Origin of the sequence: Brachybacterium tyrofermentans (assembly GCF_014897585.1) — a bacterium.
In the GTDB taxonomy this organism is placed as follows: Bacteria; Actinomycetota; Actinomycetes; order Actinomycetales; family Dermabacteraceae; genus Brachybacterium; species Brachybacterium tyrofermentans.
On the sequence record NZ_JABUXW010000011.1, the window covers coordinates 1 to 115,343 of the forward strand.

A 115,343-nucleotide genomic window follows, 5' to 3' on the forward strand; every position below is an offset into this window, starting at 1 on the left:
CGGGGACGCTCTCGACATGCTGCTCCAGGCTCCTATTAGGTCACGCCCGATCCGGCGGCAGTGCTTACTGCGTGCCCGGCCGGGCGGTCGACAGATCAACGCTAAGGCACCCTGCGGGCCAGTCATAAGCAAGGGTCAGACCGCGTCGGCCGGGACTACCCCATCCTCGCGGGATCGGGTAGATAGAGACTGACAGTCATGGTGAGTCCTTCGTGGTCCGGGTGCGAGTGATGTCGGGTGCAGCGATTCAGGCGTGGTCGCCCGTGCCGTCGGTGGTGGGAGTTGCGGTGATGCCGGCGACCAGCGCACGGATGGCCCAGGTGGTGCGCTGGCTCGGCGTGCCCGAGATGACCGTCTCGGCGCGCACGGCGAGGTGAGGGGTCACCTGCGGATCGGCCGACGCGACGGCTGCGGCCAACGCGTTCTCATCGTCCGCTTCGCGCTCGTCACCTCCGATGTCCTTCGGCGCAGGCGGGCTGTGCTCGGCGGCCGAGGACGTGACGTACTGCAGCAGCAGGTCCACACCCCAGGCCGCTCGGCTCGGAGCGATCGAGCCTTCCAGCAGCAGGCCCAGGAGCTGGTCGTACAGCCGCAGGGCATAGGGGCCGGTCGGGCGCAGCATCAGTGCGGACCGGGCCAGGCCCGGGTAGGCGTACAGCACCTCGGAGTACCCGGCGAGCAGCGACTCGAGCCGGGTTCGCCAGTCCCCGTGTGCACCGGGTGCCAGCGTCCCGATCAGCTCGTCCAGGACGGCTGAGTGCAGGTCTGCGGTGTTCGCGACGTACACGTACAGCGACGCAGGGCCCGTGTCGAGGGCTTTCGCGACGCGTCGCATCGTCGCTTTCTCCAAACCCTCGCGACGCATGATCTCGATCGTCTCCGCGACGGCCCACTCGCGGGACAGGGCGGGCTTGGCCGGGCGCTCTCGTCGGCTGTTGTTCAGTGTCATGCACCCACTGTCACGAACATGTTCGCGACGAACATGATCGGGTGATGTGGTGCCGGACTCCTGAGCGGCCGATCACCCGATCGCCTGATCGACGGAGGGGCTGACCGGGGCGGCCAGGGTGTGATGCACTGCAGGAGGAGACCGTACCGCCGCTCCCTCCCCATCGAACGGATCAGTCGTGACCGCACCGAACATCCTCCTGCTGTGCACCGACCAGCAGCGATATGACGCCCTGGGCGCGGCGGGCAATCCCCACATCAGCACCCCGAACCTCGACCGGCTGGCCGGTGACGGGGCGCGCTTCACCCGCTGCTACACGCAGTCGACGGTATGCGCCCCATCGCGCGCGAGCCTCATGACAGGGGTCTACCCGCGCCACCACGGCCTGTGGGCCAACGGAGTGGATCTCGACCCTGCCCAGCAGCTGTTCACGAAGGTCCTCGCCGACGGCGGGTACGACTGCGCCCTGGCGGGGAAGTTCCATCTCGGATCCGCCTTCGGAGGCCGGATCGAACCGCGCCTGGACGACGGGTTCCGGATCTTCCGCTGGGCCCACGACCCCTACGTGCGATCCCCGGGGAACGAGTACCACCACTGGTTGCGCCGCACCCATCCTGAGCTGCACGAGCAGGCCGTGGTGCGGAGGGAGCGCTCGATCGACGCCCTCCCGCAGGAGGCCCACTACAGCCGCTGGATCGCCGAGGAGACCATCGAGTTCCTCACCGAGACCCGCGATGCGGATCGACCGTTCTGCATGATCGCGAACTTCTTCGACCCCCATCACGGGTTCGAGGCACCGTCGGAATTCCGTGCCCTGTACGACGCCGGCTCCCTTCCCGCCCCGGTCACCACGCCGGACGAGCTCGCCACGAAGCCCCCGGTGCACACCCTGGAATCGCAGCGGTCCTACGCCGGGCAGATGGCCGGCTTCGCGGAGCACACTGCGGCGCAGATCCAGGAGATCAAGGCCCAGTACTACGCGATGGTCAGCCTCGTGGACCACGAGGTGGGACGGGTGCTCGACGCGCTCGAGCGCGAGGGTCTAGCGGAGGAGACCCTGGTGGTGTTCTCCAGCGACCACGGCGAGATGCTCGGTGATCACCAGATGCTCCTCAAGGGCCCCATGATGTTCGACTGCTCCGTGCGGGTGCCCCTGCTGATCCGCTGGCCCGGCCATATCGCCCCGGGCACCGTCCGGGAGGAGCTCGTGGACTGGCTGGACCTCACCCGCACACTCATGGCCGCTGCCGGGAGCGACGGCCTCGTCCGAGCCCAGGGCCGTGACCTGATGCCGCTGGTGAGCGGACAGGACTGGGAGGACCGGGACTGGATCCTCACCGAGTACCGGGACAGCTGCTGGGAGTACGACCCGCCGGTGCACTGCACGATGGTGCGGCGCGCCGACGTGAAGATCGTCGTGCACCACGGGTCACCGGCCACCGCGCGAGAGCGCACCGGTGAGCTCTACGACCTCGAGGCCGATCCCGACGAGCTCGTGAACCTGTGGGATCTGCCGGAGCATCGCGAGCTGCGCGCGGACATGGAGGGCTTCCTGCTCGATGCCCTGGTCGCGACGGAGATGCGGGAGCGGCCGCGCCTCGCCCCGTTCTGAGGAGACGGTCCGCGGCTCTCGCGGTGGGGCACGATGATCCGCGGGTCTAAGGTCGGGGTCACACACCCCACGCTGCCGGCGAAGGAGACACCATGGCCCCCTGGGTGCTTGCCCTGCTCGCCGGACTCGTCGCCGGCGGCGCGCTGCTGCTGGGCAGCGCGATCGCCTGGTTCGTGAAGGTCCCGCCGGCCGTGGTCGCCGGGATCATGGCCTTCGGTGCCGGGGTGCTGATCTCCGCGCTCACCCTCGAGCTCGTCTCCGACGCCATGGATCAGGGCGGGCTGCTGGCCACGAGCGGCGGGTTCCTTGCCGGGGCCGTCATCTACGTGGGCTTGAACATTCTGCTGGCCCGCCGCGGCGCCCGGCACCGCAAGCGCTCCGGGGACCAGCAGACCTCCGAAGGTGAACAGAGCGGCAGCGGGGGAGCGATCGCGATCGGCGCCCTGCTCGACGGCGTCCCCGAATCCATGGTGCTCGGGCTGAGCGTGCTCGCCGGGCCAGGATTGAGCGTGCCGATGTTCGCCGCCGTGTTCATCTCCAACGTCCCCGAGGGCCTGTCCAGCAGCGCCGGCTGGAAGACGGCCGGCCGCAGCCGCCGCTATGTGTTCGGGATCTGGAGCACGATCGCGCTGGTCTCCGGGCTCGCCTCGCTGGCCGGCTACGTGCTGCTGGACGGGGCGGCGCCGGCCACTCTCGCCGTCGTCAACGCCCTGGCGGCCGGGGCGATCCTCGCCATGATCACCGACACCATGATCCCCGAGGCCTTCGCGAAGGACTCCCTGTACACCGGGCTCCTCGCGACGCTCGGTTTCCTCGCGGCGCTGACGCTGCACGCGATGGGGTGAACCGCCCGGCTCGAGGTCATGACCCTGGCCTGAGAATGACCGGTCGGCGATGACCGGCTCCCGGCGGATCCGTGAACATCCGCCGCTGAACGGGCAGAACGTCGGTTGCGACGTCGTGGGGTCCCTAGGGTGATCGCGGCCCTTTCCCTGATCCCAGGAGCATCTCCATGTCCTCGTCGTTGAACCGTCGCACTCTGTTCGCCACGACGGTGGCGGTCGGCACAGCTGCCGCAGCCGCCGCTGCCCTCGCCGCACCGGCGTCGGCCGCGCCCGCTCGTCCCTCCGGCGCAGGAGGCGGCCGGGCTCTGATCGGCAGGGCGAAGCGCGATCAGCTGCACGTGATGACCTTCAACATCCGCATGGAGAACGAGGCGAACACGGAGCCCGGCGAGCCGGACCACTGGTCGGACCGCGAGCCGCTCCTCATCGCACTGCTCGAGCGGGAGCAGCCCACCCTGCTGGGCATCCAGGAGGGCAAGCACGGGCAGCTCGGCGCGATCGACGAGGCGCTGCCGAGGCACCGGATGGTCGGCTACGGGCGCCAGGGCGGCAGCAAGGACGAGTACTCGGCGATCTACTACGACACCACCCGCCTCGAGGTGCTGTCCTGGGACCAGTTCTGGCTGTCCGATACTCCCGACGAGATCGGCTCCGCCACCTGGGGCAACAGCGTCACGCGGATCGTGGTGTGGGCGCGGCTGCGCGATAAGGCCAGCGGCACCGAGTTCGCGTTCATCAACACCCACTTCGATCATCAGTCCGAGCCCGCGCGCATCAAGAGCGGCGAGGCGATGATCGACCTGTTCGAGGGCGGCGAGCTCGACGAGCTGCCCACGATCGTCACCGGCGACTTCAACTCGGTGGCCCACGATTCCGGCGCGTACACGACGCTGGTCACCGACGGTCCCACGCGCGACACCTGGGACGTCGCGGAGGAGCAGGTGACCCCGGCGTGGGGCACCTTCCCCGGCTACGACGACCCGGTCGACGGCGGTACCCGCATCGACTGGGTGCTGGTCACCGAGGAGTTCACCACCGACAAGGCCGCGATCAACGTCTGGCGCGACGAGGTGGGCGCCTACCCGTCGGACCACGCCCCGGTGCAGGCGCTGATCTCCCTGCCCTGAGGCGACCCGGCGCGGATCAGCGCTTGTGGTAGAGCGACTTCCGCTGGAAGCGGGGCTCCGAGGTCACGAAGATCCCGAGATTGCGGAAGATGTCCTCGTCCACGGTGCCCAGGATGGTCGTGGTGTGCACATCGCAGCCGGAGAGGTTCCGCAGCTCGTCCAGCGCACGCCGGGCGTGCTCGTCGGAGGAGGCGGAGACGGACAGGGCGATGAGCACCTCGTCGGTGTGCAGACGCGGATTGCGCGAGCCCAGGTGCTCCGTCTTGAGGGTCTGGATCGGTTCGATCGAGCTGGGGGAGAGCAGGTGCACGGTGTCGTCGATCCCGGCCAGGTGCTTCAGCGCGTTGAGGACCATCGCGGCCGAGCAGCCCAGCAGGGGTGAGGTCTTCCCGGTGATGATGGTGCCGTCGTGCAGCTGGAGCGCGGAGCCCGGCTCTTCGGTGGCCTCCTCGATCGCGAGCGCGGGGCCCACGACGGACCGGTCCTCGACCCGGCAGCCGGCCTTGCTCATCACCATGGCCACGCGCTGGGAGACCACGTCGTCGTGGTCGTTGATGCGCTCGTCCACAGCGGCCTTGTAGTAGCGCCGGATGATCTCCTGCCGCGAGGCCTCGCGGCACACCTCGTCGTTCACGATGCAGTTCCCGGCCATGTTCACACCCATGTCCGTGGGGGAGGCGTAGGGCGAGGCGCCGGTGAGCTTCTCCAGCAGCGTGCGCAGCAGCGGGAACACCTCGACGTCGCGGTTGTAGCTGGTGACCTGCTTGCCGTAGGCGGCCAGGTGGAACGGGTCGATGAGGTTGATGTCGTCCAGATCCGCGGTGGCGGACTCATAGGCGAGGTTCACCGGATGCTCGAGCGGGAGGTTCCAGATCGGGAAGGTCTCGAACTTCGCGTAGCCGGCCGGGATCCCCCGGGCGTGGTCGTGATAGATCTGCGAGAGGCACGTGGCGAGCTTGCCCGAGCCCGGCCCCGGCGCCGTCACCACGATGAGGTCGCGCTGGGTGGTCGAGTACTCGTTCGCGCCGAGCCCCTGCTCGGAGACGATCCGGGCGGTGTCCTGCGGGTAGCCGGGGATCACGCCGTGGCGGGCCACCTTCAGCCCCAGCCGCTGCAGGCGCTCGATGAAGGCGTGGGCGACGTGGTTGGACTGCTCGAGCTGGGTGAGCACGACGTTCTCGACCAGGAAGCCGTGCTCGCGGAAGACGTCGATGAGGCGCAGCACGTCGTCCTCGTAGGTGATGCCCAGATCGGCGCGCACCTTCTGGCGCTCGAGGTCCTTGGCGTTCAGGCACACCAGGATCTCCAGCTCGTCCTTGAGCCTCTCGAGCATCGCGATCTTGTTGTCCGGGGTGAAGCCGGGCAGCACCCGTGCGGCATGGTGGTCGTCGAAGAGCTTGCCGCCCATCTCGAGGTACAGCTTGCCGCCGATCTGCTCGCGGCGCTCCTGGATGTGGCGCGACTGCAGTGCGATGTACTGCTCCGGGTCGAAGCCGACGCTCCCGCCTCCGCGGCCCTCCGGGGTGGAGGAGGTGGACAGGGCGGGAGGGTGAGATTCCGAGACGGTCACCCTGGCACGCTAGCACCGAAGGGTGCCGGCGCAGCGGCGGCGCGGCCCGTCTGTGAGGGGAGCCGCCCGCGCCGGCCGGGACGCCTTCGCCGGGGCCGACGCGAGAATCCGGTCCGAGGCGGCGCCGGCCCGTCCGGCCCGTGCGAGGTCAGACGTCAGCGCCCTGTCGGACAACAGGTGGACAGCGGGCTGGTCCTGCGGGCGCGGCATGGTCCGCAGGAGTGTGCAATACGAATCGATGATTCGTTATCCCCGGGGGCCTGCGGGTGGACCCGCGCCGGCCTGCAGGAACCGTCGGAGGTCGGCAGGCGCTCCTCGACGGCGGCGGGCGTGGTCGTGATCAGGCCCTTGCGCAGGCGTGGATGCTCGGACATGATGGCGGACACCGCAGTGCGCGGGGCCGCCAGTGTCGGCGCTCCGCCTCGCATTCGACCCCCACTGAGCACGACCGCCCCACTGCTCCCCAGAATCGATTCGAATCGATCTGCACTTGAGAAGAGAGACGATGATGTCCCATCAGCCGCGTGCCCGCACTTCCGCCGCCTCCGTCCGCGTTCCCAGCTCGGAGTCGGGCTTCCGCCCCTCCCGGCGTACTCTCGGCGCACTCGCCGCAGTGCCGGGGCTTTTGAGCCTCGCCGCCTGCGGCGGATCAGGCGGCGGCTCCTCCTCCGGGGATCCCGACAGCATCCGGGTGGTCGACTACTACAACACCCCGGCCGATGACAAGGTCATCCAGGAGACCCTCGACGCCGTGGGCTCTGAGGTCGGGGTGAGCATCGCCCGGGAGAAGGTTCCCGGTGAACAGCTCATCGCGAAGGTCCTCCAGATGAGCTCGTCCAAGACGCTCCCGGACCTGCTCATGCTGGACAACCCGGATCTGCAGGAGATCGCCAGCTCCGGGGCGCTCGTCCCGCTCGAGGACTTCGGGATCGACACCTCCGGCTTCGCGAAGGAGATCCTGGAGGCCGGGACGTTCGAGGGAAAGGTCTATGGACTGGCCCCGACGGTCAACACGATCGCGCTGTTCTACAACACCACGATGCTCAAGGAGGCCGGCGTCGAGCCGCCCACCACCTGGGACGAGCTCAAGGCGTCGGCCAAGGCCCTCACCCATGACGACGTCTACGGCCTCGCGTTCTCGGCTATCGCCACCTATGAAGGCACGTGGCAGTTCCTGCCGTTCATGTGGTCCAACGGTGGCGATGAGACTGATATCGGCACCCCGGAGGTGGCCGAGGCCGCGCAGCTGTGGTCGGATCTCGTGGCCGATGGCTCCGCGTCCCAGGGCGTCGTGAACTGGGGTCAGGGCGATGCGATCGACCAGTTCAAGGCTGGCAAGGCCGCGATGGTGGTGAACGGGCCCTGGAACATCGTCGGTCTCCAGACCGATGCCCCGGACCTCGAGTGGGATGTGGTGATCATCCCGGTGCCCGCAGCGGGTGACGCCTCCGTGGCACCGCTGGGCGGCGAGGTCTGGACAATCCCACAGACCGGTGACGACGCGAAGCAGAAGAAGGCTGCCGAGGTGCTGCAGAAGTTCGTCTCTCCCGAGAACCAGATGGCGATGGGCACTGCGCGCAACACGATCCCTGCCGATATGGAGGCTGCGAAGACGTTCGCCCAGGACCACCCGGAGCTGGCGACCTTCGTCGAGCAGGTCTCCACCGCCCGTTCCCGCACCGGGAAGCTGGGCACGGAGTGGCCCGCCACAGCGAAGGCGATCTACACCGCCTACCAGCAGGTGCTCGTGGACGGCACCGATCCGCAGACCGCCTTCGCCGACGCCGCCGACTCGCTCGGCTGAGCGCCCGCTCCGAGATCGCCATGACCACTACCACTGACGCCGCCGTCCCTGCGGCCCATGCCCCTCCCCGGCGGCGCCGTCGGATGGACGGCTCCGCCGCGGTGCGCTACGGCTTCATCGCCCCCGCCGCGATCTATCTGGCGCTGTTCTTCGGATTCCCCATCGTCAAGAACTTCACGATGAGCTTCCAGGAGTACACCTCCGCGACGTTCTTCAGCGGGGAGGCGCCATTCGTCGGCCTCGCGAACTATGCGGCGGTGTTCGCCGATCCGATCTTCGCCAAGGCACTCGCGAACACGGCGATCTTCACCGTCGTCTCGATCGCCGGTCAGTTCGTGATCGGGATGGGGCTTGCTCTGTTCTTCCGCAAGAGCTTCCCGCTGTCCGGTCTGCTGCGTTCGATGCTGCTCCTGCCGTGGCTGCTGCCGATGATCGTCTCGGCGGCCGTATGGCGCTGGATCCTCGAGCAGGACAGCGGGATCCTCAACCAGTCCCTCAAGGCGATCGGCCTCATCTCCGCACCGATCCCGTGGCTCACCAGCTCTGATACGGCTCTGATCGCGGTGGTGATGGTGAACATCTGGCTCGGCATCCCGTTCAACGTGGTGCTCCTGTACAGCGGGCTGCAGGCGATCCCCACGGAGCTCTACGAAGCGGCGGAGATCGACGGTGCCACCGGGTGGTCCTCATTCCGGTTCGTCACCTTGCCGCTGCTGCGACCCGTCGTCTCCGTGGTGCTCCTGCTCGGGGTGATCTACACGATCAAGGTCCTGGACCTGATCCTGGGACTGACCGGCGGCGGACCCGCGAACGCCACCCAGACCATCGCGACCCGCAGCTATGAGATGAGCTTCATCGAGTTCGATTTCGGGCAGGGCGCTGCACTGGGCAACGTGCTCATCGTCATCGCGCTGCTGTTCTCGGTGGTCTATCTGCGCGCCAACTCCCGCGCGATGAAGGAGGGATGAGGCCATGACGACGACCCTCGAGCACAGGCCCGGGACGGCGCCATCGCGACACCGTCCCGTCCTCTCCCGCAATTCCCCGACCCGGCGCGGACTGCGCACCGCCCTCGGGATCGTGTTCATCGCAATCATGCTGTTCCCCATCTACTGGATGGTCAACGCTTCGCTCGCCCCCGGCGGGAACACGTTGAACGCCCAGCTGCTGCCGTTGAACCCGGACTTCAGCGGTTATGCCAGCGCCATCAGCGACCAGGGGCAGAACCTCGTCACCTCGCTGATCGTCGCCGTCGGCGCGGCGATCCTGTCGCTGGTGATCGCGACCCCGTGCGCCTACGCGCTGGCGCAGTTCCCCATCCGGGGCAGCGGCGTGGTGCTGTTCGTGGTCCTCATCGCACAGATGATCCCCGGCATCGTGATCGCGAACGCGCTGTACACGGCCTACAACACGGTGGGTCTGCTCAACACGATCCCCGGGTTGATCCTGGCCGACGCCACCGCCGGTATCCCGTTCTCGATCCTCATCATCCGTGCGTTCATGGAATCCTTCCCGAAGGAGATCGTCGAGGCCGCGCACATCGATGGCTGCGGCCACGTGCGGGCGTTCTGGTCGATCGTGCTCCCGGTGAGCATCAACTCGCTGATCACCGCCGGGATCTTCTCGTTCCTCTTCGCCTGGAGCGACTTCCTCATGGCGCTGACCCTCACCACCGGCGAAACGATCCGTCCTGTCACGCTGGGCCTCTACAACTACATCGGCACCAACGACACCGATTGGAGCTCTGTGATGGCCACGGCCGTCATCGCTTCGGTGCCCGCGGTGGCGCTGATGATCGCCGCTCAGAAGTACATCGCTGCCGGAGCTACCGGCGGCGCCGTCAAATGAGAAATCGATCCCTCTGACCACGGCGCCACCACGCCCCGCATCACCCCACCCTCCGCACTCCCTGTCATCGACTGACCCCACCCCTCGGAAGGACCTGTTCCATGGCTCTCGAGCCCACCACCCCGCTGCGCGTCACCGTCTGGGGCGAGAACCGCCACGAGCAGCGCGACCAGCGCGTGCGCGACCACTATCCCGAGGGCATGCACTCCGCCATCCGTGCCGGCATCGTCGAGAACCTCGGGGACGACGTCACCACTCACATCGCACTGCTGGATGATCCTGAGCACGGGCTCACGGAGGAGGTCCTCGCCCGGACCGACGTGCTCACCTGGTGGGGTCACATGGCCCACGACGAGGTCTCCGACGAAGTCGCCGAACGCGTCCAGAAGCACGTGCTCGCCGGCATGGGCCTGGTGGTGCTGCACTCCGGGCACTGGTCCAAGCCGTTCACCCGATTGATGGGCACCACCTGCACGCTGCGCTGGCGCAACGAGGCCGATCGCGAGCTGGTGTGGACCGTGAACCCCAGTCATCCGATCGCCGAGGGCGTGCCCCACCCGATCGTCATCCCCGAGCAGGAGATGTACGGCGAGCACTTCGACATCCCCGTGCCCGACGAGCTGGTGTTCGTCTCGTCCTTCAGCGGGGGAGAGGTGTTCCGCTCGGGCTGCGCCTTCCGCCGCGGCAAGGGCAAGATCTTCTACTTCAGCCCCGGGGACCAGGACTACCCCGTCTACCAGCACACCGACGTGCGCCGGGTGGTCGCCAACGGCGTGAGCTGGGCACGCCCGGCCGCCGGCGACCGCGAGGTGCCCTTCCTGGACCGCTACGAGACCGACTGGTTCCTCACCGGCTCCGGCGGTCAGGGCCTGGGCGACGCCGAGGCGGCGGGCAAGAGCGCATGAGCGCCACAGCATCGAACCTCGCAGCACAGACTCCCGTGAAGGTCGTCGTGGTCGGCGCCGGCGGCATGGGCAGGGCGTGGATCGGCACCGTGCTGCGCAGCGCCGACGCCCAGCTCGTCGGGGTGGTCGACGTGATCGACGGCGCTGCACGCAGTGCGGTCCAGGAGGTCGTGCCCGCCGATCTCCGCACCGGGATCGCCACGGGCACCGATACGGTCACCGTCGCCCGGGAGGCCGGGGCCGAGGCCGTGATCGACGTGACGATCCCCGCCGCCCATCACGCCGTCACGGCCGATTCGCTCCACGCCGGGTTCCCGGTGCTGGGGGAGAAGCCCTGCGCGGCGACCCTTGCCGAGGCCGTCTCCCTGGCGGGGCACGCCGAGGCGACGGGGAAGCTGTTCATGGTCTCCCAGTCCCGTCGCAACAATCCTCATCTGCACGAGACGAGGCGGCTCGCCGACGAGCTCGGCGGCGCCGGAATCGTGGACACCCGGTTCTACAAGGCACCCCGCTTCGGCGGGTTCCGGGACGAGATGGACCATCCCCTGATCGTCGACATGGCGATCCATGCCTTCGACGCCGGGCGGGTGCTGCTGGACGGCAACCCCGTCTCCGTCACCGCCAGCTCCTACAACCCCCCGTGGAGCTGGTACGCCGGGGACGCCGCGGCGACCGTCGCGATCACCTATGACACCGGGGCGGTCCACACCTTCTCCGGATCCTGGGCCGCTCCCGGCGGCGAGACCAGCTGGAACGGCGACTGGCTGCTGAGCTGCGCGAACGGCTCGGTGAGCTGGGACGGGGAGACGCCTCCCGCCGCCAACCCCGAGGACGGCGAGGAGATCGCTGGACGCAACCCCGCCGCCGACGAGCTCTGGGAACTCGACGCCTCCCTGGCCGGCTTCTGCGCCGCCCTGCGCGGCGGGGACGTCCCCGCCTCCGAGGTGCACGGGAACGTGTGGACCCAGGCGATCGTCGAGGCCGCGGTGCGCGCCGCGGACACGGGACGCCGAGTGGACCTCGCCGAGATCCTCGACGAGGCTCTCGAGAGCGCCCGCGTCCTGGATGTCGCCGATGGGCGCAGCCAGGCCCTGACCGCATGGAAGACTGGGACTTCTGGTCTGACCGCCGCGTGAGCGGTGGCCCGAAGGAAGGGTAGGGGGTGGCGGTGAGGAAGAAAGCACCGACGAGCCAGGACGTCGCCCGACTGGCCGGGGTCTCCCAGTCCACGGTGAGCTACGTGCTCACCGGATCCCGCCCCATCTCCGAGGCCACCAGGGCCCGGGTCGAGGACGCCATCGAGAAGCTCGGCTACCACCCCAACTCCGGGGCCCGCACCCTGCGCTCCCAGCGCAGCGGCGTGATCGGTCTGATGGTCCCGGAGGCGGAGTCCGATGATGGCGTGCTCATGGTGTTCATCGGCGCGATCGCCCGCGAGGCCCGCCGTTACGGCTACGACATCCTGCTGGTCACCGCCCAGGAAGGGGCGCAGGGCATACGCCGTGTGGTGCGCACAGGGGTGTGCGAGGCGCTGATCCTCATGGAGCTGGGACGGCACGACGAACGGGTGGCCCCGGTGATCGAGTCGGGGCTGCCCTTCGTGACCATCGGCAAGCCCGACGAGTTCCCGCAGGGCTCTGTCGTGGACCTCGACTTCGAGATGCTGGGCGGGATGATCGTCGAGCGCGCCGTCGAGGAGCAGTGCGACCGTCTGCTCCTGTTCGGCGAGCCCGGGCGCAAGCGCTCCCGCAACGACGTCGCCCGCTTCCTTGCCGGGGTGGAGGACGCCGCCTCGGAGGAGGGCCTCGAGGTCGTGCTGGACGCTGTCCCGCTGGCCGACGTGCCGGACCAGGCGCTGCGCCTGACCCTCCCGAACCAGCGCACCGCACTGTTCGGCATCACCGGCGTGCGCCAGGTGCTGTTCGCGATGGCGGCGACCGGCGCCCTCGTGGACGACACCCGGCTGTTCATCGCCCTCAGCGGCGAGGACCTCGTGGACGTCAGCCCGCTGCTGGCCTCCGTGCCGCAGCTCGACCCCCGACGGATCGAGATCAGCGAGCTCGCCGTCCAGGAGCTCGTCCGGCTGCTGCAGGTCGAGGGTGCCGGTCCCCGCGTCACACTCGTCGAGCCCCGCTGGCTCGAGGGCTGAAGGTCGGCAGTCGGACCACGACGCCCGCTACGCGCGAAGCCGGCTCCGGTCGAGCCTCAGCACGATCCTGCGGACCACGCCGTCGGGATCGATCGTGAGCGCGACGGATGCGGCGCCGTCGCGCCAGGACCCCGTCCGGGGCAATGGTTCGTAGCCCTCCTCCACGAGCGGGGGAGCGGTGACCGAGTCGCGATCGATCGACACGGTCCACTCTTCGATCGCGTCGAGCCTCCCGTTCGGCGCCCCCGGCGAGCCCGTCGAGGCGAGCGACGCGGAGAGCCTGCCGCACCCGATATGCGCAGAGGTACCGAGCAGAGTCAGCGAACTGAGACGGAAGTCTGTGGTGACCTCAGGGGAGATCCAGAAGAGGAGATCCCCGAAGTCGACGGACAGGCTGTGGTCCTGAGGTTCGGTGGCCCTCTCGGTCACCTCGACGGTGAGCTGGCCGTGGCCTCCCCGGTCGACCTCGTCCTGGGGCATCGACTCATCTGCGGAGGAATCTCCCGAGTCGACCGAGAACCTGGCGGCGAGAGGCGCTGGCGATGTCATGGCGCGACTGTAGATGGCGGGCCCCGGACTCTGCGCCGATCTACCGCCAGCCGACTGACCGCCAGCCGGGCGGTCGAGGTTCGAACGCTTGCGGTGACGGACGGTGAACCGGCGACGACGGGGCATTCCGCTGTGAGCGAGCAGGGATCCCGGTCCGTCTCTGGCGACCAGCGCGAACCGGCCCATACTTCCTGCAGATCAGCGCTCTGCAGCAGCAAAAGCCCAGGCCGCAGATGACTGATCGGTCACCAAGCGGGTGACCACTGACACCTCAGCCATCCGCAAAGTTCAACTTGGGTCATGCATAAAATGTCGTCATGTCAGATGCGACCAGCTCTCTCGACGCCCACCAGATCCTTGCCGCTGTCCTCACGGATGCCCCGGAAGCCCGCGAGACGCTCACGGTGCTGCGCCCCGAGGTCCTCGCCCACACCCGTGAGGCCTACGACGCGCTGTACCGCAGCGAGCAACCGTTGCCTGCTGCTGTGCTGCACGCCCTGGCCGCCGTCACCGCGGACTGGCAGGGCAGCGGCCCGCTCGCCCAGTGGCACCGTGCCCAGGGGGCCGACGCACAGCTCACCGCCGCCGATCCGGTCGCCACCGACCTCCGCGGCCCCGACGGCGCGACCCTCGACGCCGCGACGCTCAACGCCCTGCGGGATCACGTCGACCTGCTGTCGATCTCCCCGGCGCTGACCACCCGCGCCGACCAGCAGCGACTGCTCGACGCCGGCGTCAGCTCACCGATCGCCGTGCTCATCAGCCAGCTCGTCTCCTTCGAGAGCTACCTCCAGCGCCTCGTCGCCGGCCTCGCCGCGCTCCATGACCTCGAGGTCCCGTCGGCCGACGCCCCCGTGCGACTGACGCACACCCACGGCCGCGCCGCCGAGCACGGCGGGACCACCGTCACCGGCCGCACCCGCCCGTCTGTCTTCACCCGCGAGCAGCTCCAGTGGGAGCCATGGGTCGAGGTGCCTGCAGAGGACGAGCTCACCGAGCTCCAGCGCGACTCCTTCGCGTCCAAGGCCAGCACCAACAGCGTCTACTTCCGGATGCTCTCGCAGACTCCGGGCATCACGAAGGCCCGCAGCGCCCTGGACAACGCGATCTTCCTGCCGCGGGACGGCGCCCCCAAGGCCGAGCGCGAGCTCGCCGCCGCCGTGACCAGCAAGGTTAACGACTGCATCTACTGCGCCTCCGTGCACGCGAGGAAGTCCGCCGGCTTCTCCAAGCGGCCCGAGGACGTCGACGCCCTGCTCGCCGCCGCTCTCGAGCGTGACGCCGACTGGATCTCTGCGGAGCTCGCCCCTCTGAGCGCCGTGCAGGACGAGCGCTGGAGCGCCGTGGTCACCGCGGCCGCTGAGCTCTCTCGCCCGCGCCCCCTCCTCACGGCCGAGGCGATCCACGCGCTGCGCCGCCTGGAGCTCACCGAACCCCAGATCGCCGACGTGCTCACCGCCGCCGCCTTCTTCGCCTGGGCGAACCGCCTCATGCTCAGCCTCGGGGAGCCCTCGCTGCCCGACGCCGAGCAGGCCGCGGCCTGACCCTCCTGCACCTTCCCCGTCCTCCCCGCTGAACCCCTCGAGGAACCATGACCCCCACGCAACCCGCACTCCGTCGCCGTACCCTGTTCGGCGCCGTTCTCGCCACTGTGCCCGTCCTGGGCCTCGCCGCCTGCGGCGAGGTCACGGTGGAGGGCGATTCCGCCGTGAGCGACGAGGACACCTCGATCACCATCACCGACGACCAGGGCCGCGAGGTCGTGCTGCCCGGCCCCGCGCAGAAAGCCGTGGTGCTGAACAGCTACACCAATGAGTTCGTGCGCGCGATCGGCGCCGGCGACACGGTGGTGGGCGTGGACCGCGCCTCCCTGGATCGCCTGCCGTACCTGCCGCTGGAGGAGAGCCAGGTCATCGCCGAGGGACTGGACCAGCTCAACTACGAGGCGATCGCGAAGCTCTCGCCCGACGTCGTGATCCTGCCCCGCAACGCCGTCTGGCAGGAGGCCGCCGAGCAGCTCGAGCCCTTCGGCATCCCGCTGGTCGTCGCGACCGCCTGGGACACCGAGGTCGTCGACGCCACCATCACGCTGCTCGGCCGGGTGTTCGGGGCCGACGACGGGGCCCGGACGGTGCTCGAGTTCAAGGACGAGATCTCGGGCCTGCTCACCGAGCGCCTCGCGGACGTCGAGCCCGTCCCGGTCTACTTCGAGACCGTCGAGCCGTACCTCACCACCCTGCCCGGCTCCGGCTTCCACGCCATGATCCTCGCCGGCGGCGGCAGCAACATCTTCGACGACGCCTCCGGCGGCGACGCCCAGGAGGAGCTGACCGTCGACCCCAGCGAGGTCGTGCTGCGCGACCCCGAGTTCGTGATCCATGAGTTCGAGCCCTCCGCCGAGCCCGTGGACCGCTTCGAGGACCTCCGCGCCGATCTCGCCGCGCGCCCCGGCTGGAGCGGGATGACCGCCCTCGCCGAGGGGAACGTCGCGGTCGCCAACGGCTGGGCCACCAGCGCGCTGGGCAAGTCGATCGGCGCCCTCTACCTCGGCGCCTGGCTCCATCCCCGGGAGATGGCCGACGTGAAGCCCGATGAGTACCTCACCCGCTGGGTCACCGAGTTCCAGGACACCGAGCTCTCCGACCCGGCCGACTACGTGCAGGGGCCGCAGCCGTGACCGCCACCCTCGAGAAGTCGCCCGCTCCGGCCCCGGCATCGGCTCCCGCCCGCAGCCACGAGCTGCGCAAGCGCCTGGTCCTCGCCGTGGGCCTCGTCGTCTCCGTGCTCGCCCTGATCACCTCGGTGACCATCGGCACCGCCGGCGTGGGCTTCGGCGACGTGCTCCGCTCGATCCAGGTGAGCATCCTCGGCGGGACGATCAGCGCCGACTTCGCCTCCTCCTACGCCGTGATCACCCAGCTGCGCCTGCCCCGCGTGCTGCTCGCCTTCACCGCCGGCGCCGCGCTGTCCGTCTCCGGCGTGCTCATGCAGGGGCTGCTCCGCAACCCGCTGGTCAGCCCCTTCACCCTGGGCGTCTCCCCGGCGGCGGCCTTCGGCGCGGCCCTCGTGATCACCCTCGCCGGCACCAACCAGCTCCCGGCCTGGGCCACGATCGCCGGCGCCATGGTCATGTCGCTCATGGTCTCCGCGCTCGTGCTCGGCATCGCCACCGCCCGCCGCATGGCCATCGCCACGCTGCTGCTGCTCGGCATCGCCATGACCCAGATCTTCGAGGCCCTCACCTCGGCGCTGCAGTTCACCGCGAACGAGAACACCCTGCAGGCGATCATCCGCTGGACCTTCGGCTCGGTGAACGACGCCAGCTGGCAGGACGTGCTCATCGTCGGCGCCGTCACCGTGCTCGCCCTTCCGCTGACGATGTGGTTCTCCAAGGATCTCAACGCCATCGCCTTCGCCGGCGACGACGCCGCCCGCAGCTTCGGCGTCAACGTGGGCCCGCTGCGCGTGGGCCTGATCGCCCTGTCGGTCACCCTCGCCGCGATCGTGGTCAGCTTCTGCGGGATCATCGGTTTCGTGGGTCTCGTCGGCCCGCACATCGCGCGCCTGGCCATCGGCGCCGACCACCGGCATCTGCTGCCCTTCGCGGCGCTCTCCGGCGGGCTGCTCCTGCTGGTCGCCGACGCCGTGGGCCGCACGGTGATCGCCCCCGCGGTGGTGCCCGTCGGGATCGTGGTCGCCTTCATCGGCGGCCCCGTGTTCATCTATCTCATCCTCACGCGAAGGAACACCCTGAAGTGAGCCTCTCCGTCGACCGCCTCTCCTTCTCCTACGGCAAGCGCAGGATCCTCGAGGACATCTCCTTCGAGGTCGCTCCGGGAGCGTTCTGCGCCCTGCTGGGCCCGAACGGGTCCGGGAAGTCAACGCTGGTCAAGGCCATCGCCGGGGTGCACCGGGCCAAGGCCGGCCGGGTCGCCGTCGAGGGCCGGGACACCTCCTCGCTCGGTCGCCGCGAGCTCGCCACAGTCGTCGGCTACGTGCCGCAGGCCGGCGACGCCCCCTTCGACCTCACCGTGCGCGAGGCCGTCATGCTGGGCCGCACCCCGCACTTCGGCATCGCCCCGCGGCAGGAGGACCGGGCGACGGTCGAGGACGCGATCGTGCGCATGGGCCTCACCGACCTCGCCGAGCGCAGCATGTCCGAGCTCTCCGGCGGTCAGGCCCAGCGCGCGCTGATCGCTCGGGCGCTGGCCCAGGAGACCCGCGTGCTACTGCTGGACGAGCCCACCAGCGCGCTCGACCTGCGCTACCAGATCGAGACCCTGCAGCTGGTCCGCCAGATCACCCGCGAGGAGGGCATCAGCGCCCTGATCGCCATCCACGACCTCAACCACGCCGCCCGCTACTGCGACCAGGTGATCGTGCTGCACGACGGTCGCATCACCGCCGACGGCAGCCCCGCCGACGCGCTGCAGGCGCCGACCCTGCGCACGGTCTACGAGGTGGACGTCGAGGTCGGCCTCAGCGACGGCACGGTCGAGGTGCGCCCCCGTGTCGACGAGCACGGCGTCACCCGCACCGGCTCCCGTCTCGACGAGATCGACGCCGACGGATCCGTCCGGGACAGCACCCGAGAACCGGTAGACGCCCGATGACGGCCCCGGAGCGCGGCACCCTCGACGCGATCATCGTCGGCGGGGGACCGCGCGGCGTCGCGACCGTGCTGCGCGCCGCCGCCCGCGCGGAGGCCGACGGTGCTCCGCCGGCACGTCTGGCCGTGATCGACGCGAAGGCCGTGGGCCCCGGCGCCACCTGGCTGATCGACCAGCCGGGGGAGTACCTCAACAACACACAAGCCGACGCCACCACGATCCATCCCGACGAGTCGACGCCGATGAGCGGCCCCGCCGCTCCCGGCCCGGACCTCGTGCAGTGGGCCCGCGCCGTCACCGCCTCCGGCGGACATCCGCGGGGGTCCTGGGTGATCGAGGAGGCCCGCACCCTGGTCGGCGAGAGCTTCCCGAGCCGCCGCCTGCAGGGCGCCTACTTCCGCGACCAGCTCGATGGGGCGATCGCCGCCGGGCACGTCGAGGTCCAGGAGATCCGCGGGCTCGTCGTGGACCTCGAGCGCGACGGACCCGAGACCGTGGTGGTGCTGGCCGACGGGCGACGTCTCGCCGCGCCCACCGTGGTGCTCGCACAGGGGATGGTCCAGGCGCGTCGCACCCCCGAGGTCACGGCCCTGGCCGAGGCGGCGGACCGCCACGGCCTGCGCTACGCCGATCCCGGCATGCCCGCCGAGCGGTGCTACACGGGCCTGCCCGCCGGGAAGAGAGTGCTGGTGCGAGGCCTCGGCGCGAACTTCTTCGACGTGATCGGCCAGCTGGTCGCCGACTGGGGCGGCATCGCCCAGCGCATCCCCGGCGATCCCACCGGCCGTCTGCGCTACCTGCCCAGCGGCCGGGAACCCCGCCTCGTCGTCGGTTCCCGCCGGGGCGTGCCCTACCGGTCCAAGCCCGACGGGGGCCGCGCCGTGCGCCCCTTCACCGCGCGCTGGGCCACCCGTGGATGGTTCGACGAGCTTGCCGAGCGCTCCGACGTGGACTTCGCCGCGGAGGTGTGGCCCGTGCTCTGCCGCGAGTTCGCCCGCGTGTACCTCGAGGCCCTGGCGGAGCACGTGCCCGGCGCGGTCGGTGGACGCTGGCTGAGCGCCCTCGACGCCGCGACCACGCAGCAGGCGGTCGACGCGGTGCTCGAGGCCGCGATCGGCGACCCACGATGGACCTGGACCGTGGAGGAGCTGCACCGCCCCACCTACGGCGAGCAGGTCACCGGCGCGGACTGGGACGCTCAGGTCGCCCGCCTGATCGAGGACGAGCTCGGCTCGCTCTCCGATCCCGCCCACCATCCCCGCGCGGCGGTCAACGGGGCGATGGGCGCGCTGCGCCGGCATGTCGGCCGTCTGACCGGGCTCGGCGCGTTCCACGGCACGTCCCTGGCCCGGGACGTGCTGGGATGGTTCGACGGCGACTCCCTCGCGCTCGCCTCGGGTCCGCCGGCCGATCGGGTGCGCCTGGTCCTCGCCCTGCTCGAGGCCGGGGTGATCGAGCTGCTGGGCCCGGATCTGCAGATCGAGATCGACGAGCGCCGTGGCCGATACCTCGGCAGGTCGCCGATCACCGGCCGCTCCGTGAGCTCGCGCGTGCTCCTGGAGACCCGGATGTCCAAGGGGCGGATCCCGCAGACCGACGACCCACTGCTGAGCGAGCTGCTCCGCAGCGGCCGCGCCCGCATTCACACCGTCGACGGCGTCCCCACCCAGAGCCTCGAGGCCACACGCGCGGAGATCGCGGAGTCCGCGCACGGCGGGCACAACCTGATCGCCGTCGACGGCACGGAGGACCCCTCCGTGATCGTGCTCGGCATCCCCGCGGCGAGCACCCAGCCCGGAAGCGCCATCGGGGCCAGCCCAGGGGTTCCGTCTCCGCTCCTCGGCGGCGCCGACGTCGCCGCGCGGCAGATCATGGCCCGCCGCCTGGCGACCGTGGAGCAGTGACGGGGGAGCAGCTCAGGACCTGCCGCGATCGTCCTCGTCATCGGCGTCCTCCCCACTGGAGCGCAGGGTGACCCGGTCCACGCCGTCCAGCTCCATGAACTGGGGGATCAGGTCGCGCACCGGGGGCCTGCCGTGGAATCGGACGTCCATCACCACGAACCGACGGCCGTCCCGCTCCGTGCGGCGGCTGTGCTCGATCGAGCTGGTGAACCCCATGGCCGTCGCGAGGGCGAGCAGGTCCCGCAGCACCCCGGCGCCGTCGGCGTAGGTGATCCGCAGCAGGCGCTTCGCATCGGGGGAGGGGAGCCTACGCAGCAGCGGCGCGACCACGAACAGCGTCAGCAGATGCAGCGCCGTGAGCAGCACGGCCAGCGAGAGCATCCCGGCGCCGCAGGCCATGCCCACGGCGGCGGCGACCCAGATCGTGGCGGCCGTGGTCAGTCCCCGCACCACGTTGCGGCCCTTGAAGATGACGCCCGCGCCGAGGAAGCCGATGCCGGAGACGATCTGCGCGGCGATGCGTGAAGGGTCCAGGCGCACGTCGTCCCCGAGCACGGCGGCGAAGCCGTAGACCGAGACCAGGGTGAAGGCGCACGAGCCGAGCCCCACGAGCACGTGCGTGCGGAAGCCGGCGGCCTTCTGGCGGAACTGGCGCTCGAGCCCGATCAGCGAGCACAGCACGAAGGCGACCAGGAGCAGCTGGCTCTCCACGAGAGACGTGCTCGTGATCGCGTCGACCAAGGGATCCATGGGTGGCGACTCCGTCCTTCCTGTCGAGGCTCTGACCTGCCCGGGAGGCAGAGATGCCCGGTCGACGACAGACCAGGCGAGAGGGGCTCTGCACCCTTGACGTTTCACACGGTGAAGCAGGTCACAATCGTTATCGGACCGTAACGCCTACCAGTGGATGTTTTCTCGCGGTGGAGGGTTCAATCAGTGTCATGGGTCACTGACGACCCTACGCTCCAAAGGGGGAGCGAGAACAGAGAGGTAGGTCTGCCATGACCGAACTTGGATCCCGTCGACTGCCCGGCGGAACGACCCGCCGCCGCTTCATGGCGGGCACCGGTGCCCTCGGCGGCGCCGCAGCCCTGGCCGCCTGCGGCGGTGCGACCGGCGGTGGAGGACAGAACGGCGGCGGCGGCGAGGAGCTCGTCGGCGTCGGCAACAACGGCATGGCCGGGAAGGGTCGCAGCGGCGACGCCGCAGATCAGCTCTTCATCGCCGGCTTCCAGTGGAGCCCGCCCACCAACTTCAACACCTTCGCCGCCGCGCCCGCGTGGCCTGCGTCCAACAACGTCGCGCAGTACGTCTATGAGACCCTGCTGCGCTTCCACATCGTCTCCGGCGAGCTCCTCCCGGGACTCGCCGCGACGCACGAGGTCACCGGCAACGAGTCCATCACCCTGACGCTCCAGGAGGGCATCACCTGGCACGACGGCTCCGAGTTCACGGCGGACGACGTGCTGTACACCTTCGAGCTGGGCAAGATCGATGAGGGTCTCGGCGTCGCCTCGTTCTGGACCGAGGTCGACGAGATGACCGCGGACGGCAACACCATCAGCATCGCGATCAACAAGGAGCGCAAGAACGTCGGCTCCGTGCTGACCTCGCTCGCCCAGCAGTTCATCGTGCCCAAGGCGGTGTTCGAGAAGGTCGCGAAGGAGACCGACAACAAGATCGCCTCCTGGGAGACCGACACCGCGATCGGCACCGGTCCCTTCAGCCTCGAGCTCGCGGACCAGACCCAGATCATCCTCGCCCGCAACGAGGACTACTGGGGCAAGGACTTCTACAAGGGTCTGCCGCCGATGACGAAGATCATCCACCCGATCTTCAAGTCCAACGAGGACGGCAACCTCAAGTTCCAGAACGGCGAGCTCGACGTCATGCAGCAGTTCGTGCCGCAGATCTGGAAGATGTGGGAGGCGGACAAGCCGGTGGGCACCTACCTGCAGGACAAGCCCTACTTCTCGCCCGGCTCCATGCCGATGTTCATGATCAACACCACCAAGCCCGGTCTCGACGACGTCGAGGTCCGCAAGGCCCTCGCCCATGCCGTGGACTACGGCTCCATCGCCGAGACCGCCATGTCCGGCTACTCCTCCCAGGTGCTCGCCTCGCTCGTCGTCCCGGACGGCGCCGAGGATGCATGGCTGGACCGGGACAAGGCCGAGGCCGATGGCTGGGCCTTCGACGCCGCCAAAGCGGAGGAGATCCTCCAGGCGGCGGGCTATGCCAAGGGCGACGACGGCTTCTACGCCAAGGACGGCGTGAAGCTCGGCCCCTGGAAGCTCATCACCCCGCAGGGCTGGACGGACTGGAACGCGGCGCTCGAGATCGTGGCCAAGAACTTCCAGGCCATCGGGGTGGACGCCTCGACCAACTTCCCGCAGCAGGCCCAGACCTCGACCGCCTTCCAGAACGGCGACTTCGACATGGGCTGCTGGTCGGTGGCCGGCACGAACCCTGCGGCCCCATGGCAGCGATTCAGCGACGTCATGAGCAACGTCGACATGGCACCGCTGGGTCAGACCGCCTACCGCAACTTCGGTCGCTGGGAGAACGACACGGTCAACGATCTCCTGGAGACGGCGGCCGCTGCGCCCGACGACGCCTCCAAGAAGGAGGCGATCACCGCGCTCGACGATCTGTACCGCGCGGAGGTCCCCGCCTTCCCGCTCATGTACCGGCCCGATGAGTTCTTCGAGTTCAACGCCTCGAACTGGTCGAACTGGCCCACCGAGGACAACGACTACGCCCCGCCGATGTTCCGCGGCGCCGGCAACGACTGGCTCTTCAAGCTCAAGAAGATCGGCGGCTGAGGGAACCTGTGAATCTCGGCCGCTACATCGCCCAGAAGACGGTGTGGTACCTGGTCGCGCTGGTGGCAGCAGTAGGTCTGAACTTCCTGCTGCCCCGGCTCGTCCCGGGCAACCCCGTCGATGTCATCGTCTCGAACCTGTCCCGCGGCGGCTCCGTCACCAGCGAGCAGCAGAAGCAGGTCTATGAGAGCTACGTCCAGGAGTTCGGCCTCGACCAGTCCCTCTGGGCGCAGTTCCTCACCTATCTCGGGAAGGTGTTCACCGGTGATCTGGGGACGTCCTTCGCGTACTACCCGGCCTCGGTCAACGACCTCGTGGGCCAGGCGCTGCCCTGGTCGATCGCCGTGCAGCTGCCGGCGATCCTCATCGGCTGGATCCTCGGCAACGTCGTGGGCGCGATCGCGGCGTTCCGCGGCGGCAACTGGGACCGCAGCGTGTTCACCAGCTCGCTGTTCCTCTCCGCCATGCCGTACTACTGCCTCTCGATCCTGCTGCTGTACGGGTTCGCCGTGGTCGCCGGGATCTTCCCGGTCGGCGGGGCGTACTCGCTCGGACTGACACCGGAGTTCAGCCTCTCGTTCATCTGGGATGCCGTCAGCTACTACTGGCTGCCCTTCCTGTCGCTCGTGGTCGTCTTCATCGGCGGCCAGGCCGTGGGCATGCGCTCCATGGCCATCTACGAGCTGGGCGGCGACTACGTGAACTACGCCCGCGCCATGGGCATCCGGGACAACAAGATCACGCAGTACATCTTCCGCAACGCGATGCTCCCGCAGATCACCGGCCTCGCGCTGGCGATCGGCACCCTCGTGGGCGGCGCGCTCATCACCGAGCTCGTCTTCAGCTATCCGGGGGTGGGCACGCTGCTGTTCAACGCGATCTCGGCGAATGACTATCCCGTCATCCAGGCGGTCACGCTGATCATCACCGTGGCCGTGCTGGTGGCGAACTTCGCCGTGGAGATCGTCTACGGCATCGTCGATCCGCGCATCCGCGCGGCCAAGTCCGGGGAGAAGTGATATGTCGACGGTGAACACCTCCATGGCCGAGGAGACGGCCGCGCCCCGCGCGAACACCCTGCGCTCCTTCAACTTCTCCGGGCGCTTCTGGATCGCCCTCGTGCTGGTGGCCTTCGTGATCCTCCTGGGGCTGGCCGGGCTCGTGTACCCGACCACCGCCGGGGAGAAGGTGGGCTCGCTCTACGACGCGCCGGGCAACGGACTGCTGCTGGGCACGGACAACTTCGGGCACGACGTCGTGGCCGTGCTCATGGCCGGCACCCGCACCTCGCTGATCATCGGCCTGGTCGCCGGAACCGTCGCGACCACCATCGGCGTGGGCGTCGGCCTGCTCGCCGGCTATGTCGGCGGCTGGTTCGAGGAGCTGCTCATGGGCGTCACCAACGTGGTGCTCGCGATCCCCTCGATCGTCGTGCTGATCCTCATCTCGATGTCGCTGCCCGAGAGCACCATCTGGTCCCTCGCCATCGTCATCGGGATCACGTCGTGGCCCTGGACGGCCCGGGCCGTGCGCGCCCAGGCCTCCTCCGTCGCCACCCGCGAGCACATCGACGTGGCCCGGCTCTCCGGGGCACGGCTCCCGGGGATCCTGCTCAAGGACGTCCTGCCCTACATCCTGTCCTACGCCGTGATGGCGTTCGTGCTGCAGGTCGCCGGCGCCATCCTCGCGGAGGCCGCGCTGTCGATGCTGGGCCTGGGTCCGTCGGGCGCGAACTCCCTGGGCACCCAGCTCCACTGGGCGCTCGCGTTCCAGGCCGTCGCCAGCGGTGCCTGGTGGGCATTCCTCCCTCCCACGATCATCCTGACCCTCGTCTCCTTCGGCTTCCTGCTGCTGCAGGCCAGCCTCGACGAGGTGTTCAACCCGCGCCTGCGCCGCGGCAAGCGCAAGCAGATGAAGCAGGCCGCCGCACGCCGGGTCGAGGAGGCTCGTCTGCTCGCCCAGCAGGCCGCCTCCGAACCGGCCGCCGGGCCACCGGAACCCTCCGACCGAGCGAGAGCAGGTGAGAAGGCATGAGCACGACGAACACGCCATCGGGCACGGCGTCATCCCCCTCGCGGTCGGGAATCCTCGCCCGCGCCGAGAACATCCGCTGCGTCTACGGCGGCGGCGAGGAGGACTTCACCGCCGTCGACGGGGTCTCGATCGAACTCGGCGAGGGCGAGATCCTGGGGCTGGCCGGCGAGTCCGGCTGCGGGAAGACCACGCTGGGCAATGCGCTCGCGATGATCGCCACCCCGCCGCTGTACGTCCTGTCCGGGACCCTCGAGATCGACGGCGAGACGATCGATCTCTCGACCCTCCAGCCGTCGGACCTCAAGCGGCACCGGCCCTACCGGGGGCGCACCGTCTCGATGCTCCCGCAGGGGGCGATGAACTCCATCAGCCCCACGCTGCGGATCAGCAGCCTGGTCAGGGACGTGATGCGGGCCCACGATCCGAAGATCACCAAGGACGAGGCGCTTGATCTGGCACGGGAGCGGCTCAAGATGCTGGACATGCCCGTGCGGGTGCTCGACTCCTACGCGCACCAGCTCTCCGGCGGCATGAAGCAGCGCATGATCACCGTGATCTCGACGCTGCAGAACCCGCGTCTGCTCATCGCCGACGAGCCGACGTCGGCCCTGGACGTCTCCAGCCAGCGCATGCTGGTGGAGATGCTGCTGGAGATGGTCCAGCAGGGGATCATGTCGGGCGTGGTCTTCGTGACCCATGACCTGCCGGTCCTCTCCCAGGTCTCCGACAAGCTGGCGATCATGAACGCCGGGAGCATCGTCGAGTCCGGCCCCACCCGGCAGCTCGTCGAGAACGCCCAGCACCCGTATACGCGCAAGCTGCTGTCCTCGGTGCTCGATCCGAGCCAGGAGACGCGCAGGCGCGGCGTCGCCCGCCGCTCCACGACCACCGAGGAGGTGGGGACGCCATGAGCGAACCCAGCGCAGACGCGCCGCAGGACGACATGATCACGCGCAGCACGACCGACGCCGAGATCCTGCTGTCCTGCCAGAACGTCACCAAGGAGTTCAGCGTCGCGGGGTCGAAGATCACCGCGGTCGATGACGTCAGCCTCGAGTTCCCCGAGTCCAGCGTGCTGGCCGTGGTGGGGGAGTCGGGCTCCGGCAAGTCGACCCTGGCGCGGATGCTGCTGCGCCTGATGCCGGTGACCTCGGGGACGATCACCTACCGCGGGCAGGACGTCACCCATCTCCGGGGCGGCGATCTGCGGGAGTACTGGACGGATGTGCAGGCGGTCTTCCAGGACCCGTTCTCCTCGTTCAACCAGTTCTTCACCGTGGGGTCCCTGCTGCGGCGCGGTCTCGCCCTCGCGAAGGTTCCCAAGGACGAGGCCGACGCCCTGATCGAGGAATGCCTCGGCTATGTGGACCTGCGGCCCAAGGAGGTGCTGCACAAGTTCCCGCACCAGATGTCCGGCGGCCAGCGGCAGCGCGTCATGGTGGCCCGTGCCCTCATGATGCGTCCCAAGGTGCTGCTCGCGGACGAGGCGACGAGCATGCTCGACGCGACCCTGCGCGTGAACGTGCTCAACGTGCTGCACGACCTGAAGAACGATCTGGGCCTGACGGTCCTGTTCATCACCCATGACATCGGCCAGGCGTGCTATCTCGCCGATCGGGTCGCCGTCATGGAGCGTGGCAAGGTCGTCGAGCGCGGCACGACGGAGGAGGTCATCTTCTCCCCGCAGGGCGACTACACCCGTCGGCTGCTCTCGGACGTCCCCGACCTGCGCGGCAGCCTCAAGCCGTAGGGGCGAACAGCACCGCGAAGGTCTCCAGGGTGCGCTCGAGCTCCACGGTGGGCTCGAGCAGCCACTGGATCTGCAGGCCGTCGGACGCTGCGATCAGGAGGGCCGCCATGTCGGCGGGGTCCACATCCTGACGCACGCTGCCGGCGGCCTGCCCGGCCGCCAGGCGCTGCGTGAGATCTTCTCGGATCCGCGCGAATCGTGAGCTGAAGAAGGTGTTCGACGGTGAGCCGTCCACCGCGAGGGCGGTGGCGACGAGCGTCGTGTACAGCTCCACCATGCCCGGCACGCCGATGTTGATCACGGCCGCCGTGACCAGCACGTCGAGCGCGGATCTGTCCTCGTACATCTTCGCGGTGTCGCGCTGGGACTCCGCGTGCTCGTAGACCGCGACCAGGAGCTGCTCACGGGATTCGAAGTAATGCAGCAGGGCGGCGTGCGAGACGCCGATGGCCGTGGCGATGCGTCGCAGCGAGGTCCCGTCGGCCCCTCGCTCGCGGAACACCTCGATCGCCCGGTCGAGGATCTCCTGGCGTCGAGCCACGCCTTTCGAATACGAACCGGCGCGGCCGATGACGGTGGGCTCGGCGGCGGCGCTGGCTTCATCGGTGGACATGTCCAGATGCTACCCGGACAAAACCTCCATGTGGAGGATTTGCGTGCTAGCGTTTCCCCCACGCCCCCACCGTGACGTGCGGAACAGCGGGTGATAACCGCCAGAAAGAAGGTTCGTCGTGGCCCTGCCCATCGCTTCCATCCAGCTCTATTCCTTGGCCTCCGAGTTCTCGGCGGACATGGACGGATCCCTCGACAAGCTCGCCGGCATCGGTCTGCGCACGGTCGAGGCCTTCGACTTCGTGCGTCGCCCCGCGGAGATCCGCGCCGCCCTCGACAAGGCCGGCCTGACCTCCCCGACCGGCCACGCCCCGCTGCTCTCCGACGAGCTGTGGACCCCGGACGGCTCGATCCCCACCCCGGCCAACGAGATCGTGTTCGAGGCCGCCGCCGAGATCGGCATGAAGACCGTCATCGAGCCGATGGTCGCCGCGGACCGCTGGCTCACCGAGGACGGCGTGAAGGACATCGCCGAGCGGCTCAACGCCGCTTCCGAGAAGGCCAAGGAATTCGGCCTCACCGTCGGCTACCACAACCACGCGCAGGAGTTCGTCGCCTCGTTCGACGGGCAGACCGCCTACGAGCGCTTCCTCGATCTGGTCGACCCGACCGTCGTGATCGAGCTGGATCTGTTCTGGGCCCTCGCCGGCCAGCAGGACGCCGTGGGCCTCGTGAAGAAGCTCGGCGACCGTCTCGTCGCGATCCACGTCAAGGACGGCGTCGCGCCGGCCTCGAACCCCTTCGCGCCCGACGCCCCCACGTTCGACTCCTCGAGCCTGGACCAGCGCCACGCCGGGGACGGCGACGTGCCCACCATCGAGGCGCTGCAGGCCGCGACCGACCTGAAGTACGCCGTCATCGAGTACGACAATGCCCCCGGCGACGTCTTCGAGGACATCGCGGACAGCTACACCTTCCTGATCGAGAACGGCCTCGCAGCATGAGCGCCTCCACCGGGCCCGTCGGCGTCGGCTTCATCGGCGTCGGCGTCATCTCCGACACCTACCTCGAGCACCTCGGCTCCTTCCCGGATGTCGACGTGCTCGTGCTGGGCGACCTCGACACCGATCGTGCTCGAAGCCAGGCCGAGAAGCACGGCATCCCCGCCTGGGGCACCGCGCAGGACGTGCTGGACCACCCGGGCGTGCAGGTCGTCGTGAACCTGACGATCCCCGCCGTGCACGCCGAGATCTCCGCCTCGGCGATCGCCGCCGGCAAGCACGTGTGGACCGAGAAGCCGCTGGGCCTGGACCGCGAGTCCACGTCGGCGCTGCTGAAGGCGGCCGACGAGGCCGGGCTGCGGGTGGGCTGCGCGCCCGACACCGTGCTCGGCCCGGGTGTGCAGACCGCCAAGCGCGAGATCGCCAAGGGGACCATCGGTCGCCCGCTGTTCGCGCAGACCTCGATGCAGTACCAGGGTCCCGAGGTGTTCCACCCGAACCCCGGCTTCCTGTTCGCCCAGGGCGCTGGCCCGCTGCTCGACATCGGCCCGTACTACTTCACCACTCTGGTGAGCCTGTTCGGCACCGTCGAGAAGGTCGCGGCCGTGGGGCTGAAGGCCAAGGAGGAGCGTGCGATCCAGGTGGGTCCGAACGCGGGGGAGACCTTCCCCGTCGAGGTGCCCTCCACGATCTCGGTGCTCACGCAGTTCGAGGCCGGTCAGACGGGCACGTCGCTGGTCAGCTTCGACTCGCCGCTCGCCCGTCAGGGCGTCGTGGAGATCCACGGCACCGAGGGCTCGCTCGTGGTCCCTGACCCGAACATGTTCGAGGGTCGCATCGCCTATGTGAAGCCCTTCGAGTCCTTCGGCGAGCAGCCCCCGGAGCAGGAGTGGATCGAGGTCCCGCAGGAAGGCGTCGTCGCAGGTCGCGGCACCGGCCTGCTGGACATGGTCCGCGCGATCGCCGAGGGCCGCCCGCACGTGGCCAGCGGCGAGCTCGGCTACCACGTGCTCGACGTGATGCTCTCCGCCGAGGAGTCCGCAGCCTCTGGCGAGTTCGTCACCGTCAACAGCTCCGTGGGCGAGGTCCCGCTGGTGCAGGAGGGCTTCGACCCCTTCGCCAGCACGCTCTGAGCTGACCGGCGAGGTGCATGCGACCTCGCCGTGGACATGCCCCTGTCGCCCCCGCCGTCCGCGGGAGGAGGCAGGGGCATCGTCGTCGGCGGAGGCTTCTCACCGAGTGGGACGACGGCAACGCTGACCGGAGGCACCGTCTGCGGGCGGCACCGTCTGCGGGCGGCGCTGTCGGCGGCGCGACGGGCCCCGCTCAGTGAGCGGCGAGCACACCACGCACAAGAGCCAGGACTGCTCCCGCCATCGCGATCACGACGACGACGCGCATCGCGGAGGCGCCGTCGATGCGACGTGAGAGCCGGTCTCCCACCAGGAGGCCGACGAGCAGCGCGACCAGCAGTGCGATCCAGCCCGAGGCCTCGAAGGACGGCAGGCGCGCTTGGCGGCGAGGGAGGCGATGCCGAGCACCAGTCCGTGCAGCTGCGCGGTGGCTGCGAAATGGCGGTGCTCCCAGCCCGTAGCGCGGGCATAGACCACCATGCCCGGCCCGGACACTCCCGCGGTGACGCCCATGAAGCCCGAGGCGAAGCCGCCTGCGGCGCCCAGCGCGGCCGATGGAGGTGCCGTGCGGCCCCTCATCAGGATCGTGACGCCGAGCCCGAGGACGACCAGGAGGCTGACCATGATGGTCAGCGGGGCTTCCGGCAGCAGTGCGACGGCGAAGGCGCCGGGGAGGACGCCCAGCACCCCCATCGGGACCAGCAGCTTCGCGCGCGGCCAGTCCACGTCCCGCCACACCTGCACCAGGATCAGCGAGTTGGCGAGGACCGAGGCGGCGTTGACCGCGAGGATGCCCTGCAGCGGACCTAGGACGAGCACGAGGAACGGGGCGGACAGCAGCGCGAAGCCCATCCCGGTGGCGCGCTGGGAGATGGCGCCGATGAACACGCTCAGGGCCACGCCGAGAGTGAGTAGCAGACCGGGTTCGTCCACTCCGCACCTCGCTCTCCGATGTCAGGGATCCGTCGCTCGTCGGCCGCACCGCCGACCAGGCTCGCACACCGTGCACCGCGCCGCACGGCGGCTCGCGGGAGTTCCCGCTGTCGGGCAGGTGCCGCGTACCGGATGGCTGGACGGTTCCCAGCGCATGACTTCCGAGACCGATCGATGGTCCATTCGGAGAACTCCGTACTTAGGGGGAGCGCTCCCCCTAGTGTGGATCTCCCATGACGACGACCTTCAGGAGAAGACCATGGACATGTCGATCGCCCGCCGCACCTTCGCGACCGGAGTCGGGGCAGCTGCTCTCGGAGGAGCTGCCGCAGCGCGTGCCGCTCCCGCCTCGGCCGCACCCGTGAGAGCCGACGGCAACAATGCTCGACCGCTGATCGGCAGGGCAGGCCGCGACCGCCTCCATGCCATGTCGTTCAACATCCGCCAGGACACCACCCCCGAGACAGAACCAGGGGACCCCGATCATTGGCCGGACCGTGAACCGGTGCTGATCGATCTGCTGGCCCGTGAGGAGCCGACCCTTCTGGGCGTGCAGGAGGCGCAGTACACCCAGATGAGCGCGATCGACTCCGCCCTGCCCCGGCATCGGATGATCGGCTACGGGCGCAAGGGCGGTAGCGAGGACGAGCACTCGGCGATCTTCTACGACACGACCCGCCTCGAGGTGCTGGCCTGGGACCAGTTCTGGCTCTCGGACACCCCGGAGGTCATCGGCTCCGCGACCTGGGGGAACCGCATCACCCGCATCGTGGTGTGGGCGCGGCTGCGGGACCTCGCCAGCGGGGCCGAGTTCGCGATGATCAACACCCATTTCGACCACGAGTCCGAGCAGGCACGGATCAAGAGCGGCCAGGCGATGATCGACCTCTTCGACGGTGGTGAGCTCGACCAGCTCCCCACCATCGTCACCGGCGATTACAACTCACCCGCCCACGACTCCGGCGCCTACACGACCCTCGTCACGGACGGCCCCACCGTGGATTCCTGGGATGCCGCGGCCGAGCAGCTCACCCCTGCCTGGGAGACCTGCCCCGGATACGCGGAGGCGGTCGAGGGCGGCGACCGGATCGACTGGGTGCTGACCACGGAAGACATCACCACGCATCAGGCCGCGATCAACGACCACCGCGATCCCAGCGGAGCCTTCGCGTCCGATCATCTGCCGATGCAGGCGTTGCTCTCCCTGCCCTGAGAGTCCTCGCGCACGCACGGCTCGCCGCCCCGGGGGGAATCGGGGAGGCGGGCCGTGCCGTGCCGAGGTCCGACCGAGTGAGCTCAGCCGTCGGCGCGCAGATCGGTCCCGTACGTCGCGCCCGGATCGGCGACCGCGACGGCGAGCGTGGTGTCCGACTGGCCGTAGTACGCGAACCACCTCTCGCGGAACTTCACGAGCCCCTCCACGAAGGTCACGTTCGAGACCAGCCCGTGCGTGTCCTCGAAGGTCTGCGGGCGCAGCCACGGCTCCTGGAGACGGGCGAGGACCGTCGTCGGGTTTGCGGGGTCGATGACGATCTGGCCGCAGCGGTAGTCGACCTCCCGCGTGCCGTCCTCCAGGTAGCGCCGGGTGGCGCCGTTGGTGAGCATCAGCAGGAGCCCGTTGTCGGTCAGCACCGGAGAGGTGCCGATCTCTACGAGGGCCTCGTCCCAGGTGCCCGGGGTGGGGGAGTACATCGGCTCCTCGTCGCTCGTGCCGGGGGTCCAGTGGATGAGGTCGTCGCTGGTCGCCCAGTAGATCCCGCCCTCTCCGAAGTACATCCACCACTTCCCGTCGATCTGCTGAGGGACGATCACGCCGGCCTTGGACCAGTTGAAGCCGCGCGGGTCCATGGTCTTGAAGGTGTCGAAGTCCTCGAAGAGCGGGCCGTGCTTGGTCCAGGTGCGCAGGTCGGGAGAGGTCGCCAGGCACAGCTGCGCGGAGCGTCGGTCCCAGCCCGTGTAGGTGAGGTAGTAGGTGCCCTCGATGTATGCGATGCGCGGGTCCTCGCAGCCGAAGCGCTCGTAGTCGTGCTCCGGCGAGAGGATCGGAGCGTTCTCCCGCTCGAAGTGGTAGCCGTCGTCGCTGAACGCGATGCCTACGTGGGAGACGATGTCCTCCGCGTGGGCCCGGTACAGCAGCACCACCTGGTCATCGACGACCAGTGCCGCCGGGTTGTAGAGGTTCGAGGACTCCCAGGAGTCGCCCTTGGGCCGCAGGATCGGGTTGTTCTCGTAGGGGGTGAAGGGGCCCAGCGGGAAGCGGGCGTCGCCGAAGAGGCTGGTGGCAGTCATGGGGAGGTCCTTTGCAGTGGGGGTCGAGGAAGAGAGCTGCGGCGGCTCGGCGCGGTGGCGTTGATCGCCTCCGCTGCTGCGGTCGCTTCAGCTGCGGCCGTATCAGTCGTATCGGTGGCGTCAGATGCGTCGGTCGTGTCGGCCGATCACCCCTTCACTCCGGCGCCGATGTCGGAGGCCGTGAAGTACTTCTGGAACAGGCAGAACAGGATCACGACGGGCAGCGCGAGGGCGCAGGCCCCGGCGAGGATCGCGCCATTGGGGTTCGCGACGGTCTGGGCGATGTTGGCGATGTAGTTCGCCAGCGCCACCGCGAGGGGCTGCATCGAGGCGTCCTTCGTGATGAGGAACGGCCAGAGGAATTCGTTCCACGGGCCGATGAAGGTGATCAGCACGACCGTCGCGATCGCCGGGCGCACCAGCGGGATCGCGATGGCCCACAGCACCCTCAGCTCGCTCGCCCCGTCGATCCTCGCCGCCTCGAACATCTCCTCGGGCAGGGCCAGGAAGAACTGCCGGAAGATGAACACCGCGGTGGTGTTGATGAAGAACGGCAGGATCATCCCGGCGTAGGTGTCCCCGAGCCCGTACGAGCCGGCGACCTGCACGTACAGGGGGATCATGAGCAGCTGGAAGGGGACCATCTGCACCCCGAGCATGACCACGAACAGTACTCCGCGGCCACGCCAATGCAGCCGGGACAGGGCGTAGCCGGCGCTGAGGCCGAAGGTCAGGGTGCCCAGCAGGACACCGGCGGTGAACACCACCGAGTTCAGCAGCGCACGCAGCAGCGGGAGCCGCTCGTTGATGCTGGCGAAGTTCTCCAGGGTCCAGCCCCCGGTGGGGAACATGCCCGCCGGGGTGGTGGTCGGGTTCTCCTGCAGGGCACCGACGATCATGAAGTAGAAGGGGAAGATGAACACCAGCGCCGCGAGCGCGAGGATCACGTACAGCGCGATCCGGGTGGGGGTGCGGGACCTCATGTCAGCTCTCCTTCGTCAGGCGGGTGGAGGCCAGGGACAGCAGGCCGACGCCGATCACGAGCAGCACGCCGATCGCAGAGGCGACATCCGGGTTCCCCTGCTGGATGCCCTTCTGGTAGATCATCAGCACCGGTGAGGTGGAGGCGCCATCCGGTCCGCCGCCGCTGGTCAGCAGATATGGCTCGGTGAACAGGTTCGCGCCGGTGATGATCGAGAGGATCAGCACGAGCATCGTGGTGGCGCGCAGGCCCGGCACCGTGATGTGTCGGAAGCGCTGCAGGATCCCGGCCCCGTCGGTCGAGGCGGATTCGTACAGCTCTTTCGGCACGTTCTGCAGCGCGGCGAGATACAGCAGGATGTAGAACCCCAGCTGCTTCCACGTCACGTACAGGGCGATCGACGGCATCGCGAGGGCGTCGTTGACCAGCCACGAAGGATCCGGGGCGAGCGGCCCGAGGATCGTGTTGACCAGGCCATCCTGCGAGAACAGCAGCATCCACACGCCGATCAGCGACACGCTCGCCGTCACGTACGGGACGTAGAACGCCACGCGGAAAGCACCGGCCCAGCGGGTGACCGCGTTCAGGGCCGAGGCGAACCCCATCGACAGGATGACCGTGAGAGGCACATTGATCACGAGGAACACCGCGATGTTGCCGAAGGACTGCAGCACGCGGGGATCGGTCAGGGCGGTGCGGTAGTTCTCCAGCCCCACGAACGGATGGTCCATGTCCATGCCGGGGGCGGTGAACACGTAGTCGAAGAACGAGATGTACACGGCGTAGGCCAGGGGATATGCCATCACCGCGGCGAGGAACACGATGTACGGCAACGAGAGTCCCAGACCGAGGGGCTGCTTCCCGAGCAGCCGACGCAGCGGGCTCGTCGGAGGGCGTAGGGGCGGGGCGGTATCGGGGGTGATCATCGTGCTCCCTTCTGCACCAGCTGGTCGATCTGCTCGGCGGCATCGTGCAGGCCGTCCGCGACCGACTTCTTCCCGAAGATCGCGGAGGCGGAGAACTCGTCGCGGAATCGCTGCCAGATCTCGATGGCACCGGACAGGTAGGGCACATCGGCCACTCGATCGGCCTGATCGGCGAAGCTCGTGTAGTCGGGATGCTCGGCGAAGTAGTCCGGGTAGGTGGCGAGCAGGTCGGTGCGCAGGGGCATCTGACCGGAGAGCTCGAGCAGCTTGCCGTCCCACTCCTCGCTGGTGGCGAAGGACAGGAACTCCCAGGCCGTGAGCCGATTTCGGCTCGAGCTGAACATCGCGACGTTCTTGGAGTCCGCGAAGGTGATGGTCTCCTCAGGGGCGATGCCGTCCGCACTGGGAACCGGCATGAATCCGTAGTCGAGCTGATCCTTGTAGGTGGCGATCGCCCACGGCCCTGCCAGCTGCATCGCGGTGGTGCCCATCGTCATCGCGTCGTCCGTGGACTCCTCCCGTGGGGCGAGCCCTTCCTCGTACATCGCGCGCCACAGCTCGGCGACCGCCAGGCCGTCGGGGGAGTCGAAGGTGGTCGCGTCATCCTCTACGAGGAGCGTGCCGTGGGTCTGGGCGAGGTACATCGGGTAGAAGTCGAACCACGGCTGGTAGAAGTCGCTCGTGGGTGCGGGCCAGACGGCTGATGCCGAGGCACCTGAGCTGACGATCTGCCGTGAGCCCTCGAGGAAAGTCTCGAAGGTGTCCATTCCTGGGGACCCTGGATCGATCCCGGCGGCCGCGAAGATCTCCTTGTTGAACATGACCATCACCGGGTTGGACTTCCAGGGCAGCTGGTAATAACCGCCCTGGCCTCCGTCCTCGGCGTAGTCGCGGGCGCGCTGTCCGGTGCGGCTCTCGATGTGCTCCCGGCCGCCCTCGAACGTGGTCAGATCGACCAGGCCGCCGGCGCGCACCCAATCGGGCAGCGCTGCCGGGGACGCGTTGAAGACGAGATCTGCGGTGGTGCCGGCCACGATCGCGGCGGAGATGGCCTCCTCCGAGCTGGCTCCGGCAGGGACCTCCTGCAGCGTGACCTGCTCATCGGGATGCTCGGCGTTCCAGGCGGCGGTGACCGCCTCGCCCCAGGCGAGCTCCTGCTCGTTGTTGGAGACCCAGATTCGGATGGCGCCACGGGTTGTCGCCGCCTGCGCAGGGTCGACCGCGCTGCGTGAGCAGGCTCCTGCGGCGAGGGTCAGAGGAACTGCGAGTGCTGTGGCGCCGAGAGCGCGCCGGGTGAGGGTCATCGTCGATCTCCTCGGTGGTGGTCGTGGTGGTGGGCGGATCGTCAGGGCTGAGAGGGCGGAGCGATGCTGCCTCGGCGCACGACGACAGTGCCGTCGACGAGGACGGCGCGGTGGGCATCGCCGCCGAGCGCCGCCAGCAACGTGCGGGCCGCGACGGCGCCGCGCACATCGGCCCCGGTGGAGACGCTGGTCAGCCCTGGGGAGAGGTGCGCGGAGAGCTCGCTGTCGTCGAAGCCCGTGACGGAGAGGTCCTCGGGGATGCGCAGCCCGGAGCTGCGCGCGTAGGAGAGGCCGGCGATCGCCATCACGTCGTTCGCGTAGACGATCGCTGTCGGGTGGTCGTCGCCGTCGAGCAGTGCAGCGGTCGCATCACGACCGGAGGCGGCGGTGAAGTCGCCCTCGACGATGCGGTCGGGGAGGAGGCCATGGCGGGTCATCGCAGCCGCGAAGGCGTCCCGGCGCGCTGCGGCGTGGACGTAGCGCAGGGGCCCGGAGACGTGCGCGATGGAGGAATGGCCGGCATCGACGAGCAGCTCCACGAGCTCGCCGACGGCGGCGGCGTCCTCGGTGTAGACCACGGGGGTCACGGGGGTGTCGACGGGCTCCTCCTCGTGGGGTGCTTCGGCGCTGAGTATCACGGCGGTCAGTCCCAGCTCGCGGACGAGGTCAGGGCGGCGGTCGCCCTGCTCCACATCGAGCAGGATCACACCATCGACGCGTCCCGCGGCGTATCGCTCGTAGGCCGCCGTCTCGGCGTCGTCATCAGCAACGACGTTGAGCATCAGGCCCATCCCGGCCTCGGCGAGGACGGCCTCGCAGCCGGCGATGAAGCGTGGGAAGAAGGTGTCGGTGGCGATGATCTCCGGTCGCCGTGCAATGACGAGACCGATTGTGCTGGTGCGAGACGTCGCGAGCGCCTGGGCGCTCGAGCTCGCGGTCCACCGCAGCGATTCAGCCGCTGCGAAGATACGGCGACGAGTCTCCTCTGCCACTGGGCGCTTGCCGGAGTATGCGAGGGAGACGGTGCCCTTGGAGACGCCGGCGGCTCGCGCGACGTCCCCGATGGTGGGTCGTGCACCGTGCATGGTCTTCCTCCTCCGGGCGGGGTGAGCGCAGTCGGCTCGGTCGAACCGGTCGGTCGTTCTTGGGTCTGGCGGTCTCAGCAGCTGTGCTGGCGCTGACGCCAACACCGATGCGCAAACCGGTTTGAACAGAAAGCAGTTAAACCGGTTTGTGGATTCCTGTCAAGCTGATCGGGAGGAAGGGCCCCTATGGTCGGCACGCACGAACACGCGGTCCGGGCCCCTTGTGCAGCCGCCTGGGTGTCCCCTAGTGTTGCTGATCACGCACAGGGGGAGCGCTCCCCCACTGTTCGACCAGAGTTCACATGGCGATGCCTTCGGAGTTGGGTCGCATCCACTTTCGATGACGAGAGTTCCTCACGGAGGGAGAGCGCTCCCCTCTGGTGTGGCCTCGACGTGACGCCCGTCCGCAGTCGTCCGCAACTCCGCCCTCCGGAGGGCCTCACCCCTTCGTGTACAGAAAGTGTTCCCATGCGACAGCTCCTGAAAGCCTCCGCAGTCCTCGCGACCGCAGCCCTTGCCCTGACCGCCTGCGGAAGCGCCGACAGCGGCGCCGACTCCGGCGACACCCTCATCGTCTACACGAACTCCAACGGCGACGGCCGGGGGGACTGGCTCACTGAGCAGGCTGCCGAGGCCGGCTTCGACATCGAGGTCGTCGGCCAGGGTGGCGGGGACACCACCAACAAGATCCTCGCCGAGGCGGGCAATCCCGTCGCCGACGTCGTGTTCGGGCTCAACAACGTCTACTTCAACCAGCTCGTGGACGCCGAGACGATCGAGCCGTACACCCCGGTGTGGGCCAACGAGATCGACGCCGAGCTGGGCGACGCCTCCGGGGACGGGAACTACTGGCCCGTCGTGCAGCAGGCCATCCTGCTTGCCTACGACGCCGACAGGATCGATGCGGCCGACGCCCCGAACGACTGGCTCGACCTCTGGAACGACCCCGCCTTCGAGGGCCGCTACCAGTCCGAGACCAGCATGGGCAACGCCACCATCCAGATCGTCATGTCCGGCATCCTCACCCGCTATGCCGATCCTGAGGGCGAGATGGGCATCTCCGAAGAGGGCTGGGCCGAGGTCGAGAAGTACTTCAGCACCGGCAGCCCCGCCGTCGAGGACGTCGACGTCTTCCAGCGGATCGTGGACGGGGAGGTCGACTACGGGCAGCTGCCGTCCTCCGGCCTGCCCGGCCGCGAGGCCAGCTACGACATCACAGCCGGTGTGGTGGAGCCCGAGGTGGGCGTGCCGTTCGTGGTCGAGCAGGCCGCAATCATCAAGGGCACCGACCAGCTCGAGGAGTCCCAGGAGTTCATCGACTGGTTCGGCGGCGCCGAACTGCAGGCCGCCTGGTCCGCGGAGTTCGACTCCATGCCCGTGAACCAGGGCGCGATCGACCAGGCCGAGCCATCGATCGTCGAGTTCCACGAAGGTCTCGTGCGGCAGGACATCGACTGGGAGTTCGTCACCGAGAACCTGCCGGGCTGGGTCGAGAAGATCGAGCTCGAGTACGTCGTCTGACCGGCTTCGCACCACCACCACCCACCGCACCCTGACGGAAGGCACCGAGATGATCCGCTACGACGGGATCCGCGTGGACTACGGCGATTTCACGGCGATCCACGGCCTCGACCTGCACGTGCGCGACGGCGAATTCTTCACCTTGCTGGGCCCTTCGGGCTGCGGCAAGACCACTGCTCTGCGCACGCTGGCAGGTTTCGTGAGTCCCTCGGCCGGGGACGTCCACGTCGCCGGCCGGCGCGTCACGCGCCTGCCCAGCGACAAGCGCCAGATCGGCATGGTGTTCCAGAACTACGCCCTGTTCCCGTCGCTGAACGTGCGGGAGAACATCGCTTTCGGGCTCAAGGTCCGCAAGGAGTCCCGAGCCGAGGTGGAGCGCAAGGTCCGGGAGATCGCCGAACAGGTCGATCTGTCCCCCACCCAGCTCGAGAAGAACCTCGCCGATCTCTCCGGGGGGCAGCAGCAGCGCGTGGCGATCGCGCGCGCGCTGGTGCTGCGCCCCAAGATCCTGCTGCTGGACGAACCGTTGTCGAACCTCGACGCGAAGCTCCGGGCCCAGCTGCGAGTGCAGCTCAAGGACCTCCAGGAGCAGTTCGGCATCACCACCGTCTACGTCACGCACGATCAGGACGAGGCGCTGAGCATGAGCGATCGCATCGCCGTCTTCCACGACGGCCGGGTGGAGCAGATCGGCACCCCCGAAGAGATCTACGACGCCTCCGCCACCGAGTTCGTGTGCCACTTCATCGGCGATGCGAGTCGCCTGTCGCCCGCTCTCGTCACGGAGGTCGCAGCCCGGTCGGGCACGGCCCTCGACCCCACGCGCGTCTCGTACGTGCGCGAGGAGAAGGTGAGGCTCGGCACCGGGACGGCGAGCGGCGGATCGGTCGCGCTTCCCGGCACCGTGGTGCGCCGTCGGTACCACGGAGTGCGCTCGAGCTACGAGATCAGCACGCACGGCGCGATCGTCAAGGTCATGCAGCCCGAGGACGGCTCCGCCCGCCCTCAGGCCGGCGACGTCGTCACCGTGCACATCGACCCCGCCACGATCCTCCAGTACGAGGGCAGGGCCGCCTCTGGCGCCGCCGAGGACGGGGCGCCCGCGACCGCCGTGACGTCCGTGGCCGCGCGATGAACGGCGCGAGCAGCATCTCGAGGATGATCCGCTCGCCCTTCGTGATCGTCACCGGCGCGATCGTGGGCTGGTTCATCGTCGCGTTCCTGATCTGGCCCAATGCGAATCTGCTGGTGCAGACCTTCGTCCCGGACGGCGAGCCCACCCTGCGGGCGGTCGAGAAGCTCGCCTCGTCGGAACGGGCCATGACGTCCCTCGGCAATTCGTTCCTGCTGGCGTTCGTCCTCTCGGTCACCGTGAACGTCGTCGGCATCTTCGTCGTGCTGGTCACGCGGTACTACGACATCAGGGGTGGCAGGATCCTGTGGCTGGGATACGCCACCACCCTGATCTACGGAGGCATCGTGCTGGCCGCCGGGTACAAGTTCGTCTATGGCGCCGACGGGATCATCACCGGGTTCCTGCTGCGACTGTTCCCCGAGATGGACCCCGACTGGTTCAGCGGCTTCTTCGCCGTCGTCGTCGTGATGACCCTGGCCACCACGACGAACCACCTCCTGTTCGTCTCCAGCGCCCTGTCCAAGGTGGACCATCAGACCATCGAGGCGGCACGGAGCATGGGTGCTTCGGAGTGGACGATCCTGCGCCGAGTGGTCCTGCCGATGCTGAAACCGGTGCTCTTCGCCGTCACGATCCTCACGTTCCTGGGCGGGCTCGGGGCGCTGTCGGCCCCGCAGGTGCTCGGCGGGCGCGACTTCCAGACCATCACCCCGATAATCCTGACGTTCGCCGCAACTCCCAGCTCGCGGGACATCGCCGCGCTCCTCGCGCTGGTGCTCGGCATCGCCACGGTGCTCCTCCTGATCGTCCTGACCCGAATCGAGAAGGGCGGCACCTACTTCTCGATCGCCAAGGTCTCCTCGCAGTTGGTCAAGCAGAAGATCCGCAATCCGGTGCTGAACGTCGCGGTGCACGTGGTCGCCTACGCACTGTTCGCGGCCTATCTGCTGCCCGTCATCCTCATCGTCCTGTACTCCTTCCAGGACTCCCGCGCGATCGAGTCCGGGCAGTTCCGCTTCTCGACCATGTCCCTGGACAACTACGCGCGCGTGCTCGGGGAGTCCGCGAGCCTGCGGCCCTTCGTCATCAGCATCGTCTACGCGGGCCTCGCCTCCCTGATCAGCGTGCTCGGGCTGCTGTTCGTCGCCCGCATCATCGCGAAGCACCGCAACGCGATCACGCTCGCCGCCGAATACCTGCTCCACATCCCGTGGATCCTGCCCACCACCCTGATCGCGCTGGGCCTGATCATCAGCTACGACCATCCGAGCCCTCTGGTGGGCGGCCGCGTACTCACCGGGACCACCGTGATCCTGCTGATCGCCTACGTGATCGGCAAGATCCCCTTCACCCTGCGCCTGCTGAAGGCTGCCTTCTCGGTGATCAATGACAACCTCGAGGAAGCCGCCTCGCTGATGGGCGCGAGGACGCTGTACGTCTTCCGCAGGATCCTGCTGCCCGCGGTGCTGCCGACGGTCCTGGCGATCGGGGCGCTGAACTTCAACAGCCTGCTGGACGACTACGACACCTCCGTTTTTCTCGCGCACCCGCTGTTCCAACCTCTGGGCCTGGTCATCAAGGCGAGCACCGAGGGCGATGCCAACCTCGATGCGCGCGCGAACACCTTCGTCTACACGGTGCTGCTCATGATCATCACCGGCGCGACGATGTACCTGGTCTACGGGCGGGGTGCCCGGGACCGCGGCGGCCGGCGCGCCCGAGCACGCCGTCAGCGCGATCGCGTCGGGGCCGAGCGATGAGCGCCGCCTTCCGGCACCCGCAGCGGGGCGGCACCGACCGGCTCCTGCACCGGCGCCTCGCCGAGCTTGGGACCCTCGTGGTGGCGCATCGCGGCACGGCCGTCGGCAGCTTCGCCGAGAACACCCGTGTGGCGGCGATGGCCGCTCTCGTCTCCGGGGCCGATGTGGTCGAGATCGACGTTTCGACCTCCGCGGACGGAGAGTTCTACGCCTTCCACGACGGGACCGAGCAGCGGTTGCTCGGGATCGGCGCGAACCTCACCACGCTCACGGCGCGGCAGATCGACGAGCTGCGATACGTGCACGTGGACCGCCCGGGCCGTCCGGCTGGTGTGGAACGCCTGCTCGACCTCCTGGCCGCGCTGCGTCCCACTGAGCTGGGTGTGGAGGACGAGGCGGTGCCCCTGGTGAACGTGGACCGGTCCTGGGGATCATGGGCCACGCTCCTCCCCGCCCTGGATGGTCTCGGGATGACCGAGCAGCTGCTGCTGAAGAGCCCGGCCGCTCTGCCCGGACCGCTCGACGTCCTGCGGCGCCACGAGGTGAAGTACCCCTACCTGCCGATCTGCACGGATCTCGCGCAGATCGAGGACCTCGTCGAGGACGATGACCTCGACGTCGTGGGCATCGAGCTGCTGGCCGATGGCCCGGACAACCCGCTCGCGGACCCCGACCTGTTCGTCGAGCTGCACGCCCGTGGACTGTTCGTGCTGGTCAACGCCGAGGTGCTGACGAACGGGATCCCGCTGTTCGCGGGCTATGACGACGAGGCGGCGCTGCTGCACGGGCCCGCTGCCGGGTGGGGACCGCTGTTCGACCTCGGCGCCGATCTGATCCAGACGGACTGGCCCTGGCTGCTGCGTGCCTATCGTGGGACCCGAGCAGCCCGCGGCACCGCCGGGGCGACAGCCGTCGACCAGGAAGTCCGTTCATGAGCACCTCCGCCTCCGCCTCTCCCGAGCCACGTCCCCCCGGTCGCGTCCGGCTGGAGGACGTCGCCGCCGCCGCCGGGGTCTCCCGCACCTCCGCCTCCCGCGTCATGCTCGGCCAGGGAAAGGTCTCCGACCGGACCCGGCGCCGAGTGCTCGCGGTCGCCGACGAGCTCGGATATGTCACCAACGTCGCCGCGAGCGAGCTCGCCTCCGGAGGCTCGTCCACCGTCGGCCTCCTGCTGCGCGACGCCTCCAACCCTGCCTACGGTCTGCTGTTCAGCGAGCTGCAGAAGGCGGGCCACGCCGCCGGCGTCACGCTGCTGTCGATGACCATCAAGCATGACGACCAGGGCAGGCAGCAGGTGGCCAGCCTGCACCGCCTGATGGGCATGCGCGTGGCCGGTCTGATCGTCGCCACGGGCGGAGTGACCAGCGACCAGCTCGAGCCCTTCCGCGACCGGCTTCCGATCATCCGGGCCGGACGCCCGGAGAGCAGCGGGCGGATCCACGCCGTCTCCTACGACGAGGAGGACGCGGCCCGTCGCCTCGCCGAGCACATTCTGGAACTGGGCCACACGGATGTGGCCGTGCAGACCGCCCGCGCCGAGGACTCCTACCCCGAGTTCGTGCGCAGCACCGTCATGGCCCAGCTGCTCGAGATCCGCGGAGCCACGGTGCACCGGCTCGAGTACCGACGAGGTCACGACGCGATGGACGAGTCCGTGGACCTGGCCCGTCGCGGCCGCGTCAGCGCCGTCATGGTCCCCTCCGACCTGCGGCAGCTGACCCTGATCCGTCGTCTCCACGAGGCGGGCCTGCGGACCCCCGAGGACGTCGCCACCACCGGCTGCGACGGGATCCTTCCCGGGATCGACCTGCTGGGCCTGACCACCATGCGCATCGCCGTCGAGGACGTCGCCGAGCGGACCATCGCGAACATCGCCCGGATGATCGGGGCGACCGGCACCGGGGACGATGCGGGGTCGGGCGGATCCGCGGAGGCCGGACCTGGAGATCCCGCAGGAGGCAGGGTCGTGCACGAGCGACTGCCCGGCCGATTCATCCAGGGGCGCACCGCCGGGCCGCCCCGCACCACCGGAAGGACACCCGCATGAACGCATTGCGCGCCGCCGAATATCCGAGGGCGAACCACACCCTGGTCCACCTCTCGGACACCCATTTCGTGCCCCCGGGCGAGCTGCTGTCCGGGGTCGCCCCGGTCCGTGAGCATCTCGAGGGGCTGCTCGAGGACCTGGTCGCCACCAACCTGCGACCCGAGGCACTGATCTTCACCGGCGACCTCGCCGATCGCGGGGAGGCATCCGCCTATCGGCAGCTGCGCGAGCTGGTCGAGCCGCTCGCCGAGCACCTCGGCGCCGAGCTCATCTGGGTGATGGGCAATCACGACGATCGCGCCACGATGCGTACCGAGCTGCTCGATGCGGAGGCCGACGACGCCCCGTACGACCGGGTGGTCATGCTCGGAGGCCTGCGGATCATCGTGCTCGACTCGACCGTGCCCCGCAGGGCCCACGGCGAGATCCGTCCGGCCCAGTACGCCTGGCTGCGAGAGGTGCTCTCCGAGCCTGCCCCGGAGGGAACGATCCTTGCCCTGCACCATCCCCCGGTCCCGTGCGTCCAGGACCTCGCCATCACCGTCGAGCTGCGCGACCAGGACGCCCTGGCTCAGGTGCTGGCCGGCAGCGATGTGCGCGCGATCATCGGGGGTCACTTCCACTACTCGACCTCCGCGACCTTCGCGGGCATCCCGGTCTCCGTCGCCTCGGCCACCTGCTACACCCAGGACCTGCAGACGCCCGACCGCGGCACGCGGGGCCGGGACGGCGCGCAGGCCTTCAACCTCGTCCATGTGTACAACTCCACGATCATGCACTCCGTGGTGCCCCAGGGCGGCGGCGCGAGTGTGAGCCGCCATGTCGATGGTGCTGCCACCGCCCGCAAGCTCGCCGAGCAGGGCCTGTACATCCCCGACGCCCCGGCGATCGCGAGCTGGACGGGGGCCCGGTGATCCTGGATCCCGGACGCCGCATCGTCTTCCTCGACGTCGACGGCACGATCATCGCCCACGACGGAATCCTCCCCACCTCGACGGTCGACGCGATCCGCTCCGCCCGCGCCGCGGGGCACCGCGTACTGCTGGCCACCGGCCGTTCCCCGAGCGAGCTGGACCCTCGTCTCGCGGAGATCGGGTTCGACGGAGCCGTCCTCGGCGCCGGCGCCTTCGTGCACCTCGGCGAGGACTGGGTGGTCCAGCACGCCATGCCCGTCGCGAAGGCGAGACGCATGATCGAGGTCTTCGGACAGCTCGATCTGGACTACGTGCTCCAGGCTCGCGACGGCGTCTATCCCGTCGCCTCGCGTCGGGAGGAGATGCGCAGGATGCTCGGTATCGAGGACCGGCCCGGGCTGGGGACGGGCGAGGAGCTGGACATCGAGCAGGTCGCGGAGAAGGCCCCGCTCGACGCGATCGCCAAGGCGATCTTCCTCGGCGTGACCCCGGACGCCTTCGAACGGGTCCATCAGGCGCTCACGCCCGAGGGCTTCAGCGTGATCACCGGGACCATCACGCATCTGGGCACCGGTGGGGGAGAGGTCTCACTGGCCGGGGTGAACAAGGGCTCGGCAATCCTGGCCCTGCTCGACCAGCTCGGGCTGGACGTGGCCGATTCGATCGGGATCGGGGACAACAACAACGATCTGGAGATGCTGCGCATCACTGGCGTGGGCATCGCGATGGGTGAGGCGACCCCCGAGGCGCGGGCCGCGGCCGATGAGATCACCGGCACGGTGCACCAGAGTGGGATCGCGCAGGCGTTCGCCCGGCACGGTCTGCTGGATGGGACAGCTCCCGAGGGAGAGGGGTCAGCGACTGCGGGCGCCGCGCAGCGGTGAGTGCAGTGCGACCAGCATGGCCGCGGTGAAGATCACTGCAGCAGCGTCAACGGGCCCCACCGACCCACGAGCGCTCCGCCGAGCGCGGGCCCGGAGGACTCCGCGACCGTCAGCGACTGGCCCACCCGGGCATCGGCGAGGACCCGGGTCCTGCGCGGCACCAGATCGGGCAGGTACGGCTGCTCGGCGGCGACGACGAACACTCCGCCGCAGCCGACGGCGAACAGGATGCCTGCCGTCGCACCGATCGAGAGCCCGCCGGCCACGAGCACGTCGACCGCGACGGTCGAGATCCCGAGCGCGGGGAAGCCCGACGCGCTCGCCGGCCAGTAGCTGCGGAAGCTCGGAGGGCGAGGGGCTCCCTCACCGTTCGGTGCCGAGCGGCCTCGCCGGCCCATCGCCCCGCTATCGCGGGTCGAGTCCACGGAGCCGAGTGGAGGAGCGGGGCCCAGCTCCTACTCAGATGTCCTTGAACGTCTCGATGCGCGCACCGAGCTTGTTGAGGCGCTCGGCGAGGTCCTCGTAGCCGCGGTTGATGACGTACACGCTGCGCAGCACCGAGGTGCCCTTCGCGGCGAGCATCGCCAGCAGGATCACGACGGCGGGTCGCAGCGCCGGCGGGCACACGATCTCGGCGCCGCTCCAGCGGGTCGGCCCGTCGATGAGCACGCGGTGGGGATCCATGAGCTTGACCTTGGCCCCGAGCTTGTTGAGCTCGGTGAGGTAGATGGCGCGGTTCTCGTACACCCAGTCGTGCAGCAGCGTCTGGCCGTCGGCGGTCGCGGCGATCACGGCGAAGAAGGGCAGGTTGTCGATGTTCAGCCCGGGGAACGGCATGGGGTGGATCTTGTCGATCGGTGCCTTGAGCTGCGAGGGGTGCGTCGTGATGTCGACCAGACGGGTCTGCCCGTTGCGGGCGAGGTACTCCTCGGACCGGTCGTAGCGCAGCCCCATCTCCTCCAGCAGCGCCAGCTCGATCTCCATGAACTCGATCGGCACGCGCTGCACGGTGATGCTGGAGCTGGTCACGATCGCGGCGGTGATCAGGCTCATCGCCTCGATCGGGTCCTCGCTGGGGGCGTACTCGACATCGGTGCTGATCTCGGCCTTGCCGTGCACGGTGAGCGTGGTGGTGCCGATGCCCTGGATGCTCACGCCGAGCTTCTCGAGGAAGAAGCACAGGTCCTGGACCATGTAGTTGGGGCTCGCGTTGCGGATCACCGTCTCGCCCTCGTACCGGGCTGCGGCCAGCAGGGCGTTCTCGGTGACGGTGTCGCCGCGCTCGGTGAGCACGATCGGCCGACGGGGGCCGACCCCGGGGGAGACTGTCGCCTGGTAGTCGCCCTCGGTGGCGACGACGTCGAGGCCGAAGGGGCGCAGCGCCGTCATATGCGGTTCGACGGTGCGGGTGCCGAGGTCGCAGCCGCCGGCGTAGGGGAGCTGGAACGACTCCTGGCGGTGCATGAGCGGGCCCATGAACATGATGATGCTGCGGGTGCGGCGCGCCGCATCGGCATCGATCGAGGCGAGATCGAGCGTGGCGGGGACCTTCAGCTCGAGGTCGTTGTCCTCGTTCATCCAGCGTGCCTTGACGCCGATCGAGGTGAGCACCTCGAGCAGACGGTTGACCTCCTCGATGCGGGCCACCTTGCGCAGGACAGTCGTGCCGGTGTTCAGCAGCGACGCGCACAGCAGGGCGACGCCGGCGTTCTTGGAGCTCTTGACCTCGATGGATCCGCTGAGGGTCCGCTGGCCCTCGACGCGCAGGTGGCTCGGGCCGGACGTGCCCATGCCCACCAGCTCGGAGTCCAGGGCGGAGCCGATCCGGGAGATGGTATCCAGGGTTAGGTTCTGCTGACCCTTCTCGATCCGGTTCACGGCGCTCTGGCTGGTGCTCAGCTCCTCGGCGAGCTGAGCCTGGGTGAGGCCGGAATGCTGACGGGCGTCACGGATCAGGGTGCCGATACGGGCCAGGTAGTTCTCGTTCTCAGTCATGGATCGACCGTATCTCATAGATGAGATACGGGGTGGAGGTCGGCGTGCGGAGCGGGTCACACCGCGAGAAGCACCGGCAGCGCCTCGACCTGACCGCCGACGCGATAGGCCAGCGCCGGATCGTACGGCTCGAAGCGCAGATCCATGCCCGCCTCCAGCGGCGTGAGGGCGCCTTTGCGGTTGTTGCACTCCTTGCAGGCGCTCACCAGGTTCCACCAGGAGGACTCCCCGCCCCGGGAGACCGGCTGGATGTGGTCCACCGTCGCCAGCAGTGCTTCGCAGGGCGGTCGTTTGGAGACGCTGCGCCCGCAGTAGGCGCAGGTCCAGTGGTCGCGCTCGTGGATCGCCCGATAGGAGAAGCCGACGGAGCGCTGTCCGGCACCTTCGACCCAGGCACCGCTCAGCTCGCGGGTCAGCTCGAGCGCGGTGGGGATGATGCGGTCCTCGACGATGATCAGCTCCACCGGGCTCGCGACCTCGCGGCGGATCATCCCGAAGGCGTGGCGCACGGACGTGGTGTGCAGGAGCTCGCCGATCCCGGTGTCGACGTCGTACCCGCGGTTGTAGACCCTCACCACGCTCATCGTCACCACCGCCTCTCCGGACCACCCGTCATAGTGTGGTCCGCTTCACGTCCGGTTTCCACTGAATTGTGCTCCCTGGCGGCGACAAGAGTGTGACGCGAGGCCGTACGACCTGGAAACTCTGCGTGTCGGGTGCGACGTCGCACCGCCCGTCCTGAGGGAAATCCCAGCCGGGCGAGACGATCGATGAGAAAATGGGCGCACGGCCCGGAGATCGGGTGTGCCGCCGAACGGTGGAGCGAAGGCGACCGGGAGGACACTCCATGGGTTTGGAACAGTTCGAGGTCGTCGCCGTCCTGGCCGTGCTGATCATCGTCGCTGCGTCGTACTTCTCGAGCCGTTTCGGACTCGCCACTCCGATCATCCTGGTGATCGTGGGTCTGGCCGTGAGCGTCATCCCGGGGATGCCGCTGATCGCCCCGGAGCCCGAGCTGATCCTCGCGCTGGTGCTGCCGCCGCTGCTCTATTCGGCGGCCGTCAACATGCCGGTGATGGACTTCCGACGCGATCTGAAGACCATCGGCGCGCTCTCCGTGATCCTCGTCCTGGTGTCCGCCTTCGGCGTCGGGACCCTGCTGTGGGCGATCTTCCCGACTCTCAGCTTCGCCGCCGCCGTGGCCGTGGGCGCCGTGGTCAGCCCTCCCGACGCCGTCGCCGCGACCGCCATCGGCAAGCGATTGGGGCTCCCGCCGCGACTCCTGACGATCCTCGAGGGCGAGGGCCTGGTCAACGACGCGACCGCCCTGGTGCTGCTGCGCACCGCCGTCGCCGCGACGGCCGGCGCGTTCTCCTTCTGGCAGGCCGCCGGGGACTTCTTCTACGCGGTGGTGGTCGCCATCGCGATCGGTGCCGCCGTTGGGTTCGTCGCGGTGCGCATCCGTTCCAAGATCGACCAGCCCGTGCTCACCACTGCGATCTCCTTCGTCGTGCCGTTCATCGCGTTCCTGCCCACCGAGCTCGCGAACGCCTCCGGGGTGCTCGCCGTGGTCGCCGCCGGCCTGGTGACCGGCGCGAGCAGCGTGCGCCGCCTCAGCGTGGCGGACCGCAATGCCGAGCGCACCAACTGGCTCACCGTCCAGCTGCTGCTGGAGAACGGCGTGTTCCTGCTGATGGGTCTGCAGCTGCGCACGCTCGTCACGGACGTCTCCGAGGGCGGGCTGTCGGTGTGGCACGCCGTCTGGGTGGGTCTCGCCGTCACGGTGCTGCTGGGCCTGATCCGGGTCGCCTTCGTGGTCCCCGTGGTGTTCACCGCCCGCCGCCGACGTCCGGACTACGAGGAGCAGGCCCGGCGCTTCGACGAGGCGCTGGAACGGGTCTCGGCCGACGAGCGCTTCCAGCAGCACCCCCGGAGTGCACGCTTCGAGCGCTGGCTGCAGCGTCGCCGCGCCGATGCCCGGTTCTACGCCGGGAACGGGCTGGGCTGGCGCGGCGGCGCCGTGCTCGCCTGGTCGGGCATGCGCGGCGTGGTCACCCTCGCCGCCGCGCAGTCCCTGCCCACGGACTTCCCGTATCGCACCCAGCTGGTGCTGGTCGCGTTCGTGGTCGCGCTCGTGACCCTCGTCGGCCAGGGCGGGACGCTCCCGCTCCTGATCCGCGTGCTCGGCATCCGGGGCACCGACGAGGAGCAGGCCCGACGCGAGCTCGCCCTGCTGCTGGTCGAGATCAACGAGGCGGCCGCCGGTCAGGTGCTCGACAACCCCGATCTGCGCCGCCGCGGCGGTGAGCACTTCGACCCGGGGGTGCTGGAGAAGGTGCGGGAGGTGCAGGCCCGGATCGCCGATCCCCAGCTCCGCAGAGCCGCCGAGGATCCCGTCAAGTCGCAGTACGCAGAGCTCATGCAGCTGATCCTCGACGCCCAGCAGGATGCCCTGAACGAGGCCCGTTCGACGGGCTCCTACGACTCCAGCACGATCAAGACGGCCCAGAAACGGCTCGACCAGGGGTCGGTGCGCGCCTCCGGGACCTGAGCGGCAACCGCACCCGGCGGTGAGCGTCATGCGGGATCCGTCATGCCTGCTCCCCCTGAGCATGATGCTGAGCCGGTGCGGGGGCACAATGGCGGCCGTCCCCAGGCACGCACCTCCCGGCACCGTCGTCGGCCCTTCCGGTGCGTCCTCGACCCCCGAGAGGTCCCCATGAAGTTCTTCCAGCGCCTCGGCAGATCGCTGATGCTGCCGGTCGCCGTGCTCCCCGTCGCCGCGATCCTCAGCGGCATCGGCTACTGGATCCTGGCCGCCACCGGCAACGAGACGAATGTCGTCGGCGGCTTCTTCAAGATCGCCGGCGGAGCCCTCCTCGACCAGCTCCCGCTCCTGTTCGCCATCGGCGTCGCCATCGGCATGGCCAAGAAGCCCGACGGCACCTCGGCCCTGGCGGGCCTGGTCTCCTGGCTCGTGGTCACCAATCTGCTGTCGCCGGCAAGCGTGGCGATCTTCAAGGGGATCGTCGAGGAGGATGTCAACCTCGCGTTCTCCAACGTCGAGAACGTCTTCGTGGGCATCCTGTGCGGCCTGATCGGCGCCTACTCCTATGACCACTTCAAGGACTCCGAGCTGCCCGACGCCCTGGCGTTCTTCTCCGGTCGTCGCTCCGTGGCGATCGTCGCCGCCGGTGCCTCGCTCGTGCTCTCCCTGGTGCTGTTCTTCCTGTGGCCGCTCGTGTTCACCGGCCTGGTCGGATTCGGAGAGTTCATCCTGACCCTCGGCCCGCTCGGCGTGGGCATCTACGGCTTCCTCAACCGCATGCTCATCCCGCTGGGCCTGCACCATGCCCTGAACTCCGTGTTCTGGTTCGACGTGGCCGGGATCAACGACCTCGGCAACTTCCTCAACGCCACCGGCACCTACGGCGTCACCGGCCAGTACATGACCGGCTTCTTCCCCGTGATGATGATGGGCCTGCCTGGCGCCGCGCTCGCGATGTATGTGACCGCGAAGTCCTCGCGCCGCAAGGTGGCGGCGGGCGTGCTGTTCTCCAGCGCCATCGCCTCGTTCTTCGTGGGCGTCACCGAGCCCCTCGAGTTCTCGTTCATGTTCCTCGCCCCGGGCCTGTACGTGGTCCACGCCCTGTTCACCGGCATCTCCATGGCGGTCTCCGCGATGCTCCCGGTGCGGATGGGCTTCGGCTTCTCCGGCGGCTTCATCGACCTGGTGCTGGGCTGGGTGAACCCCATGGCGCAGAACCCCTGGGCGATCCCGCTGATGGGCATCTTCTGGTTCGCGGTGTACTTCGTGGTGTTCCGCGCGATCATCCTCAAGTTCGACCTCAAGACCCCCGGTCGCGACGAGGGCGACCTGCTCACCGATGAGAACGCCGTGCTCTCCGGCGAACGGAAGCACCTCGCCGAGGCGACGGCCTTCCTCGCCGCGCTCGGCGGCAAGGACAACATCACCGACCTGGAGAACTGCACGACCCGGCTGCGGATGGAGGTCGCCGACACGACGCTCGTGGACGACGGTGCCCTGAAGCAGGCGGGCGCCGCGGGCGTCGTCCGCCCGGGCGGACAGTCCGTCCAGGTCATCTACGGCACCAGCGTCCAGTTCGTGAAGGACGCGATGGAGTCGATCATGACCGGACGGATCGATCCGGCCGATGACGCGGCGCTGGAGGCCGAGGCCGAGGCAGAGGCAGAGGCGGAGGCCGACGGCGGCGCCGGCACCGCGGTGCGCACCACGCACCTCGTGCGCCTGCGCCAGCCGATGGCGGGTGCGGTCGTCCCGCTGTCCGAGGTGCCTGATGCAACGTTCGCCCAGGAGATCATGGGACCGGGCGTCGCGATCGAGCCGACCGATGGCGAGGTCGTCGCTCCCGCCGCGGGCACCGTCGGCCACGTGTTCCCCACCGGGCATGCGGTCGCGCTGGTCCTGGAGGACGGCGTCGAGCTGCTCATCCACGTCGGCGTGGACACCGTGACAATGCAGGGCGAGGGGTTCACCACCCTCGTCGAGCCCGGCCAGAAGGTCACCGCCGGCACCCCGCTGCTGCGCGCGGACCTCTCGGCGATCCGCGTCGCCGGGCATCCGGCGATCACACCGATCCTGGTGATGAACGACAAGGACGCGCAGATCGAACTGGTCTGATCGTCTGAGACGACAGCGGCCGCCTGGAGCTTCTCCGGGCGGCCGCTGTCGTCGTCGGCGGGCTCCTGCCTCAGTGCCCGGCGACCTCCACCGTCGTGGTCGCCGTGCGGCCGTTGACCGTGACCGAGAGGGTCGCGGTGCCCGGGCGCATGCCCGTGATCTCGCCGGTCGTGGGGTTCAGCCGCACCACCCCGCGGCGGTCGGAGCTCTCCGCTCCGTCGCCGAGGACCTGCACGCCCTCGCCGCCCCACTGCGAGGTCACCGGCCAGGCGACGGGCACAGTCCGTCCGTCCTGGGAGAAGCTCGCAGACGCGTCTCCCACGCCGCCCACGGTCAGCTTCCGGGGCGCCTGCACCGAGATCTCGTCGACCCACGGATGGGTCTCGGCGGCGAGCCAGTCCACCCGGTCCTGCGTGCTCGGTTCCGTACCCACGTCACCGGCGGCGGGATCGATGCCGAGCATCGTCCAACCGGTGAATCCGCCGGTGGCGGGGGTGCCGGCCGGGCTCTTCCCGGAGTTCCCGTTGATCAGGGTGGTCACGCCGTCCACCGCCGCGCCGTGGAAGGCGCCGACGTGCCCGTTGACCAGGGCGACGGACTTCCCGGAGGTGCGGCGGAAGTCCGCCAGCAGATCCTCGACCGCGCGGGCCTCGCGCTGATCGGTGAGCTGGCTGGACTTGCTGGCCAGGGGATCGGTGGGCGGGTGGTGGAAAAAGACCGTGACCCCGGTGAGGTCCTCATCGCCGGCGGCCTCCTCGAGGGAGGCCTCGAGCTCGGCGATCTGGTCGATGCCGCCTCCGGCGAGAGTGCCGGAGGAGGTGTTCAGCGTGACCACCCTGGTCCCGCCGAGATCCTGCTGCGTGGTGACGGGGCCGAAGGCGGCCTCGAAGGTCGAGATGTCCCCGCCCATCACCTCGTGGTTGCCGGGCACGTACACGTACGGGATGTCCCCGCCCCACTCCTCCTCGAGGATCTGCGCGGCCAGGGCGAAGTCCTCAGGGGAGGCCTCGTCGACGAAATCGCCGTTGATGACCAGGAGGTCCGGATCGGCGTCCTTGATCTCGCGCAGCGTGCGCCGGGCACCTTCGACCGCCCCGGAGTCGGGATCGGCCGCGACGAACTGCGCGTCGCTCATCACCGCGATCTGCTGGGGACGCTCCACCACGCTTCCGGTGGCCAGGAGGGCCGCATCGTGCACGGCCGGCTCCTCGGGCGTCTCCGCCGTCGGGGTGGTGATCGCCTCGAGGTTCGCCACCGCGATATCGCCGGAGTACTGCGCCTCGGGGCGGGTCTCCATCATCCGCACCCGCTGCACGGTGAGCGGCTGCGCGAGCCCCTCGGGCACCGTGAAGCGCACCTGCTCCCAGCCCTCGTGGTCGATCATGTCGCCGTCGAGGTTGGTGACGGTGCCGTCGGCGTCGGCCACCTGCAGGCGCGGCCAGGCGCCGCTGGCATCGCCGCGCACGTCCATCGTGAAGGCCAGGGCATCGCCCTCGACCGTCACCGGTTCCTTCGCCACCAGGTAGAAGCCGCGGGTGGCGGTCGAGGTGGTGAAGTCATAGCTCATCCCGATCGCAGAGCCGGCTTCGCCGTCGGGGCCCTCGGCGGCGCTGATCGTGCCGGTCGCGCGGGCCGCGTCCGTGGTGAACGCGGAGAGGTCCGAGAGGTCCAGCACCGTGGTGATCTCGGTGCCGTGGGTGAGAGCCACCGTGGTGGAGAGATCGCCGACGGTGAGGGTCGCCGAGCCCGTCTCGGTGGCGCCGGTCGCGGTGACCGTCCACGCACCGGTCCCGTCCGGGGTGACCTCGAAGCCGCCGTCGACGGCGACCTCCACATCGGCGGTCTCGATGCGGGCCCGCTGCCCGTCGGCGTCGACGCCGTTCAGGCTCAGCTCCGCGGAGTCCTTCGCGTCGGCCAGGTTCAGAGACCGTGCCGCCGGTTCGAGGCCGACGGGCGTGCCGAGCACGCGCAGCTCCTGGCTGTCCTCGAACGTGCCCGCGGAGTAGGTCACCGTACCGGTCCCGCGTCCGGTGCCGCGCACGATCGCGCTCTCGGCGTCGGAGGAGACCAGGTCGAGGGGCCCGTCGGCCCTGAAGGAGCCCTCCGCCATGAGCGGTTCGAGGTTCGCGCCGAGACCCGTGCCGCGCAGGGTGCGCTGCAGGCCGGGGAAGACGGCGCCGTCGTCGAGGGCGGTGGTGGTCTGCACGGCGGTGAGCTCCTCCAGCGGGGCATCGGAGTAGAAGACGAGGGCGTTGGGGACGTCACGGACCTCGCCGTCCGAGGGGCTGTTCCAGATCGAGGCGCCCTCGGCACCGGCGGTGCGCGCGGCGAGGGCCGAGGAGCCGCCGCCGTCGAGGTTCACCGCATTATGCGCTCCCATGTCCTGCAGGATCTTCCCGGCCTCGGGCAGCGTCATCCCGCGGGAGGCGGTGGTGCGGCCGTCGATCACCATGACGAACAGCTCGCTGCCGTCCCGGGAGACGCCCACCGCCGTGCGCGGATGGTCGCCGGTCACGAGCGACTCGTCGCCCATCTCGGGGACGGCTCCGTCGGTGAGGATCTGGTGGGAGCCGGCGAGGCCGAGATCCACGTCCGTGCTCGGGCCCACCTCGATGTCGACGCGGTCGCCCACCTCGAGGTCGGCGATGATCTCCGCGCCGTCCTCGCGGCCCAGGAGCACCTGCTCGCCCTCGGCGATGTCCGGTTCGCCGGCGCTGTCCTGGAGGCCGCTGACCTCGGTGACGACGCCGTCGACGACGCTCGCACGGGCCACCTGCTCCGCCGGGGCGTCGGGGGCGCCCACCGGCCGGTCCAGGGTGTACTCGCCCCAGGCGGCGGTGTACAGACCGATGCCATCCGCTGAGATCGAGGGGTTGTTCATCCCGGCGAGCTCGAGCGAGGTGCCGTCGGCGAGGGTCGCGGTGCCCGTCGCGGAGAGCGCCTGGATCGCGGCGTGGCCGTCGGCGATGGTGAGGGCCGGCTGCGGGGAGGGGGAGCCCATCTGCACGCCCTGCTGCGAGATGGAGGTGTAGATCGGGGCGTCGGAGTGGTTGATGTCGAAGAAGGTGCCGTTGACTGCGGCCACGGCCCGGTCGCCGTGCTCACCGGAGGCCATCACCTCCTGCAGCGGCGCGCGCCCGGAGACGGAGTCGCCGTGGGCCACGTCCAGCGAGAGCGTCGGGACGTCGAGGTCCGCGGTGAGCACGCTGCCCTCGTTCCAGCCGCCGTCCTCCAGGCGGGAGAAGTTCGTGAGGTCCAGGCCCGGGGCCACCTGATAGGTGCGGGAGTCGCGGAGCACGCCGTCGGCGGCGAGCTGGTCGTCGGTGACCTCGGCGGCTGCGGGCGGGGCCTGCATCGCCTGCAGAGCCAGGGCGGAGGGGGCGAGCAGGGCGAGGGCCGCGAGCAGAGCGAGGAGCCTCGCGGGTGGGGAACCCGCTGCGGGGGAGGAGGGGCGGGTGGGCGAGGAGTGGGCGACCATCACGATTCCGGGAGAGGTGGGGAGAATGGGTGGGGGCGCCCACACCGTATGCTCCCTGCGCTCCCGGGGAGGGGCGAACGGGTGAACGTCCGGTGGCAGGAACCGTCGTGGGCCGTCATGCTGGGGGGATGGCGGAGATGACGGACGAGCAGTGGAAGCAGGAGCGCGAGCTCGTGCTGTCCGAGTACGGCACCTGGCGCATCACGGCCGATGACGAGGCCCCGGTGGCGGGAGAGGTCAGCACTCTGGAGACGCTGCTGCGCCTGAAGGCCGAGCAGCAGGGGAGCCCGGAGCCCGGATGGTGGACGCAGGAGCTCGCCACGCAGCTGCTCACCGAGGTCGTGCCGCGCACCGTCGTCCAACCGCGCGAGCGCGTGATGGACATGGTGCCCACGCTGGTGCGCTTCTTCACCTATCTCGCGGAGACCGGTCGCTGGGAAGCCGGCGCGATGCCGATCACGGAGGCGCCCGCGATGGTGGAGTCGCTGGAGTTCGCGACCCTCGAGGCGGCGGATGACCCCTCGCGCCGCTCCTTCTCCACGAACGTGCTGGGTCACGGCATGGCCCTCGGAGTCGACCTCGAGGACGACGAGCAGCTGGCCGGCTACATGCACTGGTACAACTCGCTGCCCGACGAGGAGCGCGTCGAGCTCAGCGACACCGGACGCCTGCCCGCGCCGACGGTGGCCTTCGATCGCGAGGAGGAGATGCAGGCCGCCCGGACCGACAGCACCGTCTCGGGGACCTGGCCGTGGTTCCTGCCCGCGCTCGACGAGGACGACGGGATCGCCCTGGAGGACATGGTCCCCGGGGATGACCACGCGGTCTACGCCGGCAACGCCTTCGTGCGCCGGGCCGCGGCCCTCCTCGATCTCCTCGGGGACGGGGACCGTCCCGTCACCGCCACCGGCGCGCTGAACCGGGCGGACTGCATCGTGCTGCTGGAGGGCGAGCACGCGGGGACGGCGCCGGCGGTGCGGACGATGTGGGAACGTCCCGAGCTCGCCGGTCCCTGGGTCACCCTGCTGGACGGCGGCTGGCTCGAGGTCACCGGCTCCCGGGTGCGCCGTCGGCCGGGACCCGTGCCCTACGTCGCCCCTGATGCCGACTCCGAGGCCGCAGAGGGTTTCGTCGAGTTCGGCCATGCGGTGCTCACCGCGCACCTCTTCGGCAAGGACGCCCGGGAGATGGAGGACGGAGGGTTCCGCGGGATGCCCGACACCATCGCCGCGCTGCTCACGGCCTGCGGACCCTCAGGGCTCACCCTGCCCCGCCTGCAGTCGGCCGATCCGTACGCCCCGCAGGTCCCGATCGACCCGGCCACCGGGGAGTGGGACCGCGACGAGGTCAGCCGCTTCGTCGCCGTGCAGAGGGACCTCGGCGACCTCGCCGAGATCGGGATCCTCGAGCGGGACGGCGAGCACTACACCGGTTCCCCTGCCGTGATGGTCGCCCTCGTCGCGCTGATCAGGGACCAGAACGCACCGGATGACGGAACCGACGGCCGGATCTAGTGGGCCGGGACCCAGGCGGTGTCGGCGACGCTGCCGGGCAGGTACGCAATCGCGGTGAAGTCCGAGGCGGGCCGGGCGATGTCGATGTCGCCGCGCTGCGTGACGGGTGCTGAGGAGTCGATCTTCCAGCCGAGGAATCGCCGGGGCCCGGGATGGGAGAACTCGGTGGTGAGGACGAACGAGTCGTTACGGGCGGCGAGCGCCGCCTCCGTCGAGCCGGGCAGCACTGCGGGGAGCGGCACGGAGCGGTAGTCGTCCTCGCCGGTCGACGGGTCCACCGCCCGGCACATGCCCTCACCGCACAGGATGCCGACCGCGGCGTAGTCACCGCCGAGTTCATCGGCCAGAACCTGCCCCATCGCGGGCCCTCCGTAGAAGTCGGGGTTGATCGCCACGTGCTCGTTGTGGGCCCACAGCGCGGTGAGCCCGTTCGTCGGCCGCTGTTCGAGGAGGGTGGCGGCCATGAACCTGTCGCGGAGGTGGAGATCCGGAAGCTCTGGTGCATCCCGGTAGGCCTCGATCCAGCGGAGGAGCTGACGGGCGAGGGCTCCCGTCGACGGTTCGGGACCCGTGGCGAGCCGGCGGCAGAGACGGGTGAGGTTCGCCCGGGCGGGGCCGAGGGGATCGCTGCCGCCGGCGAGCTCGTGCAGCGGCGGTTCGTCGTGGCCGCGGTCGAGCAGGCCCTGCGCGGCGAGGGACGGCTTCTTGATGTCGATCCCGAGGAACGCGATGCGGCGATCCGGGGGCAGCGAGCGGTTCAGATCCCGGAGCGCGCCGAGACCCTCGCGGATCACCGGGGTTCTCCACACGGAGGTGGCCCGGGCCCAGGCGGCGTCGAGGTCTCCGTCACCGCGAAGCGCCCTGTCCACCTGCAGACCCAGTGCGTAGGACTCCTCGAACGCGAGGGCCGAGAGCTTCCCGCGACGAGCGAGCTCGAGCACCAGCTCCATCTTCGCCGCGAAGGCGTTCGCGCTGCCATGGGTCGGTTCACCCAGACCGATCACCCCGTCCGCAGGAACCAGTTCGAGGAGACGGTCGGCGGGAAGCGTGGTCACCCCTCCAGTATTGCGGCCGCGCCACCTATCGTGGAGCCGCGCACTGCTGCCACACTCCCAGGAGCGATCGACGATGACGCTGCCCACCACCCGCCTGCACGCCGCCTCCACCGCCCTGCCGCCCGGCGTGATCAGGCCCCGGGGATGGCTCGAGCGCCAGCTGCGGCTCCAGGCCGAGAACATCACCGGGCAGCTCGAGGAGATCTGGCCCGACGTGGGCGCCGACAGCGGCTGGCTCGGCGGGACGGGGGAGAGCTGGGAGCGCGGCCCGTACTACCTCGACGGGCTCGTGCCGCTCGCGCACGCCCTCGGCGACGAGTCGCTGATCGCGAAGGCCCAGCCGTGGATCGAGTGGATGCTCGCCTCCCAGCGTGCCGACGGGTTCTTCGGCCCGGCGGCGACCGAGGACTGGTGGCCGCGCATGGTCGCCGCCAAGGTCCTCGTCCAGCACGCCGAGGCCACCGGCGACGAGCGCGTGGCCCCGTTCCTGCTGCGCTGGCACCGCTACCAGCGCGAGCATCTGCCCTCACGGCCGCTGACCGACTGGGGCAGGGCACGCGGGGCCGAGGACGTGCTCACCATCGCCTGGACCCATCGCGCCACCGGCGAGGACTGGCTGCTCGAGCTCGCCGCGCTGGTGCAGGAGCAGACCTTCGACTGGAACGACCACCTCACCACCGAGCTGATCACCGGGCAGGCCCAGGTGTTCACCCACTCCACCCATGGGGTGAACGTCGCCCAGGGTCTGAAGACCGGGGCGACCGCTCATCTGCTCGACGGCGACCCCGCCCACCGCGACCGCACCGAGGCCGCCCTCGCCGCCCTGGACCGCTGGCACGGACAGGCCCACGGCTGGTTCTCCGGGGACGAGTGGCTCGGCGGGCGGGAGGCCACCGCCGGCATCGAGACCTGCCTCGTGGTCGAGATGATGCACACCGCCTCGACCCTCTCCCGAGTGTTCGGGGACGCGCACCACGGGGACCGTCTCGAATCGCTCGCCTACAACCTGCTGCCCGCCTCGAGCGACCCGTCGATGCGTGGCCACCAGTACCACCAGCAGGGCACCCAGCTCGAGATCTCCGTGGCCCGGCGGGACTGGTCCTACTCGAGCGATGACGCGAACATCTTCGGCCTCGAACCGCATTTCGGGTGCTGCACCGCGAACCTCCACCAGGGATGGCCGAAGTTCGCCACCTCCCTGTGGGCGCGCGACGCCGACGACGCCCTGCGAGCGGTCGCCTACGCCCCCGCCACGGTGAGCACCGAGGTGCGCGGCATCCCGGTGCGGATCGACGTCGAGACCGACTACCCCTTCGAGGACACGGTGCGGATCACCGTCGACGCCGACGAGCCCGGCGTGCGCTTCCCGCTGCGGCTGCGGGTGCCCTCGTGGTGCGAGGACCCGACGCTCCGGGTCGACGGGGTACAGCTCGCCGTCGAGGCGGGAATCGCGAAGGCAGGCAGTGATGGGCACGTCGAGATCGACCGGGAGTGGTCCGGCGAGGTGACCCTCGAGCTGACGTTGCCGATGCGCCCGCGGGTCGTGCGCCGGGAGCGCCAGGCCGCCGCGGTGCACCTCGGCCCGCTCGTGATGGTCGCGAGCCCCGGGGAGATCTGGACTGAGGTGCCCGACGCCCCGGGGCTGGGGGAGTGGACCGTGCATCCCCGCACCACCTGGAACTGGGCGCTCGCAGATCTCGAGAAGGCGCCCGAGTGGGCGGTGCGTCGCGGCGCGGTGCCGGAGGTGCCGTTCTCGCTCGGCGAGGCGACGACCGTGGAGGCCGTGGGTGCCAGGGTGCGGCAGTGGGGGAAGGACGGCGCCTCCGCCGCCGTTCCGCCGGCGAGCCCGGTGCTCGACCACGGGCCGATCCATGGGTTCCGCCTGGTGCCCTACGGGACGGCGAGGCTGCGGGTGATGGAGTTCCCCGTCGTCGGGGCCTGGAGCAGCGCGGACAACCAGCAGCTGTTCTGAGCGGCGGCCCGGCTCCGCGGGCCACTTCCGGCGGAATTCTCCCTGCGTTCCACCTGCGTCCCCCCTGCGCCGTAATCCCAGTATATGCCCTGGTGGGGGGCTTGCGGCAAGGTCCCCCCGGTGCGCAAGAATCACCGGTCGATCACATCGAGCACCGGGGGAACCATGACCACGACCAGCATTTTCGACCTGCGCGGGCAACGGGCTCACAAGGCCGCGCCCGCCCGCATCGCCGCTGACGACGCGTATTTCCGGCAGGTCGCGGAGGCGCTCGCGGAGGATATCCGCGAGGTGCAGGGCAACCTCGAGGAGACGCTCCTCCATCAGACCGGGGACGCCGCGGGACGGGTCGAGCGCGAGGCGCGCGTGGACCACTTCCGCGCACGCCTGCACGGGCTGCGGCGCGTCGAGCTGGACGCCGTGCTGGGTCGGATGACCCCGCAGGACGGTTCGGCGCCGCTCTACGTGGGACGGCTGGCGGTCCACGACGACGGCGGCACCCCGCTCCTGCTGGACTGGCGTTCGCAGGCAGCCGAGCCCTTCTTCGCCGCGACCCGTGCGCACCCGCACGGGCTGCTCTCCCGCCGCCGGTACCGCTGGGAGGGCGGCCGGATCCGCGACTACTGGGACGAGACGCTGGGGGAGAGCGCGGAGCAGGGCGACGGCGCAGAGCTCGGGACCAGCCCGGACGAGGAGTCGGCGCTGCTGGACGCCCTGACCCGCGCGCGCACCCCGCAGATGGGCTCCGTGCTGACCACCCTCGCCGCAGACCAGGACGCCATCATCCGCGCGAGCTCCCGTCGCCCGCTGGTGGTCGAGGGAGGGCCCGGCACCGGCAAGACCGTCGTCGCCCTGCACCGCACCGCCTACCTGCTGTACACGGACCCGCGCCTGCGGGACCGCCGCGGCAGGGTGCTCGTCGTCGGCCCTCATCAGCCCTACCTCCGCTACGTGGCCGATGTGCTCCCCAGCCTCGGCGAGGAGGACGTGCTCACCTGCACGCTCGCCGACCTGGTGCCCGAGGGTGCGCATGCGGTCCCCGAGAGCGATCCGCAGGTGTCGGCGCTCAAGGCAGGTCCTGCGCTGGTCACCGCGATCGAGCCCGCGGTCGCCCTGTACGAGGAGCCGCCGGAGGTGGCGCACGTGCTCGAGAGCCAGTGGGGCCCCGTGCGGCTGGAACCCGAGCACTTCGCCGACGCCTTCGAGGCCGTGCATCCTTCGACCCCGCACAACCTCGCGCGCGACGAGATCTGGCAGGAGCTGGCGGAGATCGTCCTGGCGCAGCTCGACCCGGGCGAGGATCCGGAGGAGGACCTGGTCGTCGAGCAGGTGCGCGAGGAGCTCGCCGCGGACGAGGAGCTCGTGGTGATCGTGCACCGGGCCTGGCCGCTGCTGGAGGCGACGGATCTCGTCGGGGATCTCTTCGAGGTCCCCGCCTACCTGCGGCGATGCGCGCCCACCCTGGGTCCGCAGGAGGTGCGGATCCTGCAGCGCGAGCAGCCCCGCGCGTGGACGCTCGAGGACCTGCCGCTGCTCGACGCCGCCCGGCACCGGCTCGGCGATCCGGGAGCCGACGGTCGGCGTCGCCGGCAGGACGCGGCCCGCCGGGAGACCGTCGAGGAGGTGGAGCTGATGACCGACTACCTCATCGCCTCCGACAGCTCCGACATGAAGGAGATGTCCATGCTGCGCGGCGAGGACCTGCGCAACGCGCTGGAGGACTCCACCTACGTCGAGGTCGCGGCACCGGACGTGCTGGCCGGCCCGTTCGCCCACGTCGTCGTCGACGAGGCGCAGGAGCTCAGCGATGCCCAGTGGGCGATGATCCTGCGGCGCTGCCCGTCGGAGAGCCTCACCCTCGTGGGTGACAGGGCGCAGGCGGCGCACGGCTTCACCGAGACCTGGGAGGAGCGGCTCGCCCGGGTGGGCCTGGAGCGGGTGGAGCGGTCCACGCTCACGCTGAACTACCGCACCCCGGCAGAGGTCATGGAGCGTGCGGCGCCGGTGATCCGGGCGGCGCTGCCCGACGCGAACGTGCCGACCTCGATCCGCGAGTCCGGGTTGCCCGTGCGCCACGGCCGACCCGGCCAGCTCGGCACGATCCTCCAGCGCTGGCTCGCCGAGCACGAGGAGGGGACGGTCTGCGTGATCGGGGAGGACACCGGGTACCGGCATGAGCGCGTCATGACGCTCCCGCCCCACCTGGTGAAGGGGCTCGAGTTCGACCTCGTGGTGCTCGTGGAGCCGGAGAGCTTCGGGGCCGGCATCGAGGGCGCGGTCGCGCGGTACGTCGCGATGACCCGGGCCACGCAGGAGCTGGTGGTGCTCTCGACGGAGTCCTGATTCCCACGTGGGCAGTGAAGTTGTGGCAGGCTGTGCGGGTACCGCTGGCCCCCTCTCCACCAGGAGCGAACGACGATGACGCTGCGCGCCACCACGCATGACGGCACCCACCCCCGCCCCACGATGATTCGCGAGGACTGGACGCTGCTCGACGGCGCCTGGGGATTCGCCCATGACGACGACGGCGTGGGCCTTGCCGAGCGCTGGTTCGAGCCTGCCCGCGACGAGCACTTCGATCGCGAGATCACCGTGCCCTTCGTGCCCGAGTCCGAGGCCTCCGGGATCCACGACACCGCCTTCCACCCGGTGGTCTGGTACCGCCGCACGATCACCGCGTCGGCCGCTGCCGGCACGCGGCTCCTGCTGCACATGGGCGCCGTGGACCACGAGGCCCACGTGTGGGTGGACGGGCACCTGGCCGGGCATCACGTGGGTGGGCAGACCGCTTTCACCTGCGATCTGACCGACCTCCTCACCGAGGGCACGGAGCACGTGCTCGTGGTGCGCGCCCACGATGATCCGCACGACGTCGAGCTGCCCCGGGGGAAGCAGGACTGGCGCGAGGAACCGCACGGCATCTGGTACCACCGCTCCACCGGGATCTGGCGCAGCGTGTGGCTCGAGACCGTGGCCGAGCAGCACGTCACCGGATTCCACTGGGACTTCGACATGCCGCGCGCCCGTGTCGACGTGACCCTGCGCCTGGCCCGTCGGCCCGAGCCCGGCACCACCGTGCGGATCGCCTTCGCGGGGGAGGAGCAGAGCCTGGGCGCCGTCGAGGTCGCCGCGCACGACCCGCGCGTGCAGACCACCATCGACGTGCCCGCGGTGCGCAACACCCAGGACCGCGACCGCCTGCTGTGGAGCCCCGAGCATCCGCACCTCGTGGACGTCACCCTGCAGGTGCTCGTCGACGGAGAGGTCGTCGACGAGGCCGCGAGCTACCTCGGCCTGCGCACCACCGGCATCGACCGCGGCCGGTTCCTGCTCAACGGGGAGCCGTACTTCGTGCGCTCCGTGCTCGAGCAGGGCTACTGGCCCACCTCCCAGCTCACCGCACCGACCCTCGCGGCGTACAAGGAGGAGGTGGAGCTGATCAAGGAGCTCGGCTTCACCGCGGCCCGTATCCACCAGAAGGTCGAGGATCCTCGCTTCCTGTTCTGGGCGGACCGGCTCGGCCTGCTGATCTGGGGCGAGACCGCCAACGCCTACTCGTACTCACCCCGCGCCGTCGCCGCGATCACCGCGGAGTGGACGGAGATCGTCGAGCAGGTGCGCGCCCATCCGTCGGTGGTCACGTGGGTGCCGATGAACGAATCCTGGGGCGTGCGCGACCTCGCCGACCACGCCCCGCAGAAGGACCTCACGATCGCGCTGACCGCGATCACCCGGGCCCTGGACCCGAGCCGGCCCGTGGTCGCCAACGACGGCTATGAGATCACCGGCGGGGACATCCTCGCGCTGCACGACTACACGACCGACGCCGCGACCCTGGAGCGTCGTTATGCCGATGACACCGCGGTGCAGGACGTCCTGGAGGGCCGGGGTCCGCAGGGTCGGCGCCCGGTCGACGACGCCGCCCAGCACGTCACCGAGGGTGCCCCGGTGATGCTCACCGAGTTCGGCGGGATCGCCTACGCCGCCGAGAACACCTGGGGCTACGCGACGGTCACCACCCCGGAGGAGTTCGAGGCGAAGGTGGGCGGGCTGTTCGCCGCGCTCAACGCCAGCCCCGTGCTCGCCGGTCACTGCTACACGCAGCTCACCGACACCCTCCAGGAGGCCAACGGCCTCGCGGACGCGGACCGTCGGCCCAAGCTCGACGCGGCCACGATCCGGGCGTTCGTGACGGGGCGCGCTGAGCGGTGATCGCACGACGGTGAACGCACAACGGTGCACGCACGATGTGATGGTGAAGGCGCTGCTCGGGACGCGCTGGTCCGGTGACCACTTGGACATCTGACCGAAAGTTCCTACGGTGAGGCCATGGAACCCGTCCCCGCGTCCCGTGCCCGCCCGCCGATCCATCGGACCCGTCGGACCGGAGAAGGCCGATGATCGCGCTGCTGAGCGCGGTCGGGGCCCTCGCGGTCCTCTCCTTCGTGCTCTTCGTCGCGCTGGGCCTGCTCAAGGGCTGGCACGACACGACCGCCCGGACGCTGCTGCGCGTCGCGGGCGGTCTGGGCATCGTGTGCGCCGTGATCGGCGTGCTCATCCCCGTCGTCATGCCCTGACGGCAGGGGAGCGGGGGCGTCAGAGGACGCCGCGCATGCCCTGGTGCACCGGCTTCGAGATCGCCAGCATGATCAGGCCGATCGCGATGGTCACCGCGCCGAGGATGCCGAAGTAGGCGCCCTCGGTCTCGGCGGAGTAGAACTGCGCGAGCGCACCGGAGAGCGACGTGCCCAGGGCGATCGACAGGTTGTACAGCGCCATCATCATCACCGGGAAGGCCGCGGGGGCGAGCTTCGTGGTGAGCGAGAGACCCACCGGGGACAGCGAGAGCTCGCCGAGCGTGGCGACCAGCATGATCAGGGCGATCCACAGCACCGGCACCGAGGCCACCGGGACCATCGGCAGGAACAGCAGGAATGCCGCGCCCATCAGCATGATGCCCAGGGCGAACTTCTTCGGGGTGGTGGGCTGGCGGGTGCCGAGCTTCGTCCACAGCGCCGCGAACAGGGGTGCCAGCGTGATGATGAAGAACGGGTTGAAGGACTGCGCCCAGGAGATCGGCATCTCCCAGCCGAACAGGTTGCGGTCCAGCCGGGTGTCCGAGTACAGCGTGATCACCGTGAACTGCTGCTGGAAAAGCGCGAAGAACGCCGCGGTCCCGACGAACAGCGGGATGAAGGCGACCACGCGCGAGCGCTCGTCGCCGGTCACCTTCTTCGAGGTCAGCAGCAACGTGAAGATGACGACCGCGCCGACCACCGACAGGCTCACCATGATGGTCGCCAGGTTGCCGGGATTCATCGCCCCGGTGAGCACGAGGATCAGCACCACCAGCACCACGACCACGGCGATCGCGGCCCACAGCGGGTACTTCGAGCGCGGCAGGGGATCGGGGACCACGTGCACGGTGCGCGGCAGCGACCTACGGGTGAGCAGATACTGCGTGAGCCCGACGGCCATGCCGATCGCGGCCAGCCCGAAGCCGAGGTGGAAGCCCCATTCCTTCTGGGCGAAGCCGGTCACGAGCGGACCGAAGAGCCCGCCGATGTTGACGCCCATGTAGTAGATGGAGAAGCCGGCGTCGCGCCGGGTGTCCTGGAGGTCGTACAGCGAGCCGACGAGAGTCGCGGCGGTGGCCTTCAGGCCGCCGGAGCCGATCGCGACCAGCAGCAGTCCGGCGACCAGGCCTGGCACTCCCGGCACGAGGGCCAGGGCGAGGTGGCCGATCATGATCATCACGGCGCTGCCGAACAGGGTCTTCTCCGGGCCCAGCAGCCGGTCCGAGACCAGCGCGCCGAGGATCGAGAAGATGTACACCGAGCCGCCGTACGCACCGACGATGCTGAGGGCTACGCCCTCGTCGATCCCCAGGCCACCGGCCGTGGCCGAGAAGTACATGTAGATCGCGAGGATGCCCTGCATGCCGTAGAAGCTGAAGCGCTCCCACAGCTCCACGCTGAACAGGTTCGCCAGCGGCCGGGGCTGGCCCATGAAGGTCTTGCCGGAGGGATTGTGCAGATCCGCCTCACGACTCTCGGCCGCGGGGGCCGACGGGGTCGGAGCGGAGGGGTCTGAAGAATTCACGGTCAATCATCCTGCGACACAGGACGTCCGCCGTCACGTTCAGGAACGCGGATGTGACGGGTCAGTCGCGGAGCCTGTCACGTCGGCCGTCTGCGGGGACAGGTCCGGCAGCTCGTGGATCCCGAACTCGTGGCGCAGCACCCGTTGCGCGGCGTGCCAGCCGTTCATGCCGTGCACGCCCGGGCCGGGCGGCGTCGCGGCGGAGCACAGGTACCAGCCGGTGTCGGCGAGCCGGTACGGATCCCAACGGGCGGTGGGTCGGGCGATCATGCGCCACATGGTGACCTGCCCCAGCGAGATGTCCCCGCCCACGAGAGCGGGATTGTGGTGGGGCATGTCTGCCGCGCTCACCCCGCGAGAGGCGACCACCACGTCGCGGAATCCCGGCGCGAAGCGCTCGATCTGGCGCGTGACCAGCTCGGTGGGGTCCGTGGTGTCGCCGGTGGGGACGTGGGCGTAGGCCCACAGCGGTCGCAGGCCGGCCTGGATGCGGGAGGGGTCGCCGACGGACGGGTCGCTGACCAGCGTCACCGGATGCTCGGGGACCCGGCCAGCCGCGACCTCGGCCTCGGCGGCCGCCATCTGCGCACGGGTCCCGCCCAGGTGCTGCGTGCCGGCGCGGCCCACCTCCGCATCGCGCCACGGCACCGGGCCGGACAGCACGAAGTCGACCTTCGCGGCGGCGTTGCCGTGCCGGAAGCGCCGCAGCGAGTCCTCGAGGGACCGGGGCAGTCGGTTCGCGAGGATGTCCGCCGCGGCGCCGGCGGTCGTGTCCAGCAGCACCGCTCGCGCCGACGGGACATCGCGCCAGGTGCTCACGTGGTGACCGGTGACGATCTCGCCGCCATGGGCGCGCAGGTCGGCGACGAGGGCGTCGATGATCGCCTGCGAGCCGCCGACGGGGATCGGCCAGCCGGTGCCGTGCGCCAGGGTGCCCAGCAGTGCGGAGGTGGCGCCGAGGGCGAGGGACGGAAGATCCCCGATCGCGTGGGAGGCGACCCCGGTCAGGAGGGCCCGGGCCCGCTCCGTGCGGAAGGGCAGGTTCCAGGCGGCGGTGCCCTGCAGGCCCAGCAGAGCACCGAACATCGGCGCCGCGGCGAGGGTGCGGGGGCTCAGCAGCGCCGACGGCACGGACCGCTTGTCGCCCAGGGACAGCTCGACCACCAGGTCCCAGTGGGCCGCGAGGGTGCCGAGGGTGGCGCGCCAGGCGGCGGCGTCGGCCCCGAGGCCTGCGGCGGTGCGCTCCACGTCCCGCCAGGCGATCGCCGCGGGCTCGTCGTCCAGGGGCTGGGCGTAGGACGCCTCGGGGGTGCGCAGCTCCACCCCTCGGGCCCTCACGTCGAAGGCACGGAAGAACGGGCTCGCCAGGGCGAGCGGCTGCACGGCCGAGCAGATGTCATGGGTGATGCCGGGGGCGAGGCCGAGATCCAGGGTGCGGGCGCCGCCGCCGATCGTGTCCTGCGACTCCAGCACCTGCACCCGCAGCCCGGCGCGGGCGAGGGTGACGGCGGCGGCGAGGCCGTTGGGCCCCGAGCCGACGACGACGGCATCGAGCTCGGCGAACCGCTGTGCACTCATGTCGCCAGCTTAGACGTCGTGATCCGAGAGCCGGCAGAGACCAGCAGAGACCAGCAGATGAGATCCCAGCTGCCGTTCATTAACGAAACGCAGGTGTCGCGTAATGTGGAGACATGGAGACCACGCCTGCCCCGTCCGCCCCCGCGAAGCGCCCCCGGAAGCAGGCGGTGCTCGAGGTGACGGGCAAGACCCGTCTCTCCCCGCGCCTGCTCCGAGTGACCCTGGGCGGGGAGCAGTACGACCACCTGAACCGCAACGAGAACGCCGACGCCTACGTCAAGCTGCTGATCGCGGATCCCGCCTCCGGCCTGCACCCGCCGTACGATCTCGACGCCCTCCGCGAGGAGCAGCCCGAGCTGCTCCCGGCACGCCGCACGTACACCGTGCGTCATTGGGACGACGAGGCCCGCACCCTCGACCTGGATTTCGTGCTGCACGGCCACGGCGAGGACAGCGGGATCGCCGCCCGCTGGGCGGACGAGGCCCTGCCCGGCGACCTGATCGCCCTCTCCGGAGCCGGCGGCGGCTACACCCCGCAGCCCGGCACCAGGACCCACCTGCTGATCGGCGACCACGCCGCGCTGCCCGCGATCGCCGCGTCCCTCGAGGCCATGGACGAGCAGGCCGAGGGTCTCGTGCTCCTCCACCTCGACCACGAGGAGGACGCGCTCGAGCTCCCACGGCCCGCCGGTGTCGAGCTGCGCTGGATCGTCGGTGAGCGCGAGCAGCTGCTCGAGGCCGTGCGCGGTCTGGACCTGTCCCGCACCGAGGGCCTGCAGGTGTTCTGCCACGCCGAGCGCGGCCTGACCAAGCAGCTGCGCCGGCTCCTCGTGAAGGACTCCGGGATCCCGCGCGAGCAGATCTCGGTCTCCGCGTACTGGGCGCTGGGTCGGATCGAGGACCAGTTCCAGGCCGAGAAGCGCGAGATCATCGGGAAGATCGACGACTGATGGCCGACGGTCTCGTCCTCGGGCCCGACGGGCTCCACCGGCCGGCCTGGGCCTCCGTGCACGAGGACCTCCGCCACTACTACGACACCGAGTGGGGCCTCCCGGTGCGTGACGAGCACGGAGTCTTCGAGCGCCTCGCCCTCGAGGGGTTCCAGTCCGGGCTGTCCTGGGCGACGATCCTGCGCCGACGCGAAGGGTTCCGGCGGGCCTTCGCCGGATTCGAGATCGAGGTCGTGGCCGATTTCGGTCCCGAGGACGTCGAGCGGCTGCTCCACGACGAGGGCATCATCCGCCATCGCGGCAAGATCGAGGCGACGATCTCCAACGCGCGGGCCACGATCGCCCTGCGCGACCTCGACGGGCTCGGCCCGCGCGGCGAGCTCGGGCCCGGCGCCGATCTGGCGGATCTGGTCTGGTCCCACCGGCCCGAGCGCACCCCGATGCCCGCGACCGCGCAGGACGTCCCCACCACCAGTGCCGAGTCGATCGCCCTGGCGAAGGAGCTCAAGCGTCACGGGTTCCGTTTCGTCGGCCCCACCACGATGTTCGCGCTCATGGAGGCTCTCGGCGTGGTCGACACCCATCTGCTGGGATCGCACCGCCGCGGATCCTCGCAGGTGTGGACGCAGGACGGCTCTCCCGCCTGACATGACGGTGCGTGACCCGGTGCGACGTGAAGCCCGCGCACGGCCACAGTCCGTCACACTCCTCGCGCGCACTGCGCGGTCTCCCCGAAGCTGAGCAGGATTCCGCACAGGACGACACCCCCGGGGAGGCCACGTGAGCACGTCAGCGATCCACGCAGGCTGGAGCGGCGGCGACATGCACGGCGCCGTCACACCCCCGATCTACGCGACGAGCGCCTATGCGCACCCGGACCACGATTCCCTCAAGGAGCTGTTCGCCCGGCGCCGCAGCGGCTTCGCCTATGCCCGTTCCGGCAACCCCACCACGGCGGTGCTCGAGCAGCGCCTCACCGCGCTCGAGGGTGGGATCGGGGCGATCGCGGTGGCCAGCGGCCAGGCCGCCACCACGATCGCCCTGTGCGCGCTGCTCGAGCCGGGCAGCCACGTCGTCGCCTCCGCGCTGCTGTACGGCGGCACCACCGAGTTCCTCGACGACACCCTGGCCGACCTCGCCGTGACGACCACGACGGTGGACCCCTGGGACCTCGATGCCTGGGAGCGCGCGATCACCCCGAGCACCCGCGTGGTGCTCGTCGAATCCATCGCGAATCCCGGCGCGCAGCTCGTGGACCTCGACGCGATCAGCGCGATCGCCCACGCCCATGACGTGGCGGTGGTCGTGGACGCGACGCTGTCCACCCCCGCGCTGTACCGGGCGGGCGACCACGGGGCCGACGTCGTCGTGCACTCCGCCACCAAGTACCTCTGCGGCCACGGCACCACGATCGCGGGGATCATCGTGGACACAGGGCGCTTCGACCCGCGGCGATGTCCGCAGCGCTGGCAGCGGCTGACCACCCGCAACCGGCGTTTCGGCGTCGTCTTCGCCGACGACTACGAGCGCGGCGCCTCGGGGCTGCTGTCGTACGCCCGCGCGAAGTACGTCACCGACTTCGGGACCACGCTGCCGGCGACCAGCGCGCAGCAGATCCTGGTGGGCATCGAGACCCTCGACCTGCGGATGCGCAAGATCAGCGCCGATGCCGCGACGCTCGCCGGGCGCCTGCATGGCAGCGCCGGGATCGCCCGGGTCAACCATCCGAGCATCCCGGGCCGTCCCGACGCGCACCTCGTCCGTCGCGACTTCCCCCACGGCACCTCCGGCGTGTTCTCCGTGGACCTCGCCGGGGGAGAGGAGGCGGCCGCCGCCTTCTGCAACGCCCTGGAGCTGTTCACCCTCGCCGTGAACATCGGCGATGCCCGATCGCTGGTCTGCCACCCCGGGACCACGACGCATTCGCATCTGACCGAGCCCCAGCGTCGGGCCTGCGGGGTGCACCCGGGCACGGTGCGCCTCAGCATCGGCCTCGAGGACCTCGAGGACCTCTCCGCCGATCTCGAGCGGGGCCTGGCCGCCGTCGAGGCGGTCGCACCCGGGACCGATCGAGCGGCGCAGGAACCGGCTCTGCTGAGCTGATGCCGCACAGGCCGCGGTGATGTCCGACGCGTCGGGGAACACCCCGGGCATGCTCGGAGTTCGACCGGACATGTGGATCCCTGGAGGCAGCGTGGACGGCGTGGTGGACGTCGTGGTGATCGGCGCCGGCCAGGCCGGGCTCTCGGCCGCCCATCATCTGCTGCGCCGGGGCGTGCGACCGGCGGCGCTGGCGGCACCGGGAGAGCGCAGCGTCGTGATCCTCGACGCCGGGAGCGGCCCGGGCGGGGCGTGGAGGCATCGCTGGGACAGCCTGACCATGGCCACCGTCAACGGGATCCGGGAGCTGCCCGGGATGCCGGTGGTCGAGGCCGATCCCGCCGACCCCGCGAACCGTGCGGTGCCCGAGTACTTCGCCGACTTCGAGCGACGGTTCGAGGTCCCGGTCCAGCGGCCGGTGCGTGTGGTCCGGGTCGAGGACGACCCGGAGACCGCCGCCCAGGGAGGAACAGCACTGCTCCGGGTGCACGCCCTCGGGCCCGATGACGTCCCGCTGCCGCCGCTGCGCACCCGCGCGATCCTCAACGCCACCGGGACCTGGACGAGACCCTTCCTCCCCGCCACTCCGGGTGCTGCCGACTTCCGCGGCCGGCAGCTGCACACCGTGGACTATGTGCGGGCCGCGGACTTCGCCGGTCAGCGCGTGGGCATCGTCGGGGGAGGGATCAGCGCGCTCGGCTTCCTCCAAGAGATCGCCGACGTGGCCGAGACGTTCTGGTACACGCGGAGTGAGCCCGTGCTCGAGGACGGCCCGTTCACCCAGGAGGACGGGCGCGAGGCGGTCGCCGGGGTCATCGAGCGGGTGCGGCAGGGGCTTCCGGTGGGCTCCGTCGTCTCGAACACCGGCCTGCGCTGGACCCCCGCGCTGCGGGACGCGCAGCGTCGCGGGCTGCTCGAGCGCCGCCCGATGTTCGTGCGGACCACCCCCGACGGGGTGCGCGAGGCCGACGGGACGGAGACCGGGCTCGACACGATCCTGTGGGCCACCGGGTTCCGCCACGAGGTGCGCCATCTGCGGCCGCTGGGCCTGCACAACGCCGCCGGCGGCATCGCCCTGGACGGCACCGCCGTGGTCTCGGACCCGCGCATCCACCTGCTGGGCTACGGCCCCAGCGCCTCGACGATCGGCGCCAATCGTGCCGGTCGCGCCGCGGTCACCGCGCTGCTCGCCGCGCTCGAGCGCGAACCGGCGGTCTCTGCCTAGAGTGGGCAGGGACCCGCCACCAGCCCAGGAGGATCCCGATGACCGACACCGACGCCCAGCCGCTGCCGCCCCTGCCGGAGCACGGGATCCGTCGGGTGCTGTGCGTGGTCGCCCACCCCGACGACATGGAGTACGGCGCCTCCGCCGCCGTCGCCGCCTGGACCGCGGCCGGCATCTCCGTGACCTACCTGCTGCTCACCCGCGGCGAAGCGGGGATGGCCGAGGACCCCGAGCTCGTCGCCCCGCTGCGCGCGACGGAGCAGCGCGGCGCCTGCGACGTGGTCGGCGTGGAGGATCTGCGGATCCTCGAGCATCCCGACGGCATGCTCGAGGCGACTCTCGGCCTGCGCCGCGACATCGCCCGCGTGATCCGCCAGGTGCGCCCGGATCTCGTGCTCACCACGAACTTCGACCTCGAGGCCTACGGATCGCTGAACCAGGCCGATCATCGCGCCGCCGGCCTCAGCGCCGCCGACGGCGCCCGCGACGCCGCCAATCCATGGGTGTTCCGTGAGCTGCGTGAGCAGGAGGGACTGGAGCCATGGAGCGCCCGCGCCCTGCTCGTCGTCGGCCATCCCGCCCCGACCCACGCCAAGGCGGTCGGGCCCGAGCAGGTGCAGGCGTCGGTGGACTCGCTGCGCGCCCATGCCGCGTATCTCGCGCACGTGACCGGGCACCCGGTGCCCGAGGAGTTCATCCCCGAGATCCTCCGCGACGGCGGCGAAGCCGCCGGGACCGAGCACGCCGTGACGATGCGGGTCCACGACCTCGGTGGGCTCCGGAGCACCGAGAGCGACTGACCACCGCACTTCTGGACCGAGTGGTCGTCAGCACCCTTGTCGTCCTCCGGGCACGCTCCTAAGGTGATGACCACACAGGACGATGAACATCGGCGCCCCGGCGCGGTCACGTCTCCGCACCCGGGCTCCGGGAAGGAGCAGTCCATGACCACCACCCAGCACGAGGGACTCGATCTCTCGCAGGTCCCCGAGCTCGCCGCCCAGCTGCGCGTCGACTCGATCCGCGCCTCCACGAGCGCCGGTTCGGGACACCCCACCTCGAGCATGTCCGCCGCGGACCTGCTCGCCACGCTGATGAGCCGCCACCTGCGGTACGACTGGGACGACGCCGACGCCCCCGGCAACGACCACCTCGTCTTCTCCAAGGGACACGCCTCCCCGCTCCTGTACGCCGTGTACAAGGCCGCCGGCGTCGTCTCCGACGAGGAGCTCATGACCGGCTACCGCCGCTTCGACGAGCGGCTCGAGGGCCATCCCACCCCGGTGCTGCCCTGGGTGGACGTCGCCACCGGCTCGCTCGGCCAGGGTCTCCCCGACGCGGTCGGCATCGCCCTGTCCGCGAAGTATCTCGAGAAGGCCCCGTATCGCGTGTGGGTGCTGTGCGGTGACAGCGAGATGGCCGAGGGCTCCATGTGGGAGGCCCTCGACAAGGCGTCCCTCTACGGCCTGACCAACCTGATCACGATCGTCGACGTCAATCGGCTCGGACAGCGCGGCCCCACCGATCTCGGCTGGGACCTCGAGGCCTACCAGCGCCGCGTCGAGGCGTTCGGCGCCCGGGCGATCGTGCTCGACGGGCACGACCTCGACGCGATCGACGCCGCCCTGGCCGAGACGGACGGCGACCTCGACAAGCCCCTGGTCATCCTCGCGAAGACCATCAAGGGCAAGGGATACCCCGAGGTCGAGGACGCCGAGGGCTGGCACGGCAAGCCGCTGCCCGAGGACAAGGCCGCCGAGGCCATCGACGGCCTCGGCGGCGAGCGCCACCTGCTCGTGCGCGGGCCGAAGCCTCCGGAGGTGGAGCGTGCGGCGCCCGAGGTGGGCACCGCGAGCATGCCGACCTTCGAGAAGGGCGAGGAGGTCGCGACGCGGAAGGCCTACGGCGCCGCACTCGCCGCACTCGGTGATGCTGATCCCCGCATCGTCGCCCTGGACGGCGAGGTCTCCAACTCCACGGGGACGGGCACCTTCGTCGAGAAGCATCCGGATCGCTTCTTCGAGATGTTCATCGCGGAGCAGCAGATGGTGGCCGCCGCCACCGGGCTCGCCACCCGCGGCCACATCGCCTTCGCCTCCTCCTTCGCCGCGTTCCTCACCCGTGCGGCGGACTTCCTGCGGATGGCCCCCGTCTCCCGTGTCGACCTGCGGATGGTCGGCTCCCATGCGGGCGTCGAGATCGGGGCCGACGGACCCTCCCAGATGGGCCTGGAGGATCTGGCGATGTTCGCCGCCCTCCAGGGCTCCACGGTGCTCTACCCCTCCGACGGCACCTCCACCGCGGCTCTCGTGCAGCAGATGGCGGAGACCTCCGGGGTGAGCTACCTGCGCACCACACGGGGCGAGTACCCGGGGCTGTACGAGGCAGGGGAGGAATTCCCCGTCGGCGGATCCAAGACGCTTGTGGAGTCCGCGGATGACGACGTCACGCTGATCGGCGCGGGCGTCACCCTCCACGAGGCGCTCTCGGCGGCCGCCGCTCTCGCGGAGCAGGGCACCCGGGCGCGGGTCGTGGACGCCTACTCGGTCAAGCCGATCGATGCCGAGGGCATCCGTGCCGCGGTCGAGGCGACCGGCGGACGGGTCGTCGTCGTCGAGGACCACCACGCCGAGGGCGGACTCGGAGCCGCGGTGCTCGCCGCGCTGGCCGCGGAGCCGATCACGGACCTGCGCTTCAGCCACCTCGCGGTGGACGGCGTCCCGGGATCCGGCACCCCCGCCGAGCTTCTCGACTGGGCCGGGATCGATGCGGCCCACATCGCCGAAGCGGCCCGCAGCCTGCTCGAGGCCTGACCGCCCCGTCCGGACGGCCCTGTCCGAACGGCCCTGCCCGAACGGCCCTGTCCGACAGCGACGGCCGCCCCTGATCTCGGATCAGGGGCGGCCGTCGTCCGTGCGGAGCGACTGTCGGTGCAGGCGCCAGGAGGCCGGTCGGCGGAGCCGGCTCGCGTCGGGGTCGTCTACGTCGTCGTCTTTGTCGTCGTGTTTGGCGTCTACGTCGTCGTCTTCTTCGTCCGTCCCAGCTGCAGGTCCTCCATGTCCTCGAGTTCGCGGTCCTTGGTCTCCGGGACCCACAGGAACACGAACAGCAGGCTGAGCAGGGCGAACAGGGCATACAGGCCGTACGCGAAGCTCAGGCCGACGGTCGACAGGGACGGGAACGTGGCGGAGACCGCCCAGTTCGCGGCCCACTGCGCAGCAGCGGCGACGGCGAGGGCCGAGGCCCGGATGCGGTTGGGGAACATCTCGCCCAGGAGCACCCACACCAGCGGGCCCCAGGTGGTCCCGAAGAACATCACGAAGGCGTTGGCGCTGATCAGCGCGACCGTGGACCAGGGATCCGCGAGGGTGATGGCATCGGTCCCCGGGGCGATCTCCCCGAAGGAGAACGCGAGCGCCATGAGTCCGAGGGAGACGGTCATGCCGGCCGAGCCGACCAGGAGCATGAGGCGGCGTCCCACCCTGTCGACCAGGAGGATCGCGATGATCGTGGCGACGATGTTCATCACCGAGGTGAACGTGCTGGTGAGCAGGGCCTGGGATTCGTCGAAGCCGACGGACTGCCACAGCGTCGTCGAGTAGTAGAAGATCACGTTGATGCCCACAAGCTGCTGGAACAGCGAGAGCAGGATGCCGATCCAGACGATGGGCTTCAGCCCGAAGCGTCCGCCGACGAGATCCCGCAGGCTCGCCTTCTCCTCCCGCTCGAGGGTGCGACGGATCTGCTCGATCTTCAGGTTGACGTCGAGCTCACCGGTGAAGTCGTAGAGCACCCGCGAGGCCTTGTCGAGCTCGTTCTTCGCGATCAGGTAGCGCGGGGACTCCGGCAGGAACAGCGCCATGACCCCGTAGACCGCGGCGGGGATGGCCTCGATCATGAACATCCAGCGCCAGGCGTCGACCCCGAACCAGAAGGACTCGGCCGCACCCCCGGCGGTGTTCGCCAGCAGGGCGTTGGAGAGCAGCGCGGTGAAGATGCCCAGCACGATCGCGAGCTGCTGGAGGGAGCCCAGGCGGCCGCGGTACCTGGCCGGGGCGACCTCCGCGATGTAGGCCGGAGCGATGACGCTCGCGGCGCCCACGCCGAGACCGCCGACCACGCGCCACACGATGAGGTCCCACACCCCGAAGGCGAGACCGGAGCCGATCGCGGAGATGAAGAAGAGGATCGCGGCGATCACCATGACCGGGATGCGTCCGAAGCGGTTGGACAGGCTGCCGGCGAACCAGGCGCCGACGGCGCAGCCGATCAGCGCCGAGGAGACCGCGAAGCCGGTGAGCCCGGCGCCGAGGGCGAACTCGTCGGACAGCGCATTGACGGCACCGTTGATGACGGAGGTGTCGAAGCCGAACAGGAAGCCGCCGATCGCGGCGGCCACGCTGATGACGACGACCTTGGGGTTCAGATGCTGGGCGTGCTGCGCCGTGGAGCCGGCGGACTGCTCGGATGTGGACATGGGAAGGACGCCTCCCGTTCGGTATCGGTGTCGCGGTCGCGGATGCTGACACGCTATACCCGGCGTGACCAGCGCGTCGGACCGGGCGGTCGCTCCCGGGTCCGGCGGTCAGCCCTGCCGGCGCACCTGGGCGGCGTACTCGTCCAGCACCCCGAGGATCTCGGTGTGCTGCCACACCCGGTTGCGTGAGCGCCCGGTCGCCTCGGTGAGCCCCCAGGACTCCGTGAGCTGGGCGAGGGCGCTGCGCGGTCATCGCGGTCACGCCCAGGTTCCGCTGGAGGTGCGCGGCATGGACGATCGGCTGTCCCACCAGCAGGGGCGGCACCCTCCATGCGAGCGCATGGCGGCGCACGCCGGCCAGACGCTCCCGATCCCGCTCCAGCTGCGCGGCGAGATCGTCGACCAGCTGCGTCCCGGTGACGGCGGCGTAGCGGGCGGCCTGCGCGAACTGCTCGACGACGGGTCGGGCGTTCCCCTCCCGGTAGGCGGTGAGGGCTTCGGTGTAGCCGAGCAGGTCCGTGAGCAGACCGGCCGAGACCGGGGCCGTGGTGCCCGTCAGCAGACCCTTTCCGGTGAGCATCGCGTGCACGAGGGCACGTCCGGTACGGCCGTTGCCGTCGGTGAAGGGATGGATCGTCTCGAACTGGGCGTGCGCGATCGCCGCGTGGAGCAGCACCGGGAGGTCGTCCCGGGCGATGAAGGTGAGCAGATCCGCCATCGCGGCAGGCACCAGCTCCGCCTCCGGGGCGATGTGCACAGCGCCGAGCGGGCTGTGCCCGCTGCGTCCCACCCAGACCAGCCGCTCGCGCAGACGGCCCGCTGTCGGGTCCGGGGCGAGCAGCTCTGCCTGCATGCTCAGGACGGCCTGGAGATCGAGGTCCGAGGCGAGTCGCAGAGCCGCCTCCATCGTGCGCACGTTCGCGACCACGGCGCGGGCGTTCGCGCTGCGGGATTCCTCGAGCTCCGCGAGGGCGAGCTGCCGCGCCCCGACCGTGAGGTCCTCGATCTGCGAGGAGGAGGCCGACTCCGTGCGCAGCAGGATGCTGCTCATCGGGCCGAGGGCGGGGTTGTCCGCACCGAGTCGGGCAGCGGCGTGGAGCCCGAAGGTGGTCAGGGCACGCTCCCCGTCGGCGACATCGGCGGCGAGATCCCCGGGCAGGGCGAGATCGAGGAGGTGGTCGAGGTCGTGGTCGGCCGCCCCGGCGGGACGGGACAGCACCGCGGGCACCGTGGACTCATAGGGTCCGGTGCCCCGGGACCGGGCTGACCGCGAGACCAGGCCGTCATCGGGCACGACCCAGGTCCCCGCACGCCGGGTCGTGGCGGGGACGGGCAACGGCGCCGGATGTGTGGGCATGCCGCCAGTGTAGTAACACTTCGGGAAGGAAGTGTTATCTGGCGGCGAGGGCCGTGCACATCCGGCGGGAAGGACAGCCGTCGGGATCAGCCCTCCGAGCCAGCCCTCTGGATCAGCCCTCTGGATCAGCCCTGCGGTTCGGCCGCGGTCGTGGCCTCGAGCCGCTCGAGCTCCTGCTCCGCGATGACCGGATCGAGCTTCACGAAGATGCCGGTGGGCTTCACGACCTTCTGGCCGACGCCCACCGGGTGGTGCTCCCAGGCCGGGACGCCCGTGTAGTCGCCGGTGATGATCGGGTATCCGGGCCCGCCGTCGAGGTCGTCGACCTCCACGATCGAGGGCATCGGGGCGATCAGCCGTTCCCCGCCCAGCGCCTTCTCGACCTCGTTGGCCGAGTGCGGCAGGAAGGGAGCCATCATCGTGTTGAGGTCGGTGACGGCCTGCGCGAGGACGTGCAGCACGGTGAGCAGGCGGGGCCGCTGCTCGTCGGCCTTCATCTTGAAGGGCTCGGTCTCGGAGACGTAGCGGTTCGCCTCGCCGACGAGACGCATGACCTCGGCGATCGCGGCGCGCTGCCGGTGCGCCTCGATGAGACCGCCGACGGTGTCGAAGCCCTGCCGGATCGCGCCCAGGAGCTTCTCGTCGACCTCCTCGAGCTCCCCGGCAGCAGGGATCTCCCCGACGTTCTTGGCGATCATCGCCGCGGTGCGGTTGACCAGGTTGCCCCAGCCGGCGACCAACTCGTTGTTGGTGCGCGAGACGAAGTCGACCCAGGTGAAGTCGGCATCCTGGTTCTCCGGACCCGCGGCCGAGATGTAGTAGCGCAGCGCATCGGGCTGGTATCGCTCGAGCATGTCGCGCACGTAGATCACGATCTTCTTCGACGAGGAGAACTTCTTGCCCTCCATCGTGAGGAACTCGCTCGAGACGACCTCGGTGGGGAGCTTCAGCTCGCCGAACCTCCCGGGCTCGCCGCCCTTGTCGCCCTTCCCGTTCTGGGCGATCATCTCCGCCGGCCAGATCTGCGAGTGGAAGACGATGTTGTCCTTGCCCATGAAGTAATAGGCGAGCGTCTCGGGGTCGTTCCACCAGGCGCGCCACGCTTCGGGGTCGCCGCTGCGGCGCGCCCACTCGATCGAGGCGGAGAGGTAGCCGATCACGGCGTCGAACCACACGTACAGGCGCTTGTTCGGCTGGTCCTCCCAGCCCGGCACCGGGATGCCCCAGTCGATGTCTCGGGTCATCGCGCGCGGCTTGATGTCGTCGAGGATGTTCTGGCTGAAGCGGATCACGTTCGGGCGCCACAGGCCCGTGGCCTCGCGGTCGTCGAGCCAGCGGCCCAGCTCGCCGGCCAGGGCCGGGAGGTCGAGGAACCAGTGGGAGGTCTCGATGAACTCCGGGGTCTCCCCGTTGATGCGGGAGATCGGGTCGATGAGGTCCGTGGGGTCGAGCTGGTTGCCGCAGTTGTCGCACTGGTCGCCGCGGGCGCCGCCGGCGCCGCAGATCGGACAGGTGCCCTCGATGTAGCGATCGGGCAGGGTACGGCCGGTCGACGGGGAGATCGCGCCGGAGGTCAGCTTCTCGACCATGTAGCCGTTGTCGCGCACGGTCACGAACATGTCCTGCACCACCTGGTAGTGGTTGCGCGTCGTGGTGCGGGTGAACAGATCGTAGGACAGTCCGAGCGCGACGAGGTCCTCGACGATGAGGCGGTTGTTGCGGTCGGCGAGCTCGCGCGCGGTGATGCCCTCGGAGTCAGCCTCCACGAGGATCGGGGTGCCGTGCTCGTCGGTGCCGGAGACCATGAGCACGTCGTTCCCGGCCATGCGCATGTAGCGGGAGAAGACGTCGGAGGGGACGCCGAAACCGGCGACATGGCCGATGTGGCGGGGACCGTTGGCGTACGGCCAGGCGACCGCGGACAGGACTGTGCTCATAGCAGTCGATTCTAGGGGAGTGCGGGTGGGTTCTCCGACGGGTCCTCCGATATCGGGCCCGCGGTGCCCGCTCAGGCAGGGGCGGACGGGGCGTGGTGGAGCACGGCCCGCCATCCGAAGCGGACAGCCTCGCCCACATGCCGGGAGGAGTCGTCGAGGAAGGCGACCTGGTCGGGGCGCAGCGACGTTCCGAGCTCCTGCTCGATCCGGGCATGGGCGCGGGCGTAGGCCTCCTGGTCGGGCTTGGCCGCGCCGAGATCTGCGGTGTTCAGCAGGAAGCGTCGGCCCGGACCGAGGAAGGGCGTCATCCCCAGCTCCTCGAGCTCCTCGGGCACCCGGTCCGTGCCGTTGGTCAGCACGAACACCCCGAGTCCCGCGGCGCGCAGTGATTCGAGCTGCGTCAGGACCCCCTGGTCGATGCGGGCGGGGGAGGCGAGCCAGGCGGCGATCGCGGCGTCGGCCGCCTGCGGGCTGCTGCCTGCCGCGACCAGTGCGGAGGCGGCGTGCTCGCGCCATCGGCGATGGGTGCCGCGCCCGCGCACCACCTCGTCCAGGAACGGATGACCGAGCACCGCCTGATACGCCGTGCCGGCGGGAGTCCCGGTGATCCCGTCGAGCTCGCTCCACAGCGACCCGTCGAAGATTCGCAGCACGCCGTCGAGATCCGACACCACCGCCCGGATGTCGTGGTCGCGGACCAGCTCGCGCAGCTGCTGCAGGGAGGTGCTCATCGCGCCATCGTACGAAGGCGGGGCGAGAGGCTCCTGGAGGAGAACGGAGCGGAGCACCCGCCCGCCCCGATACCCTGGACCCATGAGCACCGAAGGACTTTCCGCAGCGCAGAAGAAGATGGCCGACGAGGGGGTCGCACAGACCGCGATCGACGTCTTCTCCCATTACTACGGGCAGCTCGAGGACGGGGTCACCGGCTCCATCCCCGAGGACACCATCGAGCCCTACCTCGACCCGCCGCTGCTCGAGGACGTCTCGATCGATCCCGCGCACGCCAAGCAGGTCTTCGACCAGCTCGCGATCATCAACCTCAACGGCGGCCTGGGCACCTCGATGGGCCTGGACCGTGCCAAGTCGCTGCTGCCGGTGCGCGAGGGGAAGACCTTCCTGGACCTCATCGTCGAGCAGGTCCTCGCCGCCCGCCGCGGCACGGGCTCGCGCCTGCCGCTGATCTTCATGAACTCCTTCCGCACCCGCGAGGACACCCTCGAGGTGCTCGCGAAGTACGAGGACCTGCCCGTGGGCGACCTGCCCCTGGACTTCCTGCAGAACAAGGAGCCCAAGCTCCGGGTCGACGACCTCACCCCGGTGGACTGGGAGGCGGACCCGACGCTCGAGTGGTGCCCGCCCGGACACGGCGACATCTACACCGCTCTGCAGACCTCCGGCCTGCTCCAGCAGCTGCTGGACGCCGGTTTCAAGTACGCCTCGGTCTCCAACTCGGACAACCTCGGCACCGTGCCCAATCCGGTGATCGCCTCCTGGTTCGCCGCCACCGGCGCGCCGTACGCGGCAGAGCTGTGCCGTCGCACCCCCGCGGACCGCAAGGGCGGCCACCTCGCCGTGCGCAGGTCCGACGGCCGCCTCATCCTGCGGGACACGGCCCAGACCCCGGCGGAGGAGATGGACTACTTCACCGACGAGCACCGCCATCCGTTCTTCCACACCAACAACCTGTGGTTCGACCTTGAGCAGATGGCGGCCGTGCTCGAGAAGCAGGGCGGCATCATGGGCCTTCCGCTCATCCGCAACGAGAAGACTGTGGACCCCGCCGACAAGACCAGCACGCCCGTCTACCAGATCGAGTCCGCCATGGGCGCGGCGATCGAGGTGTTCGACGGGGCGACCGCCATCGTGGTGGGGCGCGACCGCTTCCTGCCGGTGAAGGCCACCAGCGACCTGCTCCTCATGCGGTCGGACGTCTATGCGCTCGATGAGCGCGCGGCACTGGTCCAGCAGGTCGAGTCGGTGCCGACGGTGTCGCTCGCCCCTGACTGCTACAAGCTGATCCAGGACTTCGAACCGCGCTTCCCGCAGGGTGTGCCGTCCCTCAAGGAGGCCACCAGCCTCGACGTGCAGGGCCGCTGGACCTTCGGTGCGGACGTCTCCGTGTTCGGCGACGCCGTGCTCGGCGACGAGGGCGGCGAAGTCCCCGAGGGCGCCCGGGTGGGCACGGCCAGCACCTCCTGACTTCCCGCACCGCCCGCCCTCCAGCACCGCCTGCCCTCCGGCCCGCCTGCCCTCCGGCACCGCCTGCCCTCCAGCACCGCCTGACCGCAGTTACCCGCATCCGTGTCCGTGCGATCGTTCGGTCGTCGGGACGGCTTCCCCGCAGGGCTGCCTGGTGCGATGCCTATCGAGTGCGTCCTTGGCGTTGCCCTAGGACTGCTTATCCAGCTCCAAGGACGCACTCGACGAGGGCACGGGGGTCTGGCGCCTCTGCTGAGAGCGGCGCGCTTCCACTGAGGGCGGCGCGCTTCAGCGTCTCGCGATCGACAGCCGAGGCACGTCGACAGTTGGCGCTGACGGTATCTGTGTTCCTCTGTGTTCCTCGGTGTTCCTCTGTGTTTCTCTGTGCGCCGCGGACCCGCGTCGTCAGCTGGGGAGGAAGGGTTCGTCCCCAGCTGACCTGCGATGTGTGCACAACCCGACGAGCCGCGTTCAGGTGTTCGATGCTGTCGGTATGCCGAGCCGACCGCGTCCCCTTCCTCCAGATCTGCCCTTCGCCGCCTTCACGACGGAGGAGGCGACGGGGCTCGATGTCTCCAGCGCTCGGCTGAGGGCGTCAGATCTGCGCTCCGTGGCCCGTGGGCTGTGGGCTCGTCGCGACCTCCCGCTCACCGAGCTGGATATCGTCGCCGCGTACTGCCGCCAGGACCCCGCGGTCTTCGCCGCCGGGCTCACGGCTGCTCGACTCTGGAAGTTCCCGCTGCCCGGCGCCCTGTCCGAGGACGTCGTCGAGCCTGTCAGGTCGACCGGGCATAGGTCGGGTCGATCCGTGTTCAGACCGCGCGGGAACTGGGTGGACACCCGTATCCATCTGGCGACTGCCGGCGTACGGCGTCGGGAGACGGCACTCCTGAGGTGGAGCCTCCTCCCGATGGAGCCGACCCTGCTCGGCAGCGACTCCGGAGTACGGATCACCTCGAGGATCCGGACATACCTCGATCTGGCCGGGACACTGCGTCAGGACGCGCTCGTGGCCATCGGCGATCATCTGGTGCGGAGGCCGCGCTCGAAGTTCGAGGGTCGCGCCGAGCCCTACACCACGTGCGTCGATCTCGCGGACGCAACGCAGCGGTTCTCGGGCCGTGGTGCCCGGAAGCTGCGTCGGGCGGTGGATCAGGTCCGAACCAGCAGTGATTCTCCCGCGGAGACCAGGCTCCGCCTCGCCCTCGTCGCTGCTGGCCTGCCGGAGCCGCTGGCCAACGTGCGCATCTCGGGGCCGGTGGAGGCGGACGAGGGGCCATGCGATCTGGGCGAGCCCGACCTGCACTGGCCGCAGTGGAAGGTTGTCGTCGAGCATGAGGGCCCGCACCATCTCCGGGCCGAGCAGCTGGCCAAAGACATCTCACGGGGAGATCGCCGTCGAGCGGCAGGATGGCAGGAGGTGCGGACCACAGCGGACGATCTGTCCTTCGGCTGCCGAAAGGCGGTGGCGCGCGTTCGCGCCGCCCTCGTCGCAGGAGGGTGGAGACCGTCGTGAGCCCGTGAGCCCGTGAGCCCGTGAGCCCGTGAGCCCGTGAGCCCGTGAGCCCGTGAGGAGTGGCCCGTGGCCGGTGGCCCGTGAAGAGCGGTACGCGAGACCAAGCAGGGGACGCGGACCGTGGAGTGCGGTACACGTGACCAGACAGGGACGCGGCTCGTGGAGAAGATCGATGGGCACCGGGCGGGCTTGAGCGGGATCCGGGCAGGACCCAGCCGCGCACCTCGGGCGGATGTCAGATATCGCTCTTCCAGTGCGTCCTTGGCGCGCCCTCCGCTGGTCGAGGACAGCGCCAAGGTCGCACTGGGACCGCTGGGACCGCTGGGACCGCTGGACCGCTGGACCGCTGGACCGCTGGTCCGCTGGTCCGCTGGTCCGCTGGTCCGCTGGTCCGCTGGTCCGCTGGTCCGCTGGTCCGCTGGTCCGCTGGTCCGCTGGGCTGCTGGGGCCGCTGGGGCTGCTGGGCCGCTGGAGCCGCTGAGTTGCTAGAGCCGCTGGGGCCGCTGGGCCGCTGGGCCGCTGGGCCGCTGGGCCGCTGGGCCGCTGGGGCTGCTGGGCCGCTGGGCCGCTGGGCCGGCCCTGGCTCAGCTCAGGTGCGTCCACTGCCGCCGCGGGGTGGCGGCGAGGGCGAGGGTGCGGGCGAAGCCGGCCTGGTCGAGCAGGTGGGTGCCGACGTCGGTCTCGCGGGAGCCGATGACCAGGTCCGTCTCCGGATCGCGCCGGTCCTCCCACAGCCGCTGAGCGTAGGCCTGCGTGATCTTCCGACCCTGGACCCGAGCGCCCAGGATCGACTCGGCCATCAGGAGGTTCGACAGCAGGATGGCGTTGAACTGGATCGGCTGCTCGTCGAATCCCGCCCCCGTGGTGTAGGGGTCGTAGTAGGCGACGATCGATCGGGCCAGCGCCAGCGCGTTGTCCCGGTGCGTCGCATCGCCGGTGAGCTCGTAAGCGAGAGCCTCGCAGCCCAGCGGGACCCCCTGGTTGTAGGTCCAGAAGGTCCTGTCGATCTTCCCCTCGAGATCGATGTTGTCCCAGAACAGCCCGACGTCGGGATCGAGCAGGGTGTCCCGGCCCCAGGCCATCCAGCGCAGGGCGTCCTCGAGCGCGCTCTCGTCGCCGGTGAGCTGATGGATGCGCAGCGCCACCTTCGCCGAGGGGAAGGTCGAGACCGTGTTGCGGGAGTGGTTCCAGTCCCCCTGGGTCCAGAAGATCCCGCCGGGGGAGGGCAGCGAGGGATCGGTCGACTCCCCGGAGCGGAACAGCTCCAGGAGTTCGACCGCCCGATCCAGGTCCCCGGCGGCGCCGCCGCTGACCAGGTGCTGCTCGATCTCGAGCAGGGCGATCCAGTCGTTGTCGTCGTAGAAGAAGTCGCCGTTGGCGCCCTGCTGCGAGTCCGTGGCGGCGGTGTATCCCGGCACACCGGTCGTCCCGCCCTGCGGGTACCAGTAGTGCTCCTGGGCGCGGATCAGCGCCGCGTCGGCGGCGTCGAGATCGAGATCGCCGAGATCGGCCGACGGGCCGCCCGCGTCCAGTGCGGTGATCAGCTCGGTGACGGCGGCGCGGGCCTGGGAGAGCGGCCAGACGTAGGTGAACTCCGGGTCGTCCGCCTGGCGGGGGAAGCGTTCGATGAGCATGTCCGGATCGGTCTCGGCCGGGAAGTTCGTGAGCAGGGCGCGGGTCGCGTCGACCGCGCGCTGGGAGGTCTCGCGCGGCGACGGGGCCTTGCCGCCCTCGGGGTCCATCTCGGTCACGGCAGGATCGGTCCTCTCGGTCGGTGCGGGGAGGGCGGGCGCGGCCAGGGCAGGTGCGGCCAGAGCAGGCGCAGCGCTCAGCGCCCCGCCTCCGAGCGCGGTGGCAGCGAGGACGGTGCGCCGTGACGGCGCGGACGGGATGGGCATGACGAGGCACCTCTGTGCGGTCGGAGCGGGATCGGTCCCGCCCTACGCTAGCCGCGGGCGTGACCTGTCGCACAGCGTTTGGTCGAGAGTCTGGAACGGGCCACGGCAGAGCGCCCCTCGGGTCAGGACCTGGCAGTCGTCGGGCGCGACGAGGCGTCCGGCTTCTCCTCCGGCTTCTCCTCGGGCTTCACCAGCAGGTGCCCGATGGGTGGATCCGTCACCCAGCGCGTCAGCCGGCCCACGATCCCCGAGCCCAGGATCGCCGTGAGGAGCAGCGCTGCGACGACCAGGCCGAGGGTTCCCCACCAGGTCGAGGTGATGTCCGGCACCTCGTCGGCGTACCGGAACGAGACCAGGACGAGAGGATGCAGCAGATACACGGTCAGCGAGCGTTCACCCAGCGTCGTCAGCGGTGAGCGGCCCCGCGGCGTCACGATCAGCAGGGCGAGGGCGCCGATCACCCCGACTGCGAGGACGGCGAGGCGCAGGACCATGCCGATGAGCAGCCCGTTGTCCTCGTCGTACGCCTCGCGGAGGAAGAAGATCGACGTGCTGAAGTCCTCCCGCATCAGAACGGTGCAGACGAGGGCCCCCAGCAGCACGAGCGCTCCCAGCCAGCGGTGGCGGAAGGCCTTGAGCCGCTCGAGCATCTGCGGCGTGCACACGAGGCCGACCACGAAGAACGGCAGCATGCTCACCAGCCGGCCCACGGTGAGGGTCGAGTCGAGTCCCGGATCGAGCGGGGAGATCACGGCGATCGCGACGGCGAACACCAACGGGTGGCGCAGCTGGCGCAGCACAGGGGTCGCCAGACGCCACAGCATCAGTGCCAGCAGGAACCACAGCGTCCAGGCCGGCAGGAAGAGCTGGAGGTGGTACTGGTCGCCGAGCAGGACCATCTTGGCGAACTCGTGGATCAGCTGGAAGATCACATACGGCACGACCATCGAGGTGAGCAGACGGCGCACCTGTCGGGGCTCATTGCGGTACGAGCGGGAGAGGAACCCCGAGATCATGACGAAGCCCGCCATGTGGAACGAATAGATCCAGGTGTAGATGGTGTCCGGGAGCATCTCGGAGGACTGGAAGAAGCTCTCGATCGTATGCCCGACGACCACCAGGGTGATCAGGATGCCGCGCGCATTGTCGAGGAACGGGTCCCGGGGCGGACGGGCCGCCGTCGTACGGGACGTCGTCGTGCGGGCCCCCGAGGTCGAGGCATCGCCCGGGGTCTCGGGGTGCGGGGATGCCGGGTCGCCGTCGGGCATGGAGCTCCTTCGAGCTGGTACTCAAGAATGACGGGAGCAGAGTACGACCTCGTGCTGCTGTCGTCCCCCAGGTGCGCCCGGCAGGCTCCGGACGTGTCTCAGGCGTCGCCGCGCAACCACCCTCGGCCGCCGGTGAGGTCCAAGGGTTCGGGCAGCGGGTTGCCGTAGCGGTGGTTCGTCGCGCTGATCGCCTGCTCGTGCAGGAAGGTCAGCATTTCGACCCGTGCGGAGACCACGACGGCACCGGTGAACAGGGCGACCGTGATGTGCTCCGCGATGGCGGACCGCAGGGCAGGGTCCGCCTCCCCGATCAGCCGCACGCGGGCCTGCTCCAGATCCGGGATGCGCAGCGCGAAATCCGCGGCGCCCTCGACGAGGACCTGGGTGGATTCGAGGCCCGAAGCGGTGGCGACCGCCGCCAGCTCGGCATCGGCGACCGAGACCTCCACGTCGGCACCCACGGTCGCCGCGGCGTGCAGTACGCGGGTCAGCTCCGCCGGCGCGGTCCCGGGAGCGGCGCGCACCAGGACCGGCAGGGGCAGGTACCGCAGCACGTTGATCTCCCCGTGCAGCTGCTGCAGATCGCGCGGTGCGAACGCGGAGGACCAGTGCTCCCGGTCCGAGTGGCGGGCGCGCTCGAGCCACGCCTCGTCCTGGCCCGGAACGCGCGGCGCGGCATCGGCGGCGTCCATCAGGTGCACCAGGTAGTTGGGGCCGCCGGCCTTCGCCGTCTGACCGATCGCGGAGCGCTTCCAGCCGCCGAAGGGCTGGCGCTGCACGATCGCTCCGGTGATCCCGCGATTGACGTACAGGTTCCCGGCCTCCACGTGCTCCGTCCACCAGGCGACCTCGGCAGGCTCCAGGGAGTGCAGGCCGGCGGTCAGCCCGAAATCGGTGCCGTTCTGGATGCGCATCGCCTCCTCGAGGGAGCCGGCGTGCATGATGCCCAGCACCGGACCGAAGTACTCGGTGCGGTGGAAGGCGGAACCCTCCTCGACACCGGTGCGCACACCGGGGGTGAAGAGGCGGCCGCTGTCGTCCAGCTGCCGGGGGCGGGCGAGCCAGGATTCGCCGTCGCCGAGCTCCGTGAGACCCGAGGCGAGCTTCTCGCCGGGCTGCTCGATGACCGGTCCCATCTGCACGGTCGCATCCGTCGGCTCGCCCACGTGCAGGCTGAGCACGGCGTCGGCGAGCTGGGCGGAGAAGCGGCGGGACTGGGACACGGAGCCGACGGCGATGACCAACGACGCCGCCGAGCACTTCTGGCCGGCATGGCCGAAGGCGCTCGCGGCGACATCGTGGGCGGCCAGGTCGAGATCGGCGTGCGGAGTGACGATGATGGAGTTCTTGCCGCTGGTCTCGGCCAGGATCCGCAGCTCGGGCCGCCAGGAGGCGAACAGCGCGGCCGTGTCCGATGCTCCGGTGAGGACGAGCTGGTCGATGCGGGGGTCGGAGATCAGCGCCCGCCCCACCTCGTCCTCGGGGACATCGACGAGCGTGAAGACGTCCTGCGGCACTCCGGCCTCGTGGAAGAGACGGCCCAGGAGGGCTCCGCAGCGGCGGGCCTGGGGCGCCGGCTTCATGATCACGGCGCTTCCGGTGACGAGGGCGGCGAGGGCGCCTCCGGTGGGGATCGCGACCGGGAAGTTCCACGGCGGGGTGACCAGCGTGAGCGGTCGCGGGGAGAAGGTGACGTCCTTCAGGGCGGCGAGCCGCTCCGCCTGCTCCGCGTAGTAGAGGGCGAAGTCGATCGCCTCGCTGACCTCGGGGTCTCCCTGCTCGAGGGTCTTGCCGGTCTCCGAGGCCATCACTTCGAGCAGGTCGCCGCGATGCGCGGAGAGCGTGCCGGCGACGCGGCGCAGGATCAGGGCGCGCTTCTCCACGTCGAGGGCGGCCCACCCCTGCCCCGCGGCGAGCGCCCGCGTGATCGTGCTGCGGACCCCCTCCACCGTCTCGATCCGCGCCGCACGCGCCTCGTCCTCCCCGAGCGAGGAGCTGCGGATGCGATGCGTGATCTGCTCGGCCCATTCCTGGTTCGCGGGAGTCGAGAGGTCGGTGTCCGGGGTGTTGCGGAAGGCGCCGGGAACGGAGGGCAGGGCTGAGCTCCCCAGCTGGGCGAGGGCGCCCTGCGTCTCGGTGGAGCGGTCCTGATCGCGATGGGTGGGCAGCGAGGATTCCCGGAGGGCGCGGTCCAGCGCCCTGGCGAACCGCTGCTGCTCCCGCTCGAACAGGTCCGCCTGGGTGTCGAGCTCGAAGGCCGCCGAGAGGAAGTTCTCCGAGGAGGCGTTCTCCTCGAGGCGACGCACGAGGTAGGACACGGCGACGTCGAAGTGCTGCGGGTGGACGACGGGCACGTACAGGCGCATGGTGCCGGTCGCCTCCCGGACCACGGCCTGCTGACCGGGAGCCATCCCGGCGAGCATCTCGAACTCGACGCCGCTGCCGGCCCCCGCAGGGATCCCGCGCTCTCCCATGAGCAGATGCGCGAAGGCGACGTCGAACAGGTTGTGGCCGGCCACCCCGAGATGCACGGCGGCGAGCTGCTCGGGATGGAGGGCGTCCAGGAGCACCCGCTTGTACTGGGCGTCGGTCTCCTCCTTGCTGAGCAGCGGCGCCTGCATCCAGCCGTGCACGGAGGCGTCGACCTTCTCCATCGCGAGGTTCGCGCCCTTGACCAGGCGCACCTTGATCGGAGCGCCGCCGTCGGCCACCCGGCGCTCGGCGAAGCGTCGCAGCCGAGCCATCGCCGACGGGGCGTCGGGGAGGTAGGCCTGGAGCACGATGCCGGCAGGCATCCGGGAGAGCTCGGGACGGTCCAGGAGCTTCTCGAAGACCTGCAGGGTCAGCTCGAGGTCGCGGAACTCCTCCATGTCCATGTTCAGGAACGTGGGATGGTCCCCGTGAGCCGCCTCGAGGTACAGCGGGAGCAGCGTCTCGACGATGTGGTCGACGGTCTGCGCGGCCGCCCACAGCGGCAGATGATCCACGATCGAGGAGACCTTGATCGAGGCGTAGTCGACGTCGTGCCGGGCGACGAGCTCGCGCACGCCCTGCAGCCGACGGGTCGCCTCCTGAGCGCCGAGGACGGCCTCGCCGAGCAGGTTGATGTTGAGCGCGGTGCCATCGGCGGTGAGCCGGGTGATGGCCGTGGAGAGCGGGCCGCTGCGGGCGTCGAGGATGAGGTGGGAGACCATCCGGCGCATCGCCGCCTGGGCGGTGGGCACCACGAGGGACGGCGCGATGCGCGAGCCGACGCCGCCCAGGTAGACCACCCGACGCAGCGCGGGCGGGAGGAAGGCCGGCGGATCCTGCGCGAGACGACGCAGCTCGACGGCCGCGGCCTTCGGGTCCTCAGGGCGGATCACGCGATCCACGAAGGCGAGGGTGAAGTTCAGACCCTGCGGATCGCGCAGGAGATCCGACAGCATCTTCGCCGGCCCCGGGACGGAGCGGGTGGCGGCGGCATCGACCCAGGCGCGCACCTGTGCGGCGACGTCCTCGATGGTCAGCGTGGTGGTCATGCGCTCATCGAGCGGGAACTGCGACGTGGACAACGTGTCTTCTCCTCGGTCGCCGTGCAGGACGGCGGAAACAGTCGGCGCAGGGCTTCATCGCCCTCCTGTGATGGTAGATCCTCCGCACCGCCGCGGAGGCTCACCGGTGCTCCGATTCGTGGAGGTTGTGTAACCGGGATGGGACCATTCCGGGACGACGCGGGATCTGCCTGGACGCCCCTCGTCGGGCGCGCTGTGCTGAACCAGTCGGTAGGATCCGCAGGACGTTCGTGACCGGGCTGTGACACGATGCGGGCACGACACCGACGTTCTGAAGGAGGCAGTGATGAAGAAGTTCATTTTCCTGGCCGGTCTCGCGGTCGGATTCGTGGTCGGTTCCCGTGCGGGTCGCGGCCCGTACGAGTCCCTCGAGCGCACGGCACGGCAGGTCGCCGATGATCCTGAGGTCCAGCGTCGCGCCACGCAGGCCAAGGAGACCGCGGGTCGTGTCGCGCAGGACACCGCGACCACCGTGAAGGACAAGGCTCCGGAGGTCGCTTCTGCGGCCAAGGGCGCTGCCTCGGGTGCTGCCGCCTCGGCCTCGGGGGCCGCGGCGTCCGCCAAGGAGCGGCTCAGCAGTGGGCAGCAGGACGACTTGGACGCGGAGTCCACGAGCGGTGGCGGCGATGCCGAGGTCGGCGACGACCGCCCGCTCAGCTCCTGAGTCGCCGACGACGAGACGCGCCGCGGTTCCCGATCCGGGAGCCGCGGCGCGTCTCGTCGTGCTGCTGTCGGAGCAGGAGGGCGTCAGCCGAGCACGGCGACTCCGGCGGCGTCCTGCTCCTGGAGGAAGCAGGGACCGCACAGGGAGACGTAGGTGACGTCGGTTCCGTCGATCGCGACCTGCTCGCCCTCGAAGACGAAGCGTCCCTCGATGTTGCGGCAGTTGAACTCCGCCTGGGATCCGCAGCGGCACATCGTCGGCAGCTTCTCGACGTTGTCGGCGAGCTCGAACAGGCGCGTCGCGCCGGGGAACATGGCCGTGCGGAAGTCGGTGCGCAGCCCGTAGCAGATCACGGAGATGCCATCGAGCTTGGCGATGCGGAAGAGATGGTCGATCTGGACGGGCTCGAGGAACTGCGCCTCGTCCACCAGTACGCAGTGCAACGGCCGCAGGCCCCGCTCGTCGGCCATGGCCGCCACCCGCTCACGGAGATCCTCACCGGGATGGGCGAGCACGTCCACCTGCCGTCTGGCGCCGCCCCGGGCGACGACCCAGTTCTCGCCCTTGGTGTCCAGCGCCGGCTTCACCGTGAGGGTGGCCAGGCCCCGCTCGTCGTAGTTGTACGCCGTCTTGATGAGGGTGTCGGACTTCCCGGAGTTCATCGCTCCGTACTTGAAATGCAGCTTGGCCATGCGTGAGTGCTCCGGGGTGGTGAGGGGGGTGGGGCAGGGTGCCCAGCGTACGGGCCGACGGAGGCGGGCCGGGGCGGGGCGCCCTGCTCAGAAGGCGTCCAGCACGCTGGGCCGGGGCCCGGCGAGGAGGGCGTCCAGGAGACGCCCGGCCTCGGCGTCGGCCTCGACCTCCAGTCCCAGTCGGCGGGCGTCGGCGATGGTCCGGCCGCCCACCAGCAGGAGCGACGCGGCGTGGATGCTGAGGCGGACGGTTCCGCCGTCGGCCGTGCCGGCGTCCTCCGTGGGCTCCGCGGAGATCGTCCCGTCGGCGGCCGTGACGACCCACGCGCCCCCCGCACGGCAGATGCCGGCCGGGACGGTGGCGTCCTCGACCACGAGCCGGAAGGACCCGGCGAGCCCGGCCGGGGCGCGGCGGGCCTCGAGGGCCGCCGCCGTATCGATCACGCGCATCATGAGCAGCGGGATCGGATCCGGGGTCGGTCGGGAGCCGGCCCCGGGCAGCACGTCGAGCACGGGATCGTCCGTGCGCAGGCGCAGGCAGACCTGTTCGAGGACCGTCGACCAGGAGGCGAGGGAACCCAGCAGGGCGATCCGGTCCTCCCGGGTGCGGCCCAGGAGCTCGTGGATCTGCAGCCCGTACCCCCGCTCGGAGGAGGGGACCCGGTTCCAGGAGACGTATCCGTGATCCGTGCCGGTGTCGTCCTCGAGCAGCAGCGCCGACCAGCCGTCGCTCGGCAGACCCTCGGGGAACAGCGGTCCCTCGCGCAGCAGCATCGCGTTGTCGCCGGCCGTGAGCTCCCGGTACAGGGCGCGCACGCGCGGCATGGTCTCCTCGGTGACCGGGACCAGGCGCCTGCCCGGGACCCGAGGCAGCTGCTGCAGGTCCAGCAGCGGGACGATGATGCTGTGCAGCGAGGCGACCACCTGGTAGCCGAAGCGGCGGTAGATGGACGGGTTCGAGGGATACAGCATCGAGACCGGCATCCCCTCCGCGTCGCAGCGGGCGAGGATCTCCATGATCAGCTCGCCGAAGAGTCCGCCGCCGCGATGCGCAGGGTGCACGGCCAGGCCCCCGATGCCGCCGCAGGCGATCTCCGCGCCCTCGCCCCACGTGATGCGGTCGCGTCGGATCCTCGCGCCGGCGGCGATCACGCCGTCGGCGCCTCCCGGCAGGGCGGAGGAGTCGACACCGATCGGGATCTCGCCGGGGGTGAAGGGACGCGGCTCCGGATCGGGCGGCGACCCGCCGAAGGCGCCGGAGGAGAGCCTCCGATAGGAGACATGGTCATCGGACGTGAGGTCGCGGACAGGCATGGCGATGAGTCTAGGTCGGGTGCTGTTGCATACTGACAGCGCCGTACCCAACGTTGAGGAGCTGCTGTGAACCCACGCCGTGATCATCCATCGGCGAGCGCGCCACGTGAGGGGGCCCGCAAGCCCCTGACCCGTCCCAACAGCGCCCAGCACTCCCATCGCGAGTCCCTGTTCAAGCGGCTCTCCGCCGGGGATCCTCGCAGCGACCAGGACCCGCAGCGTCGGATCCCGGTGGGGCTGTCGACCTCCTCGGTGTTCCCCGCGGGCGTCGAGGAGTGCTTCCGCCTCGCCGCCGAGATCGGCTACGACGGGGTCGAGGTGATGGTGTCCTATCCCAAGGACAGCCAGGACCCGAAGATCCTGCGCGAGTACTCCCAGCGCTACGACCAGCCGATCCTCTCCCTCCATGCGCCGACGCTGTTCTTCCTGCAGGGGCTCTGGGGCCGTGACGCCTGGGTCAAGATCGAGCGCACCGTCGAGATCGCCAAGGAGCTCGGGGTGCCGACGGTCGTCGCGCATCCTCCGTTCCGGTGGCAGGGGAAGTACGCCCGGGAGTTCGTCACCGGGGTCGCCGCCCTGGAGGAGAAGCACGGGGTCGCGATCGCGGTCGAGAACATGTACCCGTGGCGGCTCGGTGTACGCGAGCTGCTCAACTATCTTCCCGACCACGACCCGACCGATGAGGACTACGCCCACGTCACCGTCGATCTCTCCCACGCCGCGACGGCGGGGGACGACGCCCTGGAGATGATCGACCGCCTCGGCGACCGGCTCACCCATCTGCACCTGGCGGACGGCTCCGGCCGTACGACGAAGGACGAGCACCTGCCGCCGGGGGAGGGCAACCAGCCCTGCGCCGAGGTGCTGCGGCGCCTGGCCAACCGCGGCTGGGAGGGCTCCGTGCTCCTGGAGGTCAGCACCAGCGGCGACGCCGAGCATCGCGAGCAGATCCTGCGCCAGTGCCTGCTCTTCGCCCGCCATCATCTTGGTCACCACCTCCCGGACGCCCTCGATCCCGGGGACCTGCCGGAGGGCTGACCGGACGTGGCATCCGCCACCTCGGCAGACAGCCCACAGGTGTCGGTGGGAGACTGGCCGTCGCATGTGCTCGACCCGGTTCTCGACGCCCCTCGGGGCGCGCCGATCAGGGTCGGCGTCCGTCCGGCGGCCATGCCCACCACGAAATGCACGAGACGAACGAGGTATCGCACGCAGATGGGGAACGGGAACACAGCATTCGTCCACAGGAACGCGAGCCTGCTCTCGGTCGAGATGACTCTTCCGCAGGTCACGGTGACCTCCGACGAGATCGACGAGATGCTCGCTCCCGCCCGCAAGCGACTGCGCCTGCCCAAGGGCGTGCTGCAGCGGGTGGCAGGGGTCTACGAGCGCCGCTGGTGGCGTGATCCGCAGAACGGCTGGAAGCAGGGCGTCGTGCTCGCCGCCGAGCGCGCCATGGCCAAGGCCGGGATCATGCGCGACCAGGTCGGGCTGCTGATCAACGCCTCGGTCTCCCGCCAGCATCTGGAGCCCGCGGTCTCCACCGGTATCCATCACTCGCTCGGGATGCCGTCCAGCTGCATGAACTTCGACATCACCAATGCCTGCCTGGGCTTCGTCAATGCGATGACGATGGCCGCCGGCATGATCGACGCCGGGCAGATCCAGTACGCGCTGATCGTCGGGGCGGAGGATGTCGAGCAGGTCCAGCGCGGCACGATCGACCGCCTCAACTCCAAGACCTCCACCCGGGCGGACTTCAACAACCAGTTCGCGTCCCTGACCCTGGGGTCGGGAGCCGCCGCCGCCGTCATCGGCCCGGCGGATCTCCACCCCGAGGGCCACCGGCTCAAGCACACCCAGTCCCGCGCCGGCACCGAGCACCATGAGCTGTGCGTCGCGGACATGCAGGACATGCGCACCGACTCCGCCGGGCTGCTCGAGAACGGGATCCAGCTGATCCTGGACACCTGGAAGGGCGCCAACGAGGCCGGTCTCGACTTCAAGAGCATCGACCACGTGATCCCGCACCAGGTGTCTATGGTCTACACCCGCAACTTCTCCAAGATCACCGGAGTGGGGATGGAACGCATCCCGGTGAGCTTCCCCGACTGGGGGAACATCGCCGCCGAGGCGGTGCCGATGACTCTCGCGAGCATCCAGGACGACGTGAAGCGGGGTGAGCGCGTCCTCCTCATGGGCGTCGGCTCCGGACTGAACACCGCGATGATGGAGGTCCAGTGGTGAACACCAGCACCCGGAGCACGGGCCGCCGCCGTGCGGCGACGCCCGACGTCCCCGGCATGCCCGAGGTCGACCCCCGTCTCAGCCGCACTCTCGAGGTGCGCGACCACGCCGGGGAGCAGCGCCGCTGGCACCTGCTGGACTCCGGCCCGCTGCTGGCCGAGCGCGGCATCACCCCGCAGGGCACGCTGCTCGCCGTGCACGGCAACCCCACCTATTCGTTCCTGTTCCGCTCGCTGGTGCGCGAGGACATCCCGTGGCGCCTGATCGCCGTGGACCAGCTGGAGATGGGCTGGTCCGAGCGCACCGGGGTCACGCGCCGCCTGCAGGACCGCATCACGGATCTGTCGCTGCTCACCGATGCGCTCTCGATCCGCGGTCCCGTGGTCACCGTCGGCCACGACTGGGGCGGCATCGTCTCCGTCGGCTGGGCGCTGGACAACCGCCATGACCTCGCCGGCATGATCCTCACCAACACCGGCATCCACCAGGAGCTCGTCGAGAAGCTGCCCAAGGCGCTGCAGCTCGCGACCACGCCGGCGTTCCTGCCCGCGTCGACCTCCCTGACCGACACCTTCCTGCGAACCACCCTCGCGCTGTCGCGGCCGCCGCTGCCCAAGGAGGTCCAGGACGCCTACCTCGCGCCGTACCGCACGCGGGCCCGACGCAAGGGCATCGAGCAGTTCGTCGCCGATATTCCGCCCCATGCCTCGCACCCCTCACGGCCGACCCTCGAGCGCCTCGCCGAGGGCATCCGCGACCTCAAGGTCCCCACCCTGTTCGCCTGGGGCCCACGCGACGTCACCTTCTCCGACCGGTACCTGCGCGATCTCATCGAGCGCGTGCCCCATGCGGACGTGCACCGTTTCGAGAAGACCTCCCACCTGGTCTGGGAGGACGCCGACGTCGCCGGGCTGGTCTCGCAGTGGCTGCGCACGCGGCTGAGCCCGTCGGCTGCGGAGCTCGAGCCCGCCCAGCGGATCACCGCGCCCCGCCCGGTCTCCTCCTACGCGGAGCCCGCCCCGGAGCGCCACGTGGGCGAACCGATCGCCCGCCTGGCCGCCGATCCCGCTCATGCCCACCGACCCGCCGTGGTCGAGATGGCCGGTCCGGATGGCGAGCGCCGGGAGATCTCATGGTCGCTGCTGAACCGCCGGGTCGATGACATCGCCGCCGGTCTGCTCGGGCACGGGGTGCGTCCCGGTGACCGGGTGAGCATCCTCATCACCCCCGGTGCGGACCTCACCGGCGTGCTCTACGCGTGCCTGCGCATCGGTGCGGTAGCGGTCATCGCGGACGCCGGTCTGGGCATCCCGGGCCTCACTCGAGCCGTCATCGGATCCCACCCGGACTGGCTGATCGGCATCAAGACCGCCCTGGTCGGTGCCCGCACGATGGGCTGGCCCGGTCGCCGGATCAGCGTCGAGCAGCTGCCCACGCTGGATCGAGCCGCCCTCGGCGTGGAGTCCTCGATCGCCCAGCTGGCGACGTCCGGGTCGATGATGCGCGACCTCGGCGCCCCGCTCGACGCCGCCTGGCCCGATGCGGACGCCGACGCGGCGATCCTGTTCACCTCCGGCTCCACCGGGCCGGCCAAGGGCGCCGTGTACACCCACCGCCAGATGAGCGCCATGTTCACCGCGGTGGGGGACACCCTGCAGCTGGACCCGGAGCGCGGCCTGGTCGCCGGCTTCGCGCCCTTCGCCCTGCTGGGGCCCGCGCTCGGCGCGCCCACGGTGGTGCCCGACATGGACATCACGCGACCCGGCGAGCTCACGGCCCCGGCGCTCGCGGAGGCCATCGCGGCACTCGGCGAACCCGCCGTGTTCACCGCTCCCGCCGCGCTGCGCAACATCCTGGACACCGCCGGCCAGCTCGATGAGTTCGGGCGCGGTGCGATCGCGAGTGCGGCGAGCTTCTTCTCCGCCGGTGCACCGATCCCGGCGCATCTGCTGCGCGAGCTGCGCGGCCTCATGCCGCACGCGAGAGCGCTCACCCCGTACGGGATGACCGAATGCCTCGCCGTGGCCGCCATCGACCTCGAGGGCATCGAGGCCGCCGGTGAGGGATCGGGAGTCTGCGTGGGCAGGCCTGTGCCGCGCACCGAGATCGCCATCGCCGTCATGGACGAGGACGGCCGCACCACCGGGGAGATCACCAAGGACCCCGGGACGACCGGGGAGATCCTGGTGCGCGCCCCGCACGTGCGCGACCGCTATCTGATGCTGTGGGGGACCACCCACGCCTCGATGCGCTTCGAGGGCTGGCACGCCACCGGCGACGTGGGCCATCTCGACGCCGAGGGCCGCCTCTGGGTCGAGGGCCGTGCGGACCACGTGCTCGCCACCGCCGAGGGGCTGTTCACCCCGGTGCAGATCGAGGACGCCGCCGAGACGGTGCCGACGGTGCGTCGCGCCGGAGCCGCCGTCGTCGGCCCCCGCGGCACCCAGCAGGTCGTCGTGATCCTCGAGACCGAGGACGGCTACCGGCCCGGCAGGCCCGGGAAGCCGCGCGCCGCCGCGACCTCCCTCCAGGAGGCCGTGCGCCGCGCCGTCCGTGAGCGGTCCGGGGCCGAGGTGGTCGCGGTGTTCACCACCAGCGCGCTGCCCACGGACATCCGCCACAACTCGAAGATCGACCGGGCGGCGCTGTCCCGCTGGTCCGGCCAGACCCTGCGCGGGGAGAAGGCCGGGTCGCTGTGAGCGCGCCGACGGTCCTGGTGACCGGGGCCTCCGGCATGCTCGGGGGCGCCGTCGCGACGACCCTGCGCGATCGGGGCGCACGGGTGCGCGCCTTCCAGCGCCGTCCCGCCCAGATCCCCGGCGTCGAGGACGTCACCGGATCCCTCACCGAGGCCGCCGACGTGCGGCGCGCCGTCCAGGGGGCCGACGCGGTCATCCACCTCGCCGCGAAGGTGTCGATCTCCGGACCGGAGCACGAGTACCGCGCGATCAACATCGACGGCACCCGCCACGTCGTGGACGCCCTGCGCGCCCAGGGCGGCGGGACGCTCGTGAACGTGTCCTCCCCGTCGGTCGCCCACCTGGGACGCGCCATCGAGGGGCTCGACGCGACCCCGGCCGATCCCGCGCGCGCCCGCGGGCATTACTCCCGCACCAAGGCCGCCGCCGAGCTGCTCGCCATGGGGGCAGACGGCGAGGACGGCCTGCTGGTGACGACGGTGCGACCGCACATCGTGTGGGGGCCGGGGGACACCCAGCTCGTGGGACGGATCGTGGACCGTGCTCGCAGCGGCCGCCTGCCGCTGCTTGACGAGGGCATGGCGCTGATCGACACTACCTACGTCACCAACGCCGCCGAGGCGATCGTCGCCGCGCACGATCGCATCGAGGACGTGCACGGCGAGAGCTTCGTGATCACCAACGGCGAGCCGCGCACCGTGCGCGACGTGTTCAACGGCTGGTGCGACGCCGCCGGTGTGCGTCGGCCCAGCCTCCGGATCCCCGGCAGCGTGGGCCGCCTCGCGGGCCGCGTCGTGGAACGGATCTGGGAGGCACGGCCCGGGCACGACGAGCCACCGATGACCGAGTTCCTCGCCGAGCAGATGTCGACCGCGCACTGGTTCGACCAGCGCCGCACCCGTGAACGCCTGCAGTGGACGCCGCGCGTCACGATGGACGAGGGCAACGAGCACCTCGCCGCCTGGTTCCGCGAGCACCCGGTCACCGACTGAGCGCTCGGGGTGCAGCGCACTTCGCGCTCGCCCCTCCCATCCCTCCGCACGGAAGATCCTGGACCTGACATGAACCAGCACTCCTCCCTCCCCGGCCCCGACGGGGCGCAGGACGCGGATCCCACCGACCAGGCCCTCCTGGCGGAGATCGACGCCGAGCTCGCCGCCGAACGCACCGCGACCCGGCGTGCCGGCGTGCGGAGGACCGGTGGAGTGCTCCTGATCGGCTCCGTGCTGGGATGGATCGCGGCGCTCGCGCTGCTGCTGGACAAGGAGATCCTGCTCAAGAATCCCGATGCCGCGCTCGGCTGCGACGTCAATCCTTTCATCTCCTGCGGCGACGTGATGATGACCTGGCAGGCGTCGGCACTGGTTCTTCCCAACCAGGCCATCGGTCTGACGGGCTTCGCGATCATGGGCGTGGTCGGGGCGCTCATGCTCAGCGGCGTCGCGCTGCCCGCCTGGTTCCGCTGGGCCCGCCTGGGCGGGGTGGCGTTCGCCTTCGGCTACGTCCACTTCCTCGCGATCTCGGCGATCTACGTCATCCATGCCCTGTGCCCCTGGTGCATGGTCGTGTGGACGGTGAGCGCCCCGATGTTCTTCGCGACGTTGGCCCGCAGCATCGAGGGCGGGGATCTGCGCCCGCCTGCGCCGCTCGCGAACCTGCTGCGGCACTGGGTGATCCTGAGCCTCGCGTGGTACCTGCTGGTCGTGCTCGCGATCCTCACCGGGTTCTGGCGCCAGTGGCTCGCGGTGGCCGGACTGTACTGACCCGACGAGCCGTCGCTCGCCTCACCGTTCCTCCCCAAGGCCTCGTCGTCCCCACTGCGGGGGCGCCCGCTGACCGGGCAGGGGCCTGCTCCTTACAGTCGCGGGCATGGGAGCACATGAGGAGTCCTCGCCGACGCCCCGCGGCGCGGCAGGTCGTCACCGCCGCCACGGCCAGGCGCTGATCGAGCGTCGCGACCACACGGAGCCGACCACCCGCCGCCGGCTGTCCCTGCCGTTCCCGCCGCCGTCCGCCCTGGTGGGCATCGCGGTGCTCGTGCTCATCGCGGTGGGGGTCATCCATCTGTCCGGCTCGGGCACCGCGGTCCCGCTGCAGGGCGAGGAGATCGCCGGCCAGCAGGCGGACGGGCAGCCTGCCGAGGACCAGGAGGCCGAGGCAGGCTCGGAGGTCGCCTCGGCGGACTCCGGGAACGGCTCCGCCCCCACTCCAGCCTCCGCCTCGCCGGCCGACGGTGCCGACGGAGTCGCGAGCGGCCAGGAGGAGGTGGTGGTCCACGTCTCCGGAGCCGTGAAGTCCCCGGGCGTCGTGCGCCTGCCGCCGGGATCCCGGGTCGAGGATGCTCTGCAGGCCGCGGGAGGCACCACGGAGGAGGCCGACCTCGCGGCCATCAACCTCGCCCGTCCCGTCGCGGACGGGGAGCAGATCCATGTGCCGGTGCCGGGGGAGGAGGCACCGCCCGTCCCCGCGGCGGGTGGCGCCGGGGACGGGAGCGGGGGCGGCGAGGGCACCGGCGCCGATGCCGGGGAGGGCGCCGACGGCGGGACGATCGACCTCAACACCGCGAGCGCCGCCCAGCTCGAAGAGCTGCCGGGAGTGGGCCCGGCCATCGCCCAGCGGATCCTCGAGCACCGGGAGAAGAACGGTCCCTTCACCTCGGTCGACGGCCTCCTGGAGGTCTCCGGGATCGGCCCGGCCACGCTCGAGAAGATCCGGGAGCGGGCGCGCGTATGAGCGGCCGCGAGGGGTCTCGTCGCGGGGCACGAGGGGCGGCGCGCCCATGAAGCGCTCCGACCTGCGCCTGCTCCCGGCGGCGACCTGTCTCTGGGCCGTGGCGGTCCTCGGAGTCACGGCGGGGGCCGCCGCCGCCGTGGCCGCGACGGCGGCGATCGTGGCGCTCGCGCTGACCGCGATCCTGCTGATCGGCGATCCCCGGGTCCGGCACGGGATCTTCGCCCATCTCGGCATCCTGGCACTGGCCGGGGTGCTCCTGTTCCCGGCGCTGCTGCGCCACGGCGACGCGGCACAGCTCCTCGAGGAGGCGGCGCGCGACGAGCTGGTCGTCGAGCTCACGGTGATCGCCTCCGCGGATCCTGCCGTGCCCGATTCAGGCCCGCAGTGGTCCCGCGGCGGGATGCAGGTCATGGCCCGCACCGCCCGTGGCACCGCGCAGCTGGGACGGGAGGAGAGGGTCCTTCCCGCTTCCCTCCCGCTGCTGCTGCGAGCCGACGGGGAGGCGGCCGACGGACTGGAGCGGGCGCGCGACGGCGACCGGGTCCTCGTGCGCGGCACGCTGCGCACGAGCGGAGACCTGATCGTGCTCCGTGCCTACGACGCCACCCCGGTGCCGGGCTCGGTCTGGAGGGAGCAGGCGCAGGATCTGCGGCACGAGCTGCGCCGCCAGGCCCGCGCCGCGACCGCGCACCTGCCCGTGGACGAAGCCGCGCTGGTGCGCGGCATGACCACGGGGGACACCTCGGGACTCCACGAGGAGACCGAGGAGATCATGCGACGAGCAGGGATATCGCACCTGGTCGCCGTGTCCGGGGCGAACATCGCGCTGGTCCTGGCCGCCGTGCTGGGCCCGCTGCTGCTGGCCGGGGTGCGGCGGAGGCCAAGGATCGCGATCGCCGCCGGGGTGCTGCTCGGCTACGTGTGGCTGGTCGGCGACGAGCCGAGCGTGCAGCGGGCGGCCACGATGGCGGTTCCCCTGCTGGGCGCGCGCTTCGCCGGGGTGCGGGCCTCCCCGGTCGCGGCCCTCGCCCTGACCGTCGCCGTCTGGTCGATCCTGGATCCGGTCACCTCCGCGTCGATCGGATTCCTGCTCTCCGCGGTGGCGACCGCCGCGATCCTCATCGCCGCCCCGCCCCTAGCGGCGGCTCTCGTCGAGCTGAGCGGGAAGAGGCTGGGGGAGGGCCTCGCACTGGTGATCGCGGTGCCCATGGTCGCCCAGCTGGCATGCACCCCGCTGCTGATCCTGCTCACGCCCGAGATCTCCCTCTGGGCGGTGCCGGTGAACCTGCTGGTCGGTCCGGTGGTGGGGCCGACCACTGTGATCGGGCTGCTCGCACTCCTGATCGGCATCCTCTGGCCGGGCGCGGCCTCGATGCTCAACACGGTCGCCGCCGGCGGCGCGCACCTGGTGCTGCTGATCGCTCGGACCGCCGATGCGCTCCCGGGATCACGGATCGCGGTGCCCGGAGGCGCGGTCGGTGTGCTCCTGGTGGTCGCGGTGCTCATCGGGCTGACCATCGCCGTCGCCGCTCGGAAGGCGCCCCTGGTGCGGTGGGCGGTGGCCGCCGTCCTGGTCGCCGCGCTCGCCCCGACTCTGGGCCGCCTCGTCCCCGGCGGGAACGTGCCCGCGTGGACGGTCGCCGTCTGCGCCGTGGGGCAGGGGGACGCCCTCCTGCTGCGTGCCTCCTCAGGATCCACCGGATCGGCGGCGACGGCACCGCCCCCGACGGTGCTGATCGACACCGGCCCGGAACCGGAGGCCCTGCGCGCCTGCTTGGACCGTCTGGGTGTGGACCGGATCGACCTGCTCGTGCTCACCCATCCCCACGCCGATCATGTGGGCGGCCGCGCTGCCCTCACGGGAGCACGGGTGCCCGCCGAGCAGTGGATCTGCCCGCTGCCCGAGGCGGGCGACGAACGGGTGGGTGCCACGCCGCCGACGGTTGTCACCACCGGGCAGGCCTGGAGCGTGGAGGGACTCCGCCTGGACGTGCTGTGGCCGGGCTCGGCCCAGGACGCGATCGCCATGACGGCCCAGGAGGACGGCTCCGGGGAGGGGGACGCCGCGAACGACTGCTCGGTCGTCGTGGCCGGCACCTGGCCGGACGGCACCCGCCTGGTGTCCCTGGGAGATCTCGAACCCGCGGCGCAGGCGGCCCTGGGGGAGACGGGCCCCGGGACCGCGGACATCATCAAGGTCGCCCACCACGGGTCACGACGTCAGGACCCGGCCCTGTACGACCAGTTGGACGCGGATCTCGCGCTGATCACCGTTGGCCAGGACAACACCTTCGGGCATCCCACCGAGGATCTCCTAGACCTCCTGCACGACGCCGGCACCGCGACGATCCGCACGGACGTCGACGGCACCGTCGTGCTGCCCGTCGAGGACCCTGCGGCGGCTCGATCCGTCGGCCCGGCCAGATAGGATCGTCCAGGTCCCCGAACACCAGAGGAGTTCCCGTGAGCGATGTCGAGTGGCACAGCGTCGCCCTCGCACCGATCGTGCTCATCCACGGCACCGAGGCGCTGATCGCCGACCGCGCCGTGCAGCGGCTGCGCACGCTCGCCAAGGAGGCCGATCCGTCGGTGGCCTTCCACGATCTCGTGGGGGAGAACGCCGGTGCCGGGGCTCTCGCCCAGGTCACCAGCCCCTCCCTGTTCGGTGAGCCGCGCTTCGTGATCGTGCCGGAGCTGCAGGCCGCCCCGGACGCGATCGTCCTGGAGCTCCTGGATTATCTGCGCAGCCCCGAGTCGGACGTGACCCTCGTGCTGGTCCACCGGGGAGGCAATCGGGGCAAGAAGCTCCTGGACGCGCTGAAGAAGGCGGGCGTGCCGCGCGTCGATGCCAGCCCCGTCAAGCGCGCCGGGGACAAGCAGACCTTCGTCGCCGCCGAGTTCGCACGGGCCGAGCGGCGGATCCACCCCGAGGCGATCGCCGCCCTCGTCGACGCCTTCGGCGCAGATCTCGCAGAGCTCGCCGCGATCAGCCGGCAGCTCATCGAGGACACCACCCCGGAACAGGGCCAGCAGGCCCCACAGCTCTCGCTGCAGGACGTGCACGCCGTGACGGCGGGCCGGGTGGAGTCCACCGCCTTCGCCGTGGCCGACGCCGCGATCGCCGGGCGCGAGCAGGAGGCGCTCCAGCTGCTGCAGCAGGCGCAGCTCGCCGGCGCCGATCCCGTCCCGATCGTCGCCGCGATCGCGTCGAAGATGCGGTCCCTCGCGAAGGCGTCGTCACCCGGCGCGAGCGCCCGCACCCTCGGCATGCCCGACTGGATGCTGCGCAATCTCACCCGCGAGGCCCGGAACTGGAACGACCGCTCACTGGCCCGGGCGCTGGAAGCCGTGGCGCGCGCTGACCACGAGGTCAAAGGCGCCGGTCGTGACCCGAGATGGTCCGTGCAGCGCATGGTCATGGAGATCTGCCGGGCCCGCCGCGCCCGCTGATCTCGTCGACCCCGGCACTGGTTCCGGACAGCAGAAGGCCCGGTGCGGACGGATCCGCACCGGGCCTTCATCACCTCGTCAGACGAGGATGCAGCGAAGCTGCGATGTCACTTGGAGGCGCCGGCAACCAGCTTGGCGAGACCGGACTTGCGGTTCGCTGCCTGGTTCTGGTGGATGACGCCCTTGGAGACTGCCTTGTCGAGCTTGCGGGACGCGGCCGAGAGGGCCTCACCGGCGGCGGCGGCGTCGCCGGTCGAGACGGCGGCCTTCACCTTGCGGGTGTACGTCCGCAGCTCGGACTTGACGGCGCGGTTCCGCAGACGGGACTTCTCGTTCGTCTTGTTCCGCTTGATCTGGGACTTGATGTTTGCCACGAAGACTCTTCTCTTGTGCTGCTCTGGTGGATCATCCGGGACGGCCGAGGACGGATCCGACGGGGACGGCGGTGGGGACTCGCCTGGAGACGTCGGTACCGGGTCGCTGCCACGGGTACTCGCCCGGGTCGCACGAGCCGTCACCCCTGACACGGCGGGATCACGGCATGCGCACACCGAACGGTATGTCACACATACGGGGCAAGACTTTACCAGAAGCCCCTCCCAGGACGTACCCGGTGTGCGGCGTGTCTCCTGCGATCCGGGCGGGAGCGGGGGGCAGCGGGAGCGGGGGTCAGGAGCGCCAGCCGTGCACGGCGCTCACCGCGGCGGCGACCCGGCCGAAGGTCTCCTCGTCCAGGCGCCCGCCCTCGCGGCGGACCGTGGCGGGGACGATGCGCAGCAGACGGTCCGCACGCACCTCGGACGGGCGGTCCTTCCGGTCCCAGTCCCCGGTTCCGATGTCCACCCAGGTCGCGCCGTGCTGATCGGTGATGACCTGGTCCGACTCCGCGCGGTCACGGGAGGTGAGCATCAGCGCCACCAGCACCGACCCCGTCCCGTCGGCTCCACCGGCCTCGGCGCTCTCCTCGGCGAGGACGAGCACCGGGCGGTCCTTGCCCTGGGAGGCGTCCTCCTCGTAATGCACCCAGGTCCACACGATCTCCCCGGGGTCGGGCCGGCCGTCTGCGTGGGGCGCGTAGGAGATGGCGACCGCACGGGAGGGATCGCGGTCGGCGAGCACCTGCCCGCCGCCGCCCCCGGAGGGCGCACGCTCGGCAGGGCTCGCACTGCGGGGGTCCGCGCTGCGGGGGCTCGTGCTGCGAGGGGTCGAGCCCCTCTGTCCCTCCCGCACCGCACGCACGGCGGCGCGGCCGAGGCCACGGGCGCTGCGGCGCACGGACGGGGAGCGGATCGCGGATCGGAGGAGTGAGGACAGGCTGGAGCCCAGAGACATGGTTCTCGTTTCCTGGGCGTTGTGCGCCCGCGTCGGGAGGGGGACGGTGTTAGATGGTAGGCATGCCCTCCACCTCCTTGTTCCAGAATGTCGAGGCGGGAGCGGGCGGCGACGAGATGTTCGCGCCCGACGCCTCGGTGCGCCCCACCTATGCGGCCCTGCACGACGCCCTCGCCGGCCTCGGGCCCGAGGAGTTCCGCTCGCGCTCGGAGTCCCTCGCCCACAGCTATCTCGACCAGGGGATCACGTTCGACTATGCGGGCGAGGAGCGCCCGTTCCCGATCGACGCGATCCCGCGGGTCATCGATGCGCAGGAATGGTCCCGCGTCTCGCGCGGCGTCGCCCAGCGGGTCCAGGCCCTCGAGCGCTTCCTCGATGACCTCTACACCGACCGTGCGGCGATCACGGACGGCGTGATCCCCCAGGAGCTCGTCTCCTCCTCGACCTACATCGTCGACGCGATGGTGGGATACCGGCCGCCCAACGGGGTGCGCATCCACATCTCCGGCATCGACCTCGTACGCGACGGCGCAGGGGAGTTCCGCGTGCTGGAGGACAACGTGCGCACCCCCAGCGGGGTGAGCTACGTGCTCTCGAACCGTCGCGCCATGGCGCAGGCCTTCCCCGAGCTGTTCGCGCCTCGTCCAGTGCGGCGCGTGGGCGAGTACCCGGGGCGTCTCCTGAGCGCGCTGCAGGCCGCGGCGCCGGACGTCGCCGATGAGGACCCCACGGTCGTGGTGCTCACGCCGGGCCGCTACAACAGCGCCTACTTCGAGCACTCGCTGCTGGCCCGCACGATGGGGGTCGACCTGGTCGAGGCCGGGGACCTCGTCGAGCGCAACGAGCGCATCTACATGCGCACCACTGCCGGACTGCGTCGCGTCGACGTCATCTATAAGCGCACCGACGATGATTTCCTCGACCCCGAGGTGTTCCGGCCCGACTCGATGCTCGGCGTCCCCGGGCTGGTGCGTGCCGTGCTGGCGGGCACCGTGGTGGTCGCCAACGCGATCGGCAACGGGATCGGCGACGACAAGCTGACCTATACGTATCTCCCGGACCTGATCCGCTACTACCTGCACGAGGAGCCGATCCTCCCCAACGTCGACACCTGGCGGCTGGAGGAGCCGGAGTCGCTGACCGAGGTGCTGGACCGGCTCGACGAACTGGTCGTGAAGCCGGTGGACGGCTCCGGGGGCAAGGGCATCGTCATCGGCCCCGCGGCCTCTGCGCAGGAGCTCGATGCGCTGCGGGGGCGGCTGCTCGCCGACCCTCGAGGCTGGATCGCGCAGCCGGTCGTGCAGCTGTCCACCATCCCGACCCTGGTCGAGGGCGGGCCCGAGTGCCGCCATGTGGATCTGCGCCCGTTCGCCCTGAACAGCGGCGACGACATCTGGGTGCTGCCCGGAGGGCTCACGCGCGTGGCGCTCCCGCGCGGCGAGATGATCGTGAACTCCTCGCGCGGCGGGGGATCGAAGGACACCTGGGTGTTCGCGACCGACCGGCCGGCACCCGCCGGGACCGGCACGGCCTCCGCGCAAGCGCAGTCGCAGTCCTCCGCCGAGGAGGAGCGGATCGAGGATCCGCTGGACGAGAACTACGAGGAGTACGACGATCTCCCCGAGGACCACTCGGAGGAGCCGACGCGCGAGCCCGACCCGGTGACGTCCGCGATCCCGCTCCTGGACCTGCAGGATGCGCCGGATCCCGAGGACGACCGGAACGTGCCGGATCCCGGCGCTGGGCCGGCAGGGAGCGGCGCGGACGGGATTGCCGCAGCAGGCGAGGAGGAGGCCGATGATGCTCAGTAGGATCGCGGATTCGATGTTCTGGATCGGGCGCTACGTCGAACGCGCCGATCAGACCGCCCGCATCCTCGATGTGATGCTGCAGTCGATCACGGAGGACGCTCCGCAGGACGTTCCCGCCGCCTGCTCCCGGGTCTACGAGCTCTTCGGAAGCTGGGCGGCGGACGACGCGGACCTCACCGTGCAGCGGGTGCTCGACCGTCTCGTCACCGACCGGCAGAACCCCTCGTCGGTCGCGGGCGCTCTGCGGACCGCCCGCGAGAACGCACGCGGAGCGCGCGAGGCGCTGTCCACCGAGGTCTGGGAATCGCTGAACACGACCAGCATGGGCATGCCGCGCGGCGTGCGCCCCTCGCGGATGCACGGGGCCTTCCAGTTCGCGAAGGACCGCTGCGCCGTGGTCAACGGTCTGGTCGACTCCTCGATGACCCGCGACGAGGCGTGGCTGTTCCTGCGGATCGGCCAGCTCCTGGAGCGGGTCGACATGATCGCCCGGATCCTGCAGACGCACGACCTGGCGGATTCCTCCGATGCCGCCACTGTGATGCTGCTGCGCAGCTGCAGCGCCCACGAGGCATACATCCGGTCCTACCGCGGCCGGGTGCGCGCCTCCCACGCCATCGAGTTCCTGCTGCTGGACTCGATCTTCCCGCGCTCGGCGGCGCACTGCCTGCTGGAGATCGACGAGGCGCTCGAGACCCTCGCCAAGCTGCACGGCAGCTCCTTCGACCGGATGGGCACGGCAGAGCCGGGCCGACGGATCGTGGGGCGGGCGGCGGCGAGTCTGCGGTTCCGCTCGCTGGACGACATCGTCGCGGACTTCGAGGACGAGATGGAACAGCTCCAGAAGGTCACCGGGGCGGTCACCCGCGCCCTGGGCACGACCTACTTCCACCCCGCCACCTGACGTCCACCCTGCGACCTGACGTTCCGCCCCGCGACCTGACTTCCGCCCCGCGACCTGATCTCGGCACCGCCTTCCCGACCGCCCTCCGGACCGCGCGCCGAGGTGTGACGTCGGTCCATGGGCGACGGCGGGGCGGGACGGGGCGCGGCCCCCATGAGACGATGAACCGATTGCCCTGCGCAGCCGCGCAGCGGCTCGCTGTGATGAGAGGACGTAAGCCGGTGACCCCGAGGATCGCGGCCGATGAGGCCCGGGACATCCTTCCCGCGTCGACACCCCAGGAGCGGCTGCGGAACTTCTGCATCATCGCGCATATCGACCACGGCAAGTCGACGCTCGCCGATCGCATGCTCCAGATCACCGGGGTGGTCGAGGCACGCGCCATGCGCGCCCAGTACCTCGACCGGATGGACATCGAGCGCGAGCGCGGCATCACTGTGAAGAGCCAGGCCGTGCGCATGCCCTGGCAGGTCGACGGCACGAACTACGCCCTGAACATGATCGACACCCCGGGCCACGTGGACTTCACCTACGAGGTCTCCCGGTCGCTCGCCGCCTGCGAGGGCGCGATCCTGCTGGTCGACGCCGCGCAGGGCATCGAGGCGCAGACGCTCGCGAACCTCTACCTCGCGATGGAGAACGACCTCACCATCATCCCGGTGCTCAACAAGATCGACCTGCCCGGTGCCGAGCCCGAGAAGTATGCGGCGGAGATCGGCCAGCTGGTCGGTGTCGAACCGGACGACGTGCTGCGGGTCTCCGGCAAGACCGGCCTCGGCGTGGAGGACCTGCTGGACCACGTCGTCCGGACCCTCCCGCCCCCGGTGGGCGATGCCGACGCGCCTTGCCGCGCGATGATCTTCGACTCCGTGTACGACACCTACCGCGGCGTGGTCACGTACATCCGCATGATCGACGGATCCCTGAAGTCCCGTGACCGCATCGACATGATGTCCACCGGCGCGCACCATGAGCTGCTCGAGATCGGCGTGAGCTCCCCGGAGCCCCATCCCACCCCGGGCATCGGTCCCGGCGAGGTGGGCTACCTGATCACCGGCGTGAAGGACGTGCGCCAGTCGAAGGTCGGCGACACCATCACCACCTCGATCCGCGGTGCGACCGAGGCGCTCGAGGGCTATGCGGACCCCAAGCCGATGGTGTACTCCGGGCTGTTCCCGATCGATGGCTCCGACTACCCGGTGCTGCGCGACGCCCTGGACAAGCTCAAGCTCAACGACGCCTCGCTGAACTACGAGCCGGAGACCTCCACCGCGCTCGGCTTCGGCTTCCGCGTCGGCTTCCTGGGCCTGCTGCACCTGGAGATCGTCCGCGAGCGTCTCGAGCGCGAGTTCAACCTCGACCTGATCTCCACCGCCCCGTCCGTCGTGTACCACGTGGTCATGGAGGACGGCACCGAGGTGGAGGTCATGAACCCCTCCGACTTCCCCGAGGGCAAGGTCAGCGAGATCAGCGAGCCGATCACGAAGGCCACGATCCTGGTGCCCGCCGAGTTCATCGGCGCCGTCATGGAGCTGTGCCAGTCCAAGCGCGGCAACCTCGGCGGCATGGACTACCTCAGCGAGGACCGTGTGGAGCTGCGCTACACGCTGCCTCTCGCGGAGATCGTCTTCGACTTCTTCGATCAGCTGAAGTCCAAGACTCGCGGTTACGCCTCCCTGGACTACGACGTCTCCGGCTCCCAGACCGCGGATCTCGTGAAGGTGGACATGCTCCTGCAGGGCGAGCCCGTCGATGCCTTCAGCGCGATCGTGCACCGCGACAAGGCGTACAACTACGGCGTCGAGATGGCCGGGAAGCTCAAGAAGCTCATCCCGCGCCAGCAGTTCGAGGTGCCGATCCAGGCCGCCATCGGTGCTCGGATCATCGCCCGCGAGAACATCCGCGCCATGCGCAAGGACGTGCTGTCCAAGTGCTACGGCGGCGACATCTCCCGCAAGCGCAAGCTCCTGGAGAAGCAGAAGGAGGGCAAGAAGCGCATGAAGAACATCGGATCCGTCGAGGTCCCGCAGGAAGCCTTCATCGCCGCGCTCTCCTCCGACGAGGGCGACATGCCCAAGGACTCCAAGAAGAAGTAAGACTCCACGAAGAAGTGAGGACCGACGGGGAGCCCAGCCCCCACCGGACCCTGTCCCGCCTCAGGAGGTACTCGTGACCAGGAATCCTTCGTCCACGGAGCCGGTGGCCACCCTCGCCGTCGGTGACGCCGGCAGCGTCGCCGCGGTCTGCGTCGTCTCCGCGCTGCATCCCGACGCGGGCGGCGTGGGCACCACGGCGATCGACAAGCGCCCGGTCGACGGACCGGTGCAGATCGGCGAGCTCGGCCTCTACGCCGATGTCCAGGCCGACCGCGCCCACCACGGCGGGCCCGATCAGGCCGTCTACGCAGTGGATGCCGCCGAGCCCGCCCACTGGTCCTCGGAGCTCGGCCGCGGGGTGCCCGCGGGCTCCCTCGGGGAGAACCTGCTGATCGAGGGGCTCGCCGTCGACGACCTCGAGATCGGTGCCCGGCTGCGCGTGGGCACCGCCCTGCTCGAGGTGACCGCCCCGCGCACTCCATGCATGACCTTCCAGCGCTGGATGGGCACCGACGACTTCCGTGCGCAGTACCACCGCCGCGGCCGCACCGGCGTCTACTTCCGGGTGCTCGTGCCGGGTGAGGTGTGCGTCGGGGACCCGGTCGTCGTCGAGCTGACCCCCGGCCACGGCGTGAGCGTCGCCGCGGCCTATGGCGGTGCCCGCGACCGGGACCTCAGCCGGGCGCTCGACACCTGGTCGCGGAGCAGCGGCGTGGCATTGCACCGCGAGCTCGCCGCACGCGCCGAGCGGCACCTGGCGGGTGAGCGATGAGTTCTGGACCCACCTCCGGGCGCGATCTCTCCGTCTACATCCACGTCCCGTTCTGCGCGGTGCGCTGCGGGTACTGCGACTTCAACACCTACACCGCGACCGAGCTCGGCGGCGGCGGATCCCAGGCGGAGTATCCGCGCAACGCCATGCGGGAGATGGACCTGACCCTCGCCGCGGACCGCGACGCCGGGTATGACTACGACCGTGTCTCGACGGTCTTCTTCGGCGGCGGCACCCCGACGCTGCTGCCCGCCGATGACCTCGTCGCGATGCTCGACCACCTGCGCACGCTGATCCCGCTCGCGGACGACGCCGAGGTCACCACCGAGGCGAATCCGGACTCCGTCACCCGTGCCTCCCTGTCGCGCCTCGCCTCCGGCGGCATCACCCGGGTCTCCTTCGGCATGCAGTCCGCCGTGCCCTCGGTGCTGCGCACCCTGGACCGCACCCACGATCCCGAGCGGGTGCCACAGGCCGTGGGCTGGGCCCGCGAGGCAGGTCTGTCGGTGAGTCTGGACCTCATCTACGGCACGCCGGGGGAGACTCTCGCCGATGTCGAGACCTCCGTGAAGGCCGCGCTGGCCTGCGATGTGGACCATATGTCCGCGTACTCGCTGATCATCGAGGGCAACACCGCGATGGCCCGCCAGCTGCGTCGCGGCGAGCTCGAGGCCCCCGATCCGGACGACATGGCCGACAAGTACGAGCTGGTCGACGACCTCGCTTCGTCCGACGGGCTCTCCTGGTACGAGGTCTCCAACTGGGCCCGCACCGAGGACCAGCGGTCCCGGCACAACCTCGCCTACTGGCGAGGCGGGGACTGGTGGGGGATCGGCCCCGGGGCCCATCGCCATCGCGATGGAATGCGCTCCTGGAACCTGAAGCATCCCAGCCGCTATGCGGCGGCGATGACCGACGGCTCCCTCCCGGTCGCGGATTCCGAGCTGCTCTCCGCTGAGGATCGCCTGCTCGAGCGGATCATGCTCGAGCTGCGGATCGTGGACGGCCTGTCCGTGGAGGAGATCCCCGAGGAGACCCGCCCCCAGCTGGCAGTGCACCGGGATCGCGGCCATCTCGACGCCGACGCCCTCGCCGCCGGCCGCGCGGTGCTCACCCGCCAGGGCCGCCTGCTGGCCGACGCCGTCATCCGGGATCTCGTGCCCTGAGGTGCTGACCCGTTGAGATGCTGGCCTGCTGATCTGTTGCTCGCTGACTCGCTGACTCGCTGACTCGCTGACTAGCGTTGCACCCGATCCGCGTCGGCTCGTCGCCCTCGACACGCCGCTGCCGTGAGGCGACACTGGGGCGATGACGAAGCCCACGAGCATCGACGAGTTCATCGCCGCGCATGACGAGCCGGCGCGCGCGCGACTGCAGGAGCTGCACCGCCTCGCCCTGGAGGCCGCACCCGAGGCGATCGAGGCCATCAAATGGGGACATCCTGCCTACCTGCACTCCCAGGGAACGATCCTGTTCATCATCAGCGCCCACGCGAAGCACACGAACGTCACCGTCACCCCCAGCACGCGGGAAGCGTTCGATGATGAGCTCGGCGATCTCGAGACCGGGCTGGGCAGCGTGAAGATCCCGTATGACCGCGATGTTCCGAGCGCTCTGCTGAGGCGGATGATCGCGTACCGGATCCGCGAGTTCGAGGACGACGGCGTGCTCTGGAAGTAGCGGGGCGAGCGGGGGAGGGGACGGACGGTGCTCGTCGTCGGTCGGCGATCGGCGTCGTCTGCCGGCGTCGACCGGCGTCGACCGACGTCCTTCTCCTCGAACAGCGAGGAGGGCCCGACGATCGATGGATCGTCGGGCCCTCCTCGGTGCTGCCTGTGCGTCTCAGACCAGTCGGCTGGTCACTTCACCAGGCGGATGTTCAGCGGGTAGCTCCACCACTGTCCCTGGTTCGCCTTGACGGCGCCGAGGATCGAGAAGATGAACTGGACGAGCGCCGGGATCGGCACCAGGGCCAGCAGGGGCGAGCCGATGCCGAGCGTGACGATCGCGAAGATCCCCAGCACGATGCTGAGCACGACCTGGGCGATGAGCACGGTGATCGCCCCGTTGAGCGCCTCTGCCGCGTGGAAGCGGACGAAGCGGCTGCGGTCCTTGTAGACCAGGAAGATGATCAGCGGCCCGACCCAGCCGAGGAAGCCCCAGCTGACCACGTGACCGAGCGTGACGGTGAGCTGGGAGAACATCGCCCACATACGGGTGTCGGAGTCCGTGAGGGGCTGGCCCGAGAGCGGACCGTCGTAGACGCCCTTGGTGCCGGGCGGGGGCACCTCCGTGCTCTGCGGGCCGGCGTGCGGAGCCTGCTGCTGGCCGTAGCCGCCCTGTTGGCCATAGCCGCCCTGCTGGCTCTGGCCTCCCGGCTGCTGGTACGCACCCTGCTGGGCGTACCCGTCCTGCGGGGCGTACCCGCTGGGTTCTGTGTAGCCGTTGGTCGGTGCCTCGCCGAACGGCTGCCCCGCGGCACCTGCCGACGCTGCGGAGGCTGGGTCGCCGTAGGGCGATCCCTCAGAAGCCTCTGCGGCGGATGATCCTGACGCGTACGGCGCCGGACCGGCCGAGGCGGCCGAGTTTCCGGACGCTGCCGGGCCAGCTGAGGCGCCGGCGGGCTGGGCGCTCGCGGCGTAGGGGTCGTGCGGGTGCAGGGCCGGGTCGGAGGTCGGGCTCGCCATGTCCTCGGAGGACGGAGCAGAGGCGTCCGACTGCTCGGGAACGCCGGTGCTGGGCTCGTTGCCGAACGGATCGTGCGGGTGCGGAGTCTGGCTCATGATTCCTTCTTCGACGGGGCCGGCCTCGAGGGTCGACCGCTGGCTGATGCAGACAGCCTAACGAGACCGCCCTGGCGGATCACGGGAGTGGACCGCCGAATCACCTGGGGGTTTTCCCCCGGGTGCGGGGAGCCGGATCGGTGTAGGCGAGTCAGGCGGGGTCCACCGTCACGAAGTCGATGAGCTCCTCGATGCGTCCGGACAGCGACGGCTCGACGTCCGCGTAGGAGCGCACCGTGGACAGGATCCGCTTCCAGCCCAGCCCGATGTCGGACTTGTCCGCATGAGGCCAGCCGAGCGCGGCGAGCGAGCCGACCTTGATGTCGGTCCCCTTGGGGATGTGCGGCCATTCCCGCAGCCCCACGCGCGCCGGGCGCACTGCCTGCCAGACATCGACATAGGGGTGGCCGAGCACCGCGACATTGCCTCGAGCGCCGCCCAGCTTCATGACCTCGGCGGCGATGCGGGACTCCTTCGAGCCCGGGACCAGGTGGTCCACGAGGATCCCGAGGCGCCGCCCGGCCGACGGGCCGAACTCCTGGACCCGCTCGACGAGGTTGTCCGCACCCTCCAGCTGCTCGACGACGATGCCCTCGATGCGCAGGTCATGGCCCCAGACCTTCTGGATGAGCTCTGCGTCATGGGTGCCCTCGACCCAGATCCGTGAGGCGCGGGCGGTGCGTGCGGTGGCGCCTTCGACGTACAACGACCCGCTCGCGGAGCGCTTGCGCACCGGCGCCTGCGCACGGGGCGCGGCGCGGGTGAGGACGACGGGCTCGCCGTCGATCATGAAACCGGGTCCGAGGGGGAAGGTGCGTCGGGCCCCCCGGCCGTCCTCGAGCTCGACGATCATCTCGCCGGCGATCTTCTCGACCCGGGTGATGGCACCGGTGAACGCGGTCGAGGCCTCCTCGACGACGAGATCGCGCTGCGCGGGGACCTCGCGGGCCACCGGGCGGCGACGGTGATGGGCAGGGGGACCGGAGGACAGCACGTCGTGGCCGTACCGGTCGGGGAAGTGATCGGATGCTGCAGGCACGCGCGACACCTTACCCTCGTGGCGAACACCTCTCCGCGAGCATCGCCGGGGACGCGTAGGATTGGCACTCGGCGCGGGCAAGTGCCAGCGGTCCCGGTGGCTGCGGTCAGCCCCGTCGGATGAGACCCGAAGCATCGACGGAACGCAGGGAGGTGAGGGACACGGACGCCCGGAAGCTGCAGATCCTCGGCGCGATCGTCGAGGACTACGTCTCCACCCGTGAGCCCGTCGGCTCCAAGTCGCTGCTGGACCGCCATGAGCTCGGCGTCTCCGCGGCGACGGTGCGCAACGACATGTCCTCGCTCGAGGAGGAGGGGCTGATCCATCAGCCCCACACCTCGGCTGGCCGGATCCCGACCGACAAGGGATATCGCGCCTTCGTGGACCATGTCGCGACCGTCAAGCCGCTGTCGGCCCCCGAGCGCCGGGCCATCCGGACGCTGCTGGAGGACGCCGGCGACGTCGAGGAGCTGCTGGGCCGGACCGTGCGCCTGATGGCGCAGCTGACCCAGCAGGTCGCCATGGTGCAGTACCCGGCGCGGCGCCAGGCCCGCATCCGTCACGTCGAGCTGGTCAAGGTCGCCGACTCCCTGCTCCTGGTCGTGCTCATCACCGAATCCGGCCGGGTCGACCAGCGCACGGTCCCCGTGCTCTCACCCCGACCCACCGAGTTCTACGCCGACCTGCGCGATCAGCTCAACCGGGCCGTCTCCGGGCGTGAGGTCACCGACCTGCAGCGCCCGCTGACGGATCTCTGCGAGACCCTGCCGCTCGTCGACCGGGCGGCTGCCACCGAGGTGGCGGAGGCGCTCGCAGCCCTGGCCGCGACCCGCGCGGAGGACCGGATCATGCTGGCCGGAACCTCCAATATCGCTCGTTCGGCCCAGGACTTCGCCCGGGACGTGGAGCCGTTGCTCGACGTCCTGGAGGAGCAACTGGTGCTGATGCGTCTGTTCACCGAGATGCATGCCTCACCCGGTGCGGTCGAGGTGCGCATCGGATCGGAGCTGCGCGATCAG

At 70.2% G+C, this 115,343-nt stretch carries 90 protein-coding genes and 1 pseudogene (1 of these 91 running past the window's edge); 60 read left to right on the top strand and 31 right to left on the bottom strand.

Features of this window, described 5'->3' with window-relative positions:
* Positions 1-247 precede the first annotated feature (247 nt).
* Positions 248-949: a TetR/AcrR family transcriptional regulator gene (locus INT49_RS09435; protein WP_193117488.1), complete on the bottom strand. Its 702-nt coding sequence runs from the start codon at positions 947-949 to the stop codon at positions 248-250.
* Between the two features lie 178 nt (positions 950-1,127).
* On the opposite strand from INT49_RS09435, the gene INT49_RS09440 reads away from it, so the two are divergent.
* The 3 genes from INT49_RS09440 to INT49_RS09450 all read left to right on the top strand — a co-directional run bounded on the left by INT49_RS09440 (position 1,128) and on the right by INT49_RS09450 (position 4,533).
* Positions 1,128-2,561, top strand: coding sequence for a sulfatase-like hydrolase/transferase (locus tag INT49_RS09440; RefSeq protein ID WP_193117489.1), 1,434 nt, complete (start codon positions 1,128-1,130; stop codon positions 2,559-2,561).
* A 92-nt stretch (positions 2,562-2,653) separates the two neighbouring features.
* Positions 2,654-3,406 carry a ZIP family metal transporter gene (locus INT49_RS09445; protein ID WP_193117490.1) on the top strand — a complete coding sequence of 251 codons (753 nt, stop codon included), beginning with the start codon at positions 2,654-2,656 and terminating at the stop codon, positions 3,404-3,406.
* A 167-nt stretch (positions 3,407-3,573) separates the two neighbouring features.
* Positions 3,574-4,533: an endonuclease/exonuclease/phosphatase family protein gene (locus tag INT49_RS09450; RefSeq protein WP_193117491.1), complete on the top strand. Its 960-nt coding sequence runs from the start codon at positions 3,574-3,576 to the stop codon at positions 4,531-4,533.
* A gap of 16 nt (positions 4,534-4,549) precedes the next feature.
* On the opposite strand, the gene INT49_RS09455 is transcribed toward INT49_RS09450, so the two are convergent.
* Positions 4,550-6,073, bottom strand: a complete 1,524-nt coding sequence (locus INT49_RS09455) for a DUF1846 domain-containing protein (RefSeq protein ID WP_226850174.1) — start codon at positions 6,071-6,073, stop codon at positions 4,550-4,552.
* A 535-nt stretch (positions 6,074-6,608) separates the two neighbouring features.
* Between INT49_RS09455 and INT49_RS09460 the strand changes: the two genes are divergently transcribed.
* The 6 genes from INT49_RS09460 (at position 6,609) to INT49_RS09485 (ending at position 12,809) form a co-directional block, all read left to right on the top strand.
* The gene (locus tag INT49_RS09460) at positions 6,609-7,907 is read left to right on the top strand and encodes a sugar ABC transporter substrate-binding protein (protein ID WP_226850128.1); all 1,299 of its coding nucleotides are present in this window, start codon (positions 6,609-6,611) and stop codon (positions 7,905-7,907) included.
* Positions 7,908-7,927: 20 nt separating this feature from the next.
* Entirely contained in the window at positions 7,928-8,875 is a 948-nt protein-coding gene (locus INT49_RS09465) for a carbohydrate ABC transporter permease (RefSeq protein WP_193117493.1), read from the top strand.
* A 4-nt stretch (positions 8,876-8,879) separates the two neighbouring features.
* A complete protein-coding gene (locus INT49_RS09470; RefSeq protein ID WP_193117494.1) occupies positions 8,880-9,755 on the top strand; it encodes a carbohydrate ABC transporter permease in 876 nt (291 codons plus the stop codon).
* Between the two features lie 101 nt (positions 9,756-9,856).
* A complete protein-coding gene (locus tag INT49_RS09475; protein ID WP_193117495.1) occupies positions 9,857-10,660 on the top strand; it encodes a ThuA domain-containing protein in 804 nt (267 codons plus the stop codon).
* Positions 10,657-11,796 (top strand): Gfo/Idh/MocA family protein, encoded by a 1,140-nt coding sequence (locus INT49_RS09480; protein WP_193117496.1) that lies wholly within the window; start codon positions 10,657-10,659, stop codon positions 11,794-11,796. Before INT49_RS09475 ends, INT49_RS09480 begins: the two co-directional genes overlap by 4 nt.
* A gap of 32 nt (positions 11,797-11,828) precedes the next feature.
* A complete protein-coding gene (locus INT49_RS09485; protein ID WP_193117497.1) occupies positions 11,829-12,809 on the top strand; it encodes a LacI family DNA-binding transcriptional regulator in 981 nt (326 codons plus the stop codon).
* 27 nt (positions 12,810-12,836) lie between these two features.
* On the opposite strand, the gene INT49_RS09490 is transcribed toward INT49_RS09485, so the two are convergent.
* Positions 12,837-13,358, bottom strand: a complete 522-nt coding sequence (locus INT49_RS09490; RefSeq protein ID WP_193117498.1) for a hypothetical protein — start codon at positions 13,356-13,358, stop codon at positions 12,837-12,839.
* A 317-nt stretch (positions 13,359-13,675) separates the two neighbouring features.
* Here INT49_RS09490 and INT49_RS09495 point away from each other — a divergent pair, with 317 nt between their 5' ends.
* Genes INT49_RS09495 through INT49_RS09515 form a run of 5 tightly spaced genes read left to right on the top strand, consistent with a single transcriptional unit; the run spans position 13,676 to position 19,872 of the window.
* The gene (locus INT49_RS09495) at positions 13,676-14,902 is read left to right on the top strand and encodes a peroxidase-related enzyme (protein ID WP_193117499.1); all 1,227 of its coding nucleotides are present in this window, start codon (positions 13,676-13,678) and stop codon (positions 14,900-14,902) included.
* Between the two features lie 47 nt (positions 14,903-14,949).
* Positions 14,950-16,035, top strand: coding sequence for an ABC transporter substrate-binding protein (locus tag INT49_RS09500; protein ID WP_193117500.1), 1,086 nt, complete (start codon positions 14,950-14,952; stop codon positions 16,033-16,035).
* Positions 16,032-17,117, top strand: coding sequence for a FecCD family ABC transporter permease (locus INT49_RS09505; protein WP_193117501.1), 1,086 nt, complete (start codon positions 16,032-16,034; stop codon positions 17,115-17,117). The genes INT49_RS09500 and INT49_RS09505 overlap by 4 nt, the downstream gene beginning before the upstream one ends.
* Positions 17,114-17,971, top strand: a complete 858-nt coding sequence (locus INT49_RS09510) for an ABC transporter ATP-binding protein (RefSeq protein ID WP_193117502.1) — start codon at positions 17,114-17,116, stop codon at positions 17,969-17,971. Before INT49_RS09505 ends, INT49_RS09510 begins: the two co-directional genes overlap by 4 nt.
* A complete protein-coding gene (locus tag INT49_RS09515; protein WP_193117503.1) occupies positions 17,968-19,872 on the top strand; it encodes an FAD/NAD(P)-binding protein in 1,905 nt (634 codons plus the stop codon). Before INT49_RS09510 ends, INT49_RS09515 begins: the two co-directional genes overlap by 4 nt.
* Positions 19,873-19,884: 12 nt before the next feature.
* Here INT49_RS09515 and INT49_RS09520 read toward each other — a convergent pair whose 3' ends face one another.
* A complete protein-coding gene (locus INT49_RS09520) occupies positions 19,885-20,622 on the bottom strand; it encodes an MgtC/SapB family protein (protein WP_193117504.1) in 738 nt (245 codons plus the stop codon).
* Between the two features lie 251 nt (positions 20,623-20,873).
* Here INT49_RS09520 and INT49_RS09525 point away from each other — a divergent pair, with 251 nt between their 5' ends.
* The 5 genes from INT49_RS09525 to INT49_RS09545 are packed head-to-tail and all read left to right on the top strand — an operon-like array spanning position 20,874 to position 26,481.
* Complete coding sequence (locus tag INT49_RS09525) at positions 20,874-22,697, top strand: ABC transporter substrate-binding protein (RefSeq protein ID WP_193117505.1); 1,824 nt, start codon at positions 20,874-20,876, stop codon at positions 22,695-22,697.
* A gap of 8 nt (positions 22,698-22,705) precedes the next feature.
* Complete coding sequence (locus tag INT49_RS09530) at positions 22,706-23,716, top strand: ABC transporter permease (RefSeq protein ID WP_193117506.1); 1,011 nt, start codon at positions 22,706-22,708, stop codon at positions 23,714-23,716.
* A gap of 1 nt (position 23,717) precedes the next feature.
* On the top strand, positions 23,718-24,731 hold the full coding sequence (locus tag INT49_RS09535) for an ABC transporter permease (RefSeq protein ID WP_193117507.1): 1,014 nt from the start codon (positions 23,718-23,720) through the stop codon (positions 24,729-24,731).
* The gene (locus tag INT49_RS09540; protein WP_193117508.1) at positions 24,728-25,642 is read left to right on the top strand and encodes an ABC transporter ATP-binding protein; all 915 of its coding nucleotides are present in this window, start codon (positions 24,728-24,730) and stop codon (positions 25,640-25,642) included. Before INT49_RS09535 ends, INT49_RS09540 begins: the two co-directional genes overlap by 4 nt.
* A complete protein-coding gene (locus INT49_RS09545) occupies positions 25,639-26,481 on the top strand; it encodes an ABC transporter ATP-binding protein (RefSeq protein ID WP_193117509.1) in 843 nt (280 codons plus the stop codon). Before INT49_RS09540 ends, INT49_RS09545 begins: the two co-directional genes overlap by 4 nt.
* Here the strand turns inward: INT49_RS09545 and INT49_RS09550 are convergent.
* The gene (locus INT49_RS09550; protein ID WP_193117510.1) at positions 26,471-27,094 is read right to left on the bottom strand and encodes a TetR/AcrR family transcriptional regulator; all 624 of its coding nucleotides are present in this window, start codon (positions 27,092-27,094) and stop codon (positions 26,471-26,473) included. The genes INT49_RS09545 and INT49_RS09550 overlap by 11 nt on opposite strands.
* A 118-nt stretch (positions 27,095-27,212) precedes the next feature.
* Here INT49_RS09550 and INT49_RS09555 point away from each other — a divergent pair, with 118 nt between their 5' ends.
* Together INT49_RS09555 and INT49_RS09560 are read left to right on the top strand one after the other, a co-directional pair.
* Entirely contained in the window at positions 27,213-28,037 is an 825-nt protein-coding gene (locus INT49_RS09555) for a sugar phosphate isomerase/epimerase family protein (protein ID WP_193117511.1), read from the top strand.
* The gene (locus tag INT49_RS09560) at positions 28,034-29,167 is read left to right on the top strand and encodes a Gfo/Idh/MocA family protein (protein ID WP_193117512.1); all 1,134 of its coding nucleotides are present in this window, start codon (positions 28,034-28,036) and stop codon (positions 29,165-29,167) included. The genes INT49_RS09555 and INT49_RS09560 overlap by 4 nt, the downstream gene beginning before the upstream one ends.
* 249 nt (positions 29,168-29,416) lie before the next feature.
* Here the strand turns inward: INT49_RS09560 and INT49_RS09565 are convergent, their stop codons facing one another.
* Positions 29,417-30,100: a sulfite exporter TauE/SafE family protein gene (locus INT49_RS09565; protein WP_193117513.1), complete on the bottom strand. Its 684-nt coding sequence runs from the start codon at positions 30,098-30,100 to the stop codon at positions 29,417-29,419.
* Positions 30,101-30,359: 259 nt separating this feature from the next.
* Here INT49_RS09565 and INT49_RS09570 point away from each other — a divergent pair, with 259 nt between their 5' ends.
* The gene (locus INT49_RS09570) at positions 30,360-31,313 is read left to right on the top strand and encodes an endonuclease/exonuclease/phosphatase family protein (protein WP_193117514.1); all 954 of its coding nucleotides are present in this window, start codon (positions 30,360-30,362) and stop codon (positions 31,311-31,313) included.
* Between the two features lie 83 nt (positions 31,314-31,396).
* On the opposite strand, the gene INT49_RS09575 is transcribed toward INT49_RS09570, so the two are convergent.
* The 5 genes from INT49_RS09575 to INT49_RS09595 all read right to left on the bottom strand — a co-directional run bounded on the left by INT49_RS09575 (position 31,397) and on the right by INT49_RS09595 (position 36,686).
* Positions 31,397-32,389, bottom strand: coding sequence for a glycoside hydrolase family 130 protein (locus INT49_RS09575; RefSeq protein WP_193117515.1), 993 nt, complete (start codon positions 32,387-32,389; stop codon positions 31,397-31,399).
* A gap of 146 nt (positions 32,390-32,535) precedes the next feature.
* Complete coding sequence (locus INT49_RS09580; RefSeq protein WP_114306161.1) at positions 32,536-33,372, bottom strand: carbohydrate ABC transporter permease; 837 nt, start codon at positions 33,370-33,372, stop codon at positions 32,536-32,538.
* A 1-nt stretch (position 33,373) separates the two neighbouring features.
* Positions 33,374-34,297, bottom strand: coding sequence for a carbohydrate ABC transporter permease (locus INT49_RS09585; RefSeq protein WP_096166041.1), 924 nt, complete (start codon positions 34,295-34,297; stop codon positions 33,374-33,376).
* Positions 34,294-35,601, bottom strand: a complete 1,308-nt coding sequence (locus INT49_RS09590) for an extracellular solute-binding protein (RefSeq protein WP_193117516.1) — start codon at positions 35,599-35,601, stop codon at positions 34,294-34,296. Before INT49_RS09590 ends, INT49_RS09585 begins: the two co-directional genes overlap by 4 nt.
* Before the next feature lie 41 nt (positions 35,602-35,642).
* Entirely contained in the window at positions 35,643-36,686 is a 1,044-nt protein-coding gene (locus INT49_RS09595; protein ID WP_193117517.1) for a LacI family DNA-binding transcriptional regulator, read from the bottom strand.
* Between the two features lie 468 nt (positions 36,687-37,154).
* On the opposite strand from INT49_RS09595, the gene INT49_RS09600 reads away from it, so the two are divergent.
* Genes INT49_RS09600 through INT49_RS09630 form a run of 7 tightly spaced genes read left to right on the top strand, consistent with a single transcriptional unit; the run spans position 37,155 to position 44,947 of the window.
* Positions 37,155-38,207 (top strand): extracellular solute-binding protein, encoded by a 1,053-nt coding sequence (locus INT49_RS09600; RefSeq protein WP_193117518.1) that lies wholly within the window; start codon positions 37,155-37,157, stop codon positions 38,205-38,207.
* A 49-nt stretch (positions 38,208-38,256) separates the two neighbouring features.
* Entirely contained in the window at positions 38,257-39,342 is a 1,086-nt protein-coding gene (locus tag INT49_RS09605) for an ABC transporter ATP-binding protein (protein WP_193117519.1), read from the top strand.
* 23 nt (positions 39,343-39,365) lie between these two features.
* Entirely contained in the window at positions 39,366-41,102 is a 1,737-nt protein-coding gene (locus INT49_RS09610; RefSeq protein ID WP_226850130.1) for an ABC transporter permease, read from the top strand.
* Entirely contained in the window at positions 41,099-42,037 is a 939-nt protein-coding gene (locus INT49_RS09615; protein ID WP_193117521.1) for a glycerophosphodiester phosphodiesterase family protein, read from the top strand. Before INT49_RS09610 ends, INT49_RS09615 begins: the two co-directional genes overlap by 4 nt.
* Positions 42,034-43,149 carry a LacI family DNA-binding transcriptional regulator gene (locus INT49_RS09620; protein ID WP_193117522.1) on the top strand — a complete coding sequence of 372 codons (1,116 nt, stop codon included), beginning with the start codon at positions 42,034-42,036 and terminating at the stop codon, positions 43,147-43,149. The genes INT49_RS09615 and INT49_RS09620 overlap by 4 nt, the downstream gene beginning before the upstream one ends.
* The gene (locus INT49_RS09625; protein WP_193117523.1) at positions 43,146-44,063 is read left to right on the top strand and encodes a phosphodiesterase; all 918 of its coding nucleotides are present in this window, start codon (positions 43,146-43,148) and stop codon (positions 44,061-44,063) included. Before INT49_RS09620 ends, INT49_RS09625 begins: the two co-directional genes overlap by 4 nt.
* Positions 44,060-44,947 carry an HAD family hydrolase gene (locus INT49_RS09630; RefSeq protein WP_193117524.1) on the top strand — a complete coding sequence of 296 codons (888 nt, stop codon included), beginning with the start codon at positions 44,060-44,062 and terminating at the stop codon, positions 44,945-44,947. The genes INT49_RS09625 and INT49_RS09630 overlap by 4 nt, the downstream gene beginning before the upstream one ends.
* Positions 44,948-44,979: 32 nt before the next feature.
* Here the strand turns inward: INT49_RS09630 and INT49_RS09635 are convergent, their stop codons facing one another.
* From INT49_RS09635 to INT49_RS09645, 3 genes are read right to left on the bottom strand one after another with little or no spacing between them, the layout of a single operon-like run.
* Complete coding sequence (locus INT49_RS09635; protein ID WP_193117525.1) at positions 44,980-45,372, bottom strand: MFS transporter; 393 nt, start codon at positions 45,370-45,372, stop codon at positions 44,980-44,982.
* Between the two features lie 34 nt (positions 45,373-45,406).
* Positions 45,407-46,942, bottom strand: coding sequence for a UDP-N-acetylglucosamine 1-carboxyvinyltransferase (locus tag INT49_RS09640; RefSeq protein WP_193117526.1), 1,536 nt, complete (start codon positions 46,940-46,942; stop codon positions 45,407-45,409).
* 56 nt (positions 46,943-46,998) lie between these two features.
* Positions 46,999-47,526, bottom strand: a complete 528-nt coding sequence (locus INT49_RS09645; RefSeq protein WP_193117527.1) for an HNH endonuclease — start codon at positions 47,524-47,526, stop codon at positions 46,999-47,001.
* A gap of 263 nt (positions 47,527-47,789) precedes the next feature.
* On the opposite strand from INT49_RS09645, the gene INT49_RS09650 reads away from it, so the two are divergent.
* Both INT49_RS09650 and nagE read left to right on the top strand, forming a co-directional pair.
* Positions 47,790-49,493 (top strand): cation:proton antiporter, encoded by a 1,704-nt coding sequence (locus tag INT49_RS09650; RefSeq protein ID WP_193117528.1) that lies wholly within the window; start codon positions 47,790-47,792, stop codon positions 49,491-49,493.
* Positions 49,494-49,661: 168 nt separating this feature from the next.
* Positions 49,662-51,605: an N-acetylglucosamine-specific PTS transporter subunit IIBC gene (nagE, locus tag INT49_RS09655; protein ID WP_193117529.1), complete on the top strand. Its 1,944-nt coding sequence runs from the start codon at positions 49,662-49,664 to the stop codon at positions 51,603-51,605.
* A gap of 70 nt (positions 51,606-51,675) precedes the next feature.
* Here nagE and INT49_RS09660 read toward each other — a convergent pair whose 3' ends face one another.
* Positions 51,676-55,083: a phosphodiester glycosidase family protein gene (locus INT49_RS09660; RefSeq protein ID WP_193117530.1), complete on the bottom strand. Its 3,408-nt coding sequence runs from the start codon at positions 55,081-55,083 to the stop codon at positions 51,676-51,678.
* Positions 55,084-55,211: 128 nt separating this feature from the next.
* Between INT49_RS09660 and INT49_RS09665 the strand changes: the two genes are divergently transcribed.
* A complete protein-coding gene (locus INT49_RS09665; protein WP_226850132.1) occupies positions 55,212-56,597 on the top strand; it encodes a hypothetical protein in 1,386 nt (461 codons plus the stop codon).
* Here the strand turns inward: INT49_RS09665 and INT49_RS09670 are convergent.
* Entirely contained in the window at positions 56,594-57,652 is a 1,059-nt protein-coding gene (locus tag INT49_RS09670) for an erythromycin esterase family protein (RefSeq protein WP_193117531.1), read from the bottom strand. The two genes, INT49_RS09665 and INT49_RS09670, sit on opposite strands and share 4 nt — an antisense overlap.
* Before the next feature lie 73 nt (positions 57,653-57,725).
* On the opposite strand from INT49_RS09670, the gene INT49_RS09675 reads away from it, so the two are divergent.
* From INT49_RS09675 to INT49_RS09690, 4 genes are all read left to right on the top strand, one after another.
* The gene (locus INT49_RS09675) at positions 57,726-59,624 is read left to right on the top strand and encodes a beta-L-arabinofuranosidase domain-containing protein (protein ID WP_193117532.1); all 1,899 of its coding nucleotides are present in this window, start codon (positions 57,726-57,728) and stop codon (positions 59,622-59,624) included.
* 165 nt (positions 59,625-59,789) lie between these two features.
* The gene (gene helR, locus INT49_RS09680; RefSeq protein ID WP_193117533.1) at positions 59,790-61,967 is read left to right on the top strand and encodes an RNA polymerase recycling motor ATPase HelR; all 2,178 of its coding nucleotides are present in this window, start codon (positions 59,790-59,792) and stop codon (positions 61,965-61,967) included.
* 75 nt (positions 61,968-62,042) lie between these two features.
* Positions 62,043-63,836: a glycoside hydrolase family 2 protein gene (locus INT49_RS09685; protein WP_193117534.1), complete on the top strand. Its 1,794-nt coding sequence runs from the start codon at positions 62,043-62,045 to the stop codon at positions 63,834-63,836.
* Positions 63,837-64,021: 185 nt separating this feature from the next.
* Positions 64,022-64,201: a hypothetical protein gene (locus INT49_RS09690; protein ID WP_193117535.1), complete on the top strand. Its 180-nt coding sequence runs from the start codon at positions 64,022-64,024 to the stop codon at positions 64,199-64,201.
* Positions 64,202-64,220: 19 nt separating this feature from the next.
* Here the strand turns inward: INT49_RS09690 and INT49_RS09695 are convergent, their stop codons facing one another.
* Both INT49_RS09695 and INT49_RS09700 read right to left on the bottom strand, forming a co-directional pair.
* Positions 64,221-65,633 carry a peptide MFS transporter gene (locus INT49_RS09695; protein ID WP_193117607.1) on the bottom strand — a complete coding sequence of 471 codons (1,413 nt, stop codon included), beginning with the start codon at positions 65,631-65,633 and terminating at the stop codon, positions 64,221-64,223.
* Between the two features lie 132 nt (positions 65,634-65,765).
* Positions 65,766-67,304 (bottom strand): phytoene desaturase family protein, encoded by a 1,539-nt coding sequence (locus tag INT49_RS09700; protein WP_193117536.1) that lies wholly within the window; start codon positions 67,302-67,304, stop codon positions 65,766-65,768.
* 113 nt (positions 67,305-67,417) lie between these two features.
* Between INT49_RS09700 and INT49_RS09705 the strand changes: the two genes are divergently transcribed.
* From INT49_RS09705 to INT49_RS09730, 6 genes are all read left to right on the top strand, one after another.
* Positions 67,418-68,254: a siderophore-interacting protein gene (locus INT49_RS09705; protein WP_193117537.1), complete on the top strand. Its 837-nt coding sequence runs from the start codon at positions 67,418-67,420 to the stop codon at positions 68,252-68,254.
* Positions 68,254-68,901, top strand: a complete 648-nt coding sequence (locus INT49_RS09710) for a DNA-3-methyladenine glycosylase I (RefSeq protein WP_193117538.1) — start codon at positions 68,254-68,256, stop codon at positions 68,899-68,901. Before INT49_RS09705 ends, INT49_RS09710 begins: the two co-directional genes overlap by 1 nt.
* A gap of 133 nt (positions 68,902-69,034) precedes the next feature.
* On the top strand, positions 69,035-70,357 hold the full coding sequence (locus INT49_RS09715; protein ID WP_193117539.1) for an O-acetylhomoserine aminocarboxypropyltransferase/cysteine synthase family protein: 1,323 nt from the start codon (positions 69,035-69,037) through the stop codon (positions 70,355-70,357).
* Between the two features lie 70 nt (positions 70,358-70,427).
* Positions 70,428-71,579 carry an FAD-dependent oxidoreductase gene (locus tag INT49_RS09720; RefSeq protein ID WP_193117608.1) on the top strand — a complete coding sequence of 384 codons (1,152 nt, stop codon included), beginning with the start codon at positions 70,428-70,430 and terminating at the stop codon, positions 71,577-71,579.
* 38 nt (positions 71,580-71,617) lie between these two features.
* Positions 71,618-72,379: a PIG-L deacetylase family protein gene (locus INT49_RS09725; protein ID WP_193117540.1), complete on the top strand. Its 762-nt coding sequence runs from the start codon at positions 71,618-71,620 to the stop codon at positions 72,377-72,379.
* 144 nt (positions 72,380-72,523) lie between these two features.
* Positions 72,524-74,392, top strand: coding sequence for a transketolase (locus INT49_RS09730; protein WP_193117541.1), 1,869 nt, complete (start codon positions 72,524-72,526; stop codon positions 74,390-74,392).
* 200 nt (positions 74,393-74,592) lie between these two features.
* Here the strand turns inward: INT49_RS09730 and INT49_RS09735 are convergent, their stop codons facing one another.
* The 4 genes and pseudogenes from INT49_RS09735 to INT49_RS09750 form a co-directional block, all read right to left on the bottom strand.
* Complete coding sequence (locus INT49_RS09735; protein WP_193117542.1) at positions 74,593-76,056, bottom strand: sugar porter family MFS transporter; 1,464 nt, start codon at positions 76,054-76,056, stop codon at positions 74,593-74,595.
* Positions 76,057-76,690: 634 nt separating this feature from the next.
* A pseudogene (locus INT49_RS21550) lies at positions 76,691-77,413 on the bottom strand (Fic family protein); the annotation flags it as partial.
* A 125-nt stretch (positions 77,414-77,538) separates the two neighbouring features.
* The gene (gene metG / locus INT49_RS09745; protein WP_193117543.1) at positions 77,539-79,350 is read right to left on the bottom strand and encodes a methionine--tRNA ligase; all 1,812 of its coding nucleotides are present in this window, start codon (positions 79,348-79,350) and stop codon (positions 77,539-77,541) included.
* Positions 79,351-79,421: 71 nt separating this feature from the next.
* On the bottom strand, positions 79,422-80,081 hold the full coding sequence (locus tag INT49_RS09750) for an HAD family hydrolase (RefSeq protein ID WP_193117544.1): 660 nt from the start codon (positions 80,079-80,081) through the stop codon (positions 79,422-79,424).
* 82 nt (positions 80,082-80,163) lie between these two features.
* Between INT49_RS09750 and INT49_RS09755 the strand changes: the two genes are divergently transcribed.
* Complete coding sequence (locus tag INT49_RS09755) at positions 80,164-81,552, top strand: UTP--glucose-1-phosphate uridylyltransferase (RefSeq protein ID WP_193117545.1); 1,389 nt, start codon at positions 80,164-80,166, stop codon at positions 81,550-81,552.
* 493 nt (positions 81,553-82,045) lie between these two features.
* Complete coding sequence (locus tag INT49_RS09760) at positions 82,046-83,068, top strand: hypothetical protein (RefSeq protein ID WP_193117546.1); 1,023 nt, start codon at positions 82,046-82,048, stop codon at positions 83,066-83,068.
* A 584-nt stretch (positions 83,069-83,652) separates the two neighbouring features.
* On the opposite strand, the gene INT49_RS09765 is transcribed toward INT49_RS09760, so the two are convergent.
* The 3 genes from INT49_RS09765 to INT49_RS09775 all read right to left on the bottom strand — a co-directional run bounded on the left by INT49_RS09765 (position 83,653) and on the right by INT49_RS09775 (position 89,788).
* On the bottom strand, positions 83,653-84,966 hold the full coding sequence (locus INT49_RS09765; protein ID WP_193117547.1) for a glycoside hydrolase family 76 protein: 1,314 nt from the start codon (positions 84,964-84,966) through the stop codon (positions 83,653-83,655).
* 122 nt (positions 84,967-85,088) lie between these two features.
* A complete protein-coding gene (locus tag INT49_RS09770; protein WP_193117548.1) occupies positions 85,089-86,234 on the bottom strand; it encodes an acyltransferase family protein in 1,146 nt (381 codons plus the stop codon).
* Positions 86,235-86,332: 98 nt separating this feature from the next.
* Positions 86,333-89,788 (bottom strand): bifunctional proline dehydrogenase/L-glutamate gamma-semialdehyde dehydrogenase, encoded by a 3,456-nt coding sequence (locus INT49_RS09775; RefSeq protein ID WP_226850136.1) that lies wholly within the window; start codon positions 89,786-89,788, stop codon positions 86,333-86,335.
* A gap of 286 nt (positions 89,789-90,074) precedes the next feature.
* Between INT49_RS09775 and INT49_RS09780 the strand changes: the two genes are divergently transcribed.
* Positions 90,075-90,452 carry a hypothetical protein gene (locus INT49_RS09780; RefSeq protein ID WP_193117549.1) on the top strand — a complete coding sequence of 126 codons (378 nt, stop codon included), beginning with the start codon at positions 90,075-90,077 and terminating at the stop codon, positions 90,450-90,452.
* A gap of 83 nt (positions 90,453-90,535) precedes the next feature.
* Here the strand turns inward: INT49_RS09780 and INT49_RS09785 are convergent, their stop codons facing one another.
* Positions 90,536-91,144 carry a thymidine kinase gene (locus INT49_RS09785; RefSeq protein ID WP_193117550.1) on the bottom strand — a complete coding sequence of 203 codons (609 nt, stop codon included), beginning with the start codon at positions 91,142-91,144 and terminating at the stop codon, positions 90,536-90,538.
* Positions 91,145-91,231: 87 nt separating this feature from the next.
* A complete protein-coding gene (locus INT49_RS09790) occupies positions 91,232-92,458 on the bottom strand; it encodes a GNAT family N-acetyltransferase (protein ID WP_193117551.1) in 1,227 nt (408 codons plus the stop codon).
* A 66-nt stretch (positions 92,459-92,524) separates the two neighbouring features.
* On the opposite strand from INT49_RS09790, the gene INT49_RS09795 reads away from it, so the two are divergent.
* From INT49_RS09795 to holA, 8 genes are all read left to right on the top strand, one after another.
* Positions 92,525-93,496: a sugar phosphate isomerase/epimerase family protein gene (locus INT49_RS09795; protein ID WP_193117552.1), complete on the top strand. Its 972-nt coding sequence runs from the start codon at positions 92,525-92,527 to the stop codon at positions 93,494-93,496.
* A 177-nt stretch (positions 93,497-93,673) separates the two neighbouring features.
* Entirely contained in the window at positions 93,674-94,705 is a 1,032-nt protein-coding gene (locus INT49_RS09800) for a 3-oxoacyl-ACP synthase III (protein WP_193117553.1), read from the top strand.
* 56 nt (positions 94,706-94,761) lie between these two features.
* Positions 94,762-97,404 (top strand): alpha/beta fold hydrolase, encoded by a 2,643-nt coding sequence (locus tag INT49_RS09805; protein ID WP_193117610.1) that lies wholly within the window; start codon positions 94,762-94,764, stop codon positions 97,402-97,404.
* The gene (locus INT49_RS09810; RefSeq protein WP_193117554.1) at positions 97,401-98,396 is read left to right on the top strand and encodes an NAD-dependent epimerase/dehydratase family protein; all 996 of its coding nucleotides are present in this window, start codon (positions 97,401-97,403) and stop codon (positions 98,394-98,396) included. The genes INT49_RS09805 and INT49_RS09810 overlap by 4 nt, the downstream gene beginning before the upstream one ends.
* A 69-nt stretch (positions 98,397-98,465) precedes the next feature.
* The gene (locus INT49_RS09815; protein WP_193117555.1) at positions 98,466-99,167 is read left to right on the top strand and encodes a vitamin K epoxide reductase family protein; all 702 of its coding nucleotides are present in this window, start codon (positions 98,466-98,468) and stop codon (positions 99,165-99,167) included.
* A 106-nt stretch (positions 99,168-99,273) separates the two neighbouring features.
* Positions 99,274-100,137, top strand: coding sequence for a ComEA family DNA-binding protein (gene cas5, locus INT49_RS09820; RefSeq protein WP_193117556.1), 864 nt, complete (start codon positions 99,274-99,276; stop codon positions 100,135-100,137).
* Between the two features lie 46 nt (positions 100,138-100,183).
* Positions 100,184-102,565 carry a ComEC/Rec2 family competence protein gene (locus INT49_RS09825; RefSeq protein ID WP_193117557.1) on the top strand — a complete coding sequence of 794 codons (2,382 nt, stop codon included), beginning with the start codon at positions 100,184-100,186 and terminating at the stop codon, positions 102,563-102,565.
* A gap of 35 nt (positions 102,566-102,600) precedes the next feature.
* Positions 102,601-103,587 carry a DNA polymerase III subunit delta gene (holA, locus tag INT49_RS09830; protein WP_193117558.1) on the top strand — a complete coding sequence of 329 codons (987 nt, stop codon included), beginning with the start codon at positions 102,601-102,603 and terminating at the stop codon, positions 103,585-103,587.
* A gap of 107 nt (positions 103,588-103,694) precedes the next feature.
* On the opposite strand, the gene rpsT is transcribed toward holA, so the two are convergent.
* Together rpsT and INT49_RS09840 are read right to left on the bottom strand one after the other, a co-directional pair.
* A complete protein-coding gene (gene rpsT, locus INT49_RS09835; RefSeq protein ID WP_193117559.1) occupies positions 103,695-103,961 on the bottom strand; it encodes a 30S ribosomal protein S20 in 267 nt (88 codons plus the stop codon).
* 295 nt (positions 103,962-104,256) lie between these two features.
* Positions 104,257-104,919 carry a type II toxin-antitoxin system PemK/MazF family toxin gene (locus tag INT49_RS09840; RefSeq protein ID WP_193117560.1) on the bottom strand — a complete coding sequence of 221 codons (663 nt, stop codon included), beginning with the start codon at positions 104,917-104,919 and terminating at the stop codon, positions 104,257-104,259.
* Positions 104,920-104,981: 62 nt separating this feature from the next.
* On the opposite strand from INT49_RS09840, the gene INT49_RS09845 reads away from it, so the two are divergent.
* The 6 genes from INT49_RS09845 to INT49_RS09870 all read left to right on the top strand — a co-directional run bounded on the left by INT49_RS09845 (position 104,982) and on the right by INT49_RS09870 (position 112,182).
* A complete protein-coding gene (locus INT49_RS09845) occupies positions 104,982-106,730 on the top strand; it encodes a circularly permuted type 2 ATP-grasp protein (RefSeq protein ID WP_193117561.1) in 1,749 nt (582 codons plus the stop codon).
* Positions 106,717-107,634, top strand: coding sequence for an alpha-E domain-containing protein (locus INT49_RS09850; protein WP_226850138.1), 918 nt, complete (start codon positions 106,717-106,719; stop codon positions 107,632-107,634). Before INT49_RS09845 ends, INT49_RS09850 begins: the two co-directional genes overlap by 14 nt.
* A gap of 203 nt (positions 107,635-107,837) precedes the next feature.
* A complete protein-coding gene (lepA, locus tag INT49_RS09855) occupies positions 107,838-109,730 on the top strand; it encodes a translation elongation factor 4 (protein WP_226850141.1) in 1,893 nt (630 codons plus the stop codon).
* A 73-nt stretch (positions 109,731-109,803) separates the two neighbouring features.
* Complete coding sequence (locus tag INT49_RS09860) at positions 109,804-110,502, top strand: MOSC domain-containing protein (protein ID WP_319021570.1); 699 nt, start codon at positions 109,804-109,806, stop codon at positions 110,500-110,502.
* The gene (gene hemW, locus INT49_RS09865) at positions 110,499-111,668 is read left to right on the top strand and encodes a radical SAM family heme chaperone HemW (protein ID WP_193117562.1); all 1,170 of its coding nucleotides are present in this window, start codon (positions 110,499-110,501) and stop codon (positions 111,666-111,668) included. The genes INT49_RS09860 and hemW overlap by 4 nt, the downstream gene beginning before the upstream one ends.
* A gap of 142 nt (positions 111,669-111,810) precedes the next feature.
* On the top strand, positions 111,811-112,182 hold the full coding sequence (locus INT49_RS09870) for an iron chaperone (protein WP_193117563.1): 372 nt from the start codon (positions 111,811-111,813) through the stop codon (positions 112,180-112,182).
* 179 nt (positions 112,183-112,361) lie between these two features.
* On the opposite strand, the gene INT49_RS09875 is transcribed toward INT49_RS09870, so the two are convergent.
* Positions 112,362-113,285, bottom strand: coding sequence for a DUF4870 domain-containing protein (locus INT49_RS09875; protein WP_193117564.1), 924 nt, complete (start codon positions 113,283-113,285; stop codon positions 112,362-112,364).
* Between the two features lie 151 nt (positions 113,286-113,436).
* Entirely contained in the window at positions 113,437-114,333 is an 897-nt protein-coding gene (locus INT49_RS09880) for a DUF3097 domain-containing protein (protein ID WP_319021571.1), read from the bottom strand.
* 143 nt (positions 114,334-114,476) lie between these two features.
* On the opposite strand from INT49_RS09880, the gene hrcA reads away from it, so the two are divergent.
* Positions 114,477-115,343, top strand: partial view of a heat-inducible transcriptional repressor HrcA gene (hrcA, locus tag INT49_RS09885; RefSeq protein WP_193117566.1) — the 5' portion only. Its footprint extends 144 nt past the window's final position; only the first 867 of its 1,011 coding nucleotides appear in the window; it begins with the start codon at positions 114,477-114,479; the stop codon falls past the right edge of the window.

Coding starts and splice junctions, on each gene's coding strand:
- INT49_RS09435 (WP_193117488.1), bottom strand. CDS start 949: ATGACACTGAACAACAGCCGACGAGAGCGCCCGGCCAAGCCCGCCCTG.
- INT49_RS09445 (WP_193117490.1), top strand. CDS start 2,654: ATGGCCCCCTGGGTGCTTGCCCTGCTCGCCGGACTCGTCGCCGGCGGC.
- INT49_RS09450 (WP_193117491.1), top strand. CDS start 3,574: ATGTCCTCGTCGTTGAACCGTCGCACTCTGTTCGCCACGACGGTGGCG.
- INT49_RS09460 (WP_226850128.1), top strand. CDS start 6,609: ATGATGTCCCATCAGCCGCGTGCCCGCACTTCCGCCGCCTCCGTCCGC.
- INT49_RS09465 (WP_193117493.1), top strand. CDS start 7,928: ATGACCACTACCACTGACGCCGCCGTCCCTGCGGCCCATGCCCCTCCC.
- INT49_RS09470 (WP_193117494.1), top strand. CDS start 8,880: ATGACGACGACCCTCGAGCACAGGCCCGGGACGGCGCCATCGCGACAC.
- INT49_RS09475 (WP_193117495.1), top strand. CDS start 9,857: ATGGCTCTCGAGCCCACCACCCCGCTGCGCGTCACCGTCTGGGGCGAG.
- INT49_RS09480 (WP_193117496.1), top strand. CDS start 10,657: ATGAGCGCCACAGCATCGAACCTCGCAGCACAGACTCCCGTGAAGGTC.
- INT49_RS09490 (WP_193117498.1), bottom strand. CDS start 13,358: ATGACATCGCCAGCGCCTCTCGCCGCCAGGTTCTCGGTCGACTCGGGA.
- INT49_RS09495 (WP_193117499.1), top strand. CDS start 13,676: ATGTCAGATGCGACCAGCTCTCTCGACGCCCACCAGATCCTTGCCGCT.
- INT49_RS09500 (WP_193117500.1), top strand. CDS start 14,950: ATGACCCCCACGCAACCCGCACTCCGTCGCCGTACCCTGTTCGGCGCC.
- INT49_RS09515 (WP_193117503.1), top strand. CDS start 17,968: ATGACGGCCCCGGAGCGCGGCACCCTCGACGCGATCATCGTCGGCGGG.
- INT49_RS09520 (WP_193117504.1), bottom strand. CDS start 20,622: ATGGATCCCTTGGTCGACGCGATCACGAGCACGTCTCTCGTGGAGAGC.
- INT49_RS09525 (WP_193117505.1), top strand. CDS start 20,874: ATGACCGAACTTGGATCCCGTCGACTGCCCGGCGGAACGACCCGCCGC.
- INT49_RS09535 (WP_193117507.1), top strand. CDS start 23,718: ATGTCGACGGTGAACACCTCCATGGCCGAGGAGACGGCCGCGCCCCGC.
- INT49_RS09540 (WP_193117508.1), top strand. CDS start 24,728: ATGAGCACGACGAACACGCCATCGGGCACGGCGTCATCCCCCTCGCGG.
- INT49_RS09545 (WP_193117509.1), top strand. CDS start 25,639: ATGAGCGAACCCAGCGCAGACGCGCCGCAGGACGACATGATCACGCGC.
- INT49_RS09550 (WP_193117510.1), bottom strand. CDS start 27,094: ATGTCCACCGATGAAGCCAGCGCCGCCGCCGAGCCCACCGTCATCGGC.
- INT49_RS09560 (WP_193117512.1), top strand. CDS start 28,034: ATGAGCGCCTCCACCGGGCCCGTCGGCGTCGGCTTCATCGGCGTCGGC.
- INT49_RS09570 (WP_193117514.1), top strand. CDS start 30,360: ATGGACATGTCGATCGCCCGCCGCACCTTCGCGACCGGAGTCGGGGCA.
- INT49_RS09575 (WP_193117515.1), bottom strand. CDS start 32,389: ATGACTGCCACCAGCCTCTTCGGCGACGCCCGCTTCCCGCTGGGCCCC.
- INT49_RS09580 (WP_114306161.1), bottom strand. CDS start 33,372: ATGAGGTCCCGCACCCCCACCCGGATCGCGCTGTACGTGATCCTCGCG.
- INT49_RS09585 (WP_096166041.1), bottom strand. CDS start 34,297: ATGATCACCCCCGATACCGCCCCGCCCCTACGCCCTCCGACGAGCCCG.
- INT49_RS09590 (WP_193117516.1), bottom strand. CDS start 35,601: ATGACCCTCACCCGGCGCGCTCTCGGCGCCACAGCACTCGCAGTTCCT.
- INT49_RS09595 (WP_193117517.1), bottom strand. CDS start 36,686: ATGCACGGTGCACGACCCACCATCGGGGACGTCGCGCGAGCCGCCGGC.
- INT49_RS09600 (WP_193117518.1), top strand. CDS start 37,155: ATGCGACAGCTCCTGAAAGCCTCCGCAGTCCTCGCGACCGCAGCCCTT.
- INT49_RS09605 (WP_193117519.1), top strand. CDS start 38,257: ATGATCCGCTACGACGGGATCCGCGTGGACTACGGCGATTTCACGGCG.
- INT49_RS09610 (WP_226850130.1), top strand. CDS start 39,366: ATGATCCGCTCGCCCTTCGTGATCGTCACCGGCGCGATCGTGGGCTGG.
- INT49_RS09615 (WP_193117521.1), top strand. CDS start 41,099: ATGAGCGCCGCCTTCCGGCACCCGCAGCGGGGCGGCACCGACCGGCTC.
- INT49_RS09620 (WP_193117522.1), top strand. CDS start 42,034: ATGAGCACCTCCGCCTCCGCCTCTCCCGAGCCACGTCCCCCCGGTCGC.
- INT49_RS09625 (WP_193117523.1), top strand. CDS start 43,146: ATGAACGCATTGCGCGCCGCCGAATATCCGAGGGCGAACCACACCCTG.
- INT49_RS09640 (WP_193117526.1), bottom strand. CDS start 46,942: ATGACTGAGAACGAGAACTACCTGGCCCGTATCGGCACCCTGATCCGT.
- INT49_RS09645 (WP_193117527.1), bottom strand. CDS start 47,526: ATGAGCGTGGTGAGGGTCTACAACCGCGGGTACGACGTCGACACCGGG.
- INT49_RS09650 (WP_193117528.1), top strand. CDS start 47,790: ATGGGTTTGGAACAGTTCGAGGTCGTCGCCGTCCTGGCCGTGCTGATC.
- nagE (WP_193117529.1), top strand. CDS start 49,662: ATGAAGTTCTTCCAGCGCCTCGGCAGATCGCTGATGCTGCCGGTCGCC.
- INT49_RS09660 (WP_193117530.1), bottom strand. CDS start 55,083: ATGGTCGCCCACTCCTCGCCCACCCGCCCCTCCTCCCCCGCAGCGGGT.
- INT49_RS09665 (WP_226850132.1), top strand. CDS start 55,212: ATGGCGGAGATGACGGACGAGCAGTGGAAGCAGGAGCGCGAGCTCGTG.
- INT49_RS09675 (WP_193117532.1), top strand. CDS start 57,726: ATGACGCTGCCCACCACCCGCCTGCACGCCGCCTCCACCGCCCTGCCG.
- helR (WP_193117533.1), top strand. CDS start 59,790: ATGACCACGACCAGCATTTTCGACCTGCGCGGGCAACGGGCTCACAAG.
- INT49_RS09685 (WP_193117534.1), top strand. CDS start 62,043: ATGACGCTGCGCGCCACCACGCATGACGGCACCCACCCCCGCCCCACG.
- INT49_RS09690 (WP_193117535.1), top strand. CDS start 64,022: ATGATCGCGCTGCTGAGCGCGGTCGGGGCCCTCGCGGTCCTCTCCTTC.
- INT49_RS09695 (WP_193117607.1), bottom strand. CDS start 65,633: ATGGGCCAGCCCCGGCCGCTGGCGAACCTGTTCAGCGTGGAGCTGTGG.
- INT49_RS09700 (WP_193117536.1), bottom strand. CDS start 67,304: ATGAGTGCACAGCGGTTCGCCGAGCTCGATGCCGTCGTCGTCGGCTCG.
- INT49_RS09705 (WP_193117537.1), top strand. CDS start 67,418: ATGGAGACCACGCCTGCCCCGTCCGCCCCCGCGAAGCGCCCCCGGAAG.
- INT49_RS09710 (WP_193117538.1), top strand. CDS start 68,254: ATGGCCGACGGTCTCGTCCTCGGGCCCGACGGGCTCCACCGGCCGGCC.
- INT49_RS09720 (WP_193117608.1), top strand. CDS start 70,428: ATGTGGATCCCTGGAGGCAGCGTGGACGGCGTGGTGGACGTCGTGGTG.
- INT49_RS09725 (WP_193117540.1), top strand. CDS start 71,618: ATGACCGACACCGACGCCCAGCCGCTGCCGCCCCTGCCGGAGCACGGG.
- INT49_RS09730 (WP_193117541.1), top strand. CDS start 72,524: ATGACCACCACCCAGCACGAGGGACTCGATCTCTCGCAGGTCCCCGAG.
- INT49_RS09735 (WP_193117542.1), bottom strand. CDS start 76,056: ATGTCCACATCCGAGCAGTCCGCCGGCTCCACGGCGCAGCACGCCCAG.
- metG (WP_193117543.1), bottom strand. CDS start 79,350: ATGAGCACAGTCCTGTCCGCGGTCGCCTGGCCGTACGCCAACGGTCCC.
- INT49_RS09750 (WP_193117544.1), bottom strand. CDS start 80,081: ATGAGCACCTCCCTGCAGCAGCTGCGCGAGCTGGTCCGCGACCACGAC.
- INT49_RS09755 (WP_193117545.1), top strand. CDS start 80,164: ATGAGCACCGAAGGACTTTCCGCAGCGCAGAAGAAGATGGCCGACGAG.
- INT49_RS09760 (WP_193117546.1), top strand. CDS start 82,046: ATGCCGAGCCGACCGCGTCCCCTTCCTCCAGATCTGCCCTTCGCCGCC.
- INT49_RS09765 (WP_193117547.1), bottom strand. CDS start 84,966: ATGCCCATCCCGTCCGCGCCGTCACGGCGCACCGTCCTCGCTGCCACC.
- INT49_RS09770 (WP_193117548.1), bottom strand. CDS start 86,234: ATGCCCGACGGCGACCCGGCATCCCCGCACCCCGAGACCCCGGGCGAT.
- INT49_RS09780 (WP_193117549.1), top strand. CDS start 90,075: ATGAAGAAGTTCATTTTCCTGGCCGGTCTCGCGGTCGGATTCGTGGTC.
- INT49_RS09785 (WP_193117550.1), bottom strand. CDS start 91,144: ATGGCCAAGCTGCATTTCAAGTACGGAGCGATGAACTCCGGGAAGTCC.
- INT49_RS09790 (WP_193117551.1), bottom strand. CDS start 92,458: ATGCCTGTCCGCGACCTCACGTCCGATGACCATGTCTCCTATCGGAGG.
- INT49_RS09800 (WP_193117553.1), top strand. CDS start 93,674: ATGGGGAACGGGAACACAGCATTCGTCCACAGGAACGCGAGCCTGCTC.
- INT49_RS09805 (WP_193117610.1), top strand. CDS start 94,762: ATGCCCGAGGTCGACCCCCGTCTCAGCCGCACTCTCGAGGTGCGCGAC.
- INT49_RS09815 (WP_193117555.1), top strand. CDS start 98,466: ATGAACCAGCACTCCTCCCTCCCCGGCCCCGACGGGGCGCAGGACGCG.
- cas5 (WP_193117556.1), top strand. CDS start 99,274: ATGGGAGCACATGAGGAGTCCTCGCCGACGCCCCGCGGCGCGGCAGGT.
- INT49_RS09825 (WP_193117557.1), top strand. CDS start 100,184: ATGAAGCGCTCCGACCTGCGCCTGCTCCCGGCGGCGACCTGTCTCTGG.
- INT49_RS09840 (WP_193117560.1), bottom strand. CDS start 104,919: ATGTCTCTGGGCTCCAGCCTGTCCTCACTCCTCCGATCCGCGATCCGC.
- INT49_RS09845 (WP_193117561.1), top strand. CDS start 104,982: ATGCCCTCCACCTCCTTGTTCCAGAATGTCGAGGCGGGAGCGGGCGGC.
- INT49_RS09850 (WP_226850138.1), top strand. CDS start 106,717: ATGATGCTCAGTAGGATCGCGGATTCGATGTTCTGGATCGGGCGCTAC.
- lepA (WP_226850141.1), top strand. CDS start 107,838: ATGAGAGGACGTAAGCCGGTGACCCCGAGGATCGCGGCCGATGAGGCC.
- hemW (WP_193117562.1), top strand. CDS start 110,499: ATGAGTTCTGGACCCACCTCCGGGCGCGATCTCTCCGTCTACATCCAC.
- INT49_RS09870 (WP_193117563.1), top strand. CDS start 111,811: ATGACGAAGCCCACGAGCATCGACGAGTTCATCGCCGCGCATGACGAG.
- INT49_RS09875 (WP_193117564.1), bottom strand. CDS start 113,285: ATGAGCCAGACTCCGCACCCGCACGATCCGTTCGGCAACGAGCCCAGC.